This is a genomic window from Tsukamurella spumae (assembly GCF_012396015.1).
Classification (GTDB): domain Bacteria; phylum Actinomycetota; class Actinomycetes; order Mycobacteriales; family Mycobacteriaceae; genus Tsukamurella; species Tsukamurella spumae.
This window is the reverse complement of the sequence record NZ_JAAXOQ010000002.1, coordinates 1-111,200: the sequence shown is the minus strand read 5'-3', so window position 1 is coordinate 111,200 and position 111,200 is coordinate 1. Positions and strand designations below refer to the sequence as shown.

General features: G+C 70.8%; 116 protein-coding genes, 1 pseudogene and 1 riboswitch (1 of these 118 running past the window's edge). Of the genes and pseudogenes, 39 read left to right on the top strand and 78 right to left on the bottom strand.

Annotation, left to right across the window (positions count from 1 at the left end):
* The 3 genes in view from HF999_RS02010 to disA are tightly spaced (at most 9 nt apart) and all read left to right on the top strand, a layout consistent with a single transcriptional unit that may run on beyond the window.
* Nucleotides 1–360, top strand: the 3' portion of a protein-coding gene (locus HF999_RS02010) for a copper chaperone PCu(A)C domain-containing protein (protein ID WP_168544272.1). 234 nt of this gene lie to the left of the window's left edge; only the last 360 of its 594 coding nucleotides appear in the window; the start codon falls outside the window, past its left edge; the stop codon is at nt 358–360.
* Nucleotides 361–366: 6 nt separating this feature from the next.
* Entirely contained in the window at nt 367–1,767 is a 1,401-nt protein-coding gene (radA, locus tag HF999_RS02005; protein WP_168544271.1) for a DNA repair protein RadA, read from the top strand.
* 9 nt (nt 1,768–1,776) lie between these two features.
* Nucleotides 1,777–2,865, top strand: a complete 1,089-nt coding sequence (gene disA / locus HF999_RS02000) for a DNA integrity scanning diadenylate cyclase DisA (protein WP_168544270.1) — start codon at nt 1,777–1,779, stop codon at nt 2,863–2,865.
* Between the two features lie 10 nt (nt 2,866–2,875).
* Here disA and HF999_RS01995 read toward each other — a convergent pair whose 3' ends face one another.
* Complete coding sequence (locus tag HF999_RS01995) at nt 2,876–3,685, bottom strand: BsuPI-related putative proteinase inhibitor (protein WP_168544269.1); 810 nt, start codon at nt 3,683–3,685, stop codon at nt 2,876–2,878.
* Between the two features lie 52 nt (nt 3,686–3,737).
* Complete coding sequence (locus tag HF999_RS01990; RefSeq protein ID WP_168544268.1) at nt 3,738–4,397, bottom strand: carbonic anhydrase; 660 nt, start codon at nt 4,395–4,397, stop codon at nt 3,738–3,740.
* Between the two features lie 9 nt (nt 4,398–4,406).
* Between HF999_RS01990 and HF999_RS01985 the strand changes: the two genes are divergently transcribed.
* The 4 genes from HF999_RS01985 to HF999_RS01970 all read left to right on the top strand — a co-directional run bounded on the left by HF999_RS01985 (nt 4,407) and on the right by HF999_RS01970 (nt 8,007).
* Nucleotides 4,407–5,327, top strand: coding sequence for an iron-sulfur binding domain-containing protein (locus HF999_RS01985; protein WP_168544267.1), 921 nt, complete (start codon nt 4,407–4,409; stop codon nt 5,325–5,327).
* Nucleotides 5,328–5,373: 46 nt separating this feature from the next.
* Nucleotides 5,374–6,303, top strand: coding sequence for an oxygenase MpaB family protein (locus HF999_RS01980; RefSeq protein ID WP_168544266.1), 930 nt, complete (start codon nt 5,374–5,376; stop codon nt 6,301–6,303).
* A 10-nt stretch (nt 6,304–6,313) separates the two neighbouring features.
* Nucleotides 6,314–7,150, top strand: coding sequence for an SDR family NAD(P)-dependent oxidoreductase (locus tag HF999_RS01975; RefSeq protein ID WP_168544265.1), 837 nt, complete (start codon nt 6,314–6,316; stop codon nt 7,148–7,150).
* Nucleotides 7,151–7,290: 140 nt separating this feature from the next.
* On the top strand, nt 7,291–8,007 hold the full coding sequence (locus HF999_RS01970; protein ID WP_168544264.1) for a DsbA family oxidoreductase: 717 nt from the start codon (nt 7,291–7,293) through the stop codon (nt 8,005–8,007).
* Nucleotides 8,008–8,080: 73 nt separating this feature from the next.
* Here HF999_RS01970 and HF999_RS01965 read toward each other — a convergent pair whose 3' ends face one another.
* From HF999_RS01965 to HF999_RS01945, 5 genes are read right to left on the bottom strand one after another with little or no spacing between them, the layout of a single operon-like run.
* A complete protein-coding gene (locus HF999_RS01965) occupies nt 8,081–8,899 on the bottom strand; it encodes an ABC transporter permease (protein WP_168544263.1) in 819 nt (272 codons plus the stop codon).
* Nucleotides 8,859–9,659, bottom strand: coding sequence for an ABC transporter ATP-binding protein (locus tag HF999_RS01960; protein ID WP_168544262.1), 801 nt, complete (start codon nt 9,657–9,659; stop codon nt 8,859–8,861). Before HF999_RS01960 ends, HF999_RS01965 begins: the two co-directional genes overlap by 41 nt.
* Nucleotides 9,656–10,099, bottom strand: a complete 444-nt coding sequence (locus HF999_RS01955) for a MarR family winged helix-turn-helix transcriptional regulator (protein ID WP_168544261.1) — start codon at nt 10,097–10,099, stop codon at nt 9,656–9,658. The genes HF999_RS01960 and HF999_RS01955 overlap by 4 nt, the downstream gene beginning before the upstream one ends.
* 54 nt (nt 10,100–10,153) lie before the next feature.
* Nucleotides 10,154–10,933, bottom strand: a complete 780-nt coding sequence (locus HF999_RS01950) for an Fpg/Nei family DNA glycosylase (RefSeq protein ID WP_168544260.1) — start codon at nt 10,931–10,933, stop codon at nt 10,154–10,156.
* 2 nt (nt 10,934–10,935) lie between these two features.
* Nucleotides 10,936–11,718 (bottom strand): alpha/beta fold hydrolase, encoded by a 783-nt coding sequence (locus HF999_RS01945; protein WP_312853984.1) that lies wholly within the window; start codon nt 11,716–11,718, stop codon nt 10,936–10,938.
* Between the two features lie 53 nt (nt 11,719–11,771).
* On the opposite strand from HF999_RS01945, the gene HF999_RS01940 reads away from it, so the two are divergent.
* Entirely contained in the window at nt 11,772–12,107 is a 336-nt protein-coding gene (locus tag HF999_RS01940) for an antibiotic biosynthesis monooxygenase family protein (protein WP_168544258.1), read from the top strand.
* Nucleotides 12,108–12,348: 241 nt separating this feature from the next.
* On the opposite strand, the gene hsaB is transcribed toward HF999_RS01940, so the two are convergent.
* The 16 genes from hsaB to ftsH form a co-directional block, all read right to left on the bottom strand.
* A complete protein-coding gene (gene hsaB / locus HF999_RS01935; protein WP_168544257.1) occupies nt 12,349–12,900 on the bottom strand; it encodes a 3-hydroxy-9,10-secoandrosta-1,3,5(10)-triene-9,17-dione monooxygenase reductase subunit in 552 nt (183 codons plus the stop codon).
* Nucleotides 12,901–13,102: 202 nt separating this feature from the next.
* Nucleotides 13,103–15,685, bottom strand: coding sequence for an ATP-dependent Clp protease ATP-binding subunit (locus tag HF999_RS01930; protein ID WP_168544256.1), 2,583 nt, complete (start codon nt 15,683–15,685; stop codon nt 13,103–13,105).
* 288 nt (nt 15,686–15,973) lie between these two features.
* Nucleotides 15,974–16,318 carry a histone-like nucleoid-structuring protein Lsr2 gene (locus HF999_RS01925; protein WP_168544255.1) on the bottom strand — a complete coding sequence of 115 codons (345 nt, stop codon included), beginning with the start codon at nt 16,316–16,318 and terminating at the stop codon, nt 15,974–15,976.
* Nucleotides 16,319–16,507: 189 nt separating this feature from the next.
* Complete coding sequence (locus HF999_RS01920; RefSeq protein ID WP_312853983.1) at nt 16,508–18,271, bottom strand: lysine--tRNA ligase; 1,764 nt, start codon at nt 18,269–18,271, stop codon at nt 16,508–16,510.
* Nucleotides 18,272–18,305: 34 nt separating this feature from the next.
* Entirely contained in the window at nt 18,306–18,680 is a 375-nt protein-coding gene (locus HF999_RS01915) for a rhodanese-like domain-containing protein (protein WP_168544254.1), read from the bottom strand.
* 164 nt (nt 18,681–18,844) lie between these two features.
* Nucleotides 18,845–19,678 (bottom strand): type III pantothenate kinase, encoded by an 834-nt coding sequence (locus HF999_RS01910; RefSeq protein ID WP_168544253.1) that lies wholly within the window; start codon nt 19,676–19,678, stop codon nt 18,845–18,847.
* Nucleotides 19,678–20,085: an aspartate 1-decarboxylase gene (gene panD / locus HF999_RS01905; RefSeq protein WP_168544252.1), complete on the bottom strand. Its 408-nt coding sequence runs from the start codon at nt 20,083–20,085 to the stop codon at nt 19,678–19,680. The genes HF999_RS01910 and panD overlap by 1 nt, the downstream gene beginning before the upstream one ends.
* Nucleotides 20,085–20,978, bottom strand: a complete 894-nt coding sequence (gene panC, locus HF999_RS01900) for a pantoate--beta-alanine ligase (RefSeq protein ID WP_168544251.1) — start codon at nt 20,976–20,978, stop codon at nt 20,085–20,087. The genes panD and panC overlap by 1 nt, the downstream gene beginning before the upstream one ends.
* The gene (locus tag HF999_RS01895) at nt 20,975–21,898 is read right to left on the bottom strand and encodes a Rossmann-like and DUF2520 domain-containing protein (RefSeq protein WP_168544250.1); all 924 of its coding nucleotides are present in this window, start codon (nt 21,896–21,898) and stop codon (nt 20,975–20,977) included. Before HF999_RS01895 ends, panC begins: the two co-directional genes overlap by 4 nt.
* Before the next feature lie 110 nt (nt 21,899–22,008).
* On the bottom strand, nt 22,009–23,166 hold the full coding sequence (locus HF999_RS01890) for a DUF6779 domain-containing protein (RefSeq protein ID WP_168544249.1): 1,158 nt from the start codon (nt 23,164–23,166) through the stop codon (nt 22,009–22,011).
* A gap of 36 nt (nt 23,167–23,202) precedes the next feature.
* Nucleotides 23,203–23,730: a DUF3180 domain-containing protein gene (locus HF999_RS01885; protein ID WP_168544248.1), complete on the bottom strand. Its 528-nt coding sequence runs from the start codon at nt 23,728–23,730 to the stop codon at nt 23,203–23,205.
* Nucleotides 23,727–24,215, bottom strand: coding sequence for a 2-amino-4-hydroxy-6-hydroxymethyldihydropteridine diphosphokinase (gene folK, locus HF999_RS01880; RefSeq protein WP_168544247.1), 489 nt, complete (start codon nt 24,213–24,215; stop codon nt 23,727–23,729). Before folK ends, HF999_RS01885 begins: the two co-directional genes overlap by 4 nt.
* Entirely contained in the window at nt 24,212–24,595 is a 384-nt protein-coding gene (gene folB / locus HF999_RS01875) for a dihydroneopterin aldolase (RefSeq protein WP_168544246.1), read from the bottom strand. The genes folK and folB overlap by 4 nt, the downstream gene beginning before the upstream one ends.
* Nucleotides 24,596–24,597: 2 nt before the next feature.
* Complete coding sequence (gene folP, locus HF999_RS01870; RefSeq protein ID WP_168544417.1) at nt 24,598–25,434, bottom strand: dihydropteroate synthase; 837 nt, start codon at nt 25,432–25,434, stop codon at nt 24,598–24,600.
* A 29-nt stretch (nt 25,435–25,463) separates the two neighbouring features.
* Nucleotides 25,464–26,054, bottom strand: coding sequence for a GTP cyclohydrolase I FolE (gene folE / locus HF999_RS01865; protein WP_168544245.1), 591 nt, complete (start codon nt 26,052–26,054; stop codon nt 25,464–25,466).
* Nucleotides 26,054–28,477, bottom strand: a complete 2,424-nt coding sequence (ftsH, locus tag HF999_RS01860) for an ATP-dependent zinc metalloprotease FtsH (RefSeq protein ID WP_168544244.1) — start codon at nt 28,475–28,477, stop codon at nt 26,054–26,056. Before ftsH ends, folE begins: the two co-directional genes overlap by 1 nt.
* 160 nt (nt 28,478–28,637) lie before the next feature.
* Between ftsH and HF999_RS01855 the strand changes: the two genes are divergently transcribed.
* Nucleotides 28,638–29,210, top strand: coding sequence for a DUF2628 domain-containing protein (locus HF999_RS01855; protein ID WP_312853982.1), 573 nt, complete (start codon nt 28,638–28,640; stop codon nt 29,208–29,210).
* A 74-nt stretch (nt 29,211–29,284) separates the two neighbouring features.
* Here the strand turns inward: HF999_RS01855 and HF999_RS01850 are convergent, their stop codons facing one another.
* Genes HF999_RS01850 through dacB form a run of 5 tightly spaced genes read right to left on the bottom strand, consistent with a single transcriptional unit; the run spans nt 29,285 to nt 34,503 of the window.
* Nucleotides 29,285–30,595 (bottom strand): amidase, encoded by a 1,311-nt coding sequence (locus tag HF999_RS01850; RefSeq protein ID WP_168544242.1) that lies wholly within the window; start codon nt 30,593–30,595, stop codon nt 29,285–29,287.
* Nucleotides 30,592–31,164, bottom strand: a complete 573-nt coding sequence (hpt, locus tag HF999_RS01845; RefSeq protein ID WP_376766467.1) for a hypoxanthine phosphoribosyltransferase — start codon at nt 31,162–31,164, stop codon at nt 30,592–30,594. The genes HF999_RS01850 and hpt overlap by 4 nt, the downstream gene beginning before the upstream one ends.
* Complete coding sequence (gene tilS, locus HF999_RS01840) at nt 31,161–32,099, bottom strand: tRNA lysidine(34) synthetase TilS (RefSeq protein ID WP_168544240.1); 939 nt, start codon at nt 32,097–32,099, stop codon at nt 31,161–31,163. Before tilS ends, hpt begins: the two co-directional genes overlap by 4 nt.
* Complete coding sequence (locus HF999_RS01835; RefSeq protein WP_168544239.1) at nt 32,096–33,127, bottom strand: Rv3626c family coenzyme F420 biosynthesis-associated protein; 1,032 nt, start codon at nt 33,125–33,127, stop codon at nt 32,096–32,098. The genes tilS and HF999_RS01835 overlap by 4 nt, the downstream gene beginning before the upstream one ends.
* Before the next feature lie 5 nt (nt 33,128–33,132).
* Complete coding sequence (gene dacB / locus HF999_RS01830; protein ID WP_168544238.1) at nt 33,133–34,503, bottom strand: D-alanyl-D-alanine carboxypeptidase/D-alanyl-D-alanine endopeptidase; 1,371 nt, start codon at nt 34,501–34,503, stop codon at nt 33,133–33,135.
* Nucleotides 34,504–34,579: 76 nt separating this feature from the next.
* Between dacB and HF999_RS01825 the strand changes: the two genes are divergently transcribed.
* Nucleotides 34,580–35,077: an inorganic diphosphatase gene (locus HF999_RS01825; protein ID WP_168544416.1), complete on the top strand. Its 498-nt coding sequence runs from the start codon at nt 34,580–34,582 to the stop codon at nt 35,075–35,077.
* A 65-nt stretch (nt 35,078–35,142) separates the two neighbouring features.
* Here HF999_RS01825 and HF999_RS01820 read toward each other — a convergent pair whose 3' ends face one another.
* The 8 genes and pseudogenes from HF999_RS01820 to HF999_RS01790 form a co-directional block, all read right to left on the bottom strand.
* Nucleotides 35,143–35,826 (bottom strand): hypothetical protein, encoded by a 684-nt coding sequence (locus HF999_RS01820; RefSeq protein WP_168544237.1) that lies wholly within the window; start codon nt 35,824–35,826, stop codon nt 35,143–35,145.
* A 36-nt stretch (nt 35,827–35,862) separates the two neighbouring features.
* Nucleotides 35,863–36,945 carry a tRNA-ribosyltransferase family protein gene (locus HF999_RS22320; RefSeq protein WP_246207099.1) on the bottom strand — a complete coding sequence of 361 codons (1,083 nt, stop codon included), beginning with the start codon at nt 36,943–36,945 and terminating at the stop codon, nt 35,863–35,865.
* Nucleotides 36,946–37,308: 363 nt separating this feature from the next.
* Nucleotides 37,309–38,976 (bottom strand): annotated as a pseudogene (locus HF999_RS22315) (MDR family MFS transporter); the annotation flags it as partial.
* A complete protein-coding gene (locus tag HF999_RS01810) occupies nt 38,973–39,449 on the bottom strand; it encodes a MarR family winged helix-turn-helix transcriptional regulator (RefSeq protein WP_168544235.1) in 477 nt (158 codons plus the stop codon). The gene HF999_RS01810 and the pseudogene HF999_RS22315, both read right to left, overlap by 4 nt.
* Before the next feature lie 105 nt (nt 39,450–39,554).
* Complete coding sequence (locus HF999_RS01805; RefSeq protein ID WP_168544234.1) at nt 39,555–40,037, bottom strand: YbaK/EbsC family protein; 483 nt, start codon at nt 40,035–40,037, stop codon at nt 39,555–39,557.
* A gap of 33 nt (nt 40,038–40,070) precedes the next feature.
* Entirely contained in the window at nt 40,071–40,457 is a 387-nt protein-coding gene (locus tag HF999_RS01800; RefSeq protein WP_168544233.1) for a hypothetical protein, read from the bottom strand.
* Nucleotides 40,458–40,469: 12 nt separating this feature from the next.
* Complete coding sequence (locus HF999_RS01795; RefSeq protein WP_168544232.1) at nt 40,470–41,753, bottom strand: aminotransferase class V-fold PLP-dependent enzyme; 1,284 nt, start codon at nt 41,751–41,753, stop codon at nt 40,470–40,472.
* Between the two features lie 53 nt (nt 41,754–41,806).
* Nucleotides 41,807–41,918: riboswitch (SAM riboswitch) on the bottom strand.
* Between the two features lie 68 nt (nt 41,919–41,986).
* Nucleotides 41,987–43,153 carry an RtcB family protein gene (locus HF999_RS01790; protein WP_168544231.1) on the bottom strand — a complete coding sequence of 389 codons (1,167 nt, stop codon included), beginning with the start codon at nt 43,151–43,153 and terminating at the stop codon, nt 41,987–41,989.
* Nucleotides 43,154–43,455: 302 nt separating this feature from the next.
* Here HF999_RS01790 and HF999_RS01785 point away from each other — a divergent pair, with 302 nt between their 5' ends.
* On the top strand, nt 43,456–44,127 hold the full coding sequence (locus HF999_RS01785) for a copper homeostasis protein CutC (RefSeq protein WP_168544230.1): 672 nt from the start codon (nt 43,456–43,458) through the stop codon (nt 44,125–44,127).
* 57 nt (nt 44,128–44,184) lie between these two features.
* Here HF999_RS01785 and HF999_RS01780 read toward each other — a convergent pair whose 3' ends face one another.
* Genes HF999_RS01780 through HF999_RS22915 form a run of 3 tightly spaced genes read right to left on the bottom strand, consistent with a single transcriptional unit; the run spans nt 44,185 to nt 46,269 of the window.
* Nucleotides 44,185–45,387 carry an O-succinylhomoserine sulfhydrylase gene (locus HF999_RS01780; RefSeq protein ID WP_168544229.1) on the bottom strand — a complete coding sequence of 401 codons (1,203 nt, stop codon included), beginning with the start codon at nt 45,385–45,387 and terminating at the stop codon, nt 44,185–44,187.
* Between the two features lie 10 nt (nt 45,388–45,397).
* Entirely contained in the window at nt 45,398–45,811 is a 414-nt protein-coding gene (locus HF999_RS01775; protein ID WP_168544228.1) for a rhodanese-like domain-containing protein, read from the bottom strand.
* On the bottom strand, nt 45,808–46,269 hold the full coding sequence (locus HF999_RS22915) for an Rv0361 family membrane protein (protein WP_168544227.1): 462 nt from the start codon (nt 46,267–46,269) through the stop codon (nt 45,808–45,810). Before HF999_RS22915 ends, HF999_RS01775 begins: the two co-directional genes overlap by 4 nt.
* Nucleotides 46,270–46,413: 144 nt before the next feature.
* On the opposite strand from HF999_RS22915, the gene HF999_RS01765 reads away from it, so the two are divergent.
* Nucleotides 46,414–47,802: an FAD-dependent oxidoreductase gene (locus HF999_RS01765; protein ID WP_168544226.1), complete on the top strand. Its 1,389-nt coding sequence runs from the start codon at nt 46,414–46,416 to the stop codon at nt 47,800–47,802.
* Between the two features lie 72 nt (nt 47,803–47,874).
* On the opposite strand, the gene HF999_RS01760 is transcribed toward HF999_RS01765, so the two are convergent.
* From HF999_RS01760 to HF999_RS01750, 3 genes are all read right to left on the bottom strand, one after another.
* Nucleotides 47,875–48,192, bottom strand: coding sequence for a hypothetical protein (locus HF999_RS01760; RefSeq protein WP_168544225.1), 318 nt, complete (start codon nt 48,190–48,192; stop codon nt 47,875–47,877).
* 40 nt (nt 48,193–48,232) lie between these two features.
* Entirely contained in the window at nt 48,233–48,613 is a 381-nt protein-coding gene (locus tag HF999_RS01755) for a hypothetical protein (RefSeq protein ID WP_168544224.1), read from the bottom strand.
* Nucleotides 48,614–48,743: 130 nt separating this feature from the next.
* On the bottom strand, nt 48,744–49,052 hold the full coding sequence (locus HF999_RS01750) for a winged helix-turn-helix transcriptional regulator (RefSeq protein ID WP_312853981.1): 309 nt from the start codon (nt 49,050–49,052) through the stop codon (nt 48,744–48,746).
* 78 nt (nt 49,053–49,130) lie between these two features.
* On the opposite strand from HF999_RS01750, the gene HF999_RS01745 reads away from it, so the two are divergent.
* Nucleotides 49,131–49,844, top strand: coding sequence for an SDR family oxidoreductase (locus tag HF999_RS01745; RefSeq protein WP_168544223.1), 714 nt, complete (start codon nt 49,131–49,133; stop codon nt 49,842–49,844).
* A gap of 9 nt (nt 49,845–49,853) precedes the next feature.
* A complete protein-coding gene (locus HF999_RS01740; protein WP_168544222.1) occupies nt 49,854–50,576 on the top strand; it encodes a siderophore-interacting protein in 723 nt (240 codons plus the stop codon).
* Between the two features lie 22 nt (nt 50,577–50,598).
* On the opposite strand, the gene purT is transcribed toward HF999_RS01740, so the two are convergent.
* Nucleotides 50,599–52,212: a formate-dependent phosphoribosylglycinamide formyltransferase gene (gene purT, locus HF999_RS01735; RefSeq protein WP_246207086.1), complete on the bottom strand. Its 1,614-nt coding sequence runs from the start codon at nt 52,210–52,212 to the stop codon at nt 50,599–50,601.
* 142 nt (nt 52,213–52,354) lie between these two features.
* Here purT and HF999_RS01730 point away from each other — a divergent pair, with 142 nt between their 5' ends.
* The gene (locus tag HF999_RS01730) at nt 52,355–53,767 is read left to right on the top strand and encodes a sugar porter family MFS transporter (protein WP_168544220.1); all 1,413 of its coding nucleotides are present in this window, start codon (nt 52,355–52,357) and stop codon (nt 53,765–53,767) included.
* 1 nt (nt 53,768) lies between these two features.
* A complete protein-coding gene (locus tag HF999_RS01725) occupies nt 53,769–54,746 on the top strand; it encodes a carbohydrate kinase family protein (RefSeq protein WP_168544219.1) in 978 nt (325 codons plus the stop codon).
* A 20-nt stretch (nt 54,747–54,766) separates the two neighbouring features.
* Here the strand turns inward: HF999_RS01725 and HF999_RS01720 are convergent, their stop codons facing one another.
* Nucleotides 54,767–56,053, bottom strand: coding sequence for an adenylosuccinate synthase (locus HF999_RS01720; RefSeq protein ID WP_168544218.1), 1,287 nt, complete (start codon nt 56,051–56,053; stop codon nt 54,767–54,769).
* Nucleotides 56,054–56,139: 86 nt separating this feature from the next.
* Here HF999_RS01720 and HF999_RS01715 point away from each other — a divergent pair, with 86 nt between their 5' ends.
* On the top strand, nt 56,140–56,775 hold the full coding sequence (locus HF999_RS01715) for a hypothetical protein (protein ID WP_168544217.1): 636 nt from the start codon (nt 56,140–56,142) through the stop codon (nt 56,773–56,775).
* On the opposite strand, the gene HF999_RS01710 is transcribed toward HF999_RS01715, so the two are convergent.
* Together HF999_RS01710 and HF999_RS01705 are read right to left on the bottom strand one after the other, a co-directional pair.
* Nucleotides 56,761–57,948, bottom strand: coding sequence for an FUSC family protein (locus tag HF999_RS01710; RefSeq protein WP_168544216.1), 1,188 nt, complete (start codon nt 57,946–57,948; stop codon nt 56,761–56,763). The genes HF999_RS01715 and HF999_RS01710 overlap by 15 nt on opposite strands.
* Nucleotides 57,908–58,327: a DUF3151 domain-containing protein gene (locus HF999_RS01705; protein WP_168544215.1), complete on the bottom strand. Its 420-nt coding sequence runs from the start codon at nt 58,325–58,327 to the stop codon at nt 57,908–57,910. Before HF999_RS01705 ends, HF999_RS01710 begins: the two co-directional genes overlap by 41 nt.
* 151 nt (nt 58,328–58,478) lie before the next feature.
* Between HF999_RS01705 and HF999_RS01700 the strand changes: the two genes are divergently transcribed.
* Both HF999_RS01700 and HF999_RS01695 read left to right on the top strand, forming a co-directional pair.
* Nucleotides 58,479–60,299 (top strand): Rv0361 family membrane protein, encoded by a 1,821-nt coding sequence (locus HF999_RS01700; protein ID WP_168544214.1) that lies wholly within the window; start codon nt 58,479–58,481, stop codon nt 60,297–60,299.
* Nucleotides 60,296–60,784: a hypothetical protein gene (locus HF999_RS01695; RefSeq protein ID WP_168544213.1), complete on the top strand. Its 489-nt coding sequence runs from the start codon at nt 60,296–60,298 to the stop codon at nt 60,782–60,784. Before HF999_RS01700 ends, HF999_RS01695 begins: the two co-directional genes overlap by 4 nt.
* 25 nt (nt 60,785–60,809) lie before the next feature.
* Here HF999_RS01695 and fbaA read toward each other — a convergent pair whose 3' ends face one another.
* On the bottom strand, nt 60,810–61,838 hold the full coding sequence (fbaA, locus tag HF999_RS01690) for a class II fructose-bisphosphate aldolase (RefSeq protein ID WP_168544212.1): 1,029 nt from the start codon (nt 61,836–61,838) through the stop codon (nt 60,810–60,812).
* A 50-nt stretch (nt 61,839–61,888) separates the two neighbouring features.
* Between fbaA and HF999_RS01685 the strand changes: the two genes are divergently transcribed.
* Genes HF999_RS01685 through HF999_RS01670 form a run of 4 tightly spaced genes read left to right on the top strand, consistent with a single transcriptional unit; the run spans nt 61,889 to nt 66,834 of the window.
* Nucleotides 61,889–63,760 (top strand): Na+/H+ antiporter, encoded by a 1,872-nt coding sequence (locus HF999_RS01685; RefSeq protein WP_168544211.1) that lies wholly within the window; start codon nt 61,889–61,891, stop codon nt 63,758–63,760.
* Nucleotides 63,761–63,806: 46 nt separating this feature from the next.
* Complete coding sequence (locus HF999_RS01680; RefSeq protein WP_168544414.1) at nt 63,807–64,508, top strand: DedA family protein; 702 nt, start codon at nt 63,807–63,809, stop codon at nt 64,506–64,508.
* Nucleotides 64,509–64,517: 9 nt separating this feature from the next.
* Nucleotides 64,518–65,153 carry a DedA family protein gene (locus HF999_RS01675; protein ID WP_168544210.1) on the top strand — a complete coding sequence of 212 codons (636 nt, stop codon included), beginning with the start codon at nt 64,518–64,520 and terminating at the stop codon, nt 65,151–65,153.
* A gap of 31 nt (nt 65,154–65,184) precedes the next feature.
* The gene (locus HF999_RS01670) at nt 65,185–66,834 is read left to right on the top strand and encodes an ABC-F family ATP-binding cassette domain-containing protein (RefSeq protein WP_168544209.1); all 1,650 of its coding nucleotides are present in this window, start codon (nt 65,185–65,187) and stop codon (nt 66,832–66,834) included.
* A gap of 51 nt (nt 66,835–66,885) precedes the next feature.
* Here the strand turns inward: HF999_RS01670 and HF999_RS01665 are convergent, their stop codons facing one another.
* The 10 genes from HF999_RS01665 to HF999_RS01620 all read right to left on the bottom strand — a co-directional run bounded on the left by HF999_RS01665 (nt 66,886) and on the right by HF999_RS01620 (nt 72,270).
* Nucleotides 66,886–67,119, bottom strand: a complete 234-nt coding sequence (locus tag HF999_RS01665; RefSeq protein WP_168544208.1) for a hypothetical protein — start codon at nt 67,117–67,119, stop codon at nt 66,886–66,888.
* Nucleotides 67,120–67,165: 46 nt separating this feature from the next.
* Entirely contained in the window at nt 67,166–67,456 is a 291-nt protein-coding gene (locus tag HF999_RS01660; protein WP_168544207.1) for a type II toxin-antitoxin system RelE/ParE family toxin, read from the bottom strand.
* Nucleotides 67,453–67,686: a type II toxin-antitoxin system ParD family antitoxin gene (locus tag HF999_RS01655; RefSeq protein ID WP_168544206.1), complete on the bottom strand. Its 234-nt coding sequence runs from the start codon at nt 67,684–67,686 to the stop codon at nt 67,453–67,455. The genes HF999_RS01660 and HF999_RS01655 overlap by 4 nt, the downstream gene beginning before the upstream one ends.
* 52 nt (nt 67,687–67,738) lie before the next feature.
* A complete protein-coding gene (locus HF999_RS01650) occupies nt 67,739–68,854 on the bottom strand; it encodes a glycoside hydrolase family 76 protein (protein ID WP_168544205.1) in 1,116 nt (371 codons plus the stop codon).
* 46 nt (nt 68,855–68,900) lie between these two features.
* A complete protein-coding gene (locus HF999_RS01645) occupies nt 68,901–69,242 on the bottom strand; it encodes a hypothetical protein (RefSeq protein ID WP_168544204.1) in 342 nt (113 codons plus the stop codon).
* Nucleotides 69,239–69,544: a hypothetical protein gene (locus tag HF999_RS01640; protein WP_168544203.1), complete on the bottom strand. Its 306-nt coding sequence runs from the start codon at nt 69,542–69,544 to the stop codon at nt 69,239–69,241. Before HF999_RS01640 ends, HF999_RS01645 begins: the two co-directional genes overlap by 4 nt.
* A 228-nt stretch (nt 69,545–69,772) precedes the next feature.
* Entirely contained in the window at nt 69,773–70,483 is a 711-nt protein-coding gene (locus HF999_RS01635; protein ID WP_168544202.1) for a TrmH family RNA methyltransferase, read from the bottom strand.
* Between the two features lie 7 nt (nt 70,484–70,490).
* Nucleotides 70,491–71,030, bottom strand: a complete 540-nt coding sequence (gene pyrE / locus HF999_RS01630; RefSeq protein ID WP_168544201.1) for an orotate phosphoribosyltransferase — start codon at nt 71,028–71,030, stop codon at nt 70,491–70,493.
* On the bottom strand, nt 71,027–71,719 hold the full coding sequence (locus HF999_RS01625) for a TtfA family protein (RefSeq protein ID WP_168544200.1): 693 nt from the start codon (nt 71,717–71,719) through the stop codon (nt 71,027–71,029). The genes pyrE and HF999_RS01625 overlap by 4 nt, the downstream gene beginning before the upstream one ends.
* Before the next feature lie 32 nt (nt 71,720–71,751).
* Entirely contained in the window at nt 71,752–72,270 is a 519-nt protein-coding gene (locus tag HF999_RS01620; protein WP_168544199.1) for a hypothetical protein, read from the bottom strand.
* Nucleotides 72,271–72,308: 38 nt separating this feature from the next.
* Here HF999_RS01620 and HF999_RS01615 point away from each other — a divergent pair, with 38 nt between their 5' ends.
* The 3 genes from HF999_RS01615 to HF999_RS01605 all read left to right on the top strand — a co-directional run bounded on the left by HF999_RS01615 (nt 72,309) and on the right by HF999_RS01605 (nt 73,936).
* Nucleotides 72,309–72,695, top strand: a complete 387-nt coding sequence (locus tag HF999_RS01615) for a YidH family protein (protein ID WP_168544198.1) — start codon at nt 72,309–72,311, stop codon at nt 72,693–72,695.
* Between the two features lie 10 nt (nt 72,696–72,705).
* Nucleotides 72,706–72,954, top strand: coding sequence for a hypothetical protein (locus tag HF999_RS01610; RefSeq protein ID WP_168544197.1), 249 nt, complete (start codon nt 72,706–72,708; stop codon nt 72,952–72,954).
* A 61-nt stretch (nt 72,955–73,015) separates the two neighbouring features.
* On the top strand, nt 73,016–73,936 hold the full coding sequence (locus HF999_RS01605; protein WP_168544413.1) for a phosphotransferase: 921 nt from the start codon (nt 73,016–73,018) through the stop codon (nt 73,934–73,936).
* On the opposite strand, the gene HF999_RS01600 is transcribed toward HF999_RS01605, so the two are convergent.
* A complete protein-coding gene (locus HF999_RS01600) occupies nt 73,933–74,307 on the bottom strand; it encodes a PPOX class F420-dependent oxidoreductase (protein WP_168544196.1) in 375 nt (124 codons plus the stop codon). The two genes, HF999_RS01605 and HF999_RS01600, sit on opposite strands and share 4 nt — an antisense overlap.
* Nucleotides 74,304–75,332 (bottom strand): alpha/beta hydrolase, encoded by a 1,029-nt coding sequence (locus HF999_RS01595; RefSeq protein WP_168544195.1) that lies wholly within the window; start codon nt 75,330–75,332, stop codon nt 74,304–74,306. The genes HF999_RS01600 and HF999_RS01595 overlap by 4 nt, the downstream gene beginning before the upstream one ends.
* A gap of 64 nt (nt 75,333–75,396) precedes the next feature.
* Here HF999_RS01595 and HF999_RS01590 point away from each other — a divergent pair, with 64 nt between their 5' ends.
* Nucleotides 75,397–76,860: an FAD-dependent oxidoreductase gene (locus HF999_RS01590; protein WP_168544194.1), complete on the top strand. Its 1,464-nt coding sequence runs from the start codon at nt 75,397–75,399 to the stop codon at nt 76,858–76,860.
* A 4-nt stretch (nt 76,861–76,864) separates the two neighbouring features.
* Here the strand turns inward: HF999_RS01590 and HF999_RS01585 are convergent, their stop codons facing one another.
* The 7 genes from HF999_RS01585 to HF999_RS01555 all read right to left on the bottom strand — a co-directional run bounded on the left by HF999_RS01585 (nt 76,865) and on the right by HF999_RS01555 (nt 86,760).
* Complete coding sequence (locus HF999_RS01585; RefSeq protein WP_312853980.1) at nt 76,865–77,503, bottom strand: TetR/AcrR family transcriptional regulator; 639 nt, start codon at nt 77,501–77,503, stop codon at nt 76,865–76,867.
* Between the two features lie 10 nt (nt 77,504–77,513).
* Nucleotides 77,514–79,274, bottom strand: a complete 1,761-nt coding sequence (locus tag HF999_RS01580; RefSeq protein WP_312853979.1) for an ABC transporter ATP-binding protein — start codon at nt 79,272–79,274, stop codon at nt 77,514–77,516.
* Nucleotides 79,271–81,127, bottom strand: coding sequence for an ABC transporter ATP-binding protein (locus HF999_RS01575; protein WP_168544193.1), 1,857 nt, complete (start codon nt 81,125–81,127; stop codon nt 79,271–79,273). Before HF999_RS01575 ends, HF999_RS01580 begins: the two co-directional genes overlap by 4 nt.
* 156 nt (nt 81,128–81,283) lie before the next feature.
* Nucleotides 81,284–83,836: an ATP-dependent chaperone ClpB gene (gene clpB, locus HF999_RS01570; protein WP_168544192.1), complete on the bottom strand. Its 2,553-nt coding sequence runs from the start codon at nt 83,834–83,836 to the stop codon at nt 81,284–81,286.
* A 143-nt stretch (nt 83,837–83,979) separates the two neighbouring features.
* A complete protein-coding gene (locus HF999_RS01565) occupies nt 83,980–84,603 on the bottom strand; it encodes an SGNH/GDSL hydrolase family protein (protein WP_168544191.1) in 624 nt (207 codons plus the stop codon).
* Nucleotides 84,604–84,654: 51 nt separating this feature from the next.
* On the bottom strand, nt 84,655–85,932 hold the full coding sequence (locus HF999_RS01560) for a lipase family protein (RefSeq protein ID WP_168544190.1): 1,278 nt from the start codon (nt 85,930–85,932) through the stop codon (nt 84,655–84,657).
* A 21-nt stretch (nt 85,933–85,953) separates the two neighbouring features.
* Nucleotides 85,954–86,760 carry an SGNH/GDSL hydrolase family protein gene (locus HF999_RS01555; RefSeq protein WP_168544189.1) on the bottom strand — a complete coding sequence of 269 codons (807 nt, stop codon included), beginning with the start codon at nt 86,758–86,760 and terminating at the stop codon, nt 85,954–85,956.
* Between the two features lie 229 nt (nt 86,761–86,989).
* On the opposite strand from HF999_RS01555, the gene HF999_RS01550 reads away from it, so the two are divergent.
* A complete protein-coding gene (locus HF999_RS01550) occupies nt 86,990–88,138 on the top strand; it encodes an FAD-binding oxidoreductase (protein WP_168544188.1) in 1,149 nt (382 codons plus the stop codon).
* A 15-nt stretch (nt 88,139–88,153) separates the two neighbouring features.
* Here HF999_RS01550 and HF999_RS01545 read toward each other — a convergent pair whose 3' ends face one another.
* From HF999_RS01545 to dnaK, 4 genes are read right to left on the bottom strand one after another with little or no spacing between them, the layout of a single operon-like run.
* On the bottom strand, nt 88,154–88,549 hold the full coding sequence (locus HF999_RS01545; protein ID WP_168544410.1) for a heat shock protein transcriptional repressor HspR: 396 nt from the start codon (nt 88,547–88,549) through the stop codon (nt 88,154–88,156).
* A gap of 2 nt (nt 88,550–88,551) precedes the next feature.
* Complete coding sequence (gene dnaJ, locus HF999_RS01540) at nt 88,552–89,802, bottom strand: molecular chaperone DnaJ (RefSeq protein ID WP_168544187.1); 1,251 nt, start codon at nt 89,800–89,802, stop codon at nt 88,552–88,554.
* A 17-nt stretch (nt 89,803–89,819) separates the two neighbouring features.
* The gene (gene grpE, locus HF999_RS01535; protein ID WP_168544186.1) at nt 89,820–90,392 is read right to left on the bottom strand and encodes a nucleotide exchange factor GrpE; all 573 of its coding nucleotides are present in this window, start codon (nt 90,390–90,392) and stop codon (nt 89,820–89,822) included.
* Nucleotides 90,392–92,233, bottom strand: coding sequence for a molecular chaperone DnaK (gene dnaK / locus HF999_RS01530; protein WP_168544185.1), 1,842 nt, complete (start codon nt 92,231–92,233; stop codon nt 90,392–90,394). Before dnaK ends, grpE begins: the two co-directional genes overlap by 1 nt.
* 371 nt (nt 92,234–92,604) lie before the next feature.
* On the opposite strand from dnaK, the gene HF999_RS01525 reads away from it, so the two are divergent.
* Nucleotides 92,605–92,916 carry an EthD family reductase gene (locus tag HF999_RS01525; protein ID WP_168544184.1) on the top strand — a complete coding sequence of 104 codons (312 nt, stop codon included), beginning with the start codon at nt 92,605–92,607 and terminating at the stop codon, nt 92,914–92,916.
* Nucleotides 92,917–92,974: 58 nt separating this feature from the next.
* Here the strand turns inward: HF999_RS01525 and lon are convergent, their stop codons facing one another.
* The gene (gene lon / locus HF999_RS01520; RefSeq protein ID WP_168544183.1) at nt 92,975–95,305 is read right to left on the bottom strand and encodes an endopeptidase La; all 2,331 of its coding nucleotides are present in this window, start codon (nt 95,303–95,305) and stop codon (nt 92,975–92,977) included.
* A gap of 110 nt (nt 95,306–95,415) precedes the next feature.
* Between lon and crtI the strand changes: the two genes are divergently transcribed.
* A complete protein-coding gene (gene crtI, locus HF999_RS01515) occupies nt 95,416–96,864 on the top strand; it encodes a phytoene desaturase family protein (RefSeq protein ID WP_312853978.1) in 1,449 nt (482 codons plus the stop codon).
* Nucleotides 96,865–97,027: 163 nt separating this feature from the next.
* The gene (locus tag HF999_RS01510; protein WP_168544182.1) at nt 97,028–97,810 is read left to right on the top strand and encodes a nucleotidyltransferase domain-containing protein; all 783 of its coding nucleotides are present in this window, start codon (nt 97,028–97,030) and stop codon (nt 97,808–97,810) included.
* 60 nt (nt 97,811–97,870) lie between these two features.
* Here HF999_RS01510 and HF999_RS01505 read toward each other — a convergent pair whose 3' ends face one another.
* Nucleotides 97,871–98,350 carry an SRPBCC family protein gene (locus tag HF999_RS01505; RefSeq protein ID WP_168544181.1) on the bottom strand — a complete coding sequence of 160 codons (480 nt, stop codon included), beginning with the start codon at nt 98,348–98,350 and terminating at the stop codon, nt 97,871–97,873.
* Nucleotides 98,351–98,370: 20 nt separating this feature from the next.
* Nucleotides 98,371–98,721 (bottom strand): ArsR/SmtB family transcription factor, encoded by a 351-nt coding sequence (locus HF999_RS01500; protein WP_168544180.1) that lies wholly within the window; start codon nt 98,719–98,721, stop codon nt 98,371–98,373.
* Between the two features lie 156 nt (nt 98,722–98,877).
* On the opposite strand from HF999_RS01500, the gene HF999_RS01495 reads away from it, so the two are divergent.
* Genes HF999_RS01495 through HF999_RS22145 form a run of 5 tightly spaced genes read left to right on the top strand, consistent with a single transcriptional unit; the run spans nt 98,878 to nt 102,682 of the window.
* Complete coding sequence (locus tag HF999_RS01495) at nt 98,878–99,774, top strand: metal-dependent hydrolase (protein WP_168544179.1); 897 nt, start codon at nt 98,878–98,880, stop codon at nt 99,772–99,774.
* Nucleotides 99,771–100,907: a PDR/VanB family oxidoreductase gene (locus HF999_RS01490; protein ID WP_168544178.1), complete on the top strand. Its 1,137-nt coding sequence runs from the start codon at nt 99,771–99,773 to the stop codon at nt 100,905–100,907. The genes HF999_RS01495 and HF999_RS01490 overlap by 4 nt, the downstream gene beginning before the upstream one ends.
* Before the next feature lie 10 nt (nt 100,908–100,917).
* The gene (locus tag HF999_RS01485) at nt 100,918–101,814 is read left to right on the top strand and encodes an alpha/beta fold hydrolase (RefSeq protein ID WP_168544177.1); all 897 of its coding nucleotides are present in this window, start codon (nt 100,918–100,920) and stop codon (nt 101,812–101,814) included.
* A complete protein-coding gene (locus tag HF999_RS22150; protein ID WP_210733366.1) occupies nt 101,811–102,242 on the top strand; it encodes an alpha/beta fold hydrolase in 432 nt (143 codons plus the stop codon). Before HF999_RS01485 ends, HF999_RS22150 begins: the two co-directional genes overlap by 4 nt.
* The gene (locus tag HF999_RS22145) at nt 102,227–102,682 is read left to right on the top strand and encodes an alpha/beta fold hydrolase (RefSeq protein ID WP_210733365.1); all 456 of its coding nucleotides are present in this window, start codon (nt 102,227–102,229) and stop codon (nt 102,680–102,682) included. The genes HF999_RS22150 and HF999_RS22145 overlap by 16 nt, the downstream gene beginning before the upstream one ends.
* Nucleotides 102,683–102,802: 120 nt before the next feature.
* Here HF999_RS22145 and HF999_RS01475 read toward each other — a convergent pair whose 3' ends face one another.
* The 3 genes from HF999_RS01475 to HF999_RS01465 all read right to left on the bottom strand — a co-directional run bounded on the left by HF999_RS01475 (nt 102,803) and on the right by HF999_RS01465 (nt 105,120).
* Nucleotides 102,803–103,129, bottom strand: a complete 327-nt coding sequence (locus HF999_RS01475; protein ID WP_168544176.1) for a PadR family transcriptional regulator — start codon at nt 103,127–103,129, stop codon at nt 102,803–102,805.
* Nucleotides 103,126–103,878 (bottom strand): hypothetical protein, encoded by a 753-nt coding sequence (locus HF999_RS01470; protein ID WP_168544175.1) that lies wholly within the window; start codon nt 103,876–103,878, stop codon nt 103,126–103,128. The genes HF999_RS01475 and HF999_RS01470 overlap by 4 nt, the downstream gene beginning before the upstream one ends.
* 423 nt (nt 103,879–104,301) lie before the next feature.
* Nucleotides 104,302–105,120 (bottom strand): phytoene/squalene synthase family protein, encoded by an 819-nt coding sequence (locus HF999_RS01465; protein WP_168544174.1) that lies wholly within the window; start codon nt 105,118–105,120, stop codon nt 104,302–104,304.
* Between the two features lie 61 nt (nt 105,121–105,181).
* Here HF999_RS01465 and HF999_RS01460 point away from each other — a divergent pair, with 61 nt between their 5' ends.
* Both HF999_RS01460 and HF999_RS01455 read left to right on the top strand, forming a co-directional pair.
* Nucleotides 105,182–106,069, top strand: a complete 888-nt coding sequence (locus tag HF999_RS01460) for an exodeoxyribonuclease III (protein ID WP_168544173.1) — start codon at nt 105,182–105,184, stop codon at nt 106,067–106,069.
* Nucleotides 106,070–106,132: 63 nt separating this feature from the next.
* Nucleotides 106,133–107,395, top strand: coding sequence for an oxygenase MpaB family protein (locus HF999_RS01455; RefSeq protein WP_312853977.1), 1,263 nt, complete (start codon nt 106,133–106,135; stop codon nt 107,393–107,395).
* Here the strand turns inward: HF999_RS01455 and HF999_RS01450 are convergent, their stop codons facing one another.
* Nucleotides 107,396–107,896: an FBP domain-containing protein gene (locus HF999_RS01450; protein ID WP_168544172.1), complete on the bottom strand. Its 501-nt coding sequence runs from the start codon at nt 107,894–107,896 to the stop codon at nt 107,396–107,398.
* Between the two features lie 191 nt (nt 107,897–108,087).
* Nucleotides 108,088–108,663 (bottom strand): SanA/YdcF family protein, encoded by a 576-nt coding sequence (locus HF999_RS01445; RefSeq protein WP_168544171.1) that lies wholly within the window; start codon nt 108,661–108,663, stop codon nt 108,088–108,090.
* A gap of 190 nt (nt 108,664–108,853) precedes the next feature.
* On the opposite strand from HF999_RS01445, the gene HF999_RS01440 reads away from it, so the two are divergent.
* On the top strand, nt 108,854–111,200 hold a 2,347-nt coding region (locus HF999_RS01440; protein ID WP_168544407.1), incomplete at its 3' end, for a (Fe-S)-binding protein.

Below are 111,200 nucleotides of genomic sequence, written 5' to 3'. Positions count from 1 at the left end.
GTCCTGACGAACCTGAACCCGCTCCAGGGCGACCGGCTCACGAGCATCACCGACGAGAAGAGCCGTCGCGCGACCATCAGCGGCGACACCACCCTCGCCGCCAGCGGCTCGCTCTACGGCACCGCCCCCACCGGCAGCAACAGCGCCGCCCCCGGCGTCACCCGTCTCACGGTCACCGTGCCGGTCGACAGCACCTGGCGTCCCGGCCTGACCAACAAGCTCTGGTTCCACCTCGAGAAGGCCGGCTCCCTGCCGATCGACGTCCCGATCGACGCGGGCGCCGCTCCGGCCTCCGCCGCGGGCATCACCGTCACCGGTGGCGAGCACGGCGGCGACCACGGCGAGGGCTCCGGCCACTAGGCCTCCATGGCGAAAGCCAAGGTGCAGTACACCTGCACCGAATGCGGCCACACCGTGGCCAAATGGGTCGGCCGCTGCCCGTCGTGCGGCGCCTGGTCGACGATGGAGGAGGGCGCGGTCGCCCGCGCCACCGGCTCCGGGCCCGCGGCGAACGTCGGGCTGACGCTCCCGAAGACGCGCGCGGTCCCGATCACGAAGATCGACCCCAATTCGACCCGTGCGCTGCCCGTCGGTATCGGCGAGCTCGATCGCGTGCTCGGCGGCGGCATCGTCCCCGGTTCGGTGATCCTGCTGGCCGGCGAGCCCGGCGTCGGCAAGTCCACCCTGCTCCTGGAGGTCGTGCACCGCTGGGCCACGACGGGCCGAGGGAAGTCCCTGTACGTCACCGGCGAGGAATCCGCGGGGCAGGTCCGGCTGCGCGCGGAACGCACTGGGGCGCTGGACGATCGGCTGTACCTCGCGGCGGAATCCGACCTCGGGACGGTGCTCGGCCATGTCGAGCAGATCTCCCCCACCCTCATGGTGGTCGACTCCGTGCAGACCCTCTCCGCCTCGGGCGTCGACGGGGTGCACGGCGGCGTCACCCAGGTCCGGGCCATCACGGCCACACTGACCTCGCTCGCCAAGGCCTCCGGGATCGCGGTGATCCTCGTCGGCCACGTCACCAAGGACGGTGCCGTCGCGGGGCCGCGCTCGCTGGAGCACCTCGTGGACGTCGTGCTCAGCTTCGAGGGCGACAAGCACTCCACGCTGCGCATGGTGCGCGGTATCAAGAACCGGTTCGGTGCCTCCGACGAGGTGGGCTGCTTCGAGCAGCGCGAGTCGGGCATCGTCGAGGTCACGGATCCGTCGGGCCTGTTCCTGCACCACCGCGACCAGGCCGCGGCCGGCACCGCGGTCACCGTCGGGCTCGACGGTAAGCGGCCCATGCTCGGCGAGCTGCAGGCACTCGTGACCCCCACGCCCCTGCCCGCGCCACGGCGCGCGGTCTCCGGGCTCGACGGTGCCCGGGTCGCCATGATCCTGGCCGTCCTGGCCCGGCACGGCGGCATCGAGAACCTGCCGCAGAAGGACGTCTACGCGGCGACCGTCGGCGGGATGAAGATCACCGAGCCGGGTGCCGACCTGGCGCTGGCCCTCGCCGTGGCGTCCGCCGCGGTGGAGAAGGCCCTGCGGCCGAACACCGTCGTCCTGGGTGAGGTGGGCCTCGCGGGCGAGGTGCGCCGGGTCACCGGGCTCGAGCGCCGGCTCGCGGAGGCGGCCCGCCTGGGCTTCACCCACGCCATCGTCCCGCCCTCGCCCGACGGGCAGCAGCTGAAGGTCGACGGGATCCACATCGGCGAGGCGGCCACCGTCGGCGACGCCCTGCGGCTGGGCTCGCTGACCGAGGGCAAGCGCGGGCGTTAGCCTTACGACATGGACCACACCAATCTCGGCGGCGATGCCTTCGCCGGGAACGCGCCGCTGCGCGACACCGTGATCCGGATGGCCCCCGGAACCCCGCTCCGCGACGGCCTCGAACGGATCCTGCGGGGCCGCACCGGCGCACTCATCGTGCTCGGCTACGACGAGCACGTGGAGAAGATCTGCGACGGCGGCTTCCACCTCGACGTCGAGTTCGCGCCGACCCGGCTCCGGGAGCTGGCGAAGATGGACGGGGCGGTCGTGCTCTCCACCGACGGTTCCCGCATCGTGCGGGCCAATGTCCAGCTCATGCCCGATCCGGCGATCCCCACCCAGGAGTCGGGCACGCGGCACCGCTCGGCCGAGCGCGCCGCGATCCAGACCGGCTACCCCGTGATCTCGGTGAGCGCGTCGATGTCGATCGTGCACGCCTACGTGGGCGGGGTCCGGCACCTCATCGACGACGCAGCGCCGATCCTCTCCCGCGCCAATCTCGCGATCGCGACGCTGGAGCGGTACGCGCACCGCCTCGACGAGGTCCTCGCGCAGCTCTCGCGCGCCGAGATCGAGGACGTCGTGACGGTGCGCGAGGTCTCCCACGTGGTCCAGCGGCTGGAGCTGGTGCGGCGGCTCGCGATCGAGATCGAGCAGCACGTACTGGAGCTGGGCACCTCGGGCCGGCAGATCGTGCTGCAGCTCGAGGACCTGCTCGGCGACGCACTCGCGCTGCGCGCACCGGTGCTCCGCGACTACCTTCCGGGCGGCGATGCGACCGTCGACGGCACCGTCGCACGCGTGGACGCCCTCACCGACGCCGACCTGTTGGACCTGCCCACTATCGCTGCGGCCCTGGGTTTCTCGGGCACCGTCGAGGCGCAGGACGCACCGGTCTCGCCGCGCGGCTTCCGCCTGCTCGGGTCGGTACCGCGGCTGCGCGCCACCCAGGTCGAGTCGCTGGTCGGCACCTTCGGCTCCCTGCAGACGCTCCTCGCCGCCTCCGCCGCGGATCTGCAGGCCGTCCCAGGCATCGGGTCCGACGGTGCGCGGCAGGCCCGCGAAGGCCTCTCCCGCCTCGCCGAGGCCTCGGTCGAGCGGTTCTAGAGCAGGCGCCTCAGTTCTCTCCGGAGCCCGTCGCCGGCGCCGGGGCGGCGCGCACGATGTTGAAGGTCACCGGGGCGCTGCGCTTGGCGCCGAGCTGAGCGACCACCTGGTAGGCACCGGGGGCCACCGGCACGCGCTGCGCCTGGCAGCCCGGCGCCGAGGTGGTGCCCGCCCACTGCAGCTTGTAGCGCAGCTGCTGGCCGGGCTGCAGGACCTCGTTCTTGATCTCCGGCTGGAAGGTGCAGTCGAAGTTCGACCACAGCTGCTTGCTGCCGTCGAGGGTGAGCACGATCAGCTGCTGCTGACCGGTGCCGATGTCGCGCGAGCACGGCACCGAGCCGGCGTTGGTCACCGTCGCCTCGAAGGTCGGCTGCTCGCCGAGCGTGTACGTCGCCTTGTCCGCGCTCACGACGACGGAGATGTTGGCGTCGGGGCACGGCGCGCCAGCCACGACCGCACCCGGCGTGGGCAGGCCCGCACCCGACGGGTTCGCCGCGCCCGACGGGTTCGCCGCTGACGGCGCCCCGGACGCGCTCGCGCCACCCGACGCGGGACCGGCGGCCCCGCCGGCTCCCCCGCCACCGCCGGCGTTCGCGGCCGAGGGGTCGGCACCGTCGGGCGCCTGGGACGGGGGCAGACCGCCGGAGGTGGTCGGCGCGGACGACGAAGCGGACGCGGCGTTCTGCGACGAATCCTTGCCGCCGCCGACGAACACGATCAGCAGCACCACCACGAGCACGGCGAACAGCGCCAGAACGGCGGCCAGCACGCGGCGACGCCAGTAGATCTCGGGCGGCAGGGGTCCGTTGGGTTCAAGCACGGTTCAACGGTAGCGTTTCCCCGGCCTCATGCCGCTGACCTGCGGCGGCGTGTCACGAATCGGCCGGACGGACCGCCTGGAAGGGCGACGTCGCGGCCTCGCCGATGTCGCCGACGGAGCCGCGCAGGTGCACCTTGCCCTCGGCGAGCTCGTAGGTGAGGCCGACGATGGCCACGCGGCCCTCCTCGACGCCCTTCGCGATGATCCGCGAACGCTCCATGAGGAGCCATCCCGTCTCCATGACGTGCTGCGCGGTGATGTCGTTGACGTCGGTGAGCCCCTCGCGACGGCCCGCGAGGACGGACGGGGTGAGCCGCTCGACGATGTCGCGGATGTAGCCGGGCGGCATGGTGCCGGTGTCGATCGCGTTCACGGTGGCCGCGACGGCGCCGCAGCTGTCGTGCCCCAGGATCGCGATCAGCGGGACCTTGAGCACCTCGATGGCGTACTCGATCGAACCGAGCACGGCGGCATCGATGATGTGCCCGGCGGTGCGGACCACGAACATGTCGCCGAGCCCCTGGTCGAAGATCACCTCGGCGGCGACGCGCGAGTCGCCGCACCCGAACAGCACCGCGGTGGGCTGCTGACCGGCGGCCAGCTCGGCCACGCGGCTGGCACCCTGGTTCGGGTGGGCCGGGTTGCCTTCGACGAAGCGCCGGTTGCCTTCACGGAGGGCGCGCCAGGCGCCGGGAGGAGTCGAAGTGGGCATGGGTCCATAATGCACGTCGTGCATCCTTCGCGAGACACCGGAGCGGATTCTGTCCCGGATTTCACACCCGTGCTCGCCTGGTTCGACGCTGCGGAGCGCGACCTCCCGTGGCGCGCGCCGGACGTCGGGGCGTGGGCGATCCTGGTCAGCGAGGTGATGCTGCAGCAGACGCCGGTGGTGCGGGTCGAGCCCGTCTGGCGCGCCTGGATCGAGCGCTGGCCCACCCCGGCCGATCTCGCCGCCGCCACCGGTGCCGACGCCGTGCGCGCCTGGGGCAAGCTCGGCTACCCGCGTCGCGCGATGCGGCTGCACGCGTGCGCGCGGGCCCTCGTCGAGCGGTTCGACGGTGCCGTGCCGCGCACCGTCGACGACCTGCTGTCGCTGCCCGGCGTGGGCGACTACACCGCGCGGGCCGTGGCGTGCTTCGCCTTCGGCCAGGACGTCCCCGTCGTCGACATCAACGTCCGGCGGGTGCTCGCCCGGGCGGTCGACGGGGAGTCGGACGCCGCGGCACCGTCGGCCAAGCGCGACCTGCAGGCGGCGGTCGCGGTCCTCGCGACCGTCCCGCCCGAGCGGCGGCCGCGACTGTCCGCCGCGCTGATGGAACTCGGCGCGCTCATCTGCACCGCGCGGTCGCCGCGCTGCGGCGACTGCCCGATCAGCGCGGATTGCGCCTGGCTGAGCGCGGGCGCGCCGTCGGGCACCGTGGCACCGCGGAAGGTCCAGAAGTACGAGGGCACGGACCGGCAGGCCCGCGGGAGGCTGCTCGACGTCCTTCGGGGCGCCGACGGTGCCGTCCCCCGCGCGCGGCTCGACCTGGCCTGGGAACGCGACCCGGCGCAGCGCGACCGGGCGCTGGACTCGCTGCTGGTAGACGGGCTGATCGAGCAGACGGCCGACGGGCGGTTCGCGCTGGCCGGAGAGGCATGATCGCCTGTTTATTCACAGATGTAGGAATTGGTGATAGATTCGGCCCATGAAGCTCTCAGACGGCCCGCTGCGCGTCACCGACCAGGGATTCTTCGGTCCGGACTCGCCCACGTGGAAGGTGTGGGCCTCGCCCACCGCACTCATCGGATTCCAGCGCTCGGTGGTGCTGGAACACTTCGACCCGAACCTCACCGCCGCGGTCGCCGACTCGGCGGGGATCTACACCGACCCGTTCGGTCGGCTCGACCGGACGCTCGCGTACTTCCTCCTCGTCGCCACCGCGGATTCCAAGACCGCGATCGAGGCGTCCGAGCACCTCATGGATGTGCACCGTAAGGCCACCGGAATCGAGCCGATCACCGGTAAGCGGTACAGCGCCAACAACCCCGCCTCGCAGCTGTGGATCCACGTGACGGGGTGGCACTCGGTGCTCAAGTGCTACGAGATGTTCGGCCCCGGACCGCTCTCCCCCGACGAGGAAGCGCAGTACTGGCGTGACTGCGTCGTCGCCGCCGAACTGCAGACCTGCGACCCGGCGGACGCGCCGACGTCACGCGACGAGGTGCGCGAGTACTTCGCGCGGGTCCGGCCGACGCTCGCGCTGACCGAGCGCGCCCGCACCGGCATGCACTACCTGCTGCGCCCGCGGGATCGCGGTGCCCGGCTGCGGGTCGGCGGCTCGCTCATCGCGCCCGCCACGATCGCGACACTGCCGGCCTGGATGCGGCGGATGGGCGGCTTCGACCAGCCCGGAGTCGTCGACGCGGCGTACCCGCTCGCCGTGCGCCTCGCGGTCCGCGCCGCCTCGGCCCAACACGCCGCCGGCACCGTCCGGCTGGGTGGGCTCGTGGCCCCCATGACGGGCGGAATCCTGCGCCGCCACTTCGCCCAGACGGACGAGCCGTCGGGCACCGTCACCCCGGAGGAGGCGAGGCGACGGTACGGCCGGGCGGCGCACGCGGCACCGGCCTCGTAGGCTGGCCCGCATGACCACCTACATCGTCACCGGGGCCAACGGCGGGCTCGGCGAGGTCGTGACCCGCCACCTCGCGACGGACGGCCGCGTCGTGATGGCCTGCCGCGACGTCGAGGGCGCCCGCACGATCGCCGACCGGATCGACGGCGACGTCGTCGTCGAGGCGCTCGACCTGGCCGACCTGGACTCCGTTCGCGCGTTCGCGGACCGCACCGGCGAGTTCGACGTGCTCGTCAACAACGCCGGCCTGATGAACATCCCGCTGCGTCGGACGAAGCAGGGCTTCGAGATGCAGTTCGGCGTCAACCACCTCGGCCACTTCGCCCTGACCGGACTGCTCCTCGACCGGATGCGGGACCGCGTGGTCGCCGTGTCGTCGGTGGCGCACCGGCAGAACTACCGCTGGCGGATGGACGACCCCAACTACGAGCACCGCAAGTACCTGCGCACGGAGGCGTACGGGCAGAGCAAGCTCGCCAACATGATGTTCGCGCGCGAGCTGCAGCGCCGGTTCGAGGTCGCCGGTTCGGACAAGCGGGCGTACTACGTGCATCCCGGGGTGTCGCCCACCGGCCTGTTCGCGCGTACCGATACGCCGCTGGACCTGGTGCTGAAGCCGGCCGTGGCACTGCTCAACAACCCGCCGGAGCGAGCAGCGCAGTCGCTGATCCTCGCGGCCACGGACCGCGATCTCGACCCGCACCCGTGGTGGGGTCCGACGGAGCTGTTCCAGTCGCGCGGCAAGGTGGGCAAGTGCTCCACCACCGCCGTGTCCAAGGACAAGGCGAAGTGGGCCGAGCTGTGGGCCGTGTCGGAGAAGCTCACGGGCGTCACCTACGCGGTCTGAACCGTCGCCGCCTGCGCTAGGCGGTCGACGGCGTGCGGCCCGCCTTCGAGCCCGTCTACCAGGAGCGACCGGCCTGATCGCGCACCGCGACGAGGGTGGTGCCATGGAATAGCGCAGTCGCGGTGCATGTTGCAGCTGCCATGCGCGTAGACATCTGGACCGACATCAACTGCCCCTTCTGCTACATCGGGAAGGCCCGCTTCGAGCAGGCTCTGGAGAGCTTCCCGCACGCCTCCGACGTCGAGATCGTGCACCGCTCCTTCGAGCTGGATCCCACCGCGGCGCCGGGCTCCTCGGCGCCCGTCGTCCCGATGCTGGCCGCGAAGTACGGCATTTCCGAGGCGCAGGCCGCGGCCAACGAGCGCGGACTCGGCGCGCAGGCGGAGGAGTTGGGCCTGGTCTACCAGACCTCGAGCCGGGATGCCGGCAACAGCTTCGACATGCACCGCCTGCTGCACTGGGCCCTCGAGCTCGGTCGCCAGGAGGCGCTCCTGAACGGCCTCTACGCGGCGAACTTCGCCGAGGCCGAGCCCGCCTTCGGCAGCCACGACCGGCTCGTCGCGATCGCCGAGTCCGCCGGGCTCGACGGTGCCGCCGCCCGCGCGGTGCTCGACGATCCGCCCGCCTACGCGGACGCCGTCCGCGCCGACGAGGAGACCGCGAATCGCATCGGCATCGGTGGTGTCCCGTTCTTCGTCTTCGACGGCAAGTACGCCGTCTCGGGCGCCCAGCCGCCGGCCGTGTTCACCGACGCCCTCGATAAGGCGTGGGGCGACCGTCCCGAACCGCTCACCGTCATCGGCGGCGACGAGGCCGCCTGCGGCCCCGACGGCTGCGAGCTCCCGCAGCGCGACTGACCTGCGCCTACGGCGCGGCGCTGCGCCCGACCGGCGAGTTTGTCGAATCAGCGGTGAGTGCGTCCACGGCGGGTCACCGCGCCAGCCTCCCGAGCAGCGCGGACGCCACGGCGATCGCGGCCCCCGCGGCCCCGACGAGCACACCGAGGTCGAGCCAGAGGTTCGTCGGCGTCCCCAGCAACAGCCCGCGCAGCGCCGACACCTCGTAGCTCAGCGGATTGACCACGGCGATGGCGCGCACCCAGCCGGGCATCACGTCCACGGGGTACAGCGCGTTCGACCCGAAGAACAGCGGCATCGTGATCGCCTGGCCGATGCCCATCAGCCGGTCCCGCTTGAGCACGAGCCCCGCGATGATCACCGACAGGCACGCGAAGAAGGCCGCGGCCAGCACGACCACCACGATCACGCCCACCCAGCGGAGCGGGTTCGGAATGATCGAGACCCCCATCAGCACGGCGACCACCGTCACCACGACCGCCTGCACCGAGGCCCGCACGCCCGCGGCGAAGGCCTTGCCGGTGACCAGCGCGGCGCGCGGCGTCGGCGTGACCAGCAGCTTCGCCAGCACGCCGGCGTCACGCTCCCAGATGATCTGAATGCCGTAGAAGATCGCGACGAACAGCGCCGACTGCGCGATGATCCCCGGCGCGAGGAAGTCGAGGTACGGCACGCCACCCGACGGGATCGCGCGGATCCGGCTGAACGTGGTGCCGAAGATCAGCAGCCACAGCACCGGCTGGATCGACCGGGTCAGCAGTTCGGACCGGTCGTGGCGCAACTTCTCCAGCTCGACCAGGCACAGCGTGCCCACCCGCGAGAGCAGGGTGATCGGGCGCGAACGGCGCGGCTCAGCCCAGACGTCGAGCGGTACGACGGATGTTGGCGACATTGCGCAGCCCTCCCTTCGTTTCGTCCTCCAACTGTGCGCCGGTCACGGCGCGGAACACGTCCTCGAGCGATGCGCCGTCCCCCTGGGCCGCCCGCAGTTCCGCAGGCGTGCCGGTCGCGGCGAGCTCTCCGTGGTGCATGAGGGCGACGGAGTCGCACAGCGCGTCCGCCTCCTCCATGCAGTGCGTGGTGAGGAGCACCGTCATCCCGTACTGCTCCTGCATCCGCACCACCCGCTCCCACACGGAATCGCGCGCGACGGGGTCCAGGCCGACGGTCGGCTCGTCGAGGATGAGCAGCGCCGGACGGTTGACCAGCGCCTGCGCCAGCTCGAGTCGCCGGACCATGCCGCCCGAGAAGCTCGACGCGAGCCGGTCGGCGGAGTCCTCCAGATCGACCAGGGCCAGCGCCTCGTCGACCCGGTCCCGGCGCTCACGCCGCGGCACGTCGTAGAGACGGGCGAACCAGTCCACGTTCTCGCGCGCGGTCAGCGCGCCCTCGACCGACAGTTGCTGCGGCACATAGCCGAGCGCGCGGCGCACCGTCATCGCGTGCTTGCGCACGTCGAGCCCGAAGATCTCGACGACGCCCTCGTCGGGGGCGATGAGCGTGGTGAGCATCCGCAGTGTGGTGGTCTTGCCCGCGCCGTTGGGGCCGAGCAGTCCGAAGCACTCGCCGCGCGGGACCTGCAGGCTGAGCCCGTCGACGGCGACGTGGTCACCGAACCGCTTGGTGACCTCCCGCAGCTCGACGGCGTTCACGCGTCCCCCTCCAGCGCAGCGGCAACCGCCTCCAGCAGGTCGACGGTGCCGTCGACCTGCGCCCGCAGGGCCGGGTCCATCGCGGCGAGCGCACCGGCGACCGCCGCGTGCCGGCGATCACGCCACTCGCGCAGCGCGTCGTCGGTCGCCGCGGTCAGCCGCAGCCGCGCGGTACGGGCATCGTCGGGGTCGGGCTCGCGGACCACGTGCCCGTTCTCGACGAGCTGCCGGACCAGCGTGGACACGGTGTTGCCGGCGAGCGCGAGGCGTCGCGCCGCTTCCCCCACGCTGATCCCGGGCTCGCGGCGCAGCAGCCGCAGGAGTTCCGTTTGGGCGCCGGTGAGGCCCTGTCGCAGCGGCCCTCCGCCGACCGCTCGCGTGCCGCGGCGCACGGCGCGGACCGCCGCGAGGAGCCGTTCGGCGTCGTCGTCATCATTCATACCGACAACTATATCTCTGTTTCAGAGCTATTTATCCTGTGAATCTCCTGCCGGTCACGGCTGGCACCGCGGACACCACCAGATCGACCGCTCGGGGTCCCCCGTGCCACCGAGGATTCCAGCACGGATCACGGTCCCGCACCGCAGGCACGGCCGCCGCGCCCGGTCGTAGACGAATGCGCGCATCCCGTTCCGATCGATACCCGAGGTCACCCGCCGTGACCGGCCCAGATCGGCCCGCAACAGTCGGGCGGCCCCGTCGGCCCACGCCCTCGTGTCGCCGCACTCCCCCACCGGTGTCGCCGGGTGCGTGCCCCGCAGGAAGCACAGCTCGTTGCGGTAAACATTGCCGACGCCGGCCAGATTCCGCTGGTCCAGCAGCGCCAGCCCGACGGGGCGCCCCGGTTCCGCCGCGAGGTTCGACGCGGCGACGGCCGGGTCCCAATCCGGGCCGAGCGGGTCGGGCCCTAGGTGGGCGAGGGCACCGTCGGCCTCGGCGGGCGTGAGGACCTCGAGGATCCCGAGCGAGAACCCGACGACCTGTGCGCCGGCGACCGCCAGGACCGCCCGCGCCGTGTGTGCGCGGCGGCGCCACCGCTCGCCGGGCCGATACACGTGCCAGTCGCCCTCCATCATGAGGTGGCTGTGGATCACGGCACCGCCGATGGCGAACAGGAGGTGCTTGCCGCGGGCGGTCACGGCGTCGACGGTCCGGCCCGTCAGGTCGACGGTGGCGAACCGCGGCACCCGGATGTCGCAGCCGGTGAGGCCGCGGCCCACCAGGACCGGTCGCAGGCGCGCGGCCAGGTTGTGGACGGTGTCGCCCTCGGGCACGGCTATCCCACGTCCGGGCGGTCGTCCAGACCGGAGAGAAAGGCCTCGACGGCACCCCGGTACACGATCGGCGCATCGTCGTGGACGAGGTGGCCGGCACCGTCGACCTTGAGATACCGCAGGTCGGGACCGGCGTACTCGCCGACCATGCGCGTGCCGATACCCGGCGGAACGACGGTGAACTCGGCCTCGAGGAGCAGCGTGGGGACCTGCACGGCACGCCACTGCGCCCAGTGATCGCGCGGTCCCCAATGATCGGCGATGCGACGGAAGGTGCCGAGGTCGCCGTGCAGGGCACCGTCGTCGAAGGCCTCGTAGAAGTAGCGCCCGGCGATCGGCCCGAACAGCTCCTCGCACGCGGCCTGCGACACGAACCGCGCCGGCCAGCTCGCGAACCACGGCGCCCAGACGTCGGTGGACTGGCCGGTGAACTCCGGCGACATGTCCTCCACCACGATCGCCCGGACCAGTTCCGGATACTCCGCGGCGGTACACCAGGCGTGGAGGCCTCCCATCGAGTGGCCGACGAGCGTCGCGGGCCCCTGGTCCAGGTGGACGAGGATCTCGGCGACGTCGGTCACGAACCGCTCGGTGCTGATGTCCGCATCCGGTACCGGTGTGGGAAAGCCCGGGCCGCGATGGAATTCGGCGTCGAAGGTGAACACCCGGCCGTAGCGACGCAGCCACGGGATCTGGCGGCGCCATGTCCGGCCGCGGCCCATGAGCCCGTGCAGCAGCACGATCGGCCCGCCCTCCTCACGGCCGCCCCAATCCCGCAGTCCCACACACCCGTCCACGCGGCCCAACCTACCCGTTGGGGCACCGGTATCGTCGGGTCATGTCGGTAGTGAAGATCAACGCCATCCATATCCCCGAGGGCGCGGGCCCCGAGCTCGAGAAGCGGTTCGCGCATCGCGCACACGCGGTCGAGAACTCGCCCGGGTTCCTCGGCTTCCAGTTGCTGCGCCCCGTCAAGGGTGACGACCGCTACTTCGTCGTCACCCAGTGGGAGTCCGAAGAGGCGTTCGCGGCCTGGCGCGACGGTCCGGCCCGCGAGGCGCACGCCGGCGAGCGCAGCCCCGGTGGCGGCGAAGGCCGCAAGCCCGTCGCGACCGGCGCCGATCTCCTCGAGTTCGAGGTCGTTCTCGACGTGCAGGGCAAGGCCGCGCAATAGGCGGCTCGTACGAGATCGCCCGGCGGCGCCGGATCAGACGTGCAGTGGGTCCTCTACGCCGACGAGCCCCTTCCCGGACCGGAGTACATGCGCCACGTCGCACGGCGGGTGAGCACGCTGGTCTTCGCCGATCTGCGGTACACGTACGGCCAGTAGGGGTGGCCGAACGCCGCGCGGGGGACGACACCCGGCGTGAGCGAGATGCAGCTGACCGGCGCTTCGCGCCATTGGGCAGGCGTCGTCAGAGCCAGGCGCCCGCGTCCCAGGTGAGGAACGAGTCGAGGCTCGCGGCCGGGTGCTGCTGCGGATGGTTCGTGGACAGGTAGGCGCCGCGGTAGAACAGCAGCGGCTTCGCGTCGTCCACATCGCCGAGGTGCTGGACCCGCCCGATCGCGATGTGATGGTCACCGCCGTCCAGAACGTTCTCGAGCGTGCAGTCCATCCACGTCAGCGAGCCGTCGATCGTCGGGTTGCCGAGCGGCGAGCGCGTCCACCGCAGGCCCTCGAACTTGTCGTCCACCGATCGTCCGAACGCCGCGCTGACCGACTCCTGCTCCTGCCCGAGTACCGACACGGCGAACCGCCCGGAGGTCTCGATGTGCTTCCACGTGCGCGAGGTCTTCATCGGGCAGAACAGCACGAGCGGCGGGTCCAGCGACAGCGCCGCGAAGGACTGGCAGGCGAAGCCGACGGGACGCTCGTCCACGTCGGAGGTCGCGATGATCGTGACGCCGGTACAGAACTGCCCCATCACATGTCGGAACGTGCGCTGGTCGAATCCGGCCTCGGTCATGCCTGCCAACCTACCCCCGAGGGCCCCGACGGTCCGCGCCCGACCGCCGCCCGGCGCACCGTCGGGCCGCATCCGCCGAGTGTGCGCCGCCCCGGCCGCCCCGGCGAGATCCGATCGTCGTGATCGTTACCCCCGCTCGCCCGACGACGCGAAGAGCCGCCACCCCGCGGGGTGACGGCTCTTCGAGCGGATCCGTCGAGCGTCAGGCGCTCTCGCCCGGGGTCGTCGCGGACGATGCGTCGGCCACCAGGGCGGGCACGTCGTCGTCGGACTTCTCGACGTCGGTCGCGGGCTTGGGCCTGCCGGCGAACGTGAACTTCGCGTCCTCGCCCTTGCCCTCGCCGTCCCAGCCCTCGACATCGACCTCGACGATCTGGCCCGCGCCGACCTCGCCGAACAGGATCTTCTCGGACAGTGCGTCCTCGATCTCCCGCTGGATGGTGCGACGCAGCGGCCGGGCGCCGAGCACCGGGTCGAAACCGCGCTTGGCCAGCAGGCTCTTGGCGCGATCGGTGACCTCGAGCTCCATGTCCTTGTTCTTCAGCGCGACGCCCACGCGGCCGAGCATCAGGTCGACCATCTGGATGATCTGGTCCTGCGTCAGCTGGTGGAACACGACGATGTCGTCGATGCGGTTGAGGAACTCGGGCCGGAAGTGCTTCTTGAGCTCGTCGTTGACCTTGAGCTTCATGCGCTCGTAGTTCGACCCGTCGGAGTCGCCCTGCGTGAAGCCCAGGCCGACGGCCTTCGAGATGTCCGAGGTACCCAGGTTCGAGGTGAAGATCAGCACGGTGTTCTTGAAGTCGACCGTACGACCCTGACCATCGGTCAGGCGGCCGTCCTCGAGCACCTGCAGCAGCGTGTTGTAGATCTCGCTGTGCGCCTTCTCGATCTCGTCGAAGAGCACCACGGAGAAGGGCTTGCGGCGCACCTTCTCGGTGAGCTGGCCGCCCTCCTCGTAGCCCACGTACCCGGGAGGGGCACCGAACAGGCGCGAGGCGGTGAAGCGGTCGTGGAACTCGCCCATGTCGATCTGGATGAGCGCGTCGTCCTCGCCGAACAGGAAGTTCGCCAGCGCCTTCGACAGCTCCGTCTTACCCACACCGGACGGGCCGGCGAAGATGAACGAGCCCGAGGGGCGCTTGGGGTCCTTCAGGCCGGCGCGCGTGCGGCGGATCGCCTTCGAGACCGCCTTGACGGCGTCCTCCTGGCCGATGATCCGCTTGTGCAGCTCGTCCTCCATGCGGAGCAGACGGGTGGTCTCCTCCTCCGTGAGCTTGAAGACGGGGATGCCGGTCCAGTTGCCCAGCACCTCCGCGATCTGCTCCTCGTCGACCTCGGCAACCACATCGAGATCGCCTGCGCGCCACTGCTTCTCACGCTCGGCACGCTCACCGATGAGCTGCTTCTCCTTGTCGCGCAGCGACGCGGCCTTCTCGAAGTCCTGCTCGTCGATCGCCGATTCCTTCTCGCGACGCGCGTCGGCGATCTTGTCGTCGAAGGCGCGCAGGTCCGGCGGCGCGGTCATCCGGCGGATGCGCATGCGCGCGCCCGCCTCGTCGATGAGGTCGATCGCCTTGTCCGGCAGGAAGCGGTCGTTGATGTACCGATCCGCCAGGGTGGCGGCGGCGACCAGCGCGCTGTCCGTGATGGAGATGCGGTGGTGCGCCTCGTACCGATCGCGCAGGCCCTTGAGGATCTCGATGGCGTGCTCGACGCTCGGCTCGCCCACCTGGACGGGCTGGAAGCGACGCTCCAGGGCGGCGTCCTTCTCGATGTACTTGCGGTACTCGTCCAGCGTGGTGGCACCGATGGTCTGCAGCTCACCGCGGGCCAGCTTCGGCTTGAGGATCGACGCGGCGTCGATGGCCCCTTCCGCAGCTCCGGCTCCCACGAGGGTGTGCAGCTCGTCGATGAACAGGATGATGTCGCCGCGGGTGTCGATCTCCTTGAGCACCTTGCGCAGGCGCTCCTCGAAGTCACCGCGGTAACGGCTGCCGGCGACCAGGGAGCCCAGGTCCAGCGTGTAGAGCTGCTTGTCCTTGAGCGTCTCCGGCACGTTGCCGTTGACGATGGCCTGCGCCAGGCCCTCGACCACGGCGGTCTTGCCGACACCGGGCTCGCCGATCAGCACCGGGTTGTTCTTGGTGCGCCGGGAGAGCACCTGCATGATGCGCTCGATCTCCTTGGACCGGCCGATGACCGGGTCCAGCTTGCCCTGCGCCGCGGCAGCGGTCAGGTTTCTGCCGAACTGGTCCAGGACCAGGGAGGTCGACGGGGTGCCCGCCTCACCACCCGAGGTCCGGGCACCGGCGCCGGCGGGCTCACCGCCGCCGCCCTCCTTGCCCTGGTAGCCGGAGAGCAGCTGGATGACCTGCTGGCGCACGCGGTTGAGATCGGCGCCCAGCTTCACCAGGACCTGGGCGGCGACGCCCTCACCCTCGCGGATCAGGCCCAGCAGGATGTGCTCGGTGCCGATGTAGTTGTGGCCGAGCTGCAGCGCCTCGCGCAGCGACAGCTCGAGCACCTTCTTGGCACGCGGCGTGAAGGGGATGTGACCCGACGGGGCCTGCTGGCCCTGTCCGATGATCTCCTCGACCTGGCTGCGCACACCCTCGAGGGAGATGCCCAGAGACTCGAGCGCCTTGGCGGCCACGCCCTCGCCCTCGTGGATCAGGCCCAGGAGGATGTGCTCGGTGCCGATGTAGTTGTGATTGAGCATCCTGGCTTCTTCTTGCGCCAGGACGACGACGCGACGAGCGCGGTCGGTGAACCTCTCGAACATGGCCATTTTCCTCACATCCCGGTTACTTCGGGGGCCGGACGTGGCCGGACCCGCAGATAGCCGTCTGCAATCAACGTCTTCTCACTGTAGTTCGGACCGGTCAGCGGTGGTGTCGGCAGTGCCCCACCCGCGGTGCTCGCGGGCCCACCGGGCCGCCTCTCCTGTCCTGATACACCAGGTCAAACACACCGTCGCCGGGTTTTGATCCCCGTTCCGCCGTGAGCGAAACGGTCCCGGACACGCTCCACCCCGGTACGCGTCGCGCACCGGGGTGGAGAGATCCGTGGATCAGTTCGCCTCGTTGTAGGCGTCGATGACGTCCTGGCTGATGCGGCCGCGGTCATTGACCTTGAGGCCGGACTTGCGGGCCCAGTCCCGGATCGCGGCGCTCTGCGAGCGGTCGATCGGCGTGCGCCCCCGGGGCGCGGAGATGGACCGCGCACCGCGCTTGCGGCCACCCGCGCGGCGGGCGTTCGCGACCCATTCATCAAGGGAACCGCGCAGCTTCGCGGCGTTCTTCGATGACAGATCGATCTCGTAGGTGACGCCGTCCAGGCCGAATTCCACGGTCTCGTCAGCGGTCTGCGTATCGTCCACGTCGTCGACCAGCGTAACGGTGACCTTGCGCGCCATAGTACGGCCCTTCTCGATGCATTCGTGTCCATTGACTCGTTCAACGCGAGTCTATACATAGGAATACACGATTCACTATTGAAACCCTATGAATAGGGTCGCGATCGGGTAACGATTCGGATTCGGATCGCACAGCATCGACAACCGACGAATCACGCGAATGCTACCGACTTCGCCGAATTGCGGCCACTACGGATGCAGCAGCGAGCGCGCTCGATCAACGCCGATGGCCAGTAACAACGTGGGCAGACGAGGGCCGGTGTCGCTGGTCACGAGGAGTCGATAGAGCAACACGAAGAATGCGCGCTGCGCCGCGGCGAGTTCCTTATCGCCCTTGACGATCTGATCCGCCCCGAGACCGCGCTGCACCTTGGCGACGCCGTACACCTGATGCGTGATCCCGGCGAGCGTCCAATCGTCCTCGAGCCGGCCCAGACCCGCCGGCGCCGGCGTGCCCGAGCCGTCGAGCAGCAGGCGCAGGCCCGCACGCTGCTCGTCGGTCAGCGACGCGAGCAGCTCCGTGTCGGGGTCGGTCCGGACGACGGTGCGCTCCTGCTCCGGCATCTGCTCGATCACCCAGGTGCTCGCCCGGTCCAGGCGCGGGCGCAGCGGATCGAGGCTCGTCAGCGGGGCGTCCGGTTCGAGAGCGGCGAGGATGCGCAGGGTCTGCTCGTCGTCGCCGGTGGTGATGTCGACGACGGACGCGAGCGTCTTGTAGGCCATCGGCCGCGGGGTGAGCGGCAGCTCGCGCACCGCTCCCGATGCCGGGTCCAGCACGGAGGCCGCGCGGGCGTACGCGGCGATGTCGCCGGGCTGCGCCTTCTCCCCCGCCGTCTTGCGCACCAGGGCATCCCACTCGTCGTAGGTGCGGGGCAGCTCACCGTCGAGCGCGACGTCGAAGGACTGGTTCGGCTTCTTCCGGCCGTACAGCCACCGCAGCAGCGGCGGCTCCAGGTAGCGCAGAGCGATCGCGGCGGTGGGCACTCCGCCCTTGGACGAGGACATCTTCGCCATTCCGCGAATGCCGACGAACGCGTACATCGGTCCCAGCGGCCGCTTCCACCCGAAGATCGGTGCCACGTCCTTGCCTACCGCGAACGACGATCCCGGTGATTGATGGTCCACACCGGAGGGCTCGAAGGTCACCTTCTCGAACGCCCACCGCATGGGCCAGTCGACCTTCCACACCAGCTTTCCGTCGGTGTGTTCGCGCAGCAACACGGTCTCGGTGTGGCCGCACCGGCACTCGTAGGTGAGCGCGGTCGTCTCGTCGTCGTACGCCGTTACCGTGGTGAAATCAGTGCCGCACACCGAGCAGTAGGGCTTGTACGGGTAGTAGCCGGATTCACCCGATCCGTCCGCGTCCTCCGCAGCTCCCGATGCGGCTTCCGGGTCCGTTTCTTCCGCATTCTCCGGCGCAGCCGCGGAATCGCCGCGATCGAGAGTCCGATAGCGCTCGAGGATGGAATCAATACGTCCGCGCTGCGCCATGGCGTGCAGAACCTGGTCGATATATGCACCAGAGGTGTACATCTGCGTTTGACTGATTCCGCGGTACTCGACCCCGAGATCTTCCAGCGCACTCTGCAATTCACGACGGAAATGCTCCGCCCAGTTCGCCGCGTCGGAGCCGTGCGGAGCCGGAACACGCGTCAGAGGTTTACCGATGTGCTCCTCCCACGAGGAATCCACACCGGGAACGTTGGGCACCTTCCGAAAACGGTCGAAATCGTCCCAGGAGATGATGTGCTCGACGGCGCGGCCACGGCGGCGCAGCTCATCGGCCACCAGGTGCGGCACCATCACCTCGCGCAGATTGCCGAGGTGGATCGGCCCCGACGGGGAGATGCCCGACGCCACCTTCACCGGGGTCTCGTTCCGCTCGGCGAAGGCCACGGCCTCATCGGCGAGTCGGGAGACCCAGTCGTCCAGGGGAGCGTTCAGTTCGGTCACGGACCGTCATCTTACCGACGGGGCCGCGCGCGGCTCACGCCTCGTGCGCTGCGAACTGGGCCAGGGCCCGACGGTACGCGTCCGACTCGCCACCGCGCCCGGCTCCGGGCGTGATGCCGAGGGCGAGCGCACGGAAGCCACCGTCGACCGAGGAGGCGCGGACGCCCCGGTCCCGCAGGCGCGTGGCGATCGCGGCGGCGGTGGCGCCGTTGCCGCTGACCAGGAGCCATTCGGCGTCGGAGCCCGCGGCGGCGAGGCTCGTGGGCAGGCCGGGGACGAGGCGGGCGGCGACGGCGGCCGCGTCGAGGGCGACGGCGCCGGGCAGGATGCCGTCGCGGTTCCGCTCGGATTGATCGCGGACGTCCACGACGATCTGGCCTGCGGCGGGGGTGAAACGCACGGGGTGCATCGAGATCTCCAGGAGGAGGCGGAGCGCGCTCGCGAGTGCGGCGGCGTCCGGGCAGCGGAAGGGGGCCGGGTTCCTAACGGACCCGACAACACTCCATGCAGCTGCGCACCTGGCTCATGACAGCGAAGTTAGCACCCCGGCCCGGCGAGCGGCAAGGGTTCGAATCATCGGTGACGCGAATCCCGTGTGCGCTTCTCGCGCTGCGCCCGGTTGGCGCGCTCGCGCAGGTGGACGGCCCGCAGACCCTGCAGGGTCAGGTCCGCCCGGTGATCGGTCACCGTCGCGCACTCGGACGCGATGCCCTCGTCGAAACCGCCCGTCGCCACGACGCGGGCCCCGGGCACCACCTCGAGGGCCCGGCCCACGAGCGCGTCGACCATGCCGGCGAAGCCGTAGATGATGCCGGACTGGAGCGCCTCGACGGTGTTCTTCCCGACCACGGACCGCGGCGGCACCAGCTCGACCCGGCGCAGCGCGACGGTGCGCTCGGCGAGCGCGTCCAGCGCGCTCCCCACGCCCGCGGCGATCGCTCCACCCAGGAACTCGCCGCGCGCGCTCACCACGTCCACCCGCGTCGACGTGCCGAAGTCCACGACGACGCACGGCGTACCGTCGGGCCCGCCGATCAGCTCGAAGGCTCCGGCGGCGTTGGCGACGCGGTCGGTGCCCACCTCGCGAGGATTGTCGACGAGCAGTGGCACGCCGGTCTTCACGCCCGGCTCGAGGATCACGTGCTCCGCGTCCGGGTAGTAGCGCGGCATCACGGCGCGCAGGGAGCGCAGCAGCTCGGGCACCGTGGACAGCACGCTGACGCCGGTGACCTCCGCGGGATCGAAGCCCCCGCCCGTGAGGAAGCCGCTCAGGATCAACGCCAACTCGTCCGAGGTCATCCGCGCGTCACTGCGCAGCCGCCACGTGCCGAGCAGTTCCTCGCCGGCAGCGGACGCGAACAGCCCGACCGTGACCGAGGTGTTGCCGGCGTCGATCGCCAGCAGCATCAGATCCTTCCCGTCACCAGGCCGTAGCCGTCCGGCACGTGCGCCGCATCGGCGGTCAGCTCCACCGGCCTGTTGTCGGCGTCGACGAACACGACGCTGGGCGCGTAGGTCGCCAACTCGGCCTCGTTCAGCTGGCCGTAGGCGATGAGGATGACGATGTCACCCGGGTTCACCAGATGCGCGGCGGCGCCGTTGATCCCGATGACGCCGCTGCCCCGCTCACCGGCGATGGTGTAGGTCTCCAGCCGGGCGCCGTTGGTGACGTCGACGATGGCGACCTGCTCGCCCTCGAGCAGGTTCGCGGCGTCCAACAGGTCCTGATCGACGGTGACCGACCCCACGTAGTGCAGGTTCGCCTCGGTCACGGTGGCGCGGTGGATCTTGCTGGTCATCATGGTGCGCAGCATTATTCGGCCTCCTCCAGGAACCCGGTACCGATGGCGATACCGACATTGTCGAGCAGACGGGTCTTCCCGAGCTTGGCGGCCACCAGCAACCGGCCGTCGCCCTTGTCCGGCGCGACGCCCAGGTCGGGGGCACGCAGCTCCAGGTACTGCACCACGATCTCGGGGCGCGAGGCGAGCACCTCGTTGGCGGCGGCGAGGATGGCGGCCTCGCCGCCCTGCGCGGCGTAGGCGCCGGCCAGCAGAGCCGCCGACAGCGCGGTCGCCGCCTCTCGCTCGGCCTCGGAGAGGTAGACATTGCGGGAGCTCATCGCCAGTCCGTCGGCCTCGCGGACCGTCGGGACGCCGACGATCTTGACGTCCATGTTGAGGTCGGTGACCATCTGCCGCACCAGAACCAGCTGCTGGTAGTCCTTCTCGCCGAAGTACGCGGTGTGCGGCCGCACGATGTTGAGCAGCTTGTTCACCACGGTCAGCATGCCCGCGAAATGCGTGGGGCGGCTGGCGGCCTCGAGTCCCTCGCCGGCGGCACCGGGGTGGATCGTGGTGCGCGGGCCGTTCGGATACATATCGGCCGCCGACGGCGCGAACACCAGCTCGACGCCCGCGGCGCGCAGCTTCTCGACATCGGCGTCGAGGGTGCGCGGGTACGCGTCCAGATCCTCGCCCGCGCCGAACTGCAGCGGGTTGACGAAGATCGACACCACGACGACGGCGCCGTTCAGCTTGGCGGCGTGCACCAGCTCCAAGTGGCCCGCGTGCAGCGCGCCCATGGTGGGCACGAAGGCGATCTGCCGGCCGGTGGACTTCAGGGCGCCGGTGACCTTCGTCAACTGCGCCGGGTCGTGGTGCACCGTCAGCTGGCCGGGGGTGTACGGACGGGTGGGTGCGCTCATCGGATTTCCTTCTCGAGGGCGGGATCGATCATGGCTGACATTCCGGATTGGGCTGCCGCGCGCCGGGATTGGGCACAGTAGGCGTCGGTGATGGCCGGGTCGACGGTGTCGATCGCGGCCAAGTGCCGGGAGACGGCCGCGGCGTCCCCCCGGGCGGCGGGCCCGGTGAGCGCGGACGGTCCGCGGGCCAGGGCGTTCTCCAGGGCCGCGCGGGCGAGCGGCGCGAGCACCCGCTCGGCGAGATCCCCGGACGGTCCGCCGACGGTGTCCAGACCCACCCCGCCCGCGAGGGCTGCGCGCAGGGCGAGCACGGCATCGTCGACCAGGGCGACCAAGTGGTTCGCTCCGTGGGCGAGCGCCGCGTGGTAGAGCGGGCGAGCGGCCTCGGGCACGCGGACCGGCTCGGCGCCGAGCTCGAGCGCGAGCGCCTGCCCGACGGCGTGCCCGATCTCGTCCGCGGCGGTGATGCCGATGCAGCAGTCGGCCAGCCGGACGGTGTCCTCGGGATCGTCGACGAAGGTCATCGCGGGGTGGAAGGCGATGGTCGTGCAGCCCAGCCGGGCCAGCGGCGCGAGGACCCCCACGCCGAGGGCGCCCGAGGTGTGCAGCACGATCGCCGACGGATTGATGCGCGGGGCCAGCTCGGCGACGAGATCGGGGAGCTCCGTGTCCGGCACGGCCAGGATGAGGAGCTCGGCCTTCTCCGCGATGTCCGACGGTGCGCCCACCGTCGCTTCGGGCAGCCGCAGCGCGGCGCGCTCGCGGGAGGCGCCCGACGGTGCCGCGACAGCGGTGACGACGTGCCCGGCCCGCTCGAGGGCGGAGCCGAGGGCGGTACCGACGCGGCCGGCGGAGATGACGCCGACGGACAGCCGCGCAGGGGTGGGGGGATTGGGTATCCCGGCCAGGAGCTCGGGCATGGGCGTACGCCTCCAAGGGGGTCGTTCCAGTCCCGCGGCGCGGGTACCGGACGGTCACCAGAAGGCTATGCCCGCGCCGAGGCGCGGGCAACGCGATGTGAGCTAGATCATCAGTCCTGCCTGCGGCGACGGCCGCCGCTGGAACGCTCCGTGTCGGCGTTCATCCGGGCGATCAGATCCGCGACGGTGTTGCCGGAGGAGTGCTGGCCCGCGACGTGCTCGTGCGAGTCCTGCTGCTGCGGCGCCTGCTGCTGGGGCGTCTGCTGCTCCGGGACGGGCTGCGCGGCCTGCGCCGGCTGCGGGGCCGGCGGCGCCTGCGGGGCCGCCCACTGCTGCTGCGGCGCCTGCGGCGGGTAGGCCTGGAACGGCGAATAGGGCGGTGCGGCCTGCGCGGGCGCCTGCTGCGGCGGGGCATCCGGGGTGTACGGGCGCGGCGGGAGGGGCGAGCGGTAGCCGGACTGCGGGGCGAGCGGGACGAAGGGCTCGTCCGTCGTGGGGTCGACGTGCTCGACGTGCTCGACGTCGACCGGCGGCACCTCGGGCTCGGCCGGCGCGGGGGCCGGCTCCGCCTCCTCGGCGACCACGTGGAACACCGTCGTCGGCGACTCCTCCTGCGACCGGTCGACGGCCGGCACGTCGGTGACGTCCTCGTCGAACCCGCGCGATCCACCGGCCGAACTCGCGCCGTAGTAGTCGTCGACCTCGGGCGAGGGCTCCGGGACGCCCGCGAAGTCCTGCTGGGCGCGGAACCGGTCGTCGTCCTCGAAGACGGATTTGGCCTGCTGGGCGGCGAGCGCACGCTGCTCGGCGGCGGCGTACAGCTCACTGTAGGACGGACCGAGGTCACGCCCGAGCAGCTCCTCGAGGTTCGCGCGCAGCGCGAGCACCTCGGCCTTGAGTGCGGTCAGCTCCTCGTTCGCCTCGCCGGAGACCTCCGCGCGGATGTCGCGCTCCACCTGCAGCTCGTACTCGCGACGGGCGCTGATCTCCCGCTCGAGCTGCAGGCCGTAGACGGTCTTGAGTCCGCTCTCCTTCGACTCGGCGGCGCGCAGATCGCGCGCGTACCGCGCGATGAGGAAGGCCGCGATCACGAGTCCCCAGATGAGCAGGATCAAAGACACCAGACCCCAGCGGGGATTGTCCGAGAACACCCACATCCCGGTACCGACCACCGCCAGCGCGATCACGACGCCGAGCATCCACTGACCGGCGCCTCCCGATCGACGGGCGACACGCTTCCGTGAACTCGGGATCGGTGGTTGCGTCATGATCGCGACCTTACCGTTTACTTCGGGGTCAGCCTCTCAGGCTGGCGATGTGTCGGCGGGCTGGTCATCGGGATCGTCCGGGGTGCGGCAACACCGTTCCAGCCACAGCGCCGCGGCGAGGAGCAGGAGCGCGCCGGCCGCGCCGATCCACGCCCCGGGCCGGTCCGCGTGGGTGGCGCCGAGCTCGGCGCCGGAGCCGTACAGGTACACCAGCACGCCACCGAAGAAGCCGAGCGCCACGGAACCGAGGTAGGCCGACGCCTTCGCCAATGCCACCGATCGCGCGACCGCGATCGGGTGGATCCGCCCCGACCCCATGCCGATCCGGCCGTCGGCGAGGCGCGAGCGGACCAACTGGGCGATGTACAGGTCCGCCGCGGCGACGCCGTACAGCAGCGCGCCGGCCCACAGCGGGATCACCGGCACGAAGGCCTCCGCCAGCAGGTAGACGCCGATCCCGACGCCGATCACGATCACGGCCAGCTCGATCCAGCCGGTGGACCGCACGGTGGGCCCGTTCGGCTCCCCGGTCCCCCGCCCGGGCGGATTCGACGGTGCGCTCACAGCCGCGTCACCTCCGCGGTCTCGTCGGCGGGCAGGGATCGCACCAGGGCCTCGACGGTGCCGTGCCCCGGCAGCACCGCGGCCGGGTCGGCATCGAGCCACGGCACCAGCACGAACGCCCGCAGGTGCGCGCGCGGGTGCGGCAGCGTGAGCTCGGGATCACCGGAGAGCACGGCGTCGTCGGACTCCCAGACGGCGACGACGTCGACGTCGAGGGTGCGGGGGCCCCAGCGGACCTCGCGCACCCGGTCGGCCGCGGCCTCCTGCTCGCGCGCGAACGCGAGCCAGCCGTCGGCGTCGCGCGCCGGATCGTCGACGAGCACCGTCGCATTGACGAAGTCGTCCTGGTCCACCCCGCCCCAGGGGGGCGTGCGGAACAGTGCCGATGCGCGCACCAGCGCGGGGCCGAGGGCGTCGATCGCGGCGCGCACGGTGCCGGCGGCGTCGCCGAGGTTGGCGCCGATCGACAGCACGGCCCGGCTCACTGCGGCACGCTCCGCGCGCCGGAGCGGGACCGCCGCGCGATCACGGCCACGTCCGCGAACGACAACGGGATGGGCGCCGAGGGTTTGTGCACCGTCACCTCGACGGCGTAGACCTTCTCGTCGGCGGCGATGTCGTCGGCGATCTCGGCCGCGACGGTCTCGATCAGGTTGCGCGGCTCCCCCGCGACGATGTCGTGGGCGCGCTGCGCGAGGGCGCCGTAGTCGACGGTGTCGTTCAGGTCGTCCGATGCGGCCGCGGGCCGCGAGTCGACCCACAGCACGAGGTCGACGACGAACTCCTGCCCGTCGCGGCGCTCGTGGTCGAAGACGCCGTGGTGGCCGCGCACGCGCAGGCCGGTCAGCTCGATCCGATCGGCCATCTCTAGAGGCCACCCTTCTGCGTCATGGTCGGGGCTCCGCCCCTCCGCCAGGCCTGCGCGACGGCGATCGCGTCCGCCGTCGAACGCACGTCGTGCACCCGCACGCCCCACACCCCGGCCTGCGCCGCGAGCGCGGAGACCGCGGCGGTGGCCACCTCGCGGCCGGCGGGCTCGCGGCCGCCGAGCAGCTCGCCGAGGAAGCGCTTGCGGGACGCGCCCACGAGGATCCGGAAGCCCGTGTCCTGCAGTGCCGGGAGCCCGCGCAGCAGCGCCCAGTTGTGGGCGGCGTTCTTGGCGAAGCCCAGGCCCGGATCCAGCACGATCCGCGCGGGCGCGATCCCCGCGGCGACGGCCGCATCGGCCTGGTGCAGCAGCTCGTCGCGCACCTCGGTGACCACGTCGTCGTACTCGGTGATCTCGTGATGGATCCCGGTCCAGATCGGCCCGGGAGCGCCCGGGGACGGCCGCCAGTGCATGAGGATCCACGGCGCCGCGGAGTCCGCGACCACGCGCGTCATGTCCGGGTCGGCGCGCCCGCCGGACACGTCGTTGACGATCGCGGCGCCCGCTTCGAGCGCTGCGGCGGCGACGGACGCGCGCATCGTGTCCACGGAGACCGCGATGCCCTCGGCGGCGAGCGCGGAGATCACCGGCACCACCCGGTCGCGCTCCAGCTCGGCGGGCACGCGGTGCGCGCCGGGGCGCGTCGACTCGCCGCCCACGTCCACGATCGCGGCACCGTCGGCGACGAGCTCCCGTGCCCGCGCGACAGCGGCCTCCGGGTCGAGGTAACGGCCACCGTCGGAGAACGAATCGGCCGTGACGTTGACGACGCCCATGATGAGCGTCTGCGGGGCGCTGCTCCCGCTCACCGGCGCAGGATCAGCTCGAGCGCCTCGGCGCGCGAGGTCGCACTGTCCTTGAACGCGCCGCGCACCGCCGAGGTGGTGGTACTGGCGCCGGGCTTGCGGATGCCGCGCATGGCCATGCACAGGTGCTCGGCCTCGATGACGACGATGACGCCGCGCGGATCGAGCTTGCGGACCAACGCGTCGGCGATCTGCGCGGTGAGCCGCTCCTGGACCTGCGGCCGCTTGGCGTACAGGTCCACCACGCGGGCCAGCTTGCTCAGGCCCGTGACCCGGCCGCTCGCGCCGGGCAGGTACCCCACGTGAGCGACGCCGTGGAAGGAGACCAGGTGGTGCTCGCAGGTCGAGTACATCGGGATGTCCTTGACCAGCACCAGCTCGTCGTGATCCTCGCCGAAGGTGGTGTCGAGCACCTCGTCGGGATCGACGTGCAGCCCGCCGAAGACCTCCTGGAAGGCCCGCGCGACCCGCTCGGGGGTCTTGATCAGGCCCTCCCGCTCCGGATCCTCGCCGACGGCGATGAGCAGTTCGCGGACGGCCGCCACCGCGCGCTCGTGATCGAATGCGGCGATCGCGGCACCCTCGCCCATCAGGCCTCGCCCGATCGGTCCGGTCCGGACTGCTCGGTCCCCTGCGGGCCGGGCCCCTGCTGGCCGGGCTGCGCGGGGGCCTGCGGCGGCTGGCCCTGCGGGGGCCACCCCGGCGCCGACCACCCGGCCGGCGCGCCGTAGTCGGGGCGGCTGCCCTGCGGCGGCTGCTGGCCGTACTGCCCCTGCTGGGACGGGTACTGCGGGCCCGGGTAGGCCTGTTGCTGGCCGCCCCACTGATAGCCGGGCTGACCGTAGGCGGGCTGGGCCGGTTGGCCCTGCTGGCCGTAGCCCGACGGTGCGCCCGGCGCGGGCCAGGGCTGTCCGGCGGGCGTGGGCACACCCCACTGGCCGTTCTGGCCGGCGTGACCGTTCTGACCGTTCTGGCCGTTCTGCGCGGCGGCCGTCTCGAGCTCGGCCTTGCGCCGCTCCGCCTCCTCGTCGACCGGCGGCCAGGGCTCGCCGTTCTCGATCGCGATCTCCTTCGGAGTCTTGATCGGGGGCTTGGTCGAGGGGACCCGCGAGCCGAAGTCGTCGAACTGGGTGATCAACGGGCGCTTCTCGACGGACTCGAAGATCCGCTCGAGATCCTTGCGGACCAGCGTCTCCTTCTCCAGCAGCTCGCCGGCCAGCACGTCGAGAACATCGCGGTACTCGTTGAGGATGGCCCACGCCTCGGTGTGCGCGGCCTCGATGAGCGAGCGCACCTCCTCGTCGATCTGCGCGGCCACGGCGTCGGAGTACTGCGCGCCACCACCCATGCCGCGACCCAGGAACGGGTCGCCCTCGTCCTGGCCGTACTTCACGGCACCCAGGCGGGCGCTCATGCCGTACTCCATGACCATCGCACGGGCGATCTTCGTGGCCTGGTCGATGTCGCTCGACGCGCCCGTGGTGGGCGAAGCGAACACGAGCTCCTCGGCCGCCCGGCCGCCCATGGCGAAGATCAGCCGGCCGATCATCTCGTTGCGCGTGTACATGCCCTTGTCGTTCTCGGGCACCGCGAGCGCGTGGCCACCCGTGCGGCCGCGGGCGAGCACCGTCACCTTGTAGACCGGGTCGAGGCTCTCCGTGGCCCACGCGGCCAACGTGTGCCCGCCCTCGTGGTACGCGGTCACCTTCTTCTCGTGCTCGGAGATGATCCGGTTCTTCCGGCGCGGGCCGCCCACCACGCGGTCCACGGCCTCCTCGAGCGTGGCCGCGGTGATGACGGTGCCGTTCTCCCGCGCCGTGAGCAGCGCTGCCTCGTTGATGACATTGGCCAGGTCGGCGCCGGACATGCCGGGCGTCCGCTTGGCCAGGCCGTCGAGGTCGGCGTCGGGGGCCAGCGGCTTGCCCTGCGCGTGGACGTTCAGGATCGCCCGACGGCCGGCCATGTCGGGGTTGGTGACGGGGATCTGCCGGTCGAACCGGCCGGGACGCAGCAGCGCCGGGTCGAGGATGTCCGGGCGGTTGGTGGCCGCGATCAGGATGATGCCCTGACGGTCGCCGAAACCGTCCATCTCCACCAGCAGCTGGTTGAGGGTCTGCTCGCGCTCGTCGTGACCGCCACCCAGGCCGGCGCCGCGCTGGCGCCCGACGGCGTCGATCTCGTCGACGAAGATGATGCAGGGGCTGTTCTCCTTGGCCTGCTCGAACAGGTCGCGCACGCGGGACGCGCCGACGCCGACGAACATCTCGACGAAGTCCGAGCCGGAGATGGTGAAGAAGGGCACGCCCGCCTCGCCCGCGACGGCGCGGGCGAGCAGCGTCTTTCCCGTTCCGGGCGGACCGTAGAGCAGCACGCCCTTGGGGATCTTCGCGCCGAGGGCCTGGTACCGGGCCGGGTTCTGCAGGAAGTCCTTGATCTCGTAGAGCTCCTCGACCGCCTCGTCGGCGCCCGCGACATCCGCGAAGGTGGTCTTCGGCATGTCCTTGGTCAGCTGCTTGGCCTTGCTCTTGCCGAAGCCCATGACACCGCCGCGGCCGCCGCCCTGCATCCGGTTCATGAGCAGGAAGAACAGGCCCACGAGGAGCAGGATCGGCAGGAGCGTGAAGAGCAGCATCTGCAGCCACGGCGACTCCTGCGTCACGTTCGTGGTGTAGGTGACCGGCTTGCCGTCCGGGCTCTTCGCGTCCTGGATCTCGCCGAGGATGTCGCGCGAGGTACCCGCCGGGTACTTGGCGAACACCTTGGTGGCCTCGCCCGTGCCCTTGACATCGCCCTGGTCCGCGACGGGTTTCGCCAGCGTGACCCGGAGCGTCTGCTCGCGGTCGTCGATCTGGACGTCCTTGACGTTCTTGTCCTGCAGTTGCTGCACGACGAGCGAGGTGGGGACACCCTTGGTGTACTCGTTCTTGCCGCCGCCGACCATGGTGAAGGCCCAGACCAGCAGCACGAATCCGGCGATGATCGCCAGCGTGCGGATGAGTGATTTCCGTTTCATATGGCTTCGCCTCGCGGCTCGTCAGTCCTTCTTCTTCCGGCGGCGCGGAGAGCCGCGCAGGGTCGACTCCCCAGGTTACCGTGCACCGCCCGGATCGGGCCGGGTGCGTCGGTGCGCCCAGAGCGAACAACGTCCGTTTCGCACCGATTATGCTGCTGCGGTGACCGAGAACAGTGTCCCGCCCCAGCACCCCCACGACCCCGCTGCCGCTGCGCAGCCCTACCCGGGCCAGCAGCAGCCGTACCCCGGCGCGCAGCAGCCCTTCGCCGGGCAGCCGCAGTTCCCGGGCCAGCAGCAGCCCGCCCCGACGCCCGGTTTCGGGCCCGACGGCGCGGTACCCGAGCGGTGGCGCAGCCGGTTCGAGTTCTTCGGGCGGTACGGCCAGCCAGCGTCGTCGCCCGAGGCGACCGCCGCGTTCAAGGCGCTCCCCTTCGGCACGCGCTTCCGCCTCGGTTTCAACGGCCCCGCGTTCTTCTTCGGCCCGATCTACTACGCGATCAAGGGACCGTGGCGCAAGGGCCTGAGCCTGCTCGGCGGCGTCGTGGTGCTCTCCGTCATCGTCGGCATCATCGAGTTCGCACTCGGCATCACGATCCCCAGCGGTGCGTTCGGCGCCGCGGTGGGCGTGATCTACTCGACGACCGCCAACTGGGCGTACTTCCTGCACGTCACCCGGGGCAGCACCAGCTGGAACCCGTTCGAGGGCATGCCGATGGTCCGTAAGAAGGCGTAGCCGCATCCGCACCCGGGGAGTCCCCCGCGCCGCGCCGTCGTCCCCCGCTCAGGAGCGGGTGACGGCGGCGCTGCTCACTGCTCGATCTTGGCGGCCAGCGCCAGGAGATCCGCCTCGCCGCCGGGGCGGGCGATCAGCTGCACGCCCTCGCCCTGGAAGGGCACCGTCATCGCGGGCCAGCCGACGAGGTTCCACAGGCTGGGGTAGGTCGCGTAGGCCAGGCTCGGGATCACACTGGCGGCCCACGGCAGGTTGCTGTAGTGGCGCGCGCGGGCGGGCTTGCGGGCCAGGGCCGGCGTCATGAGCACGTCGAGGCGCTGGTCCGCGAAGAACCGCTCGAGCGAGGATTCGATGCGCGCGACCTCCGCGGGTCGGACGAGGCCCCGTCGGTTCACGGCCCGGCCGATGGCCGCGTGGCGCCGGGTACGGGCCTGCAGCAGAAGCGGGTCCGCGCCGCGCGCGACGATGTCTTCCGCATCGACCGCGGCCGCGGCCACCCACCGCGTGAGCAGCGCCATCGGCGATACCGGGTACGGCACCCGGACCTCGTGCACCGAGTGGCCGCGCGCCGACAACCGGCCCGCCGCATCGCGGACGGTGGCGCGGATCGCGCGGGAGGTGAAGGTCGCGGGCGACGGTCGGTTGAGGCCCAGCCCCACGCGCAGACCGGCACCGTCGCCCACGACGGCGAGCTCGGGACGGTCGGCGAGCACGGACAGTCCCAGCGCCGCGTCCTCGACGGTCCGCGTCATCGGACCGTTCTCGGCCATGCCGAACCAGTTGCTGGGGCCGAGCTGGGCCGGCACCACGCCGCGCCCGGGCTTGATCGCGACGGTGCCCGTGCACGCGGCCGGCCCACGCAGGGAGCCGAGCCCGTCGTTGCCGTGCGCCAGCGCGACGTGGCCCGCGGCCACGACGGCGGCGCTGCCACCGGAGCTGCCGCCCGGCGTGCGGCCCGGGCGGTGCGGATTGCCCACGACCGCGCGCGCATCGTCGGTCATCGCCCAGAGACACAGCTCCGGCGCCCGGGTCAACCCGACCACGACGGCGCCGGCGGCGCGCAGGCGCTTCACGACGGGGTGGTCGGCCGACTCGATCGGCAGGCCCGCGCCGCAGGCCTCCGACACACCGTCGAGCGTGCGGTATCCGGACACGGCGATGTTGTCCTTGATCGCGATGGGCACGCCGGCCAGCGGGAGCGAGTAGCGGTCCGCGCGGGCGTCGATGGCGGCGGCCTCGGCGAGGGCCTCCTCGGGGCGCAGCACGCGCCAGCCGTTCACCTCGTCGTCGCCGATGCGCGCCAGCGCCTCACGGGTGGCGGCGACTGCGGTGAGTTGTCCCGTGCGCACCCGCTCCGCGGTGGCGGCGGCGCTGATCAAGGTCATTCGCTGTACACCTTCGGCTCGAGGACGCCGATATAGGGAAGGTCGCGGTAGCGCTCGGCGTAGTCCAGGCCGTACCCGACGACGAACTCGTTGGGGATGTCGAAGCCGACCCACTTGACGTCCACGTCGACGCGCACGGCGTCGGGCTTGCGCAGCAGCGTGACCACCTCGAGCGAACGGGGCTGCCGGGTCGCGAGGTTGCGCAGCAGCCAGCTCAGCGTGAGGCCGGAGTCGATGATGTCCTCGACGATGAGCACGTCGCGGCCCGCGATGTCGCGGTCGAGGTCCTTGAGGATCCGCACCACGCCGGAGCTGGAGGTCGAGCTGCCGTAGCTGGACACCGCCATGAACTCGAGCTGGGTCGGCACCGGCAGCGCGCGCGCCAGGTCGGTCACGAACATCACGGCGCCCTTGAGCACCGTGATCAGCAGGAGGTCGGAGTCGCCCTCCCGATCGCGGTACTGCTCCGCGATCTCGGCGGCGAGCTCGGCCGTCCGTTCCCTGATCTGATCCTCGGTCAGCACCACCGAGGCGATGTCTCCCGCGTACAAGTCACTCGTACCGTTCACCACACCCTCAGGATGCCACCTGCCCGGGAGACCTGCAGCCGCCGCCCCGGACTTCCGCCGGGGATCGCCGTCGGCCCCTGCCCGTGCCAGTCGGTCACCAACGCGTCGACGGCGGCCAGGTGCGCGCCTGTCAGCGCTCGCGCGCCGCGACCGCCGAGCCAGGCCCGGAGGGCCCGGATCCGCAGGGCCGCAGGAAGTCCCGCCAGGTCGTCGACCCGCGCCTCCACCCCCGACAGTGCCGGCGCCAGCCCGTCGAGCGCCTCGTTGTCCGCCCGCAGGGACGACGCGGTGCGGGCGAGGGCCTCCGCCACTCCCCCGCCGAGGATCTCCTCCAGAAGGGGCAGCGCCTCGGTCCGGATCCGCACGCGCGCGAACCGGGGGTCGAGGTTGTGCGGGTCGTCCCAGGGCGCGATCCCGAGCTCGGCGCACGCCGCGCGGGTGTCGGCGCGGCGCACGCCCAGCAGCGGCCGCCCGTACGGCCGCGCCCACGGGGCCATGCCTGCGAGCGAGCGCGCGCCGCTGCCCCGTCCGAGGCCCAGCAGCACCGTCTCGGCCTGGTCGTCGAGGGTGTGCCCGAGCAGCACGGGGGCCCCGCCGCGCGCGGCGTCCAGGGCCGCGTAGCGCGCGTCCCGCGCGGCCGCCTCGGGCCCACCGGCACCGTCGACGGTGACGGTCAGGACCTCCGCGCCCCGCGCCCCCAGTTCCCGGGCCAGCGTCGCCGTCCGGCCCGCGACCTCGGCGGACCCGTCCTGCAGTCCGTGATCGACGACGAGGGCGACGACGTCCAGCCCCTCGGCCAGCACCCCGGTCAGGAGGGCGAGCGAGTCCGCGCCGCCGGACAGGGCCACGGCCACCGTCGGGCCGGATCCGTGGGCGGCGTGCCAGGCCCGGACCGCCTGCCGCACGCGCAGCGCCGCCGGCCCCGGGCGGTTCACAGGACCCGGTCGATCCAGCGTCGTGGATCGTCGAGCTCGTCGGGCAGCGGCAGCGTCTCGGGCCCGGTCCACACCCGGTTGAACCGCTGCATGCCCACGTCGGCGACCACCGCGTCGACGAACTTCTTGCCGCGCACGTACTGCGCGATCTTGGCGTCCATCCCCAGCAGGACCCGGAGCAGTCGCTGCAGGGGGTTCGACGGTGCCGCCCGCCTCCGGTCGAAGGCGGCGCGGATGGTCGCCACGGTCGGGATCACCGAGGGCCCGGCGGCGTCCATGACGTGGTCGGCGTGGCCCTCGAGCAGGGTGCCCAGCATGAGGAGGCGCTCGATGGCCGCGAACTGTTCCGCGGGCGCGGCGATCTCGAGCACGCCGATGATCCCGGTGTGCCGCACCCCACCGGACAGCGCACGCGTCGTCCGCTCCAGAAGATCGCCGACGGTGCCCGTGCCCGAGCCGCCGGCGAGCGCGGAGACGTTGTCCCGCATGTAGTCCCGCAGCCACGGGTTGGCGCCGAACTGCACGCGATGGGTGACCTCGTGCAGGCACACCCACATCCGGAAGTCGTCGGCGTCCAGTCGGAGCGCGCGCTCGACGGCGAGCACGTTCGGCACGACGAGCAGCAGCTCGCCGCCCGGAACACCGAACGGGTCGTACTGTCCCAGGACGGAACCGGAGACCATGCCGAGCATCGCCCCGGCCTGAACGCCGGCCAGCCGGGCCGCGAGGCCGGGGTGCCGCCCGTCCTCGGGGTCGATGAGCGCCTCCATCGATCGCGCCGCCGCCGAGACCCACTGCTTCCGGTCCACGGTCCGCGCCGGCGGGATCGCGCCGGGCACCACCAGGCCCGTGACGGCGCGGACGTGCTCCTCCGCCACCGCGGCGAAGTCGAGCAGCTGCGCGGACGCGCGATCGCGGGTGTACGCCGTGGTCGCGGGGCCGTCGCCGAGGACGCGAACGACCCGCCGACCGGCCGCGGCCGCGAGGGTCCAGTCCACCTGCGCGCGCGGCTCGGTCGACCTCCCCATGGCGATCAGCGGCACCCGCAGCCGCGCAGCGCGGCGGTCACGGCGTCCATGGCCGGACGGGCCACGTCGACCGGCGTCCCGGAGGACATCAGCGTGAAGGTCAGGACGGCGCCGTCGCGCGTCGCCACGTACCCGGCGAGCGTGGAGACGCCCGAGAGGCTTCCGGTCTTGGCGCGCACGTACCCCGCGCCCGGACGGTTGACGGTGACGTACCGGTCGGCGAGGGTGCCGGTGGCCCCGGCGACGGGCAGCAGGTCGAGCAGCGGACGCAGCTGCGGTTTGCCGGTGCCGGCCGCGGCGGTGACGATCCCGTCGAGCACTCGGGCGGGGATGCGGTTGAGGGTGGACAGTCCGTCGACGTCGGAGAGCTCCACACCGGTCATGTCGAATCCCGCGTTGCGGAGCGTGTCGATGACGGCGCGAGTGGAGCCGTCGAAGGACAGGGGCTGCCCCGCCGCGGCGGCGACCTCGCGCCCGATGCTCTCGGCGAGGACGTTGTCCGAGTGCACCAGAGCGTCGTGCAGGCGGACGCTCAGCGGCGCGCTCTGCACTGCCGCGAGCCGAGTGCCGCCCCGCGGCGCCGTGCCCGCGGAGACTGCCGTGGGCGGCAGGTCCAGCGCGGACGCCAGCGCGCGGCCCGCGGCGAGGGCGGGATCGGGCACGCGCGGGGAGTAGTCCTCGCCGGGCCGGATGCGACCCGAGTCCATGATGAGCGACTGGAGGGGCGTGACATCGCCGCCGCCGATATCGGCGCGGTCCCAGCCGCGACCGAAGTCGGTGCCGGTGAACAGGGAGGTGTCGACCACCACGCGGGTGATCGCCGTGCCGGACCGGCGGACCTGCGCGGCCAGGTCCTCGATCGAGGGTGCGTCGGTGAAGATCGACGCCGTGCCGGAGCGCAGGGTCGGATCGCCCGCGCCGACGAGGACCGCCTCACCCGGGGCCGAACCGGTGACGACCGTGGTGGTGATCCGCTTGTCGGCGGGCAGGGTGAGCAGAGCGGCGGCCGCGGTGAGCACTTTGGTGGTGGAGGCCGGGGTGCGGGGCCGGGCCGCGTCGCGCTGCCAGAGCACCGTCCCCGTGGCGGCGTCGGCGATCACGCCGGTCAGGTCGCCCAGGTCCGGGTTGCGCAGGGCGGCGGCGATCTGCGCGGTCACGCCGGCCGGGCTGGGCTGATTCGTTGCCGTCACGGCACCGATCGCGGGGCTGTAGGCGACCTCCGCGGGGCGGGGCGGAACGTGCGCGGAGAGGTCCTGCCGGTCCCGGTAGACGCCCCACCCGAGAGCGGCGGCGACGGTGCCGACGACGACGAGCGCCAACACGATCACGGTGACCGCGAGGCGTGTGAGGGTTCGTCGGATCCGCGAGCGTCGCACCGTACCAGCCTAACGGCATCCCGACACAGGTATCCTCAGCGTGCATGGTTGAGCGCAGCGAAGGGAAACAATGAGCGTGGAATTCGAGGTCACCGTCGAGATCGCGAAGGGCTCGCGGAACAAGTACGAGGTGGACCACAAGACGGGTCGCCTCAAACTGGACCGCTACCTCTACACGGCGTTCGGCTACCCCACCGACTACGGCTACATCGAGGACACCCTCGGCGAGGACGGCGATCCGCTGGACGCTCTGGTCCTGCTGCAGGAGTCGGTGGTTCCCGGGGCGCTCGTGGACTGCCGCGCCATCGGCATGTTCAAGATGGAGGACGAGAAGGGCGGCGACGACAAGGTCCTCGTCGTGCCCGCCGGCGATCCCCGCTGGGATTCCGTGCAGGACATCGGCGATATCGACAAGTTCGAGCTGGACGCCATCGAGCACTTCTTCGTGCACTACAAGGACCTCGAGCCCGGCAAGTTCGTCAAGGGCTCGACCTGGGTGGGCAAGAAGGAGGCCGAGGAGGAGATCGCTCGCTCCGTGGCCCGCGCCGAGACGGCCGGTTCCGACGCGCACTGACCGATGAACCGACGAAGCGGCGGCGAGGATCACCTCGCCGCCGCTTCGTCTGTTCCAGGTGATTCCTAGAGCTTGGCCGCCACGCGTGAGACCACATCGTCGAACGCCGCGGTGTCGACGGTGCCGTCGGGCCCGGGGTTGGCGATGACCATCGCCAGCACGCCGCCCTTGGTGAAGTAGGCGGACGACGATTTCGCGGTCCGGCCGTCCGTACTGCGGGCGAAGTCGAACACGAAGCCCTGGGCGCCGGTGACACCCGCGGGCAGGTCCTTGCGGGTCGTCGTCTGCTTGAGCGAGTCGCCGAACGAGATCGCGGCGCATTCACCGGTCCCCGCGGCCTCGAACGCCGACAGGTGCGCCGAGCTCGGGAGCAGGGTCACCCCGAACTGCACAGTGTTGTTCTTGGACAGTGTCTGCTGGACACCGAACTTGATGGTCTCGAACAGTTCCTGCTGCGCGGCCACGTTCTTGTCCTTGCACGCCGCCGGGGTGATCTGCGCGGCCTGCACCTGACCGACGGCCTGCATCGCGGACTGGAAGGCGTCATCGTTCGGCACGGTGGCCACCGTCAGCCCGGCGGGCATGTCCGTCTGGGTGAGCGCCTTCGCCGCGTCGACGGGGGCCCCGTCCGCCGCGGTCGACGACGGGGCGGAATCGCCACCACCGCCACCGCACGCGGTGAGCGCGAGGCCCACCGCGGCGGTCGCCGCGAGGATGCTCAAGGAGCGGTTCAGGTCATTGCGGCGCAACGGCTTTCTCCTGCCGATCGGGATACGGGGATCGGGCTAGACCTTACCGAACCCCCGGAGGAACGACATCGCGAAATCCGAATAACCTCCATTGAGGATGGCTCGCCGCGCCGCGCCGGCCAGGCCGACGAAGAAGTGCTCGTTGTGCAGCGTGCACAGCGTGACCGCGAGGCCCTCGTTCGCCGCGAACAGGTGATGCACGTACGCCCGGGTGAACTCGTCCACCCGGTTCCCGCCGAGCACACCCGGCCCCGCCGGGTCCAGCGGCCGGAAGTCCGCTCGCAGAGACGGATCCGTGACGTTCAGAATGCCCGTCGAGGTGAACACCCGCCCCTCGGCCCCGGCTCGGGCCGGCGCGGTCCCATCGACGAGGTCGGCTCCCGCCTCGATCGCCGCCAGCAGGTCGGCCGGGCCGTCGACCGCCGCCACGTAGCGCGGACGGTCCGCCTCCAACTCACCGACCGCGGCCCTCAGCGCCGCCGGATTCTGCACGCCCTCGAGCCGGTAGCCACCGAACCCCAGGCCGCCGGCGCGACGGTCCTCGTCGGCCAGGCGCCGCACGGCGCGAGCGGCGGACCGTCGAACCTCCGGATCCGCACCGCCGGCCACGACCGCCCACAGCGAGACGGCGTCGTGCCGATCCGCGGTCTGCCAACCGTGCTCGGCGAGCGCGCGCCGCGCCCACCGCTCCGTTCGGCCCGGATCCGTGGGGTCGGCCAGCGCGAACGTGACGTCGACACCCATCCGGTGCGCCAGGCGCACCGCCTCCTCGGCGTCCCAGCGGCGCGGCGAACCGTCGAGCCGGCCCCGGAAGGCGATGCCCTCGTCGGTGATCCGCGTCTTGGGCTGCGCCGCGATCGCGGCCACGCCCGTGTCCGCGACGATCGGCGCCTGCCAGGCCATCGCCCGACCGATTCCGCCGATCCCCTCGATCACGTCCGGACCGGGCTGCAGGTACACCTCGTGCAGGTCGACGGTGAGCGCCTGCGCGCCCAGGTCCGTCAGCTCCCGCGGCGTGAGCCCCGCGATCGCACCGCGCGCCGCCACCGGCACGAAAGCCGGCGTCGCGATCTCACCCCGCGGCAGTACCAACCGCCCGGCGCGCGCCCCGCCGGGCATCGTGCCCTCGACGGCGAACCGCACCGGGTCCGTGATGCCCGAGGCGCGCAACCGCGTGCTCCCCGCGATCGCCCGGTACCCCGTCCGCAGCTCCGCGAGCTCCGCTGCGAGGGAGGCGTTCTGGGCCCGCAGCTCGTCGATCTCGGTGCGCGAGGGCGCCGCCGTCGCGTGGGCGGGGGCGGAGACGGGCGCGGGCACCGTCGGAGGTTCCGGCCGCGGCCCGGCCGGCGTCGTCAGCGGGATCGGCCCGGTCGGCGCGTCGCCACCACCCGGGTCCGCGGGGGCGACGCCGGCCACCGACTCGGCGGCGGCGGCGATCTCGGCGGACTCCACGGCTTCCGTCGCCGCGACCGGAGCGGCGTCGGGGCCCTCGGCGTCCCGCTGCTCGACCTTGGGCGCTGCGCGCAGCGGTACGGACTTCCAGAACAGCACCAGCACGAGGCCGACCGCGGCGAGGATCGCCACGAGTAGGAAGACCACATCCATCGAGTCGGCGAATCCGGCCTTGAGCGGATGCGCCAGGGTCGCGGGGAGCTTCTCCAGGACCGAGGTGTCGTCCATGACCCCGCTCACCGCGCGGGTATCGCCGTGCACCAGACCCGTCGCGAAGTCCTGCGCCGGCTGTCCGTCGTGGCCCGCGGCGGCGTGCTGGACGGCGGCGGTGTAGTTCGGGTCCGACGCGGCATCGCCGAGACGCCCCTTCATCTTCTGCGGCATCTGTGCGAACAGGACCGAGAGGAACACCGCGACACCGAGCGTCGCGCCGATCTGGCGGAAGAAGGTGGCGGCGGCGGTCGAGACGCCCATGTCGCGCGGCGGCAGGATGTTCTGCAGCGCCAGCGTGAGCGGCTGCATGAGGTTGCCGAGGCCGAAGCCGATCACGGCCGCGCCGGCCATGACCCAGCCGATCTGCACATCGGCGGTGATGTAGTGCATGCCGAACATGCCCGCGGTCAGCAGCGTCGCGCCGATGATGGGGTAGATCCGGTACTTGCCGGTGCGGGAGATCATCTGGCCCGCCAGGATCGATCCCGTCATCATGCCAGCGACCATCGGCAGCATCAGGAAGCCCGCCTTCATCGGGCTGGCTCCGTGGACCACCTGGAAGTACTGCGGCAGCAGCGAGATGCCACCGAACATCGCGGCACCCACCACCATCGAGATGACGATGCCCTGCGCGAAGATCACGTTCTTGAAGATGCGCAGCGGGATGATCGCGTCCTCGCCCATGACCTTCTCGATCGCGATGAAAGCCACGATGCCGACCGCGCCGATGCCGTAACAGATCAGGGCGTTGGTCGAGCCCCAGCCCCACTTCTGGCCCTGCTCGGCGACGATGAGCAGCGGCACCAGGCCCACCACGAGGGCGGCGGCGCCGAACCAGTCGATCCGCACGCCCGTGCGCCGGGTGTGCGGCAGCCGCAGCACGCGGAACACGACGGCCAGGGCGACGAAGCCGATCGGCACGTTGACCAGGAACACCCAGCGCCAGCCGGAGATGCCCAGGATGTGGTCGGCGCCGGAGAACAGGCCGCCGAGGACGGGGCCGAGCACCGAGCTCGAGCCGAACACCGCGAGGAAGTAGCCCTGGTACTTGGCGCGCTCCCGAGGCGGCACGATGTCACCGATGATGGTGAGCGCCAGCGACATCAGACCGCCGGCGCCGAGTCCCTGCACGGCGCGGAACGCCGCCAGCTCGTACATGGAGGTCGCGGTACTGCACAGCAGCGAGCCGATCACGAACACCGTGATGGCGAACATGAAGAAGGGCTTGCGGCCGTAGATGTCCGAGAGCTTGCCGTAGAGCGGCGTGACGATCGTCGAGGTGATGAGGTACGCCGTGGTGACCCACGCCTGGAGCTGGTAACCGTTGAGGTCGTCGGCGATGGTCCGGATCGCGGTGGACACGATGGTCTGGTCGAGCGCCGCGAGGAACATCCCGATCATCAAGCCGGACAGGATGTAGAGGATCTGCTTGTGGGTCAGGGACGGCGCGTGGGTCTCGGCGGCGTCCGCCGTCACCGCGGTCACTCCGCACCCCGCATCAGCTTGAGCGCCTGCTCGAACTGCAGCAGGGCCCGGTTACCCAGGACCACGAACTGGTCGATCTCCTCGTCGGTCCATTCCTCCATGAGCGGGCGCAGCCGCTCGTTGCGCTGCTCGCGGATGTACGCGACCTTGGCCTTGCCCGCCTCCGTCGCGGACACCAGCGCGGCCCGCCGGTCCGAGGGGTCGGCGGTGCGCTCGGCGTAGCCCAGGTTGGTCAGCGTGGTGACGTACCGGCTGGCCGTCGACGGGTCCGTGTGGATCTGGTCGGCGAGCGCCGACGACCGCATCGGCCCGCCCTTCACCAGTGCGAACAGAGCGGTGTACGCGGCCAGCTCCACCCCGTCGGAGGCGATGGCGTGCCGCGTCATCACGGCGTGCCGCTCCTTGAGGCGGGTCAGTTCGGCGATCACGCCGACGATCCCCTCGATCCGCTCTGCTCGTTCCTCGTTCGTCATCGCGCCTCCGCAGGTCCCATCCGATCACGCCACCGTGTTCGAGCATGCAAAACTACTTGCAGCCTACAATCATTCGGGTGTGCGAGTCGACTCGGACGAAGCGGCCTAACCACCCGATGTCGTGACGATCCTGGCACCTGTGAGGGCCACCAGCGCCGCGAAGTCGGTGCGGAAGATCGTGTCGTGCGTCCCCGCGGCGGCGTACAGGTCGGGGTAGTCGCGCAACGACTCGTCGATGACGGTGTCCAACCGCGCCGGGTGTCCGACGGGCGAGACACCGCCGATCACCTGGCCGGTCGCGGCGACCACATCGTCCGGCTTCGCGCGGGAGATACGGCCCACGCCGAGCCGCTGCGCGAGCCCCGCGGTGTCCACGCGGTGCCGCCCGCTCGACAGCACCAGCAGCGGCGCACCGTCGGCGAGGAAGATCAGACTGTTCGCGATCGCACCCACCTCGCACCCCAGCGCGGCCGCGGCCTCCGCGGCGGTCTTGGCACCGTCGGGCACGAGGCGGACGGTGTCCGGATGCCCCGCCGCGGCCAGGGCCGCGCGGACGGTCTCGGTACGGGCGGAGTACTGCTCGGTCACGCCGATCAGTATGCCGCGTCGGCCGGGAGGCGCCTACGCGGCGACCAGAGTGGCGATGAGGTCCTTGGTCCGGGCGCCGCCCACGGGGCGCAGGACCACGGCGTCCGCCACCTCGGCGGCGTACACGTCCTCGAGGAGCGATCGCAGGCCCGACGGGGTCCCCACGTACGTGATGCCCTGCTCGGCGGCCGTGTTGTCGGGGGCGTAGCTGGCCCGGGCGTCCGCGGCGCGCTCGTCGATGACGACGTCGACCTCGAGCGCGACCGCGGCGGGCTTCCGCCCCGCGCGCTCGTCCTCGGCGCGCAGGTAGCCGCGCTGACGCTGGGCGAGACGCAGGTCCGCGGCGCGGACCCGGGTCAGTGCCGCGGCGCCGGGCTCACCGTCGACGGTGACCAGTAGTGCGGGACGGGAGACGGTCATGGTTCCTCCAGTTCACTTCGTCCGTGCGGACAGGTCTTCCAGGGCGCGCACCAGGCGGCGCACGTCGTTCTCACCGGTACCGAGGCCGATGCTCGCGCGCACCGCACCCTCCGGGCACCCCAACCGGTCAACGACGGGGTGGGCGCAGAACTTCCCGTCCCGCACGCCGATCCCGTACTCGTCGGACAGGAACTCCGCGACCTCGCGGGGGGTGCGGCCGGCCACGGTGAACGCGACGATGCCCACCCGCTCGGTGGAGTCGGCCCAGATCTTCAGCGTGCGGACCCCGTCGATGCCCTCGAGCGAGGTGAGCAGGAGATCGGTGAGGAAGCGCTCGTGCCGGGAGACGGCGTCCTCACCGAGGCCCGCGATCGCCTCGCACGCGGCGCCGATGGCGACCGCGCCCAACACATTCGGCGATCCGGCCTCGTGCCGCGCGGGGCCGGTGTGCCAGGCCACCTCGACCGACTTCGAGACGGGCGTTCCGATCACCTGGTAGCTGGCGCCGCCGCCGCAGCGGAAGGGCTCGGCCTCGTCGAACCAGTCGGCGCGACCGACGAGCACACCCAACCCGAAGGGCGCGTAGAGCTTGTGGCCCGAGAAGGCGAGGTAGTCGACGCCGCTCTCGCGCAGGGAGATCCGACGGTGCGGGACCAGTTGGGCACCGTCGACGGCGATCCGCGCGCCGTGCCGGTGTGCGAGCGCAGCGAGCCGGCGGATGGGCAGCACCTCGCCGGTGACATTGGACGCCCCGGTCACGCTGACCAGTGCCGCCGGGCGTCGGCTCAGCTCCTTCTCGAGCGCCTCCAGCGTGCCCTCCACGGACAGCGGCGCCGAGACGACACGGGCTCCGATCCGCTTCCAGGGCAGCAGGTTCGCGTGGTGCTCGCAATCGAGGACCACGACCTCGCCGGGCACGCAGCTCGCCAGCAGGTTGATCGAATCGGTGGTGTTGCCGGTGAAGATCACGTGGTCGTCGGCGCGCGCCCCGACGAACTCGGCGACGATCTCCCGGGCCCGCTCGTACCGGGAGGTCGAACGCTGCGACAGGTAGCCGGCGCCGCGGTGCACGCTCGCGTACTCCCCCAGGGCTTCCTGGACCGCGGCCTGCACCTCGACCAGGGCGGGAGCGCTGGCGGCGTAGTCGAGGTTGGCGTAGCGGACGGTCGCACCGTCGCTGACCGGGACGTACTCGTCCGCGCCGGTCACCCGCGCCAGCGGGCCCAGCGGCAGCGGCGTGCTGCGGACGGTCGGGGTGAGGCAGACGGCGGTGCGCTCGGTGGTGGCGATGCTCATGAGAGATGTCCTTCGGTATGAGGACGCACGGCACCCGTTTCCGACGTGCCGCGAATCCGCGCTTGCCGCACTCGTTCGGTGCGGCCAGGTCGTCACCCGGAGCACCCCACCGCGGAGGAGGGTTGCCGACCAGCGAGCCGGGGCTTGTCACTGGCACTCATGACCTGCGTCGAGAATGCCCCGGGACAAGCCCCGGCGTCAAGGTTGGAATCACGGCGATGCGAAACCCGCCATCACTGGCCCTTCACGTTGACGATCTGGCGCAGGACGGCGCGGACCGTGACCAGCTGCTCCGCGTCGGCCATCACCCGGTCGATCGGCTTGTAGGCCTGCGGGATCTCGTCGATGAAGTCGGGGCTGTCGCGGAACTCGATGCCCGTCATGGCCTCCCGCAACTGCTCATGCGTGAAGGTCTTGCGTGCCGCGGACCGGGAGTACTCCCTGCCCGCGCCGTGCGGCGAGCTGTTCAGCGACGGGGCGTAGCCCTTGCCCTCGACGATGTACGAGGCCGTCCCCATCGAGCCAGGGATGAGGCCGAGCTTGCCCTCGGTGGCCTCGATCGCGCCCTTCCTCGATACCCACACCTCCTTGCCGAAGTGCTCCTCACGCTTGGTGAAGTTGTGGTGGCAGTTGATCCGCTCGGCCTCGACCACGGGCGTGCCCACCCACTCGCCGAGCTGGCGGATCACCCGGTCCATCATCTCCTCACGGTTGAGCAGCGCGAAGTGCTGAGCCCACTTCAGCTCGGCGATGTACCTGCGGAACTCGGGCGTGCCCTCCACCAGGTAGGCCAGATCCGGATCCGGCAGCTCGATCCACCACTGCTTGCACAGGCGGGTGGCCACGGCGATGTGGTGCTGGGCGATCTTGTTGCCCACGCCGCGGGAGCCGGAGTGCAGGAAAGCCCACACCACGTCATCATTATCTAGGCTAACTTCGATGAAGTGGTTGCCGGATCCGAGCGTTCCGAGCTGCAGCCGCCAGTTCCCCGCGTACTGCCCGGGGTCGAACCCCGCACGCTCGGCGAGCGACTCGAGCTCGGCGATGCGGGGCTCCGCCGTGGCCACGACCTTCTTGTTGTAGCGGCCGGCCGACAACGGGATCGCGCGCTCGATCGCCTCACGCACCGTCGCGGGGTCGTCGGGAAGGTCGGACTTCGTGAACTGGGTGCGGACCGCGATCATGCCGCAGCCGATGTCGACGCCGACCGCCGCGGGGATCACGGCGCCGAGGCTCGGGATGACCGAACCGACGGTGGCGCCCTTCCCGAGGTGGGCATCGGGCATCAGCGCGATGTGCGGGTAGATGAACGGCAGCTTCGCCGTGGTGATCGCCTGCTCGCGGGTCTTGTCGTCCAGGATGGACGCCCACGAGACCAAGGACTTGCTGATCTTCTCCATGTCTTTCTCGTCTCGGTGTGATGGTCACCGGTCCGAGTGGCCATACGTGTGACGCATGGCTCCCGGGCCGGCGGTGAAGCGACGGCCCGGGTTGCCGCAGGTTATGCGGGCATGCCGAACCGACGGCAGTAGCACTGCCGCAGCGATTCGGGGAGCTTGCGCATATCCATGGGTGACACGCTATTGGACTGCAATCACCGGTGCCAGTTCTTTTCCGCCACCGGTTCCGGTGCGATCTTCTGCAGCGTGCGGCGGAGGCGGTCGTACAGGATGCTCGCCACCGAGTTTGGGAGAGTGGATGCATGGCACTGCTGGAGGTCATTGCACTCGACGCGCGCGACGCGGTCGCTGCGCAGGAGGGTGGGGCGGATCGGGTGGAGCTCGTCGCCGACATGGCGGCGGACGGGCTGAGCCCCTCCCCCGGCACCGTCGCAGCAGTCCTCGCAGCCGTGGACATCCCTGTCCGCGTGATGATCCGGCTCACCGATGGCTTCGCAGCCCGGAACCTGGACGAGCTGGCGCGGCGCACCGTCGACCTGAAAGACGCAGGGGCGCGGGAGTTCGTGCTCGGGTTCCTCTCCCCCGACGGACGCGTGGATCTCGAGGCGACCCGACGGATCGTGGAGGCGATCGGCGGGGCGCCGTGGACCTTCCACCGGGCGATCGATCACTGCACCGATCGCGCCGCACTCCGCGCGGCCATCGCGGATCTTCCCGGACTCGACACGATCCTCACCGCTGGCGCCGCCGGCGGTGTAGAGGACGGCATAGACACCCTCATCACCGAAACCGGAGGGCCCCAGCGGATCCTGGCGGGCGGGGGACTGCGCCTCGATCACCTGTCGCGGCTGCGGGCCGCCGGCATCGACGCCTTCCACATCGGCTCCGCCGCGCGGCCTCACGGTTGGGGTGCGCCGGTCTCCGGGCGGGCCGTCCGGTCGTGGCGCAACGCCGTCGACGAGCAGACCCACTGAGTGCGGTAGAAAACCCACCGATAGCGCAGGAAACCGACCGCACTCGCGCTATCGGACTCAGCCGAGGGCGCGATCCAGATCGGCGATGAGGTCATCGGCGTTCTCCAGGCCCACGGACAGGCGCAGCATCGAATCGGTGAGGCCGATCTTCGCGCGGCCCTCGGGCCCCGTCGCGCGGTGCGTCGTGGTCGCGGGATGGGTGATCAGCGACTTGGCGTCGCCGAAGTTGTTGGAGATGTCGATGACCTGCAGCCGGTTGAGGAACTCGAACGCTCGCGCCTTGCCTGCCGCAGAGGCCGAGTCCGCCAGCTCCAGCGTGATCACCGTGCCGCCGGCCTTCATCTGCCGCTTCGCCAGTTCGTGCTGGGGATGCGAGGGCAGGAAGGGGAAGAGCACCTTCGACACCCGCGGATCGGCGTCCAGGAACTCGGCGACCTTCTGCGCGTTCGCGCTCACCCGCTCGGCCCGCAGGTCCAGCGTCTCCAGCGCCTTGAGCAGCACCCACGCGTTGAACGGGGCCATCGCGGGACCGGTGTGCCGCATCAGCTGCTTCACCGGACCGTCGATGTAGTCCTCTCGACCGAGGATCGCGCCACCCATGACGCGCCCCTGGCCGTCCATGGTCTTGGTCGACGAGTGCACGACCACGTCCGCGCCCATGCCGAAGGAGTCCTGGTAGCCGACGGGCGTGAAGCCGGCGTCGAGCACGACCTGCGCACCCGCGGCGTGCGCGAGGCCGGCGACGGCACGCACATCGACGAGGCCCTGCATCGGGTTCGCCGGGGTCTCGAAGAAGACGGCCTGCGTGGGAACGCTGAGCGCCTCCTCCCACTGGGCGAGGTCCTCACCGTCGACGAAAACGGTCTCGACGCCCCACCGCGGCAGGATCTCGTTGCACACCACGTAGCAGGAGCCGAACAGCGAGCGGGCGGCGACGAGCCTGTCTCCGGCGGCCAACAGCGCTCCGAGCGCGGTGAACACCGCGGACATCCCGGATGCCGTCGCGAAGCACGCCTCGGCGCCCTCCAGCAGGCGCAGACGCTCCTGGAACATGGCCACCGTCGGGTTGCCGTAGCGCGAGTAGACGAACCGGTCGATGTCGCCGTTGAACGCGGCCTCGGCGGCCTCCGCACTCTGGTAGGTGTAGCCCGAGTTCAGGAACAGCGCCTCGGACGTCTCCTCGTAGTTCGTGCGCAGGACGCCGCCTCGGACGGCGTAGGTCTCCGACGAAAGGCCCTCGGGCAGGTCGCTGAACTCCATGCCCGAAAGTCTAGAACTGCCGCCAGGGAAGCCCTTCGGCGCGCCATCCCGCGACGCCTCGATGTCCGAATGCGTCGATCGGTCCCTCGAAGCCCTCGAGCACGTTGTACGCGCGGCGCACGCCCGCGGCGGTCGCGGTCTCGGCGGCGCCGATCGAACGCTGCCCGGAGCGGCACAGGAAGACGACCGGCGCCTCGTCGACGACGCCCTTGGCCCGCAGCTCGTCGACGAACCGGGGGTTGAGCGCACCGTCGGGATAGCGCTGCCACTCGACGAGCACCGGATGGCGCCCGACCTGTGAGAGCTCGGGGATGCCGACGTAGTTCCACTCCGCCTCGGTGCGGCAGTCGACGAGGATCGCGCCGGGGTCCTGCTGCAGCAGCTCCCAGGCCTCGCGCGGCGTCAGGTCTCCGGCGTAGGTCATGAGCACTTCTTCCACGTGCCGTCCTCGCGGACGAACTTCGCCTGTTCGGTGCGCTCGCCGGTCTTCTCGTACCGGACGGTGAGCTGCGCCGTCGCGGCGTCACCGGTGACGGTGAGGTCCTTGACGTCGTTCTCGTCGAGCTTCGCCTCGCCGTCCTTGTCGACGGCGGCCTTCCGCGCCTCGACGAACCCGGCCTCCTGCGGGAAGTCGGCGGCGGCGCGGTCCTTGGCACAGGTGTTGGCGACGAGGTCCGAGTAGCGGCCCTTGTTCAACGCGCCGTAGTACTGGCCGATGGTGCGCTGCACCTTCGCGGCGTCGCTGAGCGGGTCCGGCCGGAGGGCGTTCCAGCCGATGATGCCGCCGATCACCAGGACCGCGACCACCAGAGCGATCAGGAACGGGGTGGCCGTGGTGCCGCGGCTCGGCGCCGGATCGGCGGGGCTCTTGTCTGCGCTCACTGAGTTCTCTACCCTCTGCTACTAGAACGTGTTCCAGTGCCTGGCCGGGTGAAATGAACCACCCGCACTAGGAACGGTCGATAAGTCCGCACTAACCTGGTGGGGACTTCAACCGCGTATGCAGACAAAGGTAGCCGACTTCACATGACCGAACAGAACCGACCGTTGCGCGTAGCGATCGTGGGCGCGGGCCCCGCAGGCATCTATGCGGCGGACGCCCTCATGAAGTCCGACGAGGCGAAGGACCCGGGGGTCAGCATCGATCTCTTCGAGAAGATGCCCGCACCGTTCGGCCTGATCCGATACGGCGTCGCCCCCGATCACCCCCGCATCAAGGGCATCATCACCGCCCTGCACAAGGTGCTCGACAAGCCGCAGGTCCGGCTGCTCGGCAACCTCGACTTCGGCAAGGACTTCACGCTCGAGGACGTGCGTCGCTACTACGACGCGGTGATCTTCTCCACCGGCGCCGTCGCCGACCGCAACCTGGAGATCCCCGGCATCGACCTGGACGGCAGCTACGGCGCCGCCGAGTTCGTGGCCTGGTACGACGGGCACCCGGACTTCTCCCGCGAGTGGCCGCTGACCGAGGAGAAGGTGGCCGTCCTCGGCGTCGGCAACGTGGGCCTCGATGTGGCCCGCGTGCTGGCCAAGACCGCCGACGAGCTGCTCCCGACCGAGATCCCGCCGAACGTCTACGAGGGCCTCAAGCTCAACAAGGCCAAGGAGGTGCACGTCTTCGGACGTCGCGGCCCCGCCCAGGTCAAGTTCACGCCGCTCGAGCTCAAGGAGCTCGATCACTCGCAGACCATCGAGGTCGTCGTGAACCCCGAGGACATCGAGTACGACGAGGGCTCGGCCAAGGCCCGTCGCGAGTCGAAGATCACCGACCAGGTGGCCACGATCCTGGAGAACTACGCGATCCGCGAGCCGAACAACCGCCCGCACAAGCTGTTCATCCACCTGTTCGAGTCGCCGGTGGAGATCCTGGGCGAGAACGGCAAGGTCACGGGCCTGCGCACCGAGCGCACCGAGCTGGACGGCACCGGCAACGTGCGCGGCACCGGGAAGTTCACCGACTGGGAGATCGGCGCCGTCTACCGGGCCGTCGGCTACCTCTCGAACGACCTGCCGGAGATCCCCTTCGACGACCAGGCGGGTGTCATCCCCAATGAGGCCGGCCGCGTCATCGACGCAGGTCAGCACATCACCGGCGTCTACACCACCGGGTGGATCAAGCGCGGCCCCGTCGGCCTCATCGGCCACACCAAGGGCGACGCCAACGAGACCATCGCCTGCCTGCTCGAGGACTTCCACGCCGGCAAGTTGAACGCACCGTCGGACCCGTCGGCCGAGGGCGTCACGAACTGGCTGGACGACCACTCCACCCCGTACACCACCTGGGACGGCTGGTACCGCCTCGACGAGCACGAGCGCAGCCTCGGGGAGGCCGAGGGCCGCGAGCGCGTGAAGGTCGTCGAGCGCGACGACATGCTCGCCGCCTCGGAGCCGAGCAAGGTCGCGCAGGACTAGTCCCGCCCCCTCGTACGACGGTGCCGCCGTCCCGATTTCTCGGGGCGGCGGCACTTTTCGCTCACGATGATTCTAATTCGGACGTTCCACGACGGCCGGGCCGTCCGGAGTGCCGCGGTAGTCCCCCACAACGCCGGAGGCCGCCGTCCTGGTTCGGGTCACCGTCGCAGTGACGGTCTTGGTCCGGGTCGTGGTCGTGGTGGTCGTGCTGGTGGTCGTCCTGGTCCGGGTGACGGTCACGGTCTCCGTGCTCGCGACCTTCTCCGCCGACGCGCAGCCGGCGCGCATCGACGCATCTGTGCAGTCGGCCCCGGCGGGTGCCGCCGTGAGCACCGCGCCGACGGACAGCAGCCCGGCGCACACGCCAATCCCCGCTATGGCTCGCTTCATCGTTCTCCTCCTCCTCGCCGGCCTCGACGGGCCGACGCGATCATTCCCAGGTGAATCCGTAGGGCCCGTGCGTGCAGGTCTGAAGTCCGCCCGGGGCCACGCGCTGAGCGCCGACCGCGGTGCACCGCTCGCCGTTGGGGTCCGCGGGCTTGACCGTCCAGACCCCACCGGAACAGGTGAGTCGCTGGAGCGGCGGCGCGGTCTCGCCGATCGAACAGGACTTCCCCGGATGGGGCGGCGTGAAATCGCGCTCCCACTTCCCGGATCTGCACTCGTAGCCGGGCCTGGTCTCGAACATCCGGCACTCCGGCTGAGACGGATCAGCGCCGGCCGCGCCGAGCGGCACGAGCGCGGGCACAACCAGGGCTGCGGTGGCCGCTGCTGCGGCGACACGAGACGTCCGGATCGTCCAGTTCTGCATGCGCTACATCGTAGGCGATGTTCTCTCCACTAACGGCATACTCGGACGGACTCCGCACTGGCTCGAACTGCGTTCGGTAGTGCCCACCCAGTGGGCACTATCCACCACGGGGGCGGGCAGCGACGGAGTACTACCCCCGTGCCCAGTCCCAGACCGGCCAGAGCGCCCGGCCGAGCGCCTCGCCGCGCGATGTGAGTTCGTACTGCTTGTCCGGGAGCTTGCGGGCGATCCCTTTCTCGACCAGGTTCGCGAGCCGGCTCGCGAGCACGCTCGAGCTGCAATTGCCCATGCGCCTGCGCAATTCGAGGAAGCCGAGCGATCCGGGCTCCAGCTCCCAGACGATCCGCAGCACCCACCGCTGACCGAGCAGATCCATCGCCGCGAGCACCTCGGGCTCAGATTCCTCACGCCGCTGGGGCACCACATCGCGCACTGGCACGACCCGAGCCTACTTGCGCTTCTGAATCAGAAGCGTCATGCTGGCCGCAGTTCGAAATCAGAAGCACGGAGGTCGACGATGGCTGTTGTGGTCGTGACGGGCGCATCCCGCGGATCGGGTGCGGAGACGGCGGTGGCGCTCGGCGCCCGCGGCCACGACGTGGTCGTGAACTACCGCGAGAAGGTGCGCCGGGCCGAGCAGGTGTGCGAGCGGGTCCGCGCCGCCGGCGGGCGCGCGATCGCCGTCGGAGCGGATGTGACCACCGACGACGGGCCGGCCACACTGTTCGACGCCGCGATCGCCGAGTTCGGCCGACTCGACGCGGTGGTGCTCAACGCCTCCGGAGGGCTCGAACTGGGGGCCGACGACGGGTACGCGATGCGCCTGAACCGGGACGCTCAGGTCGCGGCCGCGCGGGCGGCCGCGGAGCGGCTGTCCCCCGGCGGCCGGGTGGTCTTCGTGACCAGCCACCAGGCGCACTTCTCCCGGACCCACGCCGTACCGGAGGGATACCAGCCGATCGCGGCGAGCAAGCTCGCCGGTGAGCAGGCGCTGCGTGCGTTGGCGGCGGCGAGCGGCCTGAACCTCCGCGTCGTCTCCGGCGACATGATCGACGGCACCATCGTGGTTCGCCTCCTCGAGCGCCGCGATCCCGCCGCGGTACAGGCCCGACGGGCGCACGGACCACTGCCCACGATCGCCGAGTTCGCGTCGGCGATCGCCGACGCCGTCGAGTCGACGGCGCCGTCGGGCGAGACGACCTACGTGGGCGGCGCCGACTACTTAGGATAGCCTCATTTCATGGGTAGAGGAGTGACCGGCCTGATCCTCAGGGCCATGCGGGCGGACGACTACGTGTTCACGGTCCTCGGAACGGAGACCGTCAGCGAGCACTACCACCGCGTGCACTTCGACGGCGGCGAATTCCTGCCCCGCAACCCCTGGTTCCCCACCATGTGGGTGCGACTATGGATCCCCAAGAGCGGCAACGCGACTCCCGACGAGGACGAGGGCTCACTGGTCCAACGCGGCTACACGATCGTCGATCCCCGCGGCACCGCCTTCACCATCGAGTTCGCCATCCACGACGGCCCCGCGCCGCGCTGGGCCCTCGACGCGGCACCCGGCGACCGCATCGCGGCCACCATGATGGGCGCCGACCTGACAGTCCCCGAGGACCCGGCACCGTCGGAGTACGTCCTGGTGGGCGACCCCGCGTCGATCCCCGCGATCAACAGCATCCTGGGCACCGCGGAGGTGCCGTGCCGTGTCTTCCTCGAGTATCAGCACGACGGTGAACGCGACCTACCGGTGCACGCCGACGAGGTCACCTGGATCGCGCGGGAGAACCGCGGCGCCGCACTGGTATCGGCGGTCCTCGCGGCCGGAATCCCTTCCGACGCCTTTCTGTTCGTCGTCGCCGAGACGAGGGCGACGCGCGAGATCACCCGCGCCGCGAAGCGGGACCTCGGCGTGCCGAAGGACCGGATCAAGTCGCAGGCGTACTGGCTCGATCGCGCCTGACCATCCGGTCGATCCCGATCACTCAGCCTTGATCGGGGCGCTGCGGAGCAAGCCCCAGGGACGTGGGCGGGTTGTGGTCGTAGTCCTCCTGCTCCGGCGGGTTCTGCTGCGCGGGCGGCTGATTCGCGGGCTGGCGGGACGCCGGCTGAATCGGACGCGGCGCGGCGGGACGCTGTCCCGTCGGCTCCGGGCGGCCGCCCGATGCGCCCTGTTTCGGCGGCACGGGCTTGCCCGGCGAGGGCGGCTGCCCGGGGCCCTGCTGCGGCGGCGCTACCCGCGACTGCGGGGCCGGCCGCTGCATCGGCATCGCGCGGGTGGACAGGTCCTCCGGCTGCTGCGGCCGCTGGATCGGCACCGCTGCGGTCTCCGGCGTGCCCTGCTCCAGCGGATCGGCGCTGTCCACGACGACCACGCGCCCCGCGGCCTCCGCGGCGTTCGCCCGGGCGACCTCGACGGTGTCCGCGGTCGCCACCGCGACGCCGAGCCGGCGTTTCGCGTAGCCGCGCGGCTTGCCGAACAGGCGCAGATCGCTCTCGGGCACGTCGAGGGCGCGGGCGACGCTGTCGAAGGCGACGGAGCTGCTGTCCTTCGTGCCGTAGATGACCGCGGACGCGGCGGGCGACATCAACGAGGTATCCACCGGCAGGCCGAGGATCGCGCGGGCGTGCAGCTCGAACTCCGAGAGCCGCTGCGAGCCGAGCGTCACGAGACCGGTGTCGTGCGGGCGCGGCGAGACCTCCGAGAAGTACACGTCGTCGCCCTTGACGAACAACTCCACGCCGAACACGCCCCGGCCACCGGTGCCGCCGTCGCCGAGCGCCGTGGCGATCCGGCCCGCGACCGAGGTCGCCGCGTCGTAGGCGGACTGGCTCATCGCCTGCGGCTGCCACGACTCGACGTAGTCACCGTCGGACTGCCGATGCCCGATCGGCTCGCAGAACCGGGTGACCACCCTGCCGCGCTCCGCGTCGTAGACGCGCACCGTGAGCAGCGTGATCTCGTAGTCGAAGTCGACGAAGCCCTCGACGATGACCCGCTCGTTGCGCACCCGCGCCCCTTCGACCGCGTACTCCCACGCGGCCTCCAGCTCCTCCGCCGACCGGACCACGGACTGCCCCTTGCCGGAGCTGGACATCACCGGCTTGATCACGCACGGGAAGCCGACCTCCCGAGTGGCGGCGCGCACCTCCTCGAGCGAGGACGCGAAGGCGTAGGGCGAACACGGCAGGCCCAGCTCCTCGGCGGCGAGCCTGCGGATCCCCTCCCGGTTCATCGTCAGCGAGACCGCTCGCGCAGTGGGGATGACCTCGGCGAGACCCGCCTCGTCGACCGCGACCAGCGCGTCGGTGGCGAGCGCCTCGATCTCGGGAACGACGAAGTCCGGCTTCTCCTCCTCGATGATCCGGCGGACCGCCGCGGCGTCGGTCATGTCGATGACATGGCTGCGGTGCGCGACCTGCATCGCGGGCGCGTCGGCGTAGCGGTCGACGGCGATCGTCTCGACGCCGAGGCGCTGGAACGCGATCACCACCTCCTTGCCCAACTCGCCCGACCCCAGCAGCAACGCCTTGGTGGCGCCGGGGGTGAGCGCCGTGCCGATCCGCGGGTTGCCACCGGTCTCGCTGAGGTTCGTCATGGTGTCCATCATGGCAAACCCGCACGCCCTTCGGTGCGGCCGCCGACCAGTCGATTCGTGTTTGTTTCCGATCGTTCTGTGGTGGTGAGCGTTTCATTCGTTATCGCGCGGGCCTCAGACAACCGTGCCCGTGTTCCGACGCATGAAAGCACTCGTGATCCGGAGCGCCGTCGTCGCTGCGACCGGCGGGCTCATCTTCGGCTTCGACACGGCGGTGATCTCCGGCGCCGAGAAGCAGATCCAGGACCAGTTCCACCTGTCCGATCCAGCACTCGGCTTCACGGTGACCACCGCCCTCATCGGCACCATCGTCGGCGCCCTCGTCTCCGGCAGGCTCGCGGACGTCTTCGGACGCAAGAAGGTGCTGTACGCGATCGGCGTGCTGTACGTCGTGAGCGCGATCGGGTGCTCGCTCGCGCCCACGTCATCGGTGGAGGTACTCCAGGCGTTCCGGTTCCTCGGCGGCCTCGGCATCGGCGCATCGAGCGTGTGCGCCCCGATCTACACGGCCGAGATCGCGCCACCGAAGTTCCGCGGCAGGCTCGTCGGACTGGTGCAGTTCAACATCGTGCTGGGCATCCTGGTCGCCTACGCGTCGAACGCCGTCATCCGCACCATCATGGGTGACGACGCGAACGCGTGGCGCTGGATGCTCGGCGTGATGCTCGTGCCCGCCGTGGTGTTCCTGGTCCTGCTCCCGACGGTGCCGGAGACCCCGCGATGGCTCGCCGGACACGGCGACCTCGCGGCGGCGCGCGCCACCTCCGAACGGCTCTGCTCCACGACGGAGGAGGCCGACGCGCAGATGGCCGAGATCCAGGAGTCGCTCGCCGCTGAACAGGGGCGGACGAGGGAGCGGTTCTACACGCGCGGTCACCGCAAGGTGATCCTGCTGGCCGTGGCGATCGCCTTCTTCAACCAGATGTCCGGCATCAACGCGATCCTCTACTACGCGCCGCGCGTGATGCAGGACGCCGGCGCGAGCACCAATGCCGCCTATCTGATGTCCGTCGCGGTGGGCGTGATGAACCTGATCGCGACGATGGCCGCGCTGACCGTGATCGACCGGCTCGGCCGACGCCGCCTGATGCTCATCGGCTCGGTGGGCTATCTGGTCTCGCTCGGCTTCATGGCCGCCGTGATGTTCTACTATGAGAGCGGCGACCGCTCGTTCGACAGCACGTCGTCGATCCTGGTCCTACTGGGATTGATGGTGTTCATCGCCTCGCACGCCTTCGGTCAGGGCGCCGTGATCTGGGTGTTCCTGTCGGAGATCTTCCCCAACCGCATCCGCGCGCGCGGGCAGTCGCTCGGGAGCCTCACGCACTGGGTGTGGGCGGCCATCACGAGCTTCGCCTTCCCGCCGATCATCGGGGCCTTCGGCGGCGGCGTCGCCTTCTCCATCTTCTTCGGGTTCATGGTGCTGCAGTTGCTCTGGGTGATAAAGGTTATGCCCGAGACCAAGGGCATTCCGCTCGAGGAGATGGCCGAACGGCTGGGCCTCGAGTCCGAGACCGTGGGCTCCACCGACCCGCTGGCCCCGAAGGGACATTGACATGACCGACCGCACCCTGTGCCTGGGCGAGGCCCTCATCGACGTCGTGCTGCGCGACGGTGCCGGGAGCGGACCGGATTCCACCGCTGCCGCCACCGAGCACGTCGGCGGGAGCCTGTTCAACGTGGCGTGCGGTCTGGCCTCGCTCGGCGATCCCACATCGATCCTGTCGTGGTGGGGCCGCGACGTGCGCGGCCACCGCATCGCGGAGACCGCCGCACGAGCCGGCGTCGACGTCGTGGCCGGCAGCGACAGCGCCGCCAACACGCCGCTCGCCTACGCGCACCTCGACGCGGAGGGGCGCGCCACCTACGAATTCGACCTGACCTGGGACGTCGGCCCCGTCGGCGACGATCTGGAGCGCTACGGCCACCTGCACACCGGCAGCTTCGCCGCCACCCTCGCTCCCGGCGCCGACCGCGTGCACGAGGTGGTGTCCCGGATCCACGATCACGCGACCGTCTCCTACGATCCCAACATCCGGCCCGCGCTGATGAGCACGCCGACGGAGGTCCTGCCGCGGGTGACGGAGATGATCGCGATGTCCGACGTGGTCAAGGCCAGCGACGAGGACATCGCCTGGCTGCACCCCGACGAGCCGGTCGAGGACGTCATGCGTCGTTGGATCGCGGCGGGACCCGCCATGGTCGTGGTCACCCGCGGACCGTGGGGCGCGTACGCCCTCCTCGCCGGGAACCGCGACATGCTGCACGTGGACCAGCTGACCGTCGAGGTCGGAGACACCGTCGGGGCCGGCGACTCCTTCATGGCCGGACTGGTCTCCGGTCTCCTGGATGCCGGGTACCTCGGCTCGCGGTACGCCGCCCGACGGCTCCGGGCCGCCCAGTGGAGCGACGTCCAGCCCGCATTGCACCGCGCAGTGATCAGCTCGGCGCTCACCGTGAGCCGGGCCGGCGCGTACGCACCGTCCATGGACGAGGTCGAGGCCGTTCGGGCCCGGGACCGCTCGCTGCGCTGAGCTTGTGCGCGGGGCGCGAACTAGACGATGGCGTGCCGGACGATCGTCTCGTCACGGCCCGGGCCGACACCGATGCACGAGATGCGGGCACCGGAGAGCTCCTCGAGCCGGAGCACGTAGTTCTGCGCGTTCTGCGGCAGATCCTCGAACGTGCGGCACTCGGAGATGTCCTCCCACCAGCCCGGCATCGTCTCGTAGATCGGCGTGGCGTGGTGGAAATCGGTCTGGTTGGGCGGCATCTCGTCGTACCGCACACCGTCGATCTCGTAGGCCACGCAGATCGGCACGTTCTCGATGGAGCTGAGCACGTCGAGCTTGGTCAGGAAGTAGTCGGTGATGCCGTTGACGCGGGTCGCGTAGCGGGCGATCACGGCGTCGAACCAACCGCAGCGACGCGCGCGCCCGGTGGTCACGCCGACCTCCCCGCCGTGCTTGGCGAGGTACTCGCCCCACTCGTCGAACAGCTCCGTCGGGAACGGGCCCGAGCCGACGCGGGTCGTGTACGCCTTGAGGATGCCCAGCACCGTCGTGATGCGGGTCGGGCCGATCCCCGAGCCCACCGATGCGCCGCCCGATGTCGGGTTCGACGAGGTCACGTACGGGTAGGTGCCGTGGTCGACGTCGAGGAGCGTGCCCTGCGAGCCCTCCAGGAGGACCGTCTCGCCCCGCTCCAGCGCGAGGTTGAGCTCGAGGCGCGTGTCGGCGATGCGGTGCTTGAAGCTCTCCGCGAGTTCGAGGGTCTCGTCGACCACCTGGCGCGGGTCCAGAGCTCGCCGGTTGTAGATCTTGGTCAGCACCTGGTTCTTGAACTCCAGTGCGGCCTCGACCTTCTGCGTGAGGATCGACTCGTCCAGCACATCCTGCGCGCGAACGCCGACGCGAGCGATCTTGTCCTGGTAGCAGGGGCCGATACCGCGGCCGGTGGTGCCGATCTTCTTGTTGCCGAGGAAGCGCTCGGTGACCTTGTCGATCGCGACGTGGTACGGCATGAGCAGGTGCGCATCGGCCGAGAGCAGCAGGTTCGACGTATCGACGTCGCGCGCCTCGAGACCGTCCAACTCGGCGAGCAGGACCGACGGGTCCACCACGACGCCGTTGCCGATCACGTTCTTCACACCCGGGGTCAGGATGCCCGACGGGATGAGATGCAGCGCGAATTTGTCGCCGTTCGGCAGGACCACCGTGTGGCCGGCGTTGTTGCCGCCCTGGTAGCGGACCACCCACTGGAGCTTCTCCCCCAGCAGATCGGTGGCCTTTCCCTTACCTTCATCGCCCCACTGGGCGCCGATCAGCACGATCGCAGGCATGGACGATCTCCTTCCGGCTCGATACACCTTCACAAAGGAATCACCTGGGTAACGTCGAGCCGTGCCGCAACCTTACAGTAGGTGCGGTGAGCTCCGTGACCCAGAGCACCGTCGTGGTGCGCGCCCCCGATGTCCGTATCCCGGGCAGCCTCCGCGACCTCGAAACGATCACCGTCGACCTCGACTCCGCCAAGACGGAACTGAAGCAGAAGCTGACGTTCCCCCGGCGGATCGTCGTCGCAGGTCCCGATGACCTGCTCGCGGCGGTGATCGCCCGGCTGATGGCATCGGAACGGCTCGATGTGGAAGTGGCGTACACGCCCACCGAGAACTCGCACGCCTCGGCGATCTACCCGCCCGGCGACCCCCTCACCGGCACGCCGCGCGCCGTGCCGCTCGTCCGCGACGACCGCGGCTTCGTCCTCGTCGGCAAGGCGCGGATCACCGGGCCCGACGGCGGCCCCCTGACCGGGGAGACCTTCGTCGACTCGGAGAAGCTGTTCACGGGCCAGGCGAAGGCCGTGATCGTCGAGCCGACCGGCGAGGGCGACGGGGTGCGGGCGCGGATCGGGAAGGGCCTGCGGCGCAAGTGGCTGACCGGCCGCGCCGCGCAGACCGGTGGCCTCGAGCTCGTGGTGACCCGCGACGGCCGCACCGACCCCAGCGTCGTGACCCGGGCGACCTTCTACCGCAACACCGACGACTGGCTACTCATCAGCTGACGTCCGGGGCTTCTTCGGCACGTCGTGCATCTGCGCGACGGCCGAGGTCCGCGACAGGCCCGCCACCTGCAGCAGGTCGACGATGGTCGAACGCAATTGGCCGTAGATCATCACCTCGTTGAGCGAGTCGCTGTCGGCCATGTCGTCGTGCATCGGCAGCTTGTTCGCGCGCCGCGCCGCCGAGCGCAGGACCCGCGCCGCCTCGGCCTGGTCGGGCTGCGCACCCGGCTCGGCCAGCACCACGTCGCGCAGGATCTTGAAGGACTCCGCCAACCGGCCGATCTCGCGGACCAGGTCCGCGTCGATCCGCTCGCCGTTCTGATTCGACGCGACCGCCCGGCGCGACATCACCCGCACGTTGCGGACCGCGTTGTCGAGCGGATCGGCGATGGCCTGCAGCTTGTCCATCCGCGGCCGCGAGCTCCAGAACATCGGCGAGACCTTCGTGATCTCCACGCCGCCCGCCAGGTCCGCCGAGAGCTGGTCCAGGTCCGGCTGGGTCGCCCGGGCGGTCTCCAGCGCCCACTCCAGGGACGAGATGTCGCGGTCGGTCAGGCCCGCGGCGATCGACGCCACGACCCGCCGCATCGTGTCCAGCACCTTCGCGGCGTCCTTGCGGGGGCGACGCGCCGGGCTGTTCGGGATGATCGCGGCGACCACCACGCCGACGAGGCCACCGATGAGCGCGTCGACCATGCGGGTCCAGCCGCCGGTCGACCCCGGCGGAATGAGCGTCGCGACGAGCACCGCCGACGACGCCGCCTGCATCGGCACCAGCGGCCCCCGGTCGGCCAGGAGCGCGACCGACATCGCGATGGCGACGACCAGGCCCAATTGCCACGGCCCGGTGCCGATCGCGCTGATCAGCAGATCGCCGACACCGATGCCGAGGGTGACGCCACCGACCAGTTCCAGGGATCGCCGCAGCCGCTGCTGCAGCGACAGGCCCAGCGAGATGATCGCCGCGATCGGCGCGAAGAAGGGCGAGACGTGCCCGACCACGTCGTGCGCGATGTACCAGGCGACCGCCGCGGCGACCGCGCACTGCAGGACCGGTAGTTTCGCGTTCCAGAGCCGCCTGGTCCGGCTCTGGAGCGTCTGCGGCAGCGCGTTGTGCCGCCGCAGCAGGCGCTTACGCGCCGAGTCCGAGAGCACCCGCGGCTTCGGGGTCACAATCGTTCACCAGGTCGAGGCAGCGCAGGTACTCGTCTTCCTCACCGATCGTCTGCGCGGCACGGGCCAGCGCGGCGACGGCGCGCAGGAAGCCGCGGTTGTTCTCATGGCTGTAGGGCACCGGGCCGAAGCCGCGCCAGCCCTGGCGGCGCAGCTGGTCCAGTCCGCGGTGATAGCCGGTGCGGGCGTAGGCGTAGGCGGTGACGGCCTGGCCCTCGTCGAGCGCGGCCTCCGCGAGGGTCGCCCAGGCCAGCGAGGACGTGGGGAAGTCCGCGGCGACCTCGAGGGCCGGACGGCCCTGGTTCAGCTGCAGTTCCGGCTCTTCGTCGATGTCGAGCAGGACCGGGGGCGGGCCGAGGAGATCTCCGAAGGACGTCATTGCTCCAGTCTTCCATGCTGCGCCCGGCTAAGGGTGGACGACGTGCGTGCCCGCACGACGTACCGGTCGCGGCGGGTGCGCGCCCGCTAGGCTGTCACGTGTTCCGTGTGCGGCGCACCGCGGCGGAGGACGACGGTTCACGAACGAGGGGATGGCGGAAGCGATGGCGCGGGATGACAACCGGGGACCTCTGTCGCGACTTCGTGACCTGCGTGGACGCCTCGCGTCGTGGCCCGCGGCCCCGCTCCACGATCACCCGGAGACCGCCGGCACGCTCGGCAGCGCGCCCGCCGACGCCGTGACGCCGTCGCATTCGGACTCCCTCGCGAAGCTCGTCGAGGACTCCGCGCCCGCCCCGTTGCCGGGTGAGGCCGAGACCACCGTCATCCCCGTCGACGGTGCCGCCGCGCCCGGTACGACGGACTCCGACGAGGCCGGCGCCGGGCCGTCCGATGCCGAGACGCGGGTGCTGCCCGCCGCAGGGCGTGCGTTGCTCGACGAGGATGCTTCCTCCGGGTCCCAGGACGAGGCTGCCGGCACGACCGAGCCCGCGGACGACGCAGCGGATGCGGACGGCGACGCGAGCGATGAGACCGCGGACGAAAGCACACAGGGCTCGCCGCTGCGGACCGTCGGGCCGGTGGTGACCACGTCGCCCGGTGCCGACGACACCGAGACCACCGTGCTGCCCGCCGTGCAGCGCCCGAGCACCGCCGAGACCGCCGCCCTTCCCGTGCAGAGCCGCCCGGCCGACGGTGCGCCTGCGGAGCCCGTCGAGGAGGAGGCGAGCGCTGACGAGGTCGGCGCGGACGAGGGCCCGCAACAGGAGGTCGACGAGGCCGCAGGGACATCCGAGTCCGACGAGGCCGCGACGGCGACGGCGGCGGCGACGGCGACGGCGACGGCGACGGACGAGCACAGCACCGAGAGCGCAGACGAGGCCGACGGTGCCGAAGACGCCGAGGACTCGACCGAGGGCGACGAGCCGGAAGTCGCCGCTGAGGACGAGGGCGACGAGCCCGAGGTCACCGCTGAGGACGAGGCGCCGGCGGAGAACGCAGGTGAGTCCGCGGAGGGGGCACTCGTCGCCGACGACACCGACGAGGACGACGGCGAGGACGACGGCGAGCAGGATCCCACCGCGCAGGATGAGACGCCCCAGGACGAGCCGGCCCAGGACGAGGCGGCCGACGAGAGCGCACCGGAAGCCTCCGACGAGATCGACGAAGCCGCCGGGCCCGAGGCGGCAGAAGGCGACGCGGACGACGCGAGCGAGCTGGACGAGGCCGCGACGACGGCGATCCCGGCGGCAGCACGACCGGACCAGGCGATCATCGACACCGAGCAGACCGAGCTCCCGGACGCGACGCCCGCGACCGAGGCGATCCCACTCGCGCCGCTCCCGGCACCCGCCGCAGCCGGCCCCGGCCTCGCCACTCCCGAGACCGCGCAGGCGACGCAGGAGAGCGCGCCGCGGCAGTCGCCCGAGTACTACGCGCCGGCCGGCGGGCAGGACGCCCCGTCGAAGGGCAAGCGCACGCTGTGGATCGTCGCGGCCGCGGTGGTGGCGATCGTGGCGATCGTCGCGGCGATCGCGCTGCTGCTGCCCGAGTCGGGCTCCGGCTCGTCGGCCGACCCGCGGCAGCAGGCGGCGAACGCGACCACCTCGTTCGTGGGGGCGGTGAACCGGGGCGACCTGACCGCGCTGCGTGAGCAGACCTGTGGCGGCGCCAAGACCTACTACGAGGGCATCGGCGAGGGCCAGTGGCAGCGCGTCTACGACAATGCCAAGGCCGACGGCCTGCTCCCGGAGCTCGACGGCCTGCAGGCCGTGGACGTGCGCGGCGACAAGGCGGAGGTCCAGGTCGAGGTGCACTACGCCGGGAACCCCAGCGCGAAGGTCAACCACACGCTGTCACTGGAGAAGGACGGGGACGCCTGGAAGGTGTGCACCCGCGTCGGAGCGCGATGACCTCGCCGTCCGAGGAGCCGACGCTCCGGAACGGGAAGCCCCTCAAGCCGGCCTCAGCACCGTCGGAGCCCAAGCTCGCGTACTCGGAGGTCGCGAACCCGCCCGCGCCGCGCACCGATCGGATCGCACGCGGCGCCGGGCGGGTCACTCCGCCCCGTCGCACCGCCACACCGCCGATGGCGGCCCCGCACCACATGGCGCCCCGACCGCACCATCAGCACGGTCAGCCGCAGCAGCGGCCGGCGGCTCCCGCGCCCGCAGCGCAGGCCCACCGCGCTGCGCCGCAGCCGGGCCGCGCGCATCCCGCCGCCCCGGCGGAACACCGGTCCGCCGGACAGCGGCAGGCGATGGGCCCCGCACCTGCACCTGCACCTGCACCTGCCCCGAAACGCACGGGACCGCGGCTCACCGGCCCGGAGTGGGCGGCGGCCGCGGCCATGATCGTGCTGGTCCTCGCCGTGATCGTGGGGCTGGCCCTGGCCTGAGGCCGGATCGCCCCAGGAAGCGGAATCACTTGGTGCTGACGGACTTCCCGGCGGAGTGGAGGTCGTTGCACGCCTCGACGACCCGCTCGGCCATCGACGCCTCGGCCTTCTTCAGGTACGAGCGGGGGTCGTAGGTCTTCTTGTTCCCGACCTCACCATCGACCTTGAGCACACCGTCGTAATTGGCGAACATGTGCCCCGCCACCGGACGAGTGAACGCGTACTGCGTATCGGTGTCGACGTTCATCTTCACCACGCCGTACGAGAGGGACTCCTCGATCTCCGACTTCAACGAGCCGGAGCCACCGTGGAAGACGAACGAGAAGGGCTTGCTGCCCGCCGGCAGGCCCAGCTTCTCCGACGCCACCTTCTGACCATCCCCCAACACCGAGGGCCGCAGCTTCACATTGCCCGGCTTGTACACGCCGTGGACGTTCCCGAACGTCGCGGCCAGCAGGTAGCCGTCGGTGCCGAGCGCGTCGACGGTCTTCGCGAAATCCTCGTCCGAGGTGAACAGCTTGTCGTTGATCTCGTTCTCGACGCCGTCCTCCTCACCACCGACCACACCGATCTCGATCTCCAGAATGATGTTCGCCGCCTTGCACTTGGCGAGCAGCTCCTTGGCGATCTCGAGGTTCTCGTCGAGCGGGATCGCCGACCCGTCCCACATGTGCGACTGGAACAACGGATTCCGCCCGTTACGGACACGCTCGGCGGAGATCTCCAGCAACGGCCGCACCAGGCCATCGAGCTTGTCCTTGGGGCAGTGGTCGGTGTGCAGGGCGACGGTGATGTCGTACTGCGCCGCCACCACATGCGCGAACTCCGCCAACGCCACCGCACCGACGACCATGTCCTTGACACCCAAACCCGACCCGAACTCCGTACCACCCGTGGAGAACTGAATGATCCCGTCACTACCGGCATCAGCGAAACCCTTGATCGCCGCATTGATCGTCTCACTGGAGGTGCAGTTGATCGCCGGATAGGCGAACCCACCCTCACGAGCACGATCGAGCATCTCGCGGTAGGCCTCGGGGGTTGCAATGGGCATGGTGTGTCCTCCTGAGCGGTTCTGCGGTTCCAGGTGAAAGACTATCGCCCATGGAGCTCGCAGTCGGGTTGGTCGCGCTCGTGGCCACCGTTCTCGTGGTCAGTGCGCTGTGCGATCGATTCGGGCTGGCGTCGCCGCTCGTGCTCACGGTCGTGGGCATCGGCGTGTCCTTCATCCCGCAGATCCCCGACGTTCCGCTGCATCCCGACGTCGTGCTGCTCGGGCTGCTGCCGCCGTTGCTCTACGCGGCCGCGTCGAAGGCCTCGCTGGTCGACTTCAAGGAACACATCCGCCCGATCGGCATGCTGTCGGTCGGGCTCGTGCTGTTCACCGCGGTCACGGTGGGGGCGGTGGCGGCGTGGCTGCTCGACATCCCGTTCGCCGCGGGTCTCGCGCTGGGCGCGATCGTCGGTCCCCCGGACGCGGTCGCCGCCACGGCGGTCGGGCGCAGGATCGGCCTGCCGCGACGGGTGACCACGCTGCTCGAGGGCGAGTCGCTGTTCAACGACGCCACGTCGATCGTGCTGCTCCGCACCGCCATCGCGGCGATCGCCGGCACCGTCGGATTCTGGCAGGTCCTCGGCTCGTTCGCGCTGAGCGCTGTGGGCGGCACGTTCGTGGGCGTGGTCATCGCGCTGGTCCTGCGTTTCCTGCTGCGGCGCGTCGTCGACCCCGTGCTGACCACCGGCATCACTCTGATCAGCCCGTGGCTCGCCTACCTGCCCGCCGAGCACATCCACGGCTCGGGTGTGGTCGCCGTGGTCGTCGCCGGGCTGATCGTCGCCTACAAGGCGCCCACCGACCAGACCGCGATCGGCCGCATGTCCGCGCGGATCAACTGGAACACCCTGCAGTTCCTGCTGGAGAACTCGGTGTTCCTCCTCATCGGCCTGCAGATGCGGACGATCTTCGAGGGAGCCGCGAAGTCCTCGGTCGGGTGGCCGCTGATCATCACGACCTGCGTGGCCGTGATGGCGACGGTGATCGTCGCGCGGGTGGTGTGGTGCGCCCCGTCGGCCCTCCTCTCGATCCGGATGGGCGAGCAGAGCGAGCGTCTCTCGGCCCGCGAGATGGTGGTGCTCTCCTGGGCCGGCATGCGCGGCGTGGTGACGCTGGCCGCCGCGTTCATCCTCCCGGCCGACTGTCCGGACCGGGAGGTCCTCGTGTTCGCCGCCATGGTCGTCGTCGCCGGAAGCCTGCTGATCCAGGGGTCGACGTTGCCCGGGCTGGCCAAGCTGCTGGGGGTCCGGGGGCCGAACGCACGGACCGACGCCCTGCAGCAGGCGGTGGTCATGCGGGCGGCGATCTCGGCGGGCCTCGAGCGGCTGGACCGGATCGCCGCGAGCCCGCAGAACACCGTCCCCGCGCCGATGATCGAGCGGATCCGGGAGCTCGCGATCACCCGCGAACGGTCGTTCTGGGAACGTCTCGGCCCGGAGGCGAACAACACGCCCGCGGCCCAGGTCCGCGAGATCCGGCTGCAGATGATCGGAGCGGAGCGCGAGGAGGTGCTGCGGCTGCGCGATACGGGCCAGGGCGACCACGAGGTGCTCGAGCAGGTTCTCAGCAGTCTCGACGTGGAGGAGGCGATGCACACGGTGTCCGCGGTGCGCACCGAACGCGTCGCGGTGGCGGAACTGCTCACTCCGCCGTGGTCGCACGAGGAGTGTGACCATCTCCGCGTCGCGGACGCCTTCGCCGACCCGGTGCCGCTCAGCGAGACCTGCCTCGAGTGCGTCGCCGACGGGGACGACCCCGTCGCCCTCCGACTGTGCCTGACCTGCGGGCACGTCGGGTGCTGCGACTCATCCGAGGGCAAGCACGCGACCGCACACCACGAGACGACGAACCATCCCGTGATCCGCAGCTTCGAGCCCGGTGAGTCCTGGCGTTGGTGCTACATCGACGAACTGTTGAAGTAGGACCGGGGTTCGTGCCGGTATTCTGGTCGACGTGCACCTCCACGACCTGACTCTGGCCGCCTCGACCACCATGCAGGCGTTCGCCCTCAAGGACATCACCGATCCGATCGCCGTCCTCAACGCCTTCGGCAGCATCGCTCTCGTGGGCCTGCTGCTGGTGGTGTTCATCGAGTCCGGCGTCCTCTTCCCGGTCCTCCCGGGTGACTCGCTGCTGTTCGTCGCGGGCCTCCTCGCTTCAGCCGGCGCGACTGGCGTCGCAGTGGGTGACGCCACCTACACCGGCAAGGCGATGACTCTCCCGTGGCTCCTGATCAGCGTGCCAGTGGTCGCTGTGCTCGGAGGCGTCGTCGGCTACTTCATCGGCCGTTTCGGTGGATCAACCTTCTTCAAGCCCGACGCGCGCTTCCTCAAGACCAAGTACCTCGACGAGTCGCACGCGTTCTTCGAGAAGTACGGTCCCGCCACGCTGGTGCTGGCTCGCTTCGTCCCGTTCGTCCGTACCTTCGCTCCGCTCGCCGCGGGAGCGGCGCAGATGAACTTCGCGAAGTTCATGATGTGGACGGTCATCGGCGCCGTGGTCTGGGGTGACGGCATCCTGCTGCTCGGCTTCTGGCTCGGCAAGGTGGAATTCATCCGCAACCACATCGACATCATCTTCATCGTGATCGTCCTGGTCTCGGTGCTCCCCATCGCCCTGGGCGCGGCGAGGAAGTACCTCGCGGGCCGCCGCGCCGACGCGGCCGCGTAGGCCCGTAACGTGCTCGAGTTCGTCCAGAGCGCCGGGCCGGTGATGATCTGGCTCATCGTGGCCGGGTTCGTCTTCTGCGAGTGCGCCTTCATCATCGGGCTGTTCCTGCCCGGCGACTCCCTGCTCCTCACCGCAGGCCTCGCGATGGCTACGACGGGCCACTCCTCGATGTCGGTGTGGGGCCTCGCGGTGGCGGCGTTCCTCGCGGCGATCGCCGGCAACAACGTGGGCTACCGGATCGGCGTGCGGATGGGCGACCACGTGCTCGCCAAGAAGGACGGACGCTACCTCAACGCGCACAACCTGCACCGCGTCAAAGAGCTGATGGACAAGCACGGTTTCTTCTCGGTCCTCATCGCGCGCTGGATCCCGTGGGTCCGGACGCTGTGCCCGCTGGTCGCCGGCGCGGTCGGGATGAACAAGCGCACCTTCACCCTCGCGTCGGTCCTCGGCTCGCTGATCTGGGCGCCCTTCCTGCTGCTCGTGGGGTACTACGCGTCCTCCGCGTTCAAGGACTACAAGTACGTCCTGGACTGGGCCCTGCGCGGGATGATCGTCATGCTCGTCGTCGGGACGATCATCGGGATCGTCGGCTACCGGCGGGAGATGTCCAAGCAGAACGTCACCGTCGATTTGGAGCACTGATGGCCGCGCTCGGACGTCCGGTGGCCCGACGGTGACCGTCCTGACGACCCGGGACCTGTCGGTCGCGTACGCCGACCGGACGCTGTTCACGGGCCTCGACCTCGTGATCGCACCGGGTGAGGTGGTCGGGCTGGTCGGTGCGAACGGCGCGGGGAAGTCGACGCTGCTCAAGCTTCTCGCCGGCGTCGGTGCCCATGGCGCACCGGACGTCTCCGGCACCGTCGACCTGTCCCCAGCGGACGCGTCCGTGGGGTACCTGGCCCAGGAGCACGAGCGCCGGCCCGGGGAGACGGTGGCGCACTTCGTCGCCCGGCGCACGGGCGTCGCGGCGGCGCTGGAGGCGATGGACGCGGCGGCGCTCGCTCTCGCGGACGATCCCGAGGACGATCAGTACACGCCCGCGCTGGACCGGTGGCTCGCGCTCGGCGGCGCGGACCTGGACCAGCGACTGACCTCGATCCTCGACGAGGTGGGACTCGCGGACGCCGACGCCGAGATGACAGGGCTGTCCGGCGGGCAGGCCGCCCGCGCGGGGCTGGCCGCGGTGCTGGCGTCCCGGTACGACGTGCTGCTGCTCGACGAGCCGACCAACGACCTCGACCTCGCGGGCCTCGAACTGCTGGAGCGCTTCGTCACGGAGACGTCCAGCGCGACGGCCATGGTTCTCGTCTCGCACGACCGGGAGTTCCTCGCCCGCACCGTCACCACGGTCGTGGAGCTGGACCTCGCGCAACAGCAGATCGGCGTCTACGGCGGCGGCTACGAGGCGTACCTGGTGGAGCGAGACGTCGCGCGCCGGCACGCCCGCGAGGAGTACGACGAGTACGCCGGGAAGCTGTCGGGCCTGCAGGACCGCGCGCAGATGCAACGGAACTGGATGGAGCACGGGGTGCGCAACGCGCGCCGGAAGATGCGCAGCGGCGACCCCGACAAGGCGGGCCGCAAGGCGCGCCTCGAGTCCACGGAGAAGCAGGCCTCGAAGGCGCGGCAGACCGAGCGCGCGATCGAACGACTCGAGGTGGTCGAGGAGCCGCGCAAGGAGTGGGAGCTGCGGATGTCGATCCTCGCTGCCCCGCGGAGCGGAACGGTCGTGGTCACGGCGTCGGGCGCGCGCGTCGACTACCCGGGGCTCACCGTCGGGCCCGTGAGCGTGAGCGTCGAGTACGGCGACCGGATCCTGCTGACCGGACCGAACGGGGCCGGCAAGTCGACGCTCCTCGGGCTCCTGCTCGGGCGCATCGCGCCGTCCACCGGGACGGTGGCGCTCGGGTCCGGGGTCGAGGTGGGCGAGGTCGATCAGGCGCGCGGCCGTTTCCTGTCCGACGGTCCGCTGCTGGACACCTTCTGCGCGGAGGTGCCGGACACGCCGCCCGCCGACGTGCGGACGCTGCTGGCCAAGTTCGGGCTGCGCGGGCACCACGTGCTGCGCCCGGCAGCATCGCTCTCCCCGGGAGAGCGCACCCGCGCCGCGCTCGCGCTGCTCCAGGCCCGCGGGGTGAACCTCCTCGTCCTGGACGAGCCGACGAACCATCTCGACCTGCCCGCGATCGAGCAGCTCGAGCAGGCCGTCGAGTCCTTCGACGGCACAGTGATCCTGGTGACCCACGACCGCCGCATGCTCGACACCGTGCGCGCGACGCGGCGCTGGCGGATGGACGGCGGAGTCTTCAGCGAGGACTGAGGACATCGTTTCGGGCGACCCGGCGGCGCGGGGGGCATACATGAATACCGGTCAACGCTTACCGTCGGACGGTGGCTCGTGGTCAACGTTGCCGATGTCGTAACCGGACGGCGGCACGTTCCGCCATTCGTCCTCGTCTCCGAGCGTCCACTTGCGGAAGCCCGGGGTGAAGCCCCCTGACCATTCGCCCCGCTTCTGCCGTCGGCGCACGACGACCATGAGAACGATCGGAACAAAGGTCACCGCGACGGCGAGCCCGACGATGACAACAATCCCTGCATCCACATGTTCATCATGGAGCATCGTCGCAACGGTTCGCTCGTGACGGAGATCAGAGGTGGCGCGAGGGATCCATACGCTGATGGAGAATCCGGATGACATCCACCCCGTGATCGCGCTCGCGGTAGTAGATCAGGTGACTCCCGATTCCGTAGCGGCGATAGCCGTCGCGCACCTCATCACACCGTCGGCCCCTACTCGGCTCTGCAGCGATGCGTTCGAGAGCGGCCCTGATCTCGGACAGGTAGGTCTCCGCTTGACCAAGGTCCCAGCGTTCCTCCGTGAAGTCCCAGATGGAGGAGAGATCACTTCGCGCGCCGGGGGTGAGCCGATACCTGCTCATGCCTTCTTGTCCGCGATGAACGCGTCGAAGTCGAAGTCCTCGGGCGGGCCACTCTCCTCGCCCGCGACCAATGCAGCACGGAGCGCAGACATCCGCGTTTCCTGATCCTCCAGCAGCCGTAGGCCGGCGCGCACGACCTCGCTCGCGGATCGGTATCGCCCCGTTGCCACTTCACGAGCGAGGAACTCCGAGAAGTGATCGTCCAGACTGATCGAAGTGTTCGACGCCATGGCGAGAGAATACCAATTATTGGTATCCGCCGAGGCCCTCGGAGGCCGGCTCTCAGTTCCGCGCCAGCGCCGCGGCGGCCTCCATCGCCATCCAGCCGCCGATCTGCACGGACAGGTCCCGCTCGGGGGTGCTGCTGCCGCGGACGGTGCCGCCTGTGAAGTAGGCGGGGGTGTCCGTGGAGCCCGGGATCCGGGCGTCGCGGGTCCAGTCCGCGGAGAAGATGACCCGCCCGTCGATCTCGCGGGTGCCGTGCCACGCGGCCTCGGCCGAGGCGAGGACGATCTCGGCCGCAGCCTCGCGGGCATCGTCGGCCCCCGGGCCGCGAAGCTGCAGCGCCGCAAGCGCCAGGTAGCGGATGAGGATGCCGTTGAACAGGCCCCCGTCGCCCCCGCCGCCGCCCGTGACGACTCCGTCCTCGGTCATGTGCTCGGAGACCGCGGCGATGAGCGCGGCGGTGCGCTCGGCGTGGCGCGGCGCCAGGTCCGACGAGAGCTCCGTGTCCAACCCGATCGTGACGCCCTGGTTGTACGAGTACTTCTCCGGGTAGCGCTTCCCGCCCTCGGGATCCGCGTAGTCGCCGTCGACCCCGTCGTCGATCAGCCCGGTGGCCGGGTCGAGGAGCCGGCGCTGCAGCCAGTCCGAGGTCTCCTCGGCACGCTCGAAGCGGCCCATCCGGGCCAGGAAGATGCCGGCGGGACCGTTCGCCGGGGCATTGAGGAACAGCCCCTTCGTGCGCCAGGTGATGCCGCCGCCCGCCTCGGGTACCCACGCGTCGTACAGCTCGTCACGCAGGACGCGCAGCCGCCGCGCGGCGTTCAGGCCCGCGTGCCGCTGGGCCCGCTCCAGCGCCAGCCCCATCCACGCCATATCGTCGTAGTAGGAGTTGGTGACGCGCAACAGGTTCCGCAGCCTGTGCCCACGGGCGATCCGCAGCACCAGCTTCCTGGTGGACGGTGCGCCGTCCCGCACGTACGCGTCCACGGCGACGTCGAGTAGGTGGGCCTGCCACCAGTAGTTCCAGCTGACGAACAGCGCGTCCCGCCGCGAGGCGGGATAGGCGGGCATACCGAGGCGCGTAGCGGGGATCCCCCAGACGGGCCGCAGGTGCCGCTCCACCACCGCCGCCTGCGCCGCGGCGGCGCGTTGATTCCACTCGACCACCGTCATGGTGACATCACATCACGACCGGCCGACAGGTGTGCGCCTCGGCAGGTCAGAAGGGACCCGGATCATCCACCTTGCCGTCAGCGAAGTCGATGAGCTGCTGCGGAACAGACAGTTTCTGCCGCCGCCGGCCGGCGATCGACACCCTCGCGGCAGCCCGTCGGACGTTCATCGTCCTCAACTCGGACCGCTCCCTCTGAGTCATCCCGGGGCTCGGTAGCATCCATCCCGCAGGTGCTGAGATACCGGGCTCATCGGCCTTGCCATCGGCGAAATCAATGAGTTGCTGTGGGACCGGAAGCTTCTGCCGCCGCCGACCCGCGATCGACACCCGTGCGGCGAGGCGACGGATCCGGAGATCATGACGAGTGCCCTCCTCCACGTTCGTCATTCCATCCCCTCCTGACCTTCTGGATCCATGTCGTTTTCGTCCACGGTACGCATGTCACCCACCATTGTCACCAGCCCCGACTCGGTACCTGTGATGAGCGGCGACGCTGTGAGATCCTCGAGAATCCGCCACCCGAACGACTGTTCCGCCTCGGTTCCACTGAACGCCAGAGCCAGCGCCCACTGGAACCGGACCCACCATTCCTTCCGATTGTCCGCACGATGCTTCTGCGCGAGCGTGACGATCGCGATGACGAATGCCGCCAGCGCTGCACCCAACGCGATCCATGCCTGTGCCTGCATGTCGAACTCCTTCCCCCCGATTCCGCAGGCTACGACGGGGCACCGACAACTCAGGCGCGGAACACGGCCATAAGGCCTACCGTGGGTGCATGGGTGATTCGGGGATCGAAGGCATGGCGCAGACACGTACCCCTGGGGCATGGAGTGGCCTGGTGACCGTCGTGGACGATTTCGAACTGACGGACGGCGACCTGGCCGATTGGTACAGCGAGTAGGGCCCGATAGGCGTCACCAGGACGCGTCGAGGTCCGCGTGCTCGCGGATCCAGGCGTGCATGGCGATGCCGGCCGCCACCCCCACGTTGATCGAGCGGGTCGAGCCGAACTGGGCGATGGACACCGTCGAACCCGCCACGTGCCGCGCGCCCCCGGAGACGCCCGGGCCCTCCTGCCCGAAGAGGAGGAGGCACCGTCGGGGCAGGGACGCGCGTTCCAGCGGCACGGAGCCCGGCAGATTGTCGACGGCGATGATGGGCAGGCCCTCGGCGGCGCACCAGGCCGCGAGCGCCTCGGTGTCCGGATGGTGGTGCAGGTGCTGATAGCGGTCGGTCACCATGGCGCCCCGACGGTTCCACCGCTTACGCCCCACGATGTGCACCGCCTGCGCCCCGAAGGCGTTCGCGGTCCGCACGACGGTGCCGATGTTCGCGTCGTGGCCCAGATTCTCGATCGCCACATGGAAGGGGTGCCGGCGGGCGTCGAGGTCGGCGACGATCGCCTCGCGCGTCCAGTACCGATACGCGTCGACGACATTGCGGCGGTCGCCCTCGGCGAGCAGCTGCGGGTCGTAGCGGGGATCGACCGGCGCCGGGACCCCGGGGTTCTCCGTCTCCCACGGCCCCAGCCCGACGGTGTGCGGCCCGGGCAGGCCCGTCACCCACTCGGTCGGCCCGAGGTCGGGATCGTGCTCGGGAACCGGCCCGGGCTCCTCGCCGGTCACCGGCCCGTCAGAGCCCGAGGTCGGAAAGGCCCAGCACCGAGCGGTACTCGAGGCCCTCCGCGGCGATGACATCGGCAGCGCCGGTGGCGCGGTCGACGACGGTCGCGACGCCGATCACCTCGGCGCCGATCTCCCGGAGCGCACGCACCGCCGTGAGCGGCGAGTTGCCGGTGGTGGTCGTGTCCTCGACGACGAGGACGCGCTTGCCCACCACATCAGGCCCCTCGACCTGGCGCTGCATGCCGTGCGCCTTCGCGGCCTTGCGGACCACGAACGCGTCGATCGGCCGGCCGGGCGCGTGCATCACGGCGGTCGCGACGGGGTCCGCGCCCAGGGTCAGCCCGCCGACGGCGGCGTAGTCCCAGTCCGCGGTGAGCTCGCGCAGGAGCGCTCCGATGAGCGGCGAGGCCTCGTGGTGCAGCGTCGCGCGGCGCAGGTCCACGTAGTAGTCCGCCTCGCGGCCGCTGGAGAGTGTGACCCTGCCGTGCACCACGGCCAGCTCACGCACCAGCTCGGCGAGCCGCGCCTTGTCTGCCCCGGCGGTCACCGTCGTCGACCCTCCGAACGGACGGGCTCCGGCTGCCCCGGATCCCGCGGGCCGCCCGAGGCGAGCACGCGGGCGTGGCCCTCCGGCGGCAGGACGCGCAGCAGGTCGCCGAACCGGCGGACGGCCTCGAGCGCCTCATCGAGGTCCTCGGGATCGTCGGTGGTCGGCATCGCCGCCAGCGTCCACTCCCCCTCGTTCCAGAGCGATTCGATGTGCTCGGGCACCTGCTCGGCGAAGGTGATCATCCGGCGGTCGGCCACGCGGCGCGCGACCTCGGCGTTGTTCGTGTACAGCACCCGTGGGCCGAGCGAGCCCAGCGGCTCCATGCCCGGCTCGGTGGGCGGGAGCGCGTTCCCGGGCCGCAGGTCCAGGAACGCGCCGGACGACGCGCCCCGGTTGACGGCCGCGACCGTGACCACGTCCTGCAGGTCGAAGACGTAGGCGGCGGCTCCGAAGTAGGCACCGTGGGCCACGTCGATGATCGCGGGATCGCCGGCGACCGCCATGCCGCCGCGGTGGAACTCGTCGTGCAGCGACGGGTCCGCCGCCGTGTAGACGAACTCCCTCGCCGCGGCCCAATCGGCGCGCTCGGAGTGCATGTTGGGCGAATGGGTGCGCTCATACCAGATGAGCGCGGCTGCGAGCGCCGCGCACGCCACCGCGAGAATCAGGAACACTACGTACGACATCGACACCTACAGTAGCGGGTCGACCGGGGAGTTCACCCGACCGATGGGGTACCGGCGACGGAGATCTGGCCGGAGTAGATCGCGAGCGCCGCCCTGCCGTCCGCGCTCACCTGAATCATCACGACATCACCGACCTCGATGTCGGTCAGTCTGCTGCCGTGCGTCGTGGTCACCTGGGTGGTGGGGCCGGTCTTGAGCGCCACGGTCTGCCCACCCGGCGCGGAGCGCACGACGATCGCATCATCGCCAACCGACAGCACGGCGCCGATCACCTCGCGGCCGGGCGTGATGGCCACGGTCTTCGAGTCGCTCACCGGGACGCCGGCGGACTGCGCGGCCGGCATGACGCGCCGGGACCCGCCCAGCTCGGACGACACGTGCAGCGCGTACGCGATGCCCGCACCGACCACGCCGATGCCGAGCAGGCACAGCAGCACCGCGGGCCACGGGCTGCGGGAGCGAGAGTCACCACCCACGGCGACCACCTCCCTGACGTCCGTTCCGTACCGACACAGCGCCTCGACGACACCAAGCGCGAACCTATTCGGCATGTCTGAGACCTACCTGTGAATGTGGCGGGCGAATCTCTATGACCCCCGCTAGCGTTGTCGGCGTGGGACATCTGTGGCCGCCGCGCGACCTCACCGAGGGCGAGCCGCCGGACGTGCGCTTCACTCTCGCCAACGAGCGCACCTTCCTCGCCTGGATCCGGACCTCATTGGGCCTGATCGCCGCGGCGGTGGGACTGGAGGCGTTCGCGCCGCACGTCGTGCCCGAGCCTGTGCGAACGCCCCTGGTCGTGACGCTGCTCCTCGTCGCGGCCGCACTGGCGGGCTACGCCTTCGTCCGCTGGCTGTCGGTGGAGGGCGCGATGCGCACCCGTCGCGAGTTGCGCGGCACCCCCGCGACGCTGGTCCTCGCCGCGCTGATCGTCCTCGCCGGCGCCGTCCTCGCCGTCTCGCTCCTGGTGACGTGAGGGCCGTGACGTGAGCGCACCGTCGACCCAGGCGGCCGAGCGGACCCTGCTGGCACGCGTGCGCACCGCCGTTGCACTGGTGCTGACCTGCGCGATCGTCGCGCGGGCGGTGCCCAGCGCGCCCGCGGCGATCGCGTGCCTCGCCGTGGCCGCCGCCGCTGTGTTCACCCTGCGGACGCGGCCGCCCGTATCGCACCTGGTGCTCGCGGGGTGTGTGGTCGTGCTCGCGATGGTCGGGCTCCTCGCCACGACGCGCTGAAGGTTCGACAAATCCTTCGACTTCGCACGAAGAATCGGACATCATGGCCCGCGTGAACGACATGACCGACACCGAACGCGCCGCCCGCACGGCCGCCGCCGTCGACGCCGCGATCGGCGCCGCCCGCGAGCTGGGCCTCGACGTCAGCGGCGCGACGGTGCTGCACGACCTGTTCTCCGTGGTGGTGCGGCTGGAGCCGGCGCCCGTGGTGGTCCGCATCCCGACGGTGCTGCCGTCGACCGAGACCCCGGAGACGCTCGCGCGCAGGCAGGCCGACGAGCTGGCCGTGACCGCGTGGCTCGCCGCGCGCCGCGTCCCGGTCCTGGTGCCGTCGCCGCTGGTGCCCGCGCGGCCGGTGCAACGCGACGGCTTCTCGATGACCTTCTGGGAGTACGTCGAGGAGGACGAGGCCGCCGAGCCCGACTACACCGCGAACGCCGAGAGCACAGCCGGGCTGCACGCCGCGCTGCGCGACTACCCGGGTGAGCTGGGCTTCCTCACGACGGCCGATCCGGACGGCGTCGCGGCCGGCCTGGATCTCCTCGCGGGCCGCCCCGACCTGCTGCCCGCCGCGGACGTAGCACGTGCCCGCGCCGAGTGGGCGGCGCTCGAGCCCGCAGTCCGCTCCCGCGCCGCCTTCGAGGCCAGGTTCCCCGGCGTGGAACTGCAGCCGGTGCACGGCGACTGCCCGCCGGCAAACATGTTCGCCGGCGTCGACGGCCTGAGGTACGCGGACTTCGAGCTGGTCACGCTGGGCCCCGTCGAGTGGGATCTCGCGACGCTGGGCGGCGAGCTGGAGGCCGCGTACGACCGCGGCGCGGCGGCCGCCGGCATCCGCGGCCTGCGCCCCGACGTGCTGGAGTTCGTCAGTGCCGTTGGCGTACTCCGCGCGATCACCGCGCTGGCGCTGGTCCCGCAGCTACCGCAGCTCGCGGGGTACCTGCAGCCCGTCGTCGAGCAGTGGCGATCCGCGGACGCCTAGGCGGCGTCGCGGACCCGGATCCCGACGGTGCCGCCCGCGCCCCGTCGGATCTTGGACCCGGTGACGGTGAGCCACCCGAGGACGCCGTACTTCTTCGCGATCTTCGCCCCGGCCTCGCCGCCGTCGATGACCTCGCCGGTGCCCGCGACCTCGGGCCCGAAGGTCTTCTTCCCGCGGGTGTCGCAGGCCTGGACCAGGACCGACGGGTTGCGCCGCAGCCGCTTGACCTTCCAGGAATCGGCGACGGTCCACACCACGAGATCGGCGCCGTCGCGCACGGCCCAGATCGGCGTGGCGACGGGCGTGCCGTCCTTGCGGAAGGTGGTCAGCAGGACGTACTTGGCATCCGCGACATCAGCAACACTGCTCATGCACGCAGCGTAACCGGCCAGGACCCGGGCACGCTGCGCGCGATCCAGCCCGCGATCGCCGCGTTGACCTCGGCGGGCTTCTCCTCGCCCATCCAGTGCCCGGAGTCGACGATCACCTCGGTGAGGTCGGTGCACGCCGCCCGCATCGGGTCGGCGAGACGGGTCCCGACGGTGTCCAGGGTCGCGTCGTAGCGGCCGTGCAGGAACAGGGCGGGCTTGTCGATGCGGCCGCCGTCGATCTCGGTCGCGGCGTACTCCATGTCGGCGGGGGTGTTGACGTACCAGGAGTTGGGGCCGGCCATCCCGTTCCGCTCGAAGGCCGCGACGTAGACGGCGTGATCCTCGGGGGTGAGCACCGCCGGGTCCAGCGGCAGCTGCGGCACGGGGCCGCCGCCGAACCAGCCGCCGTTGCGGGTCACGAGCGCGGTGGGCGCGGGACCGTCGAGATGCCGCGGGTCGCCACTGCGGAACAGCGCCGCGATCAGGCCGGGCAGATCGCTCTCGAACTGGGCCGTCGCCTCGTCGAAGGCCTTGAGGTAGTGCACCTGGTAGTCCCACTGGCCGTACGGGTACTCGTCGGCGGGGTACTTGTCGCGGTCGATGAGGTCGAACGGAGTGGGCCCGGTCGACGGGAAGTGCGGCACGTTGAGCGAGGCCACGGCGTCGACGGCCTCGGGGTGATGGGTCGCGATGTTCCAGACCACGGGCCCGCCCCAGTCGTGCCCGATCCAGATCGCGCTACTCCGGCCGAGCGCGGCGAGCAGCTCCAGCATGTCGGCCACCGCCTCCTCCCGACGGTAGGCCGTCCTGTCCGGGTGCACCGTCGACGATCCGTAGCCGCGCATGTCCGGCGCGACGCAGCGGAAGCCCAGCGCGCCGAGCGCGCGGAGCTGGTGCCGCCAGGAGTACCCGAGCTCGGGCCAGCCGTGCACGAAGACGAGCAGCGGACCGTCGACCGGCCCGGACGCGAGGTACGCGGTGGTGTGGCGCGGGGACCGGGCGATGTGCGGGGTGAGCGTGGTCATGAATCCAGCCTGACACGCGGCCCGATTCCTTGCTCCGGCGCGGCCCGAGGCCCACTATCGAGGTATGCCCCACGTGATCGTCCAGAACTGCTGCAACGACGGGTCGTGCGTGCCGGAGTGCCCGGTGGACTGCATCCACCCCACGCCCGACGAGCCGGAGTACGCCACCGCGGAGATGCTCTACATCGACCCGGACGTGTGCATCGACTGCGGCGCCTGCATCGACGCGTGCCCCGTCTCGGCGATCACCACCGACTACGAGCTGACGACGGAGATGGCGCCGTTCGAGGCCATGAACGCCGAGTACTACCGGGCGGTGGGCTCGTCGGCGGATCGCGACCACCCGTACGCCGACCCGCGGCTGGGCCGCAAACGCCCCGCCTCGGACGCCGCGACGCTGCGGATCGCCGTGGTCGGCGCCGGCGCGGCGGGGCACTACGTGGTGAGCGAGCTCCAGAGCCGGATCGACGTCCGCGCCGAGATCGACGTGTACGAACGCCTGGCGGAGCCGGGCGGGCTGGTCCGGTTCGGCGTCGCACCCGACCACGCCGACACCAAGAAGGTCCAAGAGCAGTTCACGAAATCCCGTGCGCAGAAGGGCGTGACGACGCACCTCGGGGTGCGGGTCGGCGAGGAGGTCTCGCACGAGGACCTGGCGCGCACGCACCACGCCGTGGTCTACGCGGTGGGATCGCTGCACGGCCGCACGCTGGACCTGCCGGGCGCGGAGCTGCCGGGCGTGATCGCCGCCGCGGACCTCGTGGCCTGGTACAACGGCCATCCCGATTTCGCCGGTCTCTCCGTCGATCTCACGCACGAACGGGTGGTGGTCCTGGGCAACGGGAACGTCGCGCTCGATGTCGCGCGGATCCTCACCGCCGACCCCGAGACCTTCGTCGGTACCGATATGACCGACGAGGCCCTTGTCGCCCTGCGGGATTCGCAGGTGCGGGAGGTCGTGGTGCTCGGCCGGCGCGGCCCGGAGCACGCGGCGTTCACGTCGCCGGAGCTGGTGGGACTCGCCCGCACCGTGCCGGTCGTCGTCGAGCCCGAGGACCTCGTCGAGCCCTCCGACGACGACGCCGACGAGCAGACGCGGTTCTATCGCACGCAGAAACTGGCTCTGCTGCGGGCGCTTCCGCCTGCTTCCGCGGGGTCCGGCGAGCGCAGGGTGGTGCTCCGGTTCGGCACGCCGCCCACCGGCATCACCGTCTCCGACGGTGCGCTGTCCGTCGCCTTCGACGACCACGGAGCGCCGGGGAGCCTGGACTGCGGCATGGTGCTCGCGTCGATCGGACTGCGGGGCACGTCCGTGCCCGGCGTCCCCTACGACGAGGCCACCGGAACCATCCCCAACACGGACGGTCGCGTCCTCGGGCCCGACGGTGCCGCCCTCCCCGGCGTGTACGTCGCCGGCTGGTGCAAGCGCGGGCCGACGGGGGTGATCGGCACGAACCGGTTCGACGCCCGCGGCACCGTCGACGCCCTGGTCGAGGACTTCCACGCCGGGATCCTGCGCGCCGAGTAGGCAGCTACAGGCCGGGGCGGCGGTCCGCGAGTCCGGCGATGATGAAGTCGACCTTGGCGTCGAGCGCGGTCCGGTCGATCCAGGCGGGCTCGGGCCGGAAGACGGCGTCGTCCGCGGCGGCCCGGCGCGCCCGGTCGTACCCGGATTCGCCGGAGTCGTCCACCGCGCGCATGGCCTGGATGCCCAGGTGCGAGGCGAAGACGGTGTCGCCGAGGAAGTCCAGGGCGAACGCCGACTGCCCGACGGTCCAGCCGTCCGCGGCGAGCGCGCCGGCGTACGCGGCGGCGACGTGCTCGATGTGGTTGAACGCGATCGGATTCGCGAACACGGCGCGAGTCAGCCCGCGGTGGTCCTCGCAGACCTTCCAACACTCGTCGGCCCACATCCGCAGAACCGCGCGCCAATCGGATCCGGGAGCGGGGAGCGCGATGCTCGCGGCGGCCCTTCGCAGTGCGGCGGCCTCGATCTCGTCCCGCGACCTGAAGACGCGGTAGATCGCCGGGGTGACCACGCCGAGCCGGTCCGCGACCGCCGCCATCGTGAACCGGTCGACGCCCTCGGCGAATGCCGCGTCGATCACGTCGTCGGCGTCGAAGGCGGGCTTCCGCCCGACCTTCCGCGTGATCCCATCGCCCTGTGCCACACCCGGCACTCTAATTCGTCAGTCGCCATCCCTGTGCGGTCCGCAGGTGCTCCCAGTAGGCGGCGTACGTGCCGCCGGCCGCGAGGAGCTCGTCGTGCGTGCCGACCGCCTCGACCGATCCGTCGGCGGCGAGCGCAACGATGAGGTCGGCGTCGGCGATCGTGTTCAGCCGGTGCGCGATGATCAGGACCGTGGCCTCGCGCCGCAGCTGCTCCACCGCCGCGACGATGTTGGCCTCGTTCTCCACGTCGAGCGCGGAGGTGGCCTCGTCGAGCAGCACGACCGGGGCACGCTTGAGCAGTGCACGGGCGATCGCCACCCGCTGCCGTTCCCCGCCCGACAGTGCGCGGCCACCCTCGCCGACCGGCGCGTCCCAGCCCAACGGCAGCCGGCGCGCGATCTCCGCGACGCCGGCGGTCTCGCCGGCGCGCCGGATCTCGTCGTCGGTCGCGTCCTCGCGCCCGACGGCGATGTTCGCGCGGAGCGTGTCGTCGAAGAGGTAGACGTCTTGGAAGACCATCGACAGCTGCCCCATGAGTTGCTCGGTCGTCTGCTCGGTGACCGGAGTCCCGCCCACGAGAACGCGCCCGGAGGTCGTGTCGTAGAAGCGACTGACGAGCTTCGCCACCGTCGTCTTGCCGCTGCCGGACGGCCCGACGAGCGCGACCATGCTCCCGGCCGGCACCCGCAGCGAGACATCGCGGAGCGCGGGCGGACCGTCGGGCGTGTACCCGAAGGTGACGCCCTCCAACGCGATCGCCCCCGGCTCGGGCAGGTCCGACGGTGCGCCGGGCTCCGGCAGGGGCACGGCCGTCAAGACCTCGTCGAGTTGATCGAGCAGGGGCCGGCGGGACTCGAGCGCCATCGCGCTGCTGGTGATCTCGGACAGAGTGGAGGTGAAGCGGAGCGCGAGACCGATGAAGGCGAGCGCGGGGATCGGCGCGAGTCCGCCGGATACGGCGAGGCTTCCGGTGACCGTGATGAGCACGACGATCACGCCCTGCGAGACCATCCCGCTGGTGAGCAGTCCGGCGATCTCGAACCACAGCGCACGCTTCTTGGCCGCCGTCGCCCCGTTCATCGCATCGGTCAAAGGCACGAAATCATCACTGCGGCCGCATGATCGCAGTGCGCCCTGGCACTGCGAGTACTCGACGATCCGGTGCGCGAGCACCGTCTCCTCGGGCTCGTGGATCGAGCGCCCCTTCCGCAGCAGCGCCGTCGACACCAGGGTGATGGCGACGAAGGCGGGCACCGCGATCGTGAGGACGAGGCCGAGCGCGGGATTCCACAGCCAGGCCGCCACGACCACGACCGCCGCCGCGACCGAGCGCGCCACGATCGGGGAGAGCATGTGCGCCAGGATCTCTCCGGCCATCATCAGCTCGGTCGAGACCACCCGGGACAGCGCGCCCGCCCGCGGCCGTGCGAACCATCCCAGGGGCTGCTTGGCCACCTGGTCGCCGACGAGGCGGTGGATGCTGGCGAGGAAGTCGAGGGCCGCGGCGTAGGACCGGCGGCTGGAGAGGTAGTTGACGCCGAAGCTGGCGCCGGCGAGTACGGCGAGCACCCAGAGCCACCCCGCCAGTCCCATCCCCCACACCGGCCCGCCGCTCGCGAGCGCGGAGACAGCGGGGAGCAACGCGGCCAGCGCGAGCCCCTCGACGAGGCCCGCGAGCACCGCGAGCGCGACGACGACGCCCAACGCCTCGGGGCGCGAGAGCATGCGTCGCACCCGCGGAACGATGTCGAGCAGAGGCAGATTCATCATCGCCGGGTTCCTTCGGTCGAGGCGGACGGGGTCGCGCCGCGGCGCCAGAGCCGGGCGTAGCGGGGCTCGGCGAGCAGGTCGTCATGGGTGCCGGTGGCGACGACCCGGCCCTCGTCCACGAGGACGATCTGGTCGACGCCGCTGATGGTCTCCCGCCGGTGTCCGATCACGAGCACGGTGCGGCCGCGCACGAGCGCCGACAGGGCCTGCTGGATCTCGGCCTGCGCCTCGGGGTCGGCGAGTGCGGTCGCCTCGTCGAGCACGAGCACGGGCGCGTCGACGAGGAGTGCGCGGGCGATGGCGATCCGCTGGGCCTGCCCGCCGGAGAGTCCCGTACCGGCGCCGTAGACCGTGTCGAAACCTTCTGGGAGACGCTCGATCTCGTCGAGGATCCGGGCGGCACGTGCCGCCGCGCGCACCTGCTCGTCGTCGGCGTCGGGCCGGCCGAGGGCGATGTTGTCGCGGATGCTGATCGAGAGCAGCTGCGGGTCCTGCAGCACGAAACCGACGTGCGCGTACAGGTCCGCGATGCGGTCGACCGGGACGCCGCCGATGCGGATCGTGCCGGACCGGGGATCGTCGAACCGGGCGAGCAGCGTCGCGATGGTCGACTTCCCGGATCCCGACGGACCCACCAACGCCGTCACGGTGCCCTGCCGCAGGGTGAAGCTCACGTCGTCGACGGCGAGCGCACCGTCGTCGCCCCCGTACGAGTAGGCGACGTTCTCGAACACCACGTCGTGCCCCTCCGGCCGCGCGGCGGCCGCCACGTCCGGGAGCACCGGCGTCTCGAGCACCTCCTGCAACCGCAGGGCCGCGGCCCCGGCGAGTTGCTGCGACCACGTGGAGTGCATGATCACCTCCAGCGTGTACGGGACCAGGAGCGCGATGAGCGACGTGGCGAGGACATCGGCGGCCGTCACCGCTCCCCCGTGCACCAGGACGGCGCCGCCGCCCACGTTCACGAGGAGGATCAACGGCACCGCGAGGAACGACGAGCCCACGGCGGAGATCCGGACGAGCGGCCGCACCCAGTCCGCGTAGAAGGTGTGGAACTCGTCGGCCGCCTCCTGATAGTTGCGGTGCGCCCGTCCGACCCGGCCGAAGGCCTTGACCACGGCGATCCCGGTCACGAACTCGACGGTCCGCGCGGACACCGTCGACAGGCGGCGGTCCATCTGGACGGTCATCTCACCCATGCCACGAGCCGAGAACGCCATCGCGAGGGCGTAGAGCGGAAGCGTCCCGATCGACAGCAGGCCCAGGCGCCAATCGATGACGAAGGCGTAGACCATCAGGGCGAGCGGCATCACGACGGCATTCGTGACGTCCACCGGCTGATGCGCGATCAGCTGGTGCACCGTCCCGATGTCGTCCTGCAGGGACTTGCGGACACGGCCCGAGTTGGTGGCGGTGAACCAGGCCAGAGGCACGCGCGCGATCCGGTCCACCATCCGCTGCCGGACGTGGTGCCCGAACCGCAGGTCGGCGACGTGCGTGACCGCGAGGGCCGCCAGGTAGATCCCGAGGCGGGCGGCGAAGCTCACGATGAGGATCTGCAGCCAGCGGTCGACCGCGGCCCGATCGACCGCGGCACCGGTCGCCGCCGCATCGAGGAGCAGCGCGCCGATCCGGACCAGCGCGATGTAGGGCACCACGGCGAGCACCGCCGAGACCACCGCCATGGCGCGGCCCAGCACCAGCCCACCGGCCACCGGTCGCGTGAGGTCCTTCAGCGCGGCGGCGCCCGCGCGGTGCTGCGCCTTCGCCGACGCCGGCTCCGCCTGAGGCGGGGTCGTCGGTGCCGTCGCGGGCGGGGCGTCGAGAGCGGATGTGGACGGGTCGGTCGCCATAGGACTCCTACTTAGGTGAGCCATATCTAATTCTGAACGCCGTTCACAGTAGGTCGTGCCTCCCTGCTTAGCAAGCCCCCAATCCGCCCCCGGACAGCGAAAGGTCCCGCCCTCCGGAAGGAGGACGGGACCGTGCCGTGCGCGGATCGCTCGGCGTCAGCCGACGATGAGCCGGTCTCCGTCGTCGCTGACGGTGACCTTCACCGCGTCGCCGTCGCGGACATCGCCCGCGAGCAGTGCCTTGGCGAGCTGGTCGCCGATGGCCTGCTGCACCAGCCGGCGCAGCGGGCGGGCACCGTAGAGCGGGTCGAAGCCGCGCTCCGCGAGCCAGCCCTTGGCCTCGTCGGAGACCTCGAGCTCCAGCCGGCGCTGGCTCAGCCGCTTGCGCAGCTGGTCCAGCTGGATGTCGACGATGCCGGTCAGCTGGTCCGAGCTCAGCGCGTCGAAGATGAGCACGTCATCGAGCCGGTTGATGAACTCCGGCTTGAACTTCGCGCGCACCGCGGCCATCACCTGCTCGGGCGTGCCGCCCGCGCCCAGGTTGGACGTGAGGATCAGGATGGTGTTGCGGAAGTCCACCGTGCGACCCTGACCGTCGGTGAGCCGGCCCTCGTCGAGCACCTGCAGCAGCACGTCGAAGACATCCGGGTGCGCCTTCTCGACCTCGTCGAACAGCACCACCGTGTAGGGGCGGCGCCGCACGGCCTCGGTCAGCTGACCGCCGGCCTCGTAACCGACGTACCCGGGGGGCGCACCGACGAGCCTTGCGACGGAGTGCTTCTCGCCGTACTCGGACATGTCGATGCGGACCATGGCGCGCTCGTCGTCGAAGAGGAACTCCGCGAGCCCCTTCGCCAGCTCCGTCTTGCCCACGCCCGTGGGGCCGAGGAACAGGAACGAGCCGGTGGGCCGGTTCGGGTCCGCGACGCCGGCCCGGGTGCGGCGCACCGCATCCGAGACGGCCTCGACCGCAGCGGTCTGGCCGATGACGCGCTTGCCGATCTCGGCCTCCATGCGCAGCAGCTTCGCGGTCTCACCCTCGAGCATGCGGCCGGCGGGGATGCCGGTCCAGGCGGAGACCACGTCGGCCACATCGTCCGGACCGACCTCCTCCTTGAGCATGACCTCGCCGTCGGACGCGGCGCCCGAGCGGGCGACGGCCTCGTCGAGTTCCTTCTCCAGCGCGGGGATCTGGCCGTAGCGCAGCTCCGCCGCCCGGCCGAGGTCACCGTCGCGCTCGGCGCGCTCCGACTCGCCCTTGAGGGTCTCGAGCTGCTCCTTGAGTGCGCGCACCGAATCGATGGCGCCCTTCTCGTTCTGCCAGCGCGAGTTCAGCTGCGCCAGCTTCTCCTTGTGGTCGGCGAGCTCGCCGCGCAGCTTCTCCAGGCGGTCCTTGGACGCGTCGTCGGACTCCTTCGACAGCGCCATCTCCTCGATCTCGAGACGACGGACCAGCCGCTCCTCGGCGTCGATCTCCTCGGGGCGCGAGTCGATCTCCATCCGCAGGCGCGACGCGGCCTCGTCGACGAGGTCGATCGCCTTGTCCGGCAGGAACCGCGACGTGATGTAGCGGTCCGACAGCGACGCGGCGGCGACGAGGGCGGAGTCCGTGATGCGCACGCCGTGGTGCACCTCGTAGCGCTCCTTGAGGCCGCGCAGGATCCCGACGGTGTCCTCCACCGACGGCTCGCCCACCAGCACCTGCTGGAACCGGCGCTCGAGTGCGGCGTCCTTCTCGATGTACTGGCGGTACTCGTCGAGCGTGGTGGCGCCCACGAGCCGCAGCTCGCCGCGGGCGAGCATCGGCTTGATCATGTTGCCCGCGTCCATCGCGGAATCGCCGGTGGCGCCGGCACCCACGATGGTGTGCAGCTCGTCGATGAAGGTGATGATCTGGCCGGCGGAGTCCTTGATCTCGTCGAGCACGGCCTTGAGCCGCTCCTCGAACTCGCCGCGGTACTTCGCGCCGGCGACCATCGCACCCAGGTCCAGCGAGACGACGGTCTTGTCGCGCAGCGACTCCGGCACATCGCCGGTGACGACGCGCTGCGCCAGGCCCTCGACGATGGCCGTCTTGCCCACGCCGGGCTCGCCGATCAGCACCGGGTTGTTCTTGGTGCGACGGCTGAGCACCTGCACGACACGACGGATCTCGTTGTCGCGCCCGATGACCGGGTCGAGCTTGCCCTCGCGGGCCCGCGCGGTGAGGTCGGTCGAGTACTTCTCGAGCGCCTGGTACTGGCCCTCCGGGTTCTCCGAGGTGACCTTCGCGCTGCCGAGGACGGCCGTGAAGGCGTCGCGGATCGACTGCGGGTTCGCGCCCGCGTCGCCGAGCACCTGCGCGGCCTCGCCGCCGGCCTCCGCGAGACCGTAGAGCACGTGCTCGGTGGAGACGAACTGGTCGCCCATCTCGGTGGCCAGCTTCTGCGCGGCGCTGATCGACGCGATCGACTCACGGCTGAGCTGCGGAGTGGAGCTGGACCCGCTGGCCTTCGGCTTGCGGTCGACGGTCTCCTGCGCACGGTTGCGCACGGTGACGGGATCCACACCCACCGCCTTGAGCAGCGGAGCGGCGATCCCGTCGGTCTGGTCGAGCAACGCCACCAGCAGGTGCGACGGAGAGATCTCCGGGTTGCCCGCGGCGGACGCCGCCTGCAGTGCCGAGGTCAGCGCGGCCTGCGTCTTGGTGGTGGGGCTGAACGAATCCACTTGAGTAGACCTCCTGCGGTCGGGGACGGAACATGGCGTGCAACCTGAGCGCTGTCCACTCAAGTATGCCTACTGACAGATTCAACCGCCATAGCCTTGAGTCTGTTCCACTCAAGTCAGGAGCTTACTGTGATCCTCGTCGCTCAGGCCAGCGCGGCGACGCGCTCCGCGAGCTTCTGATGGGTCGCGGCATCGGGATGGCCGTCGGCGCTGGCCCCGTACACCCAGCCCTCGCTGAGCGGCGAGATGACGGACACCGTCGGATCGACGGACCGGGCCGCGCCCACGATGGCGGCCTCGGTGGCGCGGGCGTCGGGGCCGCTACCGCGGACCGTCGGGAACACCGTGATCAGCGCGACCTTGGCGTTCGGCGCCTGCCGGCGCACCGTCGTGATGACCTGCCGCACCTGGGCGTCGATCGCGGAGGTCGAGGCGCCGACGTCGTTGGACCCCGCCTGCACCACGACCAGCGACGGGTCGTGCGCGGGCAGGTTCGCGGCCTGCGTGAGCCCGGCGATCGCACCGTCGTTGTACCCCGCACCGCTGCGGGCACTGAGGTAGACCGAGCGGCCGGCGATGGCGCTGATCATCCGCGGGTAGGCCACGACGCCGGCCACCTCGTACCCCGTCGAGATCGACGCGCCGATCACCACGATCGGGCGGCCGTCGGAGCCCTGCGCGGCGGGCACGGCGGCCACCGGTGCCGCACCGACGGCCGCCACGACGACACCGATCCCGACGATTGCCCCTAAACGCGACACGCTCATGCCGACATCTTGACACAACACCCGCCACATGCATAACTTCCGCAACTCACGTTACGCGGCGGGGCTGATCCGCCGCGCCCCGAGCACCCGACCACCGGCCATCCGCGCCACGACCGCGCCGTGCCGGAGCAGGCCGCCCCAGACGCCCGGGCGCGCGGCGAGCACCGTCGAACGGGTGCGGTCCCGCGCCGGCACCCCCGCGATCCGCGCGGCGAGCCAGTCCAGGCTCGGCGTCACGGACAGCACCAGGGCCGTGAGGTGCTCGGACGCCCCGTCGCGCAGGTAGTCGACGGTGGCCCCCAGCTCCCGGTAGGTCGCGACCAGGCCGTCGACATCGTCGACGGAGATGATCGGGTCGTGGACGGCCTGCACCACCAGCAGGGGGCACGACGGTGCCGCCCGCCCGGGTTCGATATCGGCGAACATCGCCACCTGTGCGGGCCGCGCCAGGAACTCCTCGAGCGGCATCGTCAGGACCGATCCGACGTCGAAGCCGCGGAACCGCGCCACCGCCCCGATCGTGCTGAACTCCGCGGCGCTCGTGAGCAGCTCCCGCGCCCGGGGCGTGCTGTGCGCGTCGAGGTCGGTGCGGAAGTCCGGGTAGGCGCGGTAGAGGCCCGCGACGACGGCGAGTGCGAGGCCGCCGAAGGGGCCGCCCGCGAGCCGCAGGAAGGTGCTGCGGAGATTCCCGACGGGGCTGCCGAGCACGGCACCGCCGAGCGCGATCTCCGGCGCGTAGGTGGGCTGCAGCTCCGCGGCCCAGGCCGTCGCGAGGCCGCCGCCGGAGTAGCCGAACAGCACCGTCGGGTCCTGCGGGCGGACACCGAAGGGCGCGAAGGCGCGGGCGGCGCGGATCCCGTCGAGCGTGCAGTACCCGGACTCGCGGGGCACGCCCCAGTTCCCGGACGTGCCCTCGTGATCGGGCACGACGACCGCCCAGCCGCGGGACAGTGCCATCCCGATGACGAGCAATTCCCACCGGGTCGCCGAGCCGTACGCGCGGGCGCCGCGCCGCAGCGCGTACGAGGGGAAGCTGCGCGGCGAGAGCGAGTCGATCGCGCACTGGAAGGAGAGCAGGGGCCGCGGACCGTCGGCGGCGCCGGCGGGGAGGATCAGCGTGGCGACGGAGGTCTGCGGCGCGCCGCTGTGGTCGGCGGTGCGGTACTGGACCTGCCAGGCACGATGCGGGATCCGGACGCCGCCGAAGACGCCGAGCTCGCCCCGGCGGCTCCGCAGGATCGCGCCGGGCGCCGCGTCCGCCCACCCCGCGGCCGGAACGAGGAAGGCATCGTCCTCGGGAAGAGGCGGTCGCGGGATCCTGGACGTCATCGCCTCAGGCTAACGCCGGATTCAGGCGAGTGCAGAAACCCGTTCGGCGAGGCGCTCGTGCGCGGCGATACCCGGGTGGCCGTCGGCCGCAGCGCGGTAGGTCCAGCCCTCGTTCAACGGCGAGATCACGGCGACGGACGGATCGACCGCGCGCGCGGCACCGATGATCGCGGCGTCGGTGCTGCGGGCGGCGGCCCCGTTGTGGATGGACGGGAACACCGTGACCACGGCGATCTTGGCACCGGGCGCCTGCCGGCGCACCGTCGACACGACCTGCCGCACCTGGCCCGCGACGACGCCGGGCGACGCGCCCACGTCGTTGGTGCCGGCCTGCAGCACGACCAGCGACGGGTTGGCGCGCGGCAGGTCGGCGGCGCGGGTGAGCTGCGCCATCGAGCCGTCCGCGTAGCCGGCGCCGCTGCGAGCACTGACCAGCACGGGGCGACCGGAGATCGCCCGGACCTGGCGGGGGTAGGCGTCGACGCTCGGGACCTCCTTGCCCGCGGACACCGAGGCGCCGATCACGACGACCGGTCGGCGATCGACGGCCGCCTGGATGCGCGGCGCGCTGCTACCGCCCGCGGGGGCGACGCGGGGCGCCACCCGGACCGCGGGCTTCGCCAGGGCGACCGGCTTCGCCTGCTGCGCGTGCGCGATGCCCTGCGCGGCCACCGGCTGCGCGCCGGTCGTGTTCACGCCACCGCCGTGCCCGGGGCCGGCGTCCGCGGAGGCGGCCGCGATCGCGAACGGGGCGATCGCGATACCCGCGCCGAGCGCGACGCCGTATCCGAATCGACGCAGGTGACGACGGTTCCGCAAGGCGAGCATGGCGACGGGCCCTCTCTCGAGCTCGAACGATTCGGCGGCGATCCGACGAGGCGGTTCGCACAGGACGAACCCGCGGCGCGATGCCGCGGGCTCCTGCAACGAATGTACTCGATCGCCCACGCCCCGGCCCGCCCCGGCGCGTGCGATCCGCTTTCCCGTGCTCGACCTGCGCCTGCACGTACGATGGTCGGGTCAGGTACGGGTTCCGACGGGCAGGAGCGGACGCGAGGTGGGGTCGCATTCACGGCACGGTCTGGCGCAGATCGCGGCCGACATCCGCCCCCAGGCCGACGAGTTCACCAAGAACCTGTTCGCCCGGCTCTTCGCGATGGATCCGTCGCTGCGCGACCTGTTCCCCGCCAGCATGACGGCGCACCGGGCCGTGTTCCACCGGGTGCTCGACCACGTCTTCACCGCGATCCCGCGGACCGAGGGCCATGACGAGCTGATCGAGTTCCTCGCGCAGCTGGGCCGCGACCACCGCAAGTACGGGCTCACCGAGGCGAACTACGACACGATGACCGACGCGCTCATCGCGGAGGTGCACGCGGTCTACCGTCCGCACGGCGGCCTGGACCCCGAGGACGCCGACGTGCTCGAGCAGGGGGTGCGGCTGCTGACCGGCGTGATGCGCGGCGGCGCCCACTCCGATCCCACGCCCGCCCGTCGCACGGGCCGCGTCGTCGAGGTGCTCCGGCCGCACCCGGGGCTCGCCGTGGTTCGGCTCGTCACCGACGAGCCCCTCCTGTTCCGGCCCGGCCAGTATGTGGAGACGCAGATCCCGCAGGTCCCGCGGCAGTGGCGCCCGCTCTCGATCGCCGTACCGCCCAACACGCAGGGCCAGGTCGAGTTCCACATCCGGTCGGTCAACGGCGGGTACGTCTCGAGCACGGTCTTCGCCGAGACCCGGGCCGGGGACCTGTGGCACTTCGGGCAGGTCCACGGGCTCCTCCGGCCCGACGGTGACCGTCCGGTCACCATGATCGCCGGGGGTACGGGCCTCGCACCGATGAAGTCGATCCTGCTGGCCATGGGCATGAACGCCGACAACCCCGACGTGCACCTCCTGGTGGGGGCGCGATCGCCGGGGTTGCTCTACGACTCGGATTCGTTGGTGCCGCTGGCCGCCACCAATCCGTGGCTGAAGGTGACGCAGGTGACCGATGCGCGGCGGGATCCGTGGTGGCTCAAGCATCCCGCCACGGCGTATCGCAGCCTCCCGCTGCGCCACGGCTCGCTGGTCGACGCGATGGCCGACCTCGACCTCACCGGGCGGCAGGTGCTGATCGCCGGCCCGAAGGGCCTGCTGCGCGCCGCCCGCGACGCGGCGATCGCCCGCGGGGCCGCCCCGGAGGACGTGCTGCACGACCCGCTGTGACCCGGAGGACCGGGTTCAGCGGCGCCGGCTCCGGGGCTGCCAGACCACCATGGCCGAGGACTTCGGCACGTGCACCAGCTCGGTGCCGGTGCGGTGCGCGGTCTCGACCTGAGCGGTGAGCTCCTCCACGCGGCGCTGCAGCGCGTCGACCTGATTGGTGAGGTCGATGATCCGCTTGATACCGGCCAGGTTGACGCCCTCGTCCTGCGAGAGTCGCTGTACCTCGCGCAGCAGATCGACGTCGCGCGTGGAGTAGCGCCGCCCCCCGCCCGCCGACCGCTCGGGCGTGACGAGCCCGAGACGGTCGTACGTGCGGAGGGTCTGCGCGTGCATCCCCGCGAGCTGCGCAGCCACCGAGATCATGAACACGTGTGCGTCCGGATCGTCGGGGAACCGCTTGTCGCCGTTCATCGTCACGCCCCCGGGCCGCTCGCGCCGCGCGCTGCACCGGCCCAGCCGCTGCGCGGATCGAATCCGCTCGCGCGCTCGGCCTCGGTGTAGGCGCGCAGCGCCTCCTGGGCCCGATCGTCGAGCGACGGCGGGACCGCCACCTGCACCTTGACGAGCAGATCGCCGTGTCCGCCGGCCCGCTTGGGCACACCCCGGCCGCGCACCCGGAGAGTGCGGCCGTCGGTGGTACCCGGCGGGATCTTCACCCCCACGGACTGGGTCAGCGTCGGCACCGTGACGGTGGCGCCCAGCGCCAGCTCCGAGAAGCTGACGGGCAGGGTGACCAGGAGGTCGTCGCCGTTGCGGCTGAAGACCTCGTCGGCCTTCACCTGCACGGTCACGAACAGGTCGCCCGACGGTGCCCCGCGCATCCCCGCCTGCCCCTGGCCGGCCAGGCGGATGCGCTGGCCGTCCTTGACCCCGGGCGGGATCTTGACGTTCACCGTGCGGGTGCGCACGGTGACACCGGTGCCGTTGCAGTCGGTGCAGGGGTCGTCGATCACCGAGCCGGTGCCGCGGCAGTCCGGGCACGGCTCGGAGAAGCTGAACGCCCCCTGGTTCCGGCTCACGAGCCCGGAACCGTTGCAGGACTGGCACACCCGCGGGCTGGTTCCCGGCTTGGCGCCGGAACCGTGGCAGGTGGTGCACGGCGACGGCGAGGTCAACGTGATCGGCGTGGTCACGCCGAGCGTCGCGTCCCGGAAGCCGAGCGTGATCTCCGACTCGAGATCGCTGCCCCGACGGGGCCGCGTGGCCTGGGGGCCGGGGCCGCCCTGCGCCGCGCCGCCACGGTTGAAGAGACCCTCGAAGATGTCCCCGAAGCCCCCACCACCGCCGTTGCCGGATGCCGCACCGTCGAAGATGTCCGAGAAGGAGAACCCGCCCGAACCGCCTCCCGCGTTGCCGAAGCCGCCGGTACCGAAACCGCCTGCGCCGCCGCCGTAACCGCCCGACCCACTGGAGCCGAAGCGACCGCCGCCGAACAGGCGCCGCGTCTCGTCGTACTCCTTGCGCTTGGCCGGGTCGGAGAGCACGGCGTGCGCCTCCGAGACCCGCTTGAAGCGCTCCTCGGCCTGCGTGTTCCCCGGATTCGCATCCGGATGCAGCTCACGGGCGAGCTTGCGGTAGGCCTTCTTGATCTCGTCCGCGGTCGCTCCGGAGCTGACGCCCAGCTCCTTGTAGAAGTCCTGTTCGACCCATTCCCGCTGTGCCACTGGGCATCACCTCCCTTCTATGAGTCGCCCGGTGCGGACTGAACCGATGCATCCGCCGGACGATCCGTGACGGCGACCATCGCATTGCGGATCACCCTGCCATCGATCTGATATCCCTGGCGCAGCACCGTCCCCACAACGGGGTCGGCACCGTCGCCCTCGTGCTGGACGGCCTCGTGGATCGCCGGGTCGAACTCGTCGCCCTCCGCACCGAAGGGCTCGAGTCCGAGGCCCTTGAGCACGCCGTCGAGCTTGTCGGACACGGACTTGAGCGGTCCGGCCTCGAGGTCGCCATGACCCCGGGCCCGGTCCAGATCGTCGAGGACCACGAGCAGCTCGCCCACGACGAAGGCCTTGCCCGCGGCGCGCGCGTCGACGACCTCGCGCGCCGTGCGCTTGCGGTAGTTGGCGAACTCCGCCGAGACGCGCTGCAGGTCGGCGGTGAGTTCCGCCTCCTTGCTCGACGGCGCCCCGTCCACGACCTCGGCCTGCGCCGCGTCGTCCGGCCCGGCCGGGGCCGTGGCGGATTCCTCCGCCACGGCCTCGGGGGTCACCTCGTCCGGTTCCACCGGATTCTCGGGGCTCGTCATTACTTGGCGTCCTTCGGATCCTCGTCGACGACCTCGGCGTCCACGACACCGTCGTCCTGCTGGGCGCCGGCGTCGGCACCCTCAGCGCCCGCCTCGGCACCGGCCGCGGCGTAGATGGCCTGGCCCAGAGCCTGCGACTCGGTCGACAGCTTCTCGACGGCCGACTTCACGGCGGCGATGTCGGTGCCCTGGAGCGCCTCGTTCGCCTCCTTGATCGCGGCCTCGACCTTCTCCTTGTTCTCGGCCGGGACCTTGTCGGCGTTCTCGGCCAGGAACTTCTCGGTCTGGTTGACCAGCGACTCGGCCTGGTTGCGGGTCTCCGCCTCCTCCTTGCGCGCCTTGTCCTCCGCGGCGTGCGCCTCGGCGTCCTTGATCATCCGGTCGATCTCCTCCTGCGACAGGCCACTGCCGTCGGAGATCTTGATGGTGTTCTCCTTGCCCGTGCCCTTGTCCTTCGCGGTCACGTGCACGATGCCGTTGGCGTCGATGTCGAAGGTGACCTCGATCTGCGGCACGCCGCGCGGAGCCGGCGCGATGCCGGTCAGCTCGAAGCTGCCGAGCAGCTTGTTGTGCGCCGCGATCTCACGCTCGCCCTGGAACACCTGGATCTGCACCGACGGCTGGTTGTCGTCCGCCGTGGTGAAGGTCTCGGACCGCTTGGTGGGGATCGTGGTGTTGCGCTCGATGAGCTTGGTCATCACGCCGCCCTTGGTCTCGATGCCGAGGGACAGCGGGGTGACGTCGAGCAGCAGCACGTCCTTGACCTCGCCGCGCAGCACGCCGGCCTGCAGGGCGGCGCCGACGGCGACGACCTCGTCCGGGTTGACGCCCTTGTTGGGCTCCTGGCCGCCGGTGAGCTCCTTGACCAGCTCGGTCACGGCGGGCATACGGGTGGAACCACCGACCAGCACGACGTGGTCGATGTCGCCCACGGCGATCCCGGCGTCCTTGATGACGGCCTGGAAGGGCTTGCGGGTGCGCTCGAGCAGATCGTTAGTGATCTTCTGGAACTCACTACGGCTGAGGTTCTCGTCGAGGAACAGCGGGTTCTTGTCCGCGTCCACCGTGATGTACGGCAGGTTGATCGAGGTGCTCTGCCCCGAGCTCAGCTCGATCTTCGCCTTCTCCGCGGCCTCGCGCAGACGCTGCATGGCCATCTTGTCCTTGGTCAGGTCGATGCCGTGCTGCGCCTTGAACTTCTCGACGAGCCAGTCGACGATGCGCTGATCCCAGTCGTCACCACCGAGGTTGTTGTCGCCCGAGGTCGCGCGGACCTCGACGACGCCGTCGCCGATCTCCAGCAGCGAGACGTCGAAGGTGCCGCCACCGAGGTCGAAGACCAGGATGGTCTGCTCCTTCTCGCCCTTGTCCAGGCCGTACGCGAGCGCGGCGGCGGTGGGCTCGTTGACGATGCGGAGCACGTTCAGGCCCGCGATCTGGCCGGCCTCCTTGGTGGCCTGGCGCTGCGCGTCGTTGAAGTACGCGGGCACCGTCACGACGGCGTCGGTGACGTCCTCGCCCAGGTACGCCTCGGCGTCGCGCTTGAGCTTCATCAGCGTGCGGGCGCTGATCTCCTGGCTGGTGTAGTCCTTGTCGTCGATCTTCTGCGTCCAGTCCGTACCGATGTGACGCTTGACCGAGCGGATGGTGCGGTCGACGTTCGTGACGGCCTGGTTCTTAGCGGGCTGACCCACCAGGACCTCGCCGTTGCGCGCGAAGGCCACCACCGACGGGGTGGTCCGCGAGCCCTCGGCGTTCGCGATCACGACCGCCTCGCCGCCCTCGAGGACAGCGACGCACGAGTTGGTGGTGCCGAGGTCGATGCCTACTGCACGTCCCATATTTGTTTGCCTCCTGGTTGCCGGCCGCACGCGGCCGATGGTTTCTTCCTGCTGAACAAGACTTCAGCGCCCCCGACTCAAGGGGCGAACACTTCAGTTCTACCCCATTGAGCGGGACACGCTCAAGTAGTACGTCCTGTCCAACGGACGCCCGGACGGGAATGTTCCCGATTCCCGGAAATTCTTGAGTCAGATCCGCTCAACTCTGGTCGGTGCAGGTCACAGGCTCCGACGGTCCGCTGCGACCTCACTCACAGACCGACGCGCCGTCCGGTACCACCGGTCGACGACAGTGGGACGCGGAAGCGACCCGGGCGCGCGGGCGGATCAGTAGCGTCGGGGGAGACCGCGTCCCAGACCCAGGAGATCCGATGTACCGACTGACCGTGCTCTACAACCAGCCGACCGACGCCGCGGCGTTCGACGCGTACTACACGGGCACGCACCTGCCGCTGGCCGCGAAGCTCCCCGGACTGCGGAGCGCGGCGGTATCGAAGGGCGACACGCTCGACGGCAGCACCCCGGAGATCTACCAGGTCGCCGAGCTGTACTTCGACAGCAAGGCCGATCTCCTCGCGGCTCTCGGCTCGGACATCGGCCGCGAAGTGGGCCAGGATGTCGCGAACTTCGCCACCGGCGGCGCCTCGATGGTGTTCACCGAGGTCACCGAGGTCTCGCTGTAGTCCGGACACGACAGCGGGCGGGCCGCCGAAGCGACCCGCCCGCGTACCGTCGACCCCGCTAGGCGGCGGCCTGCGCGCCCTGCGCGACCGGCTCGAGCGCCTGCGCGACGATCTCGGCCACATCGGTCATGGGCTTGACCTCGAGGGCGGCGAGGACCTCGTCCGGGACCTCGTCGAGATCGGTCTCGTTGCGCTGCGGCACGAACACCGTCTTGAGGCCGTTGCGCTGCGCGGCCAGCAGCTTCTGCTTCACGCCGCCGATCGGCAGTACCCGTCCGTTCAGCGTGACCTCGCCGGTCATCCCGACATCGCTGCGCACGCGCCGCCCCGTCAGCACGGACACCAGCGCGGTGACCATCGTGACGCCCGCCGACGGCCCGTCCTTGGGGACGGCGCCGGCCGGGAAGTGGATGTGCACCGTGCCGTTCAGCGCGGCCGGATCGATGCCGAAGTCGACGGCGTGCGCCTGCACGTACGACAGCGCGATCTGCGCCGACTCCTTCATCACGTCGCCGAGCTGGCCCGTGAGCTTGAGCTCCGGCCCGCCCTCGCCCGGCGTGTGCAGCGCCTCGATGAACAGGACATCGCCGCCCATGCCCGTCACGGCCAGACCCGTTGCCACGCCGGGCACCTCGGTCCGCTCGGCCGTCTCCGGGGTGAACCGGGGCCGGCCCAGGTAGCCGACCAGGCCGTCCACGTCCACGACGGTGCGCGCGGCACCATCGGACTGCTCGACGGCCACCTTGCGCAGGGCCTTGGCGAGCAGCCGTTCGAACTGCCGGACACCGGGTTCGCGGGTGTAGTTCGCCGCGATCTCGTGCAGGGCGGCGTCGGTGACGGTCACCTCGTCGGCGGTCAGGGCCGCCTTCTCGAGCTGCCGCGGGACCAGGTAGTCCCGGGCGATCGCGACCTTGTCGTCCTCGGTGTAGCCGTCGAGGGTGACCAGCTCCATCCGGTCGAGCAACGCCGACGGGATGTTCTCGACCACGTTGGCCGTGGCGAGGAAGACCACGTCGGACAGGTCCAGGTCGAGATCGAGGTAGTGATCGCGGAAGGTGTGGTTCTGCGCCGGATCGAGGACCTCGAGCAGCGCCGCCGCGGGATCGCCGCGGTAGTCGGAGCCCACCTTGTCGATCTCATCCAGCAGCACAACGGGATTCATCGATCCCGCCTCGCCGATCGCGCGGACGATCCGGCCGGGCAGCGCACCCACGTAGGTGCGACGGTGCCCGCGGATCTCCGCCTCGTCGCGCACGCCGCCCAGGGCGACGCGCACGAACCTGCGGCCGAGCGCGCGGGCGACGGACTCGCCGAGCGAGGTCTTGCCCACGCCGGGAGGGCCGGCGAGCACCATGACGGCTCCCGACCCGCGGCCGCCGACCACGGACATGCCGCGCTGCGCCCGCCGGCTGCGGACGGCGAGGTACTCGACGATGCGGTCCTTCACGTCGTCGAGGCCGTGGTGGTCGGCGTCGAGGATCTCGCGGGCGCCCTTGAGGTCGGTCACGTCCTCGGTCACCGTGTTCCACGGCAGGTCGAGCACCGTGTCGAGCCAGGTGCGGATCCAGCCCGCCTCGGGGCTCTGGTCGGTGCCGCGCTCGAGCTTGCCGACCTCGCGCAGCGCCGCCTGAAGAACCTTCTCCGGCAGGTCCGCAGCCTCGACGCGGGCGCGGTAGTCGTCCGACCCCTCGGGCTCTCCCTCGCCCAGCTCCTTGCGGATCGCGTTCAGCTGCTGGCGGAGCAGGAACTCCTTCTGCTGCTTCTCCATCCCCTCGCGGACGTCCGCGGCGATCTTGTCGCTGACCTCGGTCTCGGCGAGATGTTCGCCGGTCCAGTCGATGAGCAGCTGCAACCGCTCGTCGACATCGCCGGTCTCCAGCAGCCGCCGCTTCTGCTCGTCGGTCAGCCACGAGGAGTAGCCCGACGTGTCGGCCAGGGCCGCGGGATCGGTGAGCTTGTTGACGGCATCGATGACCTGCCAGGCCTCGCGGCGCTGCAGCATCGCGAGCACGACCTTGCGGTACTCGGCGGCCAGCTCCTTGGTGCGCTCGGTGACGGGCGAATCCTCGATGAGGTCGACCTCCACCCACAGCGCCGCGCCCGGGCCGGTGGTTCCGGAACCGATATGGGCGCGCTGCTCGCCGCGGAGCACCGCGACGAACTCGGACTGCCCCTGCACGCGCCCGATCTGCACGATCGACGCCACGACGCCGTGGGTGGGGTAGCCGTCGCCCTGCCGCGGGGCGATGAGGAGTTTGCCGCGCTCGCTGGCGCGGCCGGCGTCGACGGCGGCCTGCGCGGCATCGTCGAGCGTGATCGGGACGACCATGCCGGGCAGCACCACGAGGTCGGGAACGAAGAGAACGGGCAGAGTCATCTGCTCAGACATGGGACCTCCAAAGTTCAGTCTGCCCCGCTCAACGTCGCGCGCCCGGCGGCTTGTTCCGGGCGTTCGCCGTCGGCGAATCCGCCCGCGGTCGGTGTTCCTAGACTCGACCCGTGCACATCGGAATCATCGGGGCGGGACTGTCCGGACTGTCGGCGGCGCTGCACCTGCTCGGGGCGGGCCACCGGGTCACCGTCGTGGAGCGATCGTCGCAGGTCGGCGGGCGCGCCGGGACGGAGCTGATCGGCGGGCACCTCGTCGACCCGGGCGCGAGCGTGCTGACGATGCCGGAACTGGTCTTCGACGCCCTCGCCGCCGCGGGGCTGGACCGCTCCGCGGCCGAGGACGAACTGGATCTGCTGCCCGTCACCCCCGCGTACGCGGGCCGCTTCCCGGCGCTGGACGGCCTGCCCGCCGGCGTGCTGCACGTGCCCGACGACCTCGCCGCCGAGGAGCACATGCGCTGGCAGGAGGCGATGTTCGACGGTGCCTTCGAGCGGTTCATCGCCGGCGACGCCGCGTGGTCCTCCTACGCGAACCCGCGCGACCTCGCGGCGCTGGGCCGACTGGTGCGGCTCGGCGCCCTGCGCTCGATGCAGCACCAGGTGGACCGCCGTGTCGGAGACCCGCGCGCCCGCCGCATGCTCACCTTCCAGGCCCTGTACGCAGGGGTCGCGCCGTCCTCGGCGCGGGCGATCTACGCCGTGATCTCGCACATGGACGTCGGCCTGGGCGTCTGGTACCCGCGTGCCGGAATGGGACGGGTCGCCACGGTGATGGCCCAGCAGGTCGAACGGGCGGGCGGCACCGTCCTGCTCGGGCACGAGGTGCTCGGCCTCGACGGTCGGCGCGGGCGGGTGACCGGACTGCGGGCCCGCTCGGACGACGGGGTGCGGCAGCTCGCCGCCGACGGGGTCGTGCTCACCGCCGACTCCCCGGTCACCGATCGACTCATCGCACCCCTGGGCGGCCGCGCCCCGCGCCGCGTGCGGCACTCGCCGTCCGCGGTGGTGCTGCACCTCGACGTGGATCCGGACCAGCAGGAGCACTGGCCCACGCAGGCGCACCACACGCTGGACTTCGGCGCCGCGTGGGAGCGGACCTTCGCGGAGATCACCGCCACCCGGGGCCGCGGCCGGCTCATGAGCGACCCGTCGTTCCTCATCACCAGACCGTCGATCACGACGGGCGAGCCCGGACCGGTGAGCGTGCTCGCACCCTGCCCGAACCTCGAATCCGCGCCGCTGGATTGGGATTCCATCGGTGCCGACTACGCCCGCGACGTGCTCCGGACGCTCGCCGGCCGCGGCTACCGCGGCATCGATTCCGGGGAGATCCTCCGAGTGGACACCCCCGCCGACTGGGCGCGGCAGGGCATGTCCGCCGGCACCCCGTTCGCCGCGGCGCACACCCTGCGCCAGACCGGGCCGCTGCGCCGGCCGCAGCGCGTCCCCGGCCTCGCGAACGCGGTGCTCGCCGGGTCGATGACGCACCCCGGCGTGGGAGTTCCGCCGGCGCTCATCTCCGGCCGACTGGCCGCGCAGGCGCTCGGCCCCTCGTGAACGACTACCGCCACGGATCCACTGGCTCCGACTCGTGCGCCATCCTCCGCGTTCGGTGGGTGGTGGAGACGGTCGGGTACACCCGTCCATGCTGCGCTGTCGCGGATCGGCGGCCAAGCGATATTCAGTTGAGCACACCGTCGGACGTATCTATCGTCACGGCATGACCGATCGGAAGAATGTCGAGTACGGGGACCGCGACGTGGCGCTGCAGGGCGAGATCCTGCGCACCGTAGTGGGTTCCGGCGTGCACGGCATCGCGATCGCGGGCACCGACGACCACGACGAGCTCGGTGTGTACATCGAGCCGCCGGAGTCCCTGCTCGGCGTCGAGGAGCACCGTCCGGACTACATCTGGCGGACGCAGCCCGAGGGTGTGCGCAGCGGCCCCGGCGACACCGACCTGGTCATGTATTCGTTGCGGAAGTATCTGCGGCTGGCCGTCAAGGGCAACCCGACGGTGCTCCTGCCGCTGTACGCGCCCGAGGAATCGGTGATCACGGCAACCGATCTCGGGCGGTCGCTCCGGGAGCTGCGCGCGGCGTTCCTCTCCCGGCAGGCGGTCGAGCGATTCCTCGGATACATGCACGCCCAGCACGAGCGGATGCTGGGCCGGGCGAGCGGCGTTCCGAATCGGCCCGAGCTGATCGAGCGGTACGGGTGGGACGTGAAGTACGGCAGCCACGCCCTACGGCTCGCCTACCAGGGGTACGAGATCGCCCGATTCGGGACGCTCACCCTGCCGATGCCGGACGAACAGCGCGAGCACGTACTCGCCGTGAAGAGGGGCGAGGCCCCGCGCGGCGCGGTCTCCGCGGCGATCGGGGTGCTCGAGCGGCAGGTGCGCGAGCTGCTCGACCGCGGCACCCCGCTGCCCGAGCGGGCCGATACCGGCCGGATCACCGCGTGGGCGGTCGCAGCTCAGCGCGCGCACTGGGAGTGGTGAGTTCCGCTCTCCACCCGTGGTGGATTGTGCCCGCCCAGCGGGCACAATCCACCACACCGCTCAGAGGAGAGCGTCGATCTGGTTCATCGCCTCGGTCATCCCCTCCGCCATGCCCATCTCCAGCACCCGCTCGAGCTGCTCGAGCGTGCGGTGCACGGCGACCAGTTCCATCCGCGTCGATCCGCCCGCGGCCGTGAGGACGACGGTGTTCACGGAGTAGTCCTCGGGGTCGACGGGCTCGCCGTCCGCGCCGGCGAAGCCGTCACGGAAGGTGAACGTTGCTGGGGCGTCCGTGGATTCGGTCGACCACCACCCCGCCGCCCTCGTCCCGTCCGGACCGGTCATGAAGTAGCGCGATTCGCCTCCGGGGCGGAGCTCGTGCCGGACGAAGGTGGCCGGCCAGGTGGGCGGACCCCACCACTTCTCCAGCAACCGCGGGTCCTCCCAGAGCTGCCAGACCTTCTCGGGCGGGGCGGCCAACTCCGCCTCCAGAGTGAACGTGAGCGCGTCGCGATCGGCGCCGGTGGTGAGCACGGGCATGGCGGAACTCCTTGGTCGAGTCAGTCGATCGGTTCGGACGGTGACGGGTCGAGCAGCGCATCCATCCGCGCGACTCGTCCCCGCCAGAGGTCCTCGTATCCGCGCAGCAGGCGGGTACCGCGCGCGATGGTCTCGATGTCGGGACGGACCAGGGCCTCGCGGCCCCGTCGTAGCTTCGTGACCAGGCCCGCCCGCTCCAGCACCGCCACATGCTTCTGCACCGCCGCGAAGCTCATGTCGTAGCCGCGGGCGAGCTCCGAGACGGAGCACTCCCGCTCGATCACCCGGACGACGATGTCGCGCCGGGTGCGATCCGCGAGGGCGTGGAAGAGGCGGTCCACCTCGTCCGGTGCCCATTCATCTACAACCATCACGTTGTACGTTACGGCCGTCACAGTGACCGCGCAAGCAGTTCTGCACCGGTGCAGGAAAGTGATAGATTTCGTGCCGAGCGCTCTCACCGCAGGATGGCGCCACTTGACACCAGGGTGTTGAATGTCAAGACACCCGCGGAAGGAGTCACACCGATGAGTGCGCGCGCCAAGGCTGCACAGCACGAGCCCGCAGAGGTCGAGATCCACGCTCGCAACGTGAGCTTCGACTGGGAGAACGTCCCGCTCGAATGGATCCCGGGCGAGCCCGTGGCCAGCGACATCATCAGCAGCATCCTGCACTCGGTCCTCCCCGAGGGCGAGCGCTGGTTCTGCGAGGTCTACACCGAGGCGCTGCCCTTCGTGAAGGACGAGAACCTCGCCCGCACGATGCGCGGCTTCATCGGCCAGGAGGCCATGCACGCCGAGTCGCACGACCGCGCGCTCTCCGAGTACCTGGAGCGGTGCGGCATCGACACGCAGCCCGTGGCCCGGCAGTTCGAGTACATCTTCCGCAAGATCCTCGCGCCACGGACGTACCACTCCGATCGCGCCCAGTACAACGACATGGTGCAGCGGCTGTGGCTGATCGCGGCCGTCGAGCACTACACCGCGATCCTCGGCGTCTTCGCGCTCAACAACGCCTGGGACGAGTTCAACGTCGACCCGACGATGGCCGACATCTGCCGCTGGCACGGCGCCGAGGAGGTCGAACACCGGTCCGTCGCCCACGATGTGGCGAACTACTTCGACCCCGGCTACTTCCACCGCTGCCGCGCGATGATCGTGGGCATCGTCTTCCTCGTCCTCGCGCTGCATCGCACCTCCGGCTACATGCTGCGCAAGGACCCGAACTTCAGCTACTCCTACCCGCGCCTGTGGTGGGAGTACCTCAAGGGCTCGCACAAGAACATCCTGCCGAAGCTGCGGGACGTCGTGAAGTTCACGCTCATCTACTTCAAGCCGAGCTTCGACCCGGCCTCGATCGGCTCGACGGCACAGGCCGTGGCCTACCTCGCCACCTCGCCGGCCGCCCGGGCGGCGAACGGATGACCAGCGAGAAGAAGGCACCGTCGGTCTTCCGCCCCTGGGGCGAGCCCGTCACCGAGGTCCCCCCACACCTGTACGGCCGCTGGAAGCACGACCCGCTGCTGCGCTTCGCCAACGCCTTCTTCGGCGTGACCATCCCGGCGTTCGCACACCTGATGCGTCCACGGAATCTGGCCGAGCCCAGCACGTCCCGCGACCTGCGCGTGGTCTCCCGCGAGATCGTCGCGCACGACAAGGACGTCGTCGCACTGACCTTCGTCTCCGCCGACGACTCCCCACTCCCCCGCTGGACGCCCGGTGCTCACCTGGACCTGCTGCTCCCGTCGGGCCGCATGCGCGAGTACTCCCTGTGCGGCGACCCCGCGGACTCGGACACCTACCGCATCGCCGTACGCCGGATCCCCGGCGGCGGAGGCGGTTCCGTCGAGGTGCACGAGACCCTGCACGTCGGTTCGACGGTGACCGTGAAGGGGCCGCGCAACGGCATGCCGATGGCCGTGCCCGGCCACGGATCGGCGGCCGAGCACCTGCGGTTCGTCGCCGGCGGCATCGGCATCACGCCGATCCTGCCGATGATGATCGCCGCGGAACGCCTCGGCCTGAGCTGGTCGATGCTCTACACCGGACGCTCGACCGACACCATCCCGTTCATCGCCGAGGTGGCCACCTTCGGGGACAAGGTCGAGGTCCGCACCGACGACGAGCACGGCATCCCCACCGCTGACATCCTCATCGGCGACACCCCCGGCCCCACCGCGCTGTACGCGTGCGGCCCGATCCCGATGCTGGAATCACTGCGCGTCGGCCTGATCGGCCGCACCGACGTCGAGCTGCACTACGAGCGCTTCTCAGCACCGCCCGTGGTCGACGGAAAGCCATTCACCGCAACACTGTCGGCTTCCGACATCACGCTGGAGGTGGCCGCGGACGAGACTCTGCTGTCCGCGATCCTGGCGGCCAAGCCCGACGCCCCGTACTCCTGCAAGCAGGGCTTCTGCGGCACCTGCCGGATGACGGTGACCGAGGGCACCGTCGACCACCGTGACAAGACCCTGACGCCCTTCGAGCGGGAGCAGGGCCAGATGCTGACCTGTGTCTCGCGCGCGGCGGGCTCGCATCTGACCATCGATCTGTAAGGCGTACACCATGACTGACCAGCACCGCTTCGACGTGACCACGTCCGACGGCCTCACCCTGGCGGGCTTCCGCTACGGCACCCACGACGCGGCGCGCCCGACGGTGCTCGCCATCCACGGCTACCCGGACAACCACCACGTATGGGACGGCGTGGCCGCGGCGCTCGACGGCCGCGCGAACGTGTACAGCTACGACGTGCGCGGCGCGGGCGAATCGGAGGCACCGGCGGGCAAGTCCGGATACCGGTTCGACCGCCTCATCTCCGACATCTCGCGAGTCATCGACGCGGTGCGCGAGGTGAGCGGTGATCGGTCGAAGGTGCACCTGATCGGCCACGACTGGGGCTCCATCCAGGGCTGGCACGCAGTCGTCGATCCGGCGGTGGCGGACAAGACCGCGTCGTACACATCGGTTTCCGGGCCGAACCTCAACCACGCGGGCGAGTACCTGCAGGGGGTCAGGGGGCTCAAGGACGTGCCGGCGCGGCTGCGCCAGGCCGCCGGCTCGACGTACATCCCGTTCTTCCTCGCGCCCGGGCTCGCCGATTCGCTGTACAAGCGTGGCTGGGGCCAGAAGCTGATCGAGACGCTGGAGAAGCGTGGCACCGGCGGCAAGGTCGCGCAGGGGTACGTCCGCAGTGAGCGTGACTTCACCAACGGCCTGAACCTGTACCGCGCCAACATGCCCGGCCCGTTCCTCAAGCCCGCAGAGGCGACGACCTCCGTTCCGGTGCAGGTGATCACCCCCGAGGGCGATCTGTTCGTGACGCCGCCGCTGCAGCTGGCCGGCCTGGACAAGTCGCCGCGCTCGCGGCACGTGTCCGTACCCGGCGGACACTGGGTGGTGGCGCAGAACCCCGGACCGCTGGCCGACGCGACCTTCGAGTGGATCGAGTCGAACCGATGATCTCTCGGATCCCCGTGCGCGGCCGGTGGGTGCGAGTACGCACGTCCGGCGATGCGTCGCTGCCCACTCTGGTTCTGCTGCACGGCATCACACGCAGCCTGGAGGACTGGGACCCGACCTTCGAGGCGCTGAACGGGCAGTACCGGCTCATCGCGCCGGACCTGTCCGGGTACGGCTGGTCCGCGCCGCATCCCGACGGTGCCGGGCTCGCGGCACTGGCCCGCGGTGTGGGCGAGCTGCTGGACACGCTCGAGGTGAGCGGCCCCGTGCACGTGGCGGGCAACTCGCTGGGCGGCGCGGTCACGATGACGCTGCTGGCCCAGCGCCCCGAACTCGTCGCATCGATGACGCTCGTGACCCGGCGGGCTTCGGTTCCGAGGTCACGCCGCTGCTGCGCCTGCTCGGGGTTCCCGTGCTGGGCAAGCTGATCGCGACCACGCCGAGCCGGCCGGGTGCGATCCTGCAGGAGCGGCTGATCTTCGCCGACAAGTCGCACGCCACCCGCGCCCGGGTCAACCACGCGATGGCCATCGCCCGCGAGACCGACGCCGGCCTCACCGCGTGGAAGACCGCGGATCTCCTCGGCTCGGTGCGCCGCGGCATCCTTCCGGGCTGGCGCGACGAGCTGCACGCGACGATCGCGACGACCCCGCGCCCCACGATGGTGCTGTGGGGTTCGCGCGATGCGGTGCTGCCGCCCGCGCACCTGGAGAACGCCCGGAAGCTGATCCCGCACGCGGAGACGCACCTGATTCCGGGCGTCGGCCACATGCCGCAGCTCGAGTGCGCGAGCGAGTTCGCCGCGCTGATCACCTCGTTCCTGCAGCGGAACCCTGTGGTCGAGCTGCCGCAGGCCGCGTCGCAGTAGATCATCGGCCCCGCTGCGGGGTGGTAGTCGTTCACGGAGGGTATGCGTCCAACGCATCCCCTCCGTTCTCGTAGTGCCCCAACAGCGTTGATGCAGCCGCCTTCGGAACCTGGTCTGCACTCAGCGCGCTGACGTGGCCCCGAGCGCGGCTGCGGCGGCTGTGAACTCGCGCCACTCCTCGCGTAGGCGGGCCAGCTCGGCGCGGCCGCTGTCCGTGAGCTGGTAGACCTTGCGCGCGGGACCGGATTCGCTCTGCTCCCACTCCGCGACGATGGCCCCGTCGTTCTCCAACTTCACCAGCGCGGGATAGAGCTGCGCGCCCTTGATCGGCTGCAGCCCCACCCCCACCAGCGCGGCGGAGACGCCGTACCCGTGCCGCGGCGCGGTCTCCAGCACGCCGAGGATCAGGAGCGGCAAGGTCGCCCGCTGCCACGCGGCGCTGCTCATGCGGTCGCCCTGCGCAACCGGGCCTTCCGCGCCCGCTTCAGCTGTACGGCTGCGAGGTACAGAAAGGCAGCACCGAGGACCGCGCTCGTGAATCGCGTGAAGCCGTCGGCATCGATCGCGAGGAGGCCCCACAGACCCGCCAGCACGAGGTAGAACGCCGGCACGCGCCACCAGTAGCGACCCGATGCACCGGACGCATCACCCGCGAGTCGTTGCGCGATCGCGCCGGGCGCCCCGAAGTCGTCGAACGCGGTGGTCATCAGCTCCGCCCGCAGGTTGCGTTCGTAGTCCGCCGCGATCTTCCAATGAACCCCCTTGGCACGCAGGGTTCCCCGGAAACGCTCGAACCATTCGTCGTCGGTCCACGCAGTCTGCGGCGTCCGCGGCGGCACGAGCCGCCAGGCCACGAATGCAAACGCGCTCGGAAGTAGGAACGTGACCGCGACCGCCCACCGGGGCGCGCCCGTGATCAGTACGGCGTCCGATCCCACCACTCCAGCGACGACTGCGCCGGCGGCCACTGCGCCCAGGGCACCGACGGCCAGCCTCGTCGCCGTACGCACCCGCCCGGCGGTGTAGAAGGACACCGCCGCCGAACCCGCGATCAGGCACGTCACGACGCCCGCCCCGAGTGCGAGCGGACCGACACCCACGTCGACGGGGCCTCCCCCGTCGAACAGGAACATCCCGCCTAACCCGATTCCCATCACGAGCAGGACCGCCGCACACAGGGCGAAGACGTCGCGCATGCCCAGACTCTCAGCAGCGTCCGCGTCCGCCTCCGCGGTACCGAGTTCAAGAGCGTCGGACCGGGCGAGAACGACTGGATCGCCGAACAGTTCTTCAGCGGGGACCCCCGCGGCCTCGATCGAGTCGACGAGCTCGTTCTGCCGAGCGACGACGAGGTCACGATCGACGCCGTCCTGCCACGCGAGCGTGACGAGGTAGCGTGCGCCCCACTTCTCGTCCCGCTCAGCGAAGTCCTTCGCCTTCGTCTCGACTCCTACCTAGATCGAATTTGTATCTAGATATAGCAGTCGTGACGACCGGGCACAACGCCTTTGGCCGCGAGGTTATGCAAGCAACGCATAGCCTCCAGCCGTGAAACATGCCTTGACCAGGCATGACGGGGGTATGCAGCAGGCGCATACCCTGCGTGAGCGACTACACCGTCATCGCGGGGCGAGGACCGAGCGGGCGAGGACCGAGGCCTTCGCCGGCGCGGGGACGCGGATCCGGCCGGACCGGGCACCGTCGAGCCCGGCGGACCGCAGGCGGCGCACGAGCTCCTCGTAGAGGTCGGCGGCGGCGCGGACGCCGCGCTGCACGTCCCGGGGAAGCTGCGCGATGCCGGCGCGGCCGGCGGCGAGGTCGGCGGCGGCGTCGTCGAGGGCACCGTCGAACGCCTGCTGCGTGAGCTCGGGCAGGTAGGCGCGGCCGAGCCGGAGCTCGTCGTCGGTGAGGTCGCGCAGGAAGTTGACCTTCTGGAACGCGGCGCCGAGGCGCAGGGCATCGGGGGCCAAGCGCTCGTAGTCCGACGGTGCCACCCCGACCAGGTAGGCGCGCAGGCACATCAGCCCGACGACCTCGGCGGAGCCGTGGATGTACGCGGCGAGCGACTCGGGCGTATGCGGGGCGGGGGTCAGGTCCGCGCGCATGGATGCGAAGAAGGGCCTGGTCAGCTCGGTGCCGAAGCCGGTCGTGCGGGCGGTCGCGGCGAAGGCGTGCACCACGAGGTCCGCGCTGAACCCGTCCGCCATCGCGGCCTCGACGGACACCTCGAGCGCGTCGAGGTGGGCCCGCGGATCGGTGGGGCAGGCACCGTCGACGATCTCGTCCGCCACCCGGACCAACCCGTAGATGGACGTGATGTGCCTCCGCACGCGACGCGGCATCATCCGCGCGGCGAGCGAGAACGATGTCGAGTACTCGCGGATCACCACGGCCGAGGCCGCGACCGCGGCGTGGAGGTACCGCTCGCTCGAGTCCATGCCGTCCAGTCTCGACGACCGCCTCCGCGGACCTGTCAGGACACCCCGATACGGTGGGGGCATGCGCGTCGCCACCTGGAATGTGAACTCGGTCAAGCAGCGGCACGGACGGCTGCTGGAGTGGCTCGACTCGCGCCGGCCCGATGTGGTCTGCCTGCAGGAACTCAAGATGACCGACGACGCCTTCGCCACGCTGATCGGCCCCGATCTCGAGGAACGCGGCTACGAGTTCGCCACCGCGGGGCAACCGCAGTGGAACGGCTCGGCGCTGCTGTCGAAGGTGGGCCTGCAGGACGTCGTCGTCGGGATCCCGGGCGCGCCCGAGTACGAGGGCATCGTCGAGGGACGCGCGATCTCGGGCGTCTGCGGCGCCGGAGACGGCGACCCGGGCATCCGCGTGCACTCGCTCTACACGCCGAACGGTCGCGAGATCGACTCCGATCACTACACCTACAAGCTCGAGTGGCTCGCCGCGCTCGTCGCGCAGGTGAAGGCCGACGCCGTCCCCCAGCTCGTCTGCGGCGACATGAACATCGCGCCCACCGACGAGGACGTCTTCGACCCGGCGGCCTTCGCCGGCCACACGCACGTCACGGCCCCCGAGCGCGACGCGATCGCCGCGCTCGAGGCCCTCGGCCTGCGCGATGTCGTCCGCGAGCGCTGGCCGCACGAGCAGGTGTTCTCCTACTGGGACTACCGCGCCGGCATGTTCAACAAGAACCTCGGCATGCGGATCGATCTGATCCTAGCCAGTGGCACCGTCGCCGACCGGACCGCGGCCGCGTGGATCGACCGGCAGGCCCGCAAGGGTAAGGGTCCGTCGGACCACGCTCCCGTCATGCTAGACCTCGACGCCGCCCCCGACGGTGACATCGGCCCGATGGTGCCGCCACCGTCGGCCGGGCGGGTCTCGCCCAAGGGCGCGAAGCTGCCGCACGCCAAGGAGTGATGCCCATGTTGCAATAGCAACATGGAGCTCGCTACCCTTCGCCGGGATCACAGGCGAGAGGACGTGAGCGTGGACAGGACCGCGGTACAGGACGGCATCAGCAGGCGCGACGCGCTACGCGTGGCGGGCGTGGGAGTAGCCGGAGCCGGCGTCGCCGCACTGGCGGGCACCCTCGGCACCGGACTCGCCTCCGCCGAGCCCGGCGTCCGCAGCAGCACCACCCCGGACTCCCGCACGACTTGGGATCCCGAGTGCGACGCACTCATGAAGTCCGTGCTCGAGCGCGGTGATGTCGACCGCACGAATCGCGCTCTCGCGCAGTGGACGACGAACTCGCAGCCCGTTCCCGCCGGCATGCCGTCGGACGTCCGGGACTTCATCGAGGAGGCGCGCAAGCTCCCCGAGTGGCTCGACCCCCGCCTGATGAAGGGCGCCGACACGTTCTACACCACCCGCAGCTTCTACCTCTCGACGATCATCGGGCTCTGCGGCGGAATCATGATGTCGGTGATCCCGCGCGAGTCGCGGGCCGTCTACTGGTCGGCCGGCGGAGCGGACATGAAGGACCGCATCGCGAAGACCTACCGCCTGGTGTACGACCAGATCAATGTCGGCGCGTACGGCCCCAACGGACGGGCCGCCACCACCGCGGTGAAGGTCCGCCTCACGCACGGCGCCGTGCGACACCTGCTGCCGCAGTCACCGCACTGGCGCAAGGTCGCCGACCAGCCCAAGCCCATCTCGCAGGCCGACATGATGGTCACCTGGCACACCCTCGCCACCATGGGCATGCGGATCATGCGGAACTGGGGTGTCCACCTGCCGCAGGACGAGGTCGACGGGCTGCTGCACTCCTGGCAGGTCAACGGGCACATGCTGGGCATCCGCGACGAGTACATCCCGTCGAGCTGGGACCAGGCCGAGCGCCAGGCACAGCGGGATCTCGACACGATCATGGGCCCGACCCCCGAGGGGGTCAAGATCGCGAACATGCTGATGGACCTCGGTCGCGACCTCGACGGGCGGATCGTCTCGCGGCCGGCGATCGAGGCGTTCACCCGTTACTCCCTCGGCGACAAGCTGACCGACTGGATGCAGCTGCCGCCGCAGCCGCTGTACCAGGGCCTGCTCACCGCGACCTGGCCGACCTACGTGGCCATCCGCGAGGGAGGGCTCACGCAGGCCGCCCTCCCTCCCGAGCTGTACCGCCAGATGGACCAGCTCGCGAACACCTTCGAGCTCGTGTACCTGGGCGGCTTCCGGCCGATCAACATCGCCATCCCCACCGGCAACAACCCGAACTACGGTAAGCCGCAGTACAAGTGACTACTCCTCGGTGCTGAGCACCTCGGCGACGAAACCCTGCACGCGCAGCCGTAGCTCGGCGAGGTTCTGCTCGCGGATCAGCTCGACATCGGTGCCCTTGTGGAACGCGGGCGGCAGCTTGCGCGCGTTCGCGGCGCAGCTGAAGTCCTCGCACACGAGCATGCCGATGGTGTCGCCCTTGCGGCCGGCGGCGCCGCCCCGTCGGACCGTGTACAGGACCGCCTGGCTCGTGATGTTCACGTCACGGCACCAGGAACACATGGCCTTCGCCCTGGGTTTGGCCTCGGCCTGGGTGAGCAGGATGGTGACCAGCCCGTCGGGCCCGTCGGTCGGGACGGTGACGTAGGCGCGGCGCGGGATCTTCCTGTCGCGCCACCCGAGGTACTCGAGCCGGCCGAAGTCGAGGTCGTCGAAATCGGCGGGGAAGGTCGCGCGCTTGATCTCGCTCTTGGTGGCGCCGCGGAAGGCGTCGATGATCTGCTGCTGGGATACGGGATCCATGGAATAGAACCGTTCTGTGGTCCCCGGGCGAGGCGCTCCGGGGGTGAGGTGTGTGGGCAGAGCTGCGCAGCCGATCCGGTGGATCGGCTGCGGGGCGGGATCATCTGCCGTGGCGCAGGGCGCCGGACACTCCTCCTCGGTTCATGCACTCCACCCTACGCGCGCTGTCACCCGAATTTCGCCGCCCGAGGTCAGCGCCCGCGAGCGATGTCCAGCGCAGCCTTCGGGCGCGACAGGAGGTACTCGCGGGCCAGGTTGCGGACCCAGGCGCGACGGCAGCAGGCGCACTCGGCGCGGACGGCGACGGCATCGAGGCCGAGGTGCCGGGCGAGGGCGGCGGCCCGTCGGGCGTGGAAGAACTGGGAGACGAGGAGCACACGGTCCACCCCGAACTCGTCCCGGGCGCGCCGGCAGGTGAGATAGGTGTCGAGGCCGGCACCGTCGGTGAGCAGTGCCGATGCCGGCACGCCCCGGTCGCGCAGCCACGCCGTCATGACGGCGATCTCGTCGCCGGACGTGCCGCCCGCGTTGCCGGAGACCAGGACTCTCTCGACCTTCCCCAGCCGGTAGAGCTGCAACGTCGCCTCGAGCCTGCCCTCGACGAACGAGCCCGGACGACCACCGCGCACGGACGCGCCGAACGCGATCGCGACGGGTGCCGACGGTGCCTCCTCCGGGCGGTGGAGGGGTCCGATTCCCGTGATGCCCGTCACGATGGATCGCAGCCGCCCGGCCGGGCGGGCGTTCGACGATGCGACAGAACTCATGACCACACCTTACCGACCAGGTAGTTAGGTCATCCTTCGCGCGAAGGCCCCAGGTCCGCGATCTACGGTAATGCCAGACGCAGTGGTTTCGCGCCCATATTACCGACAAGTAACATGGGCGCTACCCAGCCCGCGAGGCAGAAAGGTGCACGACGTGGACCAGACCCATTTGGCCGCCGCCGAGTCCGACATCACCCCGCTCAACATCACGCTCGGAACGATCGGGCTGATCGCCTTCGTGATCGCCTGGGCGATCTTCTTCCGGGGCGCATTCCGGATGGTGCGGATCATCGCGCAGGGACAGTCCGCGAAGGACCGCTGGCTCCCCTTCATCCCCCGCGCGGCGGAGGTCGTGGTCGAGTTCCTCGCCCACACCAAGATGATCAAGAACCGCACGGTGGGCATCGCCCACTGGTTCGTCATGATCGGCTTCCTCGCCGGCATGGTGTTCTGGTTCGAAGCTCTGCCGCAGACCTTCGACCCGTCGTTCCACTGGCCGGTCGTCGGCTCATGGCCGGTCTACCACCTGCTGGACGAGATCCTCGGCATCGCGACCTTCCTCGGCATCCTCGTGCTCATCGTGGTCCGCCAGGTCAAGCACCCGCGCAACCCCGCGCTGTTCTCCCGCTTCGCCGGCAGCAAGTTCCTGCCCGCGTACACGATCGAGGCCATCGTCCTGTCCGAGGGCGTCGGCATGATCCTGGTCAAGGCCGGCAAGATCGCCACGTACGGCGAGTCGGACCCCGTCACCGACTTCTTCACCCGCCACGTCGCGACGCTGCTCCCCTCGAGCCCCGCGCTCATCACCGTCTTCGCCTTCGTCAAGCTGATGTCGGGCGTCCTGTTCCTCATCCTGGTGGGCAGCAACCTCACGTGGGGCGTCGCGTGGCACCGCTTCTCGGCCTTCTTCAACATCTACTTCAAGCGCGAGCTGGGCAGCCGCCGCGCACTGGGTGCCGCCAAGCCGATGATCTCCAACGGCAAGGTCCTGACCATGGAGAACACCGATCCCGACGTCGACAACCTCGGCGCCGGCAAGATCGAGGACTTCTCCTGGAAGGGCTGGCTGGACTTCACCACCTGCACCGAGTGCGGTCGCTGCCAGAGCCAGTGCCCCGCATGGAACACCGGCAAGCCGCTGAGCCCGAAGCTGCTCATCATGGGCCTGCGCGACCACGGCTACGCCAAGGCCCCGTACCTCCTGGCCGGCGGCCGCACGGATCCGGCCGGCGAGCAGATCGGCCTGGTCGGCAAGGACGGCACCGTCGACGAGGCGGCGCTCGAGAAGATCCCCGCCGAGGCCCGCGCTGAGGCCGAGCGCGCGCTCGTGGGCCCCGCGGGTGAGGACGGCGCCCTGGGCGGCGTCCTCGACCCCGAGGTCCTGTGGTCCTGCACCACCTGTGGCGCCTGCGTCGAGCAGTGCCCCGTCGACATCGAGCATGTCGACCACATCGTCGACATGCGCCGCTACCAGGTGCTCATCGAGTCGGAGTTCCCGCACGAGCTGGCCGGCCTGTTCAAGAACCTCGAGAACAAGGGCAACCCCTGGGGCCAGAGCCCCAGCCAGCGCACGGCCTGGATCGACGAGATGGACATCGAGATCCCGGTCTACGGCCAGGACGTCGAGTCCTTCGACGGCTTCGAGTACCTCTTCTGGGTGGGCTGCGCCGGTGCCTTCGAGGACCGCGCTAAGAAGACCACCAAGGCCGTCGCCGAGCTCCTCGACGTGGCCGCCGTGAACTTCCTGGTCCTGGGGCAGGGCGAGACCTGTACCGGCGACTCCGCGCGCCGCGCGGGCAACGAGTTCCTGTTCCAGATGCTGGCGCAGCAGAACATCGAGCAGCTCGACGAGGTCTTCGAGGGCGTGCCCGCGAAGCAGCGCAAGATCGTCGTGACCTGCGCCCACTGCTTCAACGCGCTCGGCAACGAGTACCCGCAGGTCGGCGGCGACTACGAGGTCGTCCACCACACGCAGCTGCTCAACAAGCTGGTCCGCGACAAGCGCCTCGTCCCCGTCGCGCCCCCGAGCGAGGACGTGACCTACCACGATCCCTGCTACCTGGGCCGGCACAACCAGGTCTACGAGGCCCCGCGCGAGCTCATCGGCGCCTCCGGCGCCACCCTCAAGGAGATGCCGCGGCACCTCGAACGGTCCATGTGCTGCGGCGCCGGTGGTGCGCGCATGTGGATGGAGGAGCAGCTCGGCAAGCGCATCAACATCGACCGCGTCGACGAGGCCCTGAACACGCTGTCCTCGACGCCCGCCGAAACCCCGAAGAAGATCGCCACCGGCTGCCCGTTCTGCCGCGTGATGCTCTCCGACGGTGTGACCGCGCAGACCGCCGACGACGAGGCCGCCGCGCCCGAGGTCGTCGACGTCGCACAGATGCTCCTCGAGTCGGTCCGGCGCGGCCTCCCCGAGGGGATCGTCGTCGGCAACCCGAACCGCAAGGTGTCCGACGGTGCCGCCGCCCTCGCCGAGGCCCCTGCCGCGGCCCCGGCTGCGCCCGCCGCGCCTGCCGCGGCCCCCGCCGCCG

What these genes read in the sequence shown, in the direction of transcription:
- HF999_RS01555 (WP_168544189.1), bottom strand. Translation starts at nt 86,760, where the DNA reads ATGCTCGCCTTGCGGAACCGTCGTCACCTGCGTCGATTCGGATACGGC.
- HF999_RS01600 (WP_168544196.1), bottom strand. Translation starts at nt 74,307, where the DNA reads ATGAGCAGTGTTGCTGATGTCGCGGATGCCAAGTACGTCCTGCTGACC.
- HF999_RS01485 (WP_168544177.1), top strand. Translation starts at nt 100,918, where the DNA reads ATGACTGACCAGCACCGCTTCGACGTGACCACGTCCGACGGCCTCACC.
- HF999_RS01730 (WP_168544220.1), top strand. Translation starts at nt 52,355, where the DNA reads ATGAAAGCACTCGTGATCCGGAGCGCCGTCGTCGCTGCGACCGGCGGG.
- HF999_RS01620 (WP_168544199.1), bottom strand. Translation starts at nt 72,270, where the DNA reads ATGCCGAATAGGTTCGCGCTTGGTGTCGTCGAGGCGCTGTGTCGGTAC.
- HF999_RS01725 (WP_168544219.1), top strand. Translation starts at nt 53,769, where the DNA reads ATGACCGACCGCACCCTGTGCCTGGGCGAGGCCCTCATCGACGTCGTG.
- HF999_RS01955 (WP_168544261.1), bottom strand. Translation starts at nt 10,099, where the DNA reads ATGAATGATGACGACGACGCCGAACGGCTCCTCGCGGCGGTCCGCGCC.
- HF999_RS01720 (WP_168544218.1), bottom strand. Translation starts at nt 56,053, where the DNA reads ATGCCTGCGATCGTGCTGATCGGCGCCCAGTGGGGCGATGAAGGTAAG.
- HF999_RS01895 (WP_168544250.1), bottom strand. Translation starts at nt 21,898, where the DNA reads ATGCCCGAGCTCCTGGCCGGGATACCCAATCCCCCCACCCCTGCGCGG.
- HF999_RS01980 (WP_168544266.1), top strand. Translation starts at nt 5,374, where the DNA reads ATGAAGCTCTCAGACGGCCCGCTGCGCGTCACCGACCAGGGATTCTTC.
- HF999_RS01705 (WP_168544215.1), bottom strand. Translation starts at nt 58,327, where the DNA reads ATGACGTCCTTCGGAGATCTCCTCGGCCCGCCCCCGGTCCTGCTCGAC.
- panD (WP_168544252.1), bottom strand. Translation starts at nt 20,085, where the DNA reads ATGCTGCGCACCATGATGACCAGCAAGATCCACCGCGCCACCGTGACC.
- HF999_RS01760 (WP_168544225.1), bottom strand. Translation starts at nt 48,192, where the DNA reads ATGAAGCGAGCCATAGCGGGGATTGGCGTGTGCGCCGGGCTGCTGTCC.
- dnaK (WP_168544185.1), bottom strand. Translation starts at nt 92,233, where the DNA reads ATGGGACGTGCAGTAGGCATCGACCTCGGCACCACCAACTCGTGCGTC.
- HF999_RS01755 (WP_168544224.1), bottom strand. Translation starts at nt 48,613, where the DNA reads ATGCAGAACTGGACGATCCGGACGTCTCGTGTCGCCGCAGCAGCGGCC.
- fbaA (WP_168544212.1), bottom strand. Translation starts at nt 61,838, where the DNA reads ATGCCCATTGCAACCCCCGAGGCCTACCGCGAGATGCTCGATCGTGCT.
- radA (WP_168544271.1), top strand. Translation starts at nt 367, where the DNA reads ATGGCGAAAGCCAAGGTGCAGTACACCTGCACCGAATGCGGCCACACC.
- HF999_RS01640 (WP_168544203.1), bottom strand. Translation starts at nt 69,544, where the DNA reads ATGCAGGCACAGGCATGGATCGCGTTGGGTGCAGCGCTGGCGGCATTC.
- HF999_RS01655 (WP_168544206.1), bottom strand. Translation starts at nt 67,686, where the DNA reads ATGGCGTCGAACACTTCGATCAGTCTGGACGATCACTTCTCGGAGTTC.
- HF999_RS01835 (WP_168544239.1), bottom strand. Translation starts at nt 33,127, where the DNA reads ATGGGGAGGTCGACCGAGCCGCGCGCGCAGGTGGACTGGACCCTCGCG.
- HF999_RS01525 (WP_168544184.1), top strand. Translation starts at nt 92,605, where the DNA reads ATGTACCGACTGACCGTGCTCTACAACCAGCCGACCGACGCCGCGGCG.
- HF999_RS01745 (WP_168544223.1), top strand. Translation starts at nt 49,131, where the DNA reads ATGGCTGTTGTGGTCGTGACGGGCGCATCCCGCGGATCGGGTGCGGAG.
- HF999_RS01580 (WP_312853979.1), bottom strand. Translation starts at nt 79,274, where the DNA reads ATGATGAATCTGCCTCTGCTCGACATCGTTCCGCGGGTGCGACGCATG.
- HF999_RS01560 (WP_168544190.1), bottom strand. Translation starts at nt 85,932, where the DNA reads ATGACGTCCAGGATCCCGCGACCGCCTCTTCCCGAGGACGATGCCTTC.
- HF999_RS01490 (WP_168544178.1), top strand. Translation starts at nt 99,771, where the DNA reads ATGACCAGCGAGAAGAAGGCACCGTCGGTCTTCCGCCCCTGGGGCGAG.
- HF999_RS01615 (WP_168544198.1), top strand. Translation starts at nt 72,309, where the DNA reads ATGACCCCCGCTAGCGTTGTCGGCGTGGGACATCTGTGGCCGCCGCGC.
- HF999_RS01545 (WP_168544410.1), bottom strand. Translation starts at nt 88,549, where the DNA reads ATGAACGGCGACAAGCGGTTCCCCGACGATCCGGACGCACACGTGTTC.
- HF999_RS01915 (WP_168544254.1), bottom strand. Translation starts at nt 18,680, where the DNA reads ATGCACCCCGTGCGTTTCACCCCCGCCGCAGGCCAGATCGTCGTGGAC.
- grpE (WP_168544186.1), bottom strand. Translation starts at nt 90,392, where the DNA reads ATGACGAGCCCCGAGAATCCGGTGGAACCGGACGAGGTGACCCCCGAG.
- HF999_RS01465 (WP_168544174.1), bottom strand. Translation starts at nt 105,120, where the DNA reads ATGGACTCGAGCGAGCGGTACCTCCACGCCGCGGTCGCGGCCTCGGCC.
- HF999_RS01565 (WP_168544191.1), bottom strand. Translation starts at nt 84,603, where the DNA reads ATGAGCGTGTCGCGTTTAGGGGCAATCGTCGGGATCGGTGTCGTCGTG.
- HF999_RS01970 (WP_168544264.1), top strand. Translation starts at nt 7,291, where the DNA reads ATGCGCGTAGACATCTGGACCGACATCAACTGCCCCTTCTGCTACATC.
- folP (WP_168544417.1), bottom strand. Translation starts at nt 25,434, where the DNA reads ATGGGCGTCGTCAACGTCACGGCCGATTCGTTCTCCGACGGTGGCCGT.
- HF999_RS01975 (WP_168544265.1), top strand. Translation starts at nt 6,314, where the DNA reads ATGACCACCTACATCGTCACCGGGGCCAACGGCGGGCTCGGCGAGGTC.
- HF999_RS01790 (WP_168544231.1), bottom strand. Translation starts at nt 43,153, where the DNA reads ATGGAGAAGATCAGCAAGTCCTTGGTCTCGTGGGCGTCCATCCTGGAC.
- HF999_RS01460 (WP_168544173.1), top strand. Translation starts at nt 105,182, where the DNA reads ATGCGCGTCGCCACCTGGAATGTGAACTCGGTCAAGCAGCGGCACGGA.
- HF999_RS01445 (WP_168544171.1), bottom strand. Translation starts at nt 108,663, where the DNA reads ATGAGTTCTGTCGCATCGTCGAACGCCCGCCCGGCCGGGCGGCTGCGA.
- HF999_RS22320 (WP_246207099.1), bottom strand. Translation starts at nt 36,945, where the DNA reads ATGCCCGGCGGGGCGCGCGCCGGGCGGTTGGTACTGCCGCGGGGTGAG.
- HF999_RS01470 (WP_168544175.1), bottom strand. Translation starts at nt 103,878, where the DNA reads ATGCGCGACGTCTTCGCCCTGTGTGCGGCGGTCCTGCTCGTGATGGGA.
- hsaB (WP_168544257.1), bottom strand. Translation starts at nt 12,900, where the DNA reads ATGACCGAGGCCGGATTCGACCAGCGCACGTTCCGACATGTGATGGGG.
- HF999_RS01810 (WP_168544235.1), bottom strand. Translation starts at nt 39,449, where the DNA reads ATGACGAACGAGGAACGAGCAGAGCGGATCGAGGGGATCGTCGGCGTG.
- HF999_RS01685 (WP_168544211.1), top strand. Translation starts at nt 61,889, where the DNA reads ATGGAGCTCGCAGTCGGGTTGGTCGCGCTCGTGGCCACCGTTCTCGTG.
- disA (WP_168544270.1), top strand. Translation starts at nt 1,777, where the DNA reads ATGGACCACACCAATCTCGGCGGCGATGCCTTCGCCGGGAACGCGCCG.
- HF999_RS01475 (WP_168544176.1), bottom strand. Translation starts at nt 103,129, where the DNA reads ATGAGCAGCGCCGCGTGGCAGCGGGCGACCTTGCCGCTCCTGATCCTC.
- HF999_RS01505 (WP_168544181.1), bottom strand. Translation starts at nt 98,350, where the DNA reads ATGCCCGTGCTCACCACCGGCGCCGATCGCGACGCGCTCACGTTCACT.
- HF999_RS01510 (WP_168544182.1), top strand. Translation starts at nt 97,028, where the DNA reads ATGACCGATCGGAAGAATGTCGAGTACGGGGACCGCGACGTGGCGCTG.
- HF999_RS01965 (WP_168544263.1), bottom strand. Translation starts at nt 8,899, where the DNA reads ATGTCGCCAACATCCGTCGTACCGCTCGACGTCTGGGCTGAGCCGCGC.
- purT (WP_246207086.1), bottom strand. Translation starts at nt 52,212, where the DNA reads ATGACGAACCTCAGCGAGACCGGTGGCAACCCGCGGATCGGCACGGCG.
- HF999_RS01765 (WP_168544226.1), top strand. Translation starts at nt 46,414, where the DNA reads ATGACCGAACAGAACCGACCGTTGCGCGTAGCGATCGTGGGCGCGGGC.
- HF999_RS22150 (WP_210733366.1), top strand. Translation starts at nt 101,811, where the DNA reads ATGATCTCTCGGATCCCCGTGCGCGGCCGGTGGGTGCGAGTACGCACG.
- panC (WP_168544251.1), bottom strand. Translation starts at nt 20,978, where the DNA reads ATGAGCGCACCCACCCGTCCGTACACCCCCGGCCAGCTGACGGTGCAC.
- HF999_RS01495 (WP_168544179.1), top strand. Translation starts at nt 98,878, where the DNA reads ATGAGTGCGCGCGCCAAGGCTGCACAGCACGAGCCCGCAGAGGTCGAG.
- HF999_RS01990 (WP_168544268.1), bottom strand. Translation starts at nt 4,397, where the DNA reads ATGCCCACTTCGACTCCTCCCGGCGCCTGGCGCGCCCTCCGTGAAGGC.
- HF999_RS01985 (WP_168544267.1), top strand. Translation starts at nt 4,407, where the DNA reads ATGCACGTCGTGCATCCTTCGCGAGACACCGGAGCGGATTCTGTCCCG.
- HF999_RS01800 (WP_168544233.1), bottom strand. Translation starts at nt 40,457, where the DNA reads ATGACCGTCTCCCGTCCCGCACTACTGGTCACCGTCGACGGTGAGCCC.
- HF999_RS01780 (WP_168544229.1), bottom strand. Translation starts at nt 45,387, where the DNA reads ATGGAGTTCAGCGACCTGCCCGAGGGCCTTTCGTCGGAGACCTACGCC.
- HF999_RS01930 (WP_168544256.1), bottom strand. Translation starts at nt 15,685, where the DNA reads ATGTTCGAGAGGTTCACCGACCGCGCTCGTCGCGTCGTCGTCCTGGCG.
- lon (WP_168544183.1), bottom strand. Translation starts at nt 95,305, where the DNA reads ATGTCTGAGCAGATGACTCTGCCCGTTCTCTTCGTTCCCGACCTCGTG.
- ftsH (WP_168544244.1), bottom strand. Translation starts at nt 28,477, where the DNA reads ATGAAACGGAAATCACTCATCCGCACGCTGGCGATCATCGCCGGATTC.
- HF999_RS01700 (WP_168544214.1), top strand. Translation starts at nt 58,479, where the DNA reads ATGGCGGAAGCGATGGCGCGGGATGACAACCGGGGACCTCTGTCGCGA.
- folE (WP_168544245.1), bottom strand. Translation starts at nt 26,054, where the DNA reads ATGGGCGAGGGTGCCGCGATCGCCGCATTCGATCACGAGCGCGCGGTG.
- HF999_RS01450 (WP_168544172.1), bottom strand. Translation starts at nt 107,896, where the DNA reads ATGGATCCCGTATCCCAGCAGCAGATCATCGACGCCTTCCGCGGCGCC.
- HF999_RS01890 (WP_168544249.1), bottom strand. Translation starts at nt 23,166, where the DNA reads ATGACGCAACCACCGATCCCGAGTTCACGGAAGCGTGTCGCCCGTCGA.
- HF999_RS01785 (WP_168544230.1), top strand. Translation starts at nt 43,456, where the DNA reads ATGGCACTGCTGGAGGTCATTGCACTCGACGCGCGCGACGCGGTCGCT.
- HF999_RS01575 (WP_168544193.1), bottom strand. Translation starts at nt 81,127, where the DNA reads ATGGCGACCGACCCGTCCACATCCGCTCTCGACGCCCCGCCCGCGACG.
- HF999_RS01695 (WP_168544213.1), top strand. Translation starts at nt 60,296, where the DNA reads ATGACCTCGCCGTCCGAGGAGCCGACGCTCCGGAACGGGAAGCCCCTC.
- HF999_RS01910 (WP_168544253.1), bottom strand. Translation starts at nt 19,678, where the DNA reads ATGCTGCTGGCGATCGACGCCGGCAACACCTCGGTCACGGTCGGGCTG.
- HF999_RS01500 (WP_168544180.1), bottom strand. Translation starts at nt 98,721, where the DNA reads ATGGTTGTAGATGAATGGGCACCGGACGAGGTGGACCGCCTCTTCCAC.
- HF999_RS01850 (WP_168544242.1), bottom strand. Translation starts at nt 30,595, where the DNA reads ATGACCTTGATCAGCGCCGCCGCCACCGCGGAGCGGGTGCGCACGGGA.
- HF999_RS01660 (WP_168544207.1), bottom strand. Translation starts at nt 67,456, where the DNA reads ATGAGCAGGTATCGGCTCACCCCCGGCGCGCGAAGTGATCTCTCCTCC.
- HF999_RS01645 (WP_168544204.1), bottom strand. Translation starts at nt 69,242, where the DNA reads ATGACGAACGTGGAGGAGGGCACTCGTCATGATCTCCGGATCCGTCGC.
- folB (WP_168544246.1), bottom strand. Translation starts at nt 24,595, where the DNA reads ATGGCCGATCGGATCGAGCTGACCGGCCTGCGCGTGCGCGGCCACCAC.
- HF999_RS01775 (WP_168544228.1), bottom strand. Translation starts at nt 45,811, where the DNA reads ATGACCTACGCCGGAGACCTGACGCCGCGCGAGGCCTGGGAGCTGCTG.
- HF999_RS01925 (WP_168544255.1), bottom strand. Translation starts at nt 16,318, where the DNA reads ATGGCGCGCAAGGTCACCGTTACGCTGGTCGACGACGTGGACGATACG.
- HF999_RS01595 (WP_168544195.1), bottom strand. Translation starts at nt 75,332, where the DNA reads ATGACCACGCTCACCCCGCACATCGCCCGGTCCCCGCGCCACACCACC.
- HF999_RS01625 (WP_168544200.1), bottom strand. Translation starts at nt 71,719, where the DNA reads ATGTCGTACGTAGTGTTCCTGATTCTCGCGGTGGCGTGCGCGGCGCTC.
- HF999_RS01740 (WP_168544222.1), top strand. Translation starts at nt 49,854, where the DNA reads ATGGGTAGAGGAGTGACCGGCCTGATCCTCAGGGCCATGCGGGCGGAC.
- HF999_RS01795 (WP_168544232.1), bottom strand. Translation starts at nt 41,753, where the DNA reads ATGAGCATCGCCACCACCGAGCGCACCGCCGTCTGCCTCACCCCGACC.
- HF999_RS01940 (WP_168544258.1), top strand. Translation starts at nt 11,772, where the DNA reads ATGTCGGTAGTGAAGATCAACGCCATCCATATCCCCGAGGGCGCGGGC.
- HF999_RS01605 (WP_168544413.1), top strand. Translation starts at nt 73,016, where the DNA reads ATGACCGACACCGAACGCGCCGCCCGCACGGCCGCCGCCGTCGACGCC.
- HF999_RS01590 (WP_168544194.1), top strand. Translation starts at nt 75,397, where the DNA reads ATGCCCCACGTGATCGTCCAGAACTGCTGCAACGACGGGTCGTGCGTG.
- HF999_RS01650 (WP_168544205.1), bottom strand. Translation starts at nt 68,854, where the DNA reads ATGACGGTGGTCGAGTGGAATCAACGCGCCGCCGCGGCGCAGGCGGCG.